The sequence below is a fragment of the Oryzomicrobium terrae genome (assembly GCF_008274805.1).
Classification (GTDB): domain Bacteria; phylum Pseudomonadota; class Gammaproteobacteria; order Burkholderiales; family Rhodocyclaceae; genus Oryzomicrobium; species Oryzomicrobium terrae.
Genome location: NZ_CP022579.1, coordinates 1,746,080 through 1,858,218 on the forward strand (window position 1 = coordinate 1,746,080; position 112,139 = coordinate 1,858,218).

103 protein-coding genes, 5 tRNA genes, 1 pseudogene and 2 riboswitches (2 of these 111 running past the window's edge) are annotated in these 112,139 nt (G+C 65.3%); of the genes and pseudogenes, 42 read left to right on the forward strand and 67 right to left on the reverse strand.

Features of this window, described 5'->3' with window-relative positions; translation table 11 throughout:
• Positions 1 to 377: the 5' portion of an IS1/IS1595 family N-terminal zinc-binding domain-containing protein gene (locus OTERR_RS16715; protein WP_425466028.1), read on the reverse strand. 238 nt of this gene lie to the left of the window's left edge; the window shows 377 of its 615 coding nt (coding positions 1-377); the start codon lies at positions 375 to 377; its stop codon lies off the left edge, out of view.
• A 366-nt stretch (positions 378 to 743) separates the two neighbouring features.
• On the opposite strand from OTERR_RS16715, the gene OTERR_RS08040 reads away from it, so the two are divergent.
• Positions 744 to 2,609, forward strand: coding sequence for an acyltransferase family protein (locus tag OTERR_RS08040; protein WP_149425401.1), 1,866 nt, complete (start codon positions 744 to 746; stop codon positions 2,607 to 2,609).
• Positions 2,610 to 2,941: 332 nt separating this feature from the next.
• Here the strand turns inward: OTERR_RS08040 and OTERR_RS08045 are convergent, their stop codons facing one another.
• The 3 genes from OTERR_RS08045 to OTERR_RS08055 form a co-directional block, all read right to left on the reverse strand.
• Positions 2,942 to 3,595, reverse strand: a complete 654-nt coding sequence (locus OTERR_RS08045; protein WP_149425402.1) for a Clp protease ClpP — start codon at positions 3,593 to 3,595, stop codon at positions 2,942 to 2,944.
• A 207-nt stretch (positions 3,596 to 3,802) separates the two neighbouring features.
• Positions 3,803 to 4,117, reverse strand: a complete 315-nt coding sequence (locus OTERR_RS08050; protein WP_149425403.1) for a hypothetical protein — start codon at positions 4,115 to 4,117, stop codon at positions 3,803 to 3,805.
• Between the two features lie 191 nt (positions 4,118 to 4,308).
• Positions 4,309 to 5,181 (reverse strand): HpcH/HpaI aldolase/citrate lyase family protein, encoded by an 873-nt coding sequence (locus OTERR_RS08055; protein WP_149425404.1) that lies wholly within the window; start codon positions 5,179 to 5,181, stop codon positions 4,309 to 4,311.
• A 485-nt stretch (positions 5,182 to 5,666) separates the two neighbouring features.
• Between OTERR_RS08055 and OTERR_RS08060 the strand changes: the two genes are divergently transcribed.
• The 4 genes from OTERR_RS08060 to OTERR_RS08075 are packed head-to-tail and all read left to right on the forward strand — an operon-like array spanning position 5,667 to position 9,957.
• Positions 5,667 to 6,179, forward strand: coding sequence for a rhodanese-like domain-containing protein (locus tag OTERR_RS08060; RefSeq protein WP_149425405.1), 513 nt, complete (start codon positions 5,667 to 5,669; stop codon positions 6,177 to 6,179).
• 3 nt (positions 6,180 to 6,182) lie between these two features.
• Positions 6,183 to 7,145, forward strand: a complete 963-nt coding sequence (epsC, locus tag OTERR_RS08065) for a serine O-acetyltransferase EpsC (RefSeq protein WP_149425406.1) — start codon at positions 6,183 to 6,185, stop codon at positions 7,143 to 7,145.
• A 57-nt stretch (positions 7,146 to 7,202) separates the two neighbouring features.
• Positions 7,203 to 8,135 carry a family 2A encapsulin nanocompartment shell protein gene (locus tag OTERR_RS08070; RefSeq protein ID WP_149425407.1) on the forward strand — a complete coding sequence of 311 codons (933 nt, stop codon included), beginning with the start codon at positions 7,203 to 7,205 and terminating at the stop codon, positions 8,133 to 8,135.
• Positions 8,110 to 9,957, forward strand: a complete 1,848-nt coding sequence (locus tag OTERR_RS08075) for a family 2A encapsulin nanocompartment cargo protein cysteine desulfurase (protein WP_149425408.1) — start codon at positions 8,110 to 8,112, stop codon at positions 9,955 to 9,957. Before OTERR_RS08070 ends, OTERR_RS08075 begins: the two co-directional genes overlap by 26 nt.
• Before the next feature lie 141 nt (positions 9,958 to 10,098).
• On the opposite strand, the gene OTERR_RS08080 is transcribed toward OTERR_RS08075, so the two are convergent.
• Positions 10,099 to 11,187, reverse strand: coding sequence for a sigma-54 interaction domain-containing protein (locus OTERR_RS08080; protein WP_149425409.1), 1,089 nt, complete (start codon positions 11,185 to 11,187; stop codon positions 10,099 to 10,101).
• A 328-nt stretch (positions 11,188 to 11,515) separates the two neighbouring features.
• Here OTERR_RS08080 and aptA point away from each other — a divergent pair, with 328 nt between their 5' ends.
• The 3 genes from aptA (at position 11,516) to OTERR_RS08095 (ending at position 15,704) form a co-directional block, all read left to right on the forward strand.
• Complete coding sequence (gene aptA / locus OTERR_RS08085) at positions 11,516 to 12,859, forward strand: omega-aminotransferase AptA (protein ID WP_149425410.1); 1,344 nt, start codon at positions 11,516 to 11,518, stop codon at positions 12,857 to 12,859.
• A 77-nt stretch (positions 12,860 to 12,936) separates the two neighbouring features.
• Positions 12,937 to 14,616, forward strand: a complete 1,680-nt coding sequence (locus OTERR_RS08090) for an amidohydrolase (protein ID WP_149425411.1) — start codon at positions 12,937 to 12,939, stop codon at positions 14,614 to 14,616.
• An 11-nt stretch (positions 14,617 to 14,627) separates the two neighbouring features.
• Positions 14,628 to 15,704, forward strand: a complete 1,077-nt coding sequence (locus OTERR_RS08095) for a CobW family GTP-binding protein (RefSeq protein ID WP_187775333.1) — start codon at positions 14,628 to 14,630, stop codon at positions 15,702 to 15,704.
• Positions 15,705 to 15,722: 18 nt separating this feature from the next.
• Here the strand turns inward: OTERR_RS08095 and OTERR_RS08100 are convergent, their stop codons facing one another.
• The 15 genes from OTERR_RS08100 to mltG all read right to left on the reverse strand — a co-directional run bounded on the left by OTERR_RS08100 (position 15,723) and on the right by mltG (position 32,758).
• Positions 15,723 to 16,595 carry an alpha/beta fold hydrolase gene (locus tag OTERR_RS08100; protein WP_149425413.1) on the reverse strand — a complete coding sequence of 291 codons (873 nt, stop codon included), beginning with the start codon at positions 16,593 to 16,595 and terminating at the stop codon, positions 15,723 to 15,725.
• 43 nt (positions 16,596 to 16,638) lie between these two features.
• Positions 16,639 to 18,276 (reverse strand): ABC transporter ATP-binding protein, encoded by a 1,638-nt coding sequence (locus tag OTERR_RS08105; RefSeq protein ID WP_149425414.1) that lies wholly within the window; start codon positions 18,274 to 18,276, stop codon positions 16,639 to 16,641.
• A complete protein-coding gene (locus OTERR_RS08110; protein ID WP_223115906.1) occupies positions 18,273 to 19,175 on the reverse strand; it encodes an ABC transporter permease in 903 nt (300 codons plus the stop codon). The genes OTERR_RS08105 and OTERR_RS08110 overlap by 4 nt, the downstream gene beginning before the upstream one ends.
• Positions 19,172 to 21,784, reverse strand: a complete 2,613-nt coding sequence (locus OTERR_RS08115) for an ABC transporter substrate-binding protein (RefSeq protein ID WP_223115907.1) — start codon at positions 21,782 to 21,784, stop codon at positions 19,172 to 19,174. The genes OTERR_RS08110 and OTERR_RS08115 overlap by 4 nt, the downstream gene beginning before the upstream one ends.
• Positions 21,781 to 23,196, reverse strand: coding sequence for a tetratricopeptide repeat protein (locus tag OTERR_RS08120; protein WP_149425415.1), 1,416 nt, complete (start codon positions 23,194 to 23,196; stop codon positions 21,781 to 21,783). The genes OTERR_RS08115 and OTERR_RS08120 overlap by 4 nt, the downstream gene beginning before the upstream one ends.
• Positions 23,197 to 23,385: 189 nt before the next feature.
• Positions 23,386 to 25,599 (reverse strand): TonB-dependent receptor, encoded by a 2,214-nt coding sequence (locus OTERR_RS08125; RefSeq protein ID WP_149425416.1) that lies wholly within the window; start codon positions 25,597 to 25,599, stop codon positions 23,386 to 23,388.
• A gap of 128 nt (positions 25,600 to 25,727) precedes the next feature.
• Positions 25,728 to 26,135 carry an ExbD/TolR family protein gene (locus tag OTERR_RS08130; RefSeq protein ID WP_149425417.1) on the reverse strand — a complete coding sequence of 136 codons (408 nt, stop codon included), beginning with the start codon at positions 26,133 to 26,135 and terminating at the stop codon, positions 25,728 to 25,730.
• Positions 26,135 to 26,854 carry a MotA/TolQ/ExbB proton channel family protein gene (locus tag OTERR_RS08135; RefSeq protein WP_149425418.1) on the reverse strand — a complete coding sequence of 240 codons (720 nt, stop codon included), beginning with the start codon at positions 26,852 to 26,854 and terminating at the stop codon, positions 26,135 to 26,137. The genes OTERR_RS08130 and OTERR_RS08135 overlap by 1 nt, the downstream gene beginning before the upstream one ends.
• A 12-nt stretch (positions 26,855 to 26,866) precedes the next feature.
• The gene (locus tag OTERR_RS08140) at positions 26,867 to 27,649 is read right to left on the reverse strand and encodes an energy transducer TonB (RefSeq protein WP_149425419.1); all 783 of its coding nucleotides are present in this window, start codon (positions 27,647 to 27,649) and stop codon (positions 26,867 to 26,869) included.
• Positions 27,650 to 28,023: 374 nt separating this feature from the next.
• On the reverse strand, positions 28,024 to 28,707 hold the full coding sequence (locus tag OTERR_RS08145) for an ankyrin repeat domain-containing protein (protein WP_149425420.1): 684 nt from the start codon (positions 28,705 to 28,707) through the stop codon (positions 28,024 to 28,026).
• Between the two features lie 16 nt (positions 28,708 to 28,723).
• Complete coding sequence (locus OTERR_RS08150; protein WP_246154073.1) at positions 28,724 to 29,542, reverse strand: TatD family hydrolase; 819 nt, start codon at positions 29,540 to 29,542, stop codon at positions 28,724 to 28,726.
• A 61-nt stretch (positions 29,543 to 29,603) separates the two neighbouring features.
• Positions 29,604 to 29,981, reverse strand: a complete 378-nt coding sequence (locus OTERR_RS08155) for a PilZ domain-containing protein (RefSeq protein ID WP_054620914.1) — start codon at positions 29,979 to 29,981, stop codon at positions 29,604 to 29,606.
• A gap of 25 nt (positions 29,982 to 30,006) precedes the next feature.
• Positions 30,007 to 31,128 carry a DNA polymerase III subunit delta' gene (gene holB / locus OTERR_RS08160; RefSeq protein WP_149425421.1) on the reverse strand — a complete coding sequence of 374 codons (1,122 nt, stop codon included), beginning with the start codon at positions 31,126 to 31,128 and terminating at the stop codon, positions 30,007 to 30,009.
• Entirely contained in the window at positions 31,125 to 31,769 is a 645-nt protein-coding gene (tmk, locus tag OTERR_RS08165) for a dTMP kinase (RefSeq protein WP_149425422.1), read from the reverse strand. Before tmk ends, holB begins: the two co-directional genes overlap by 4 nt.
• A complete protein-coding gene (gene mltG / locus OTERR_RS08170; protein ID WP_054621009.1) occupies positions 31,766 to 32,758 on the reverse strand; it encodes an endolytic transglycosylase MltG in 993 nt (330 codons plus the stop codon). Before mltG ends, tmk begins: the two co-directional genes overlap by 4 nt.
• 305 nt (positions 32,759 to 33,063) lie before the next feature.
• Between mltG and ygfZ the strand changes: the two genes are divergently transcribed.
• Genes ygfZ through OTERR_RS08185 form a run of 3 tightly spaced genes read left to right on the forward strand, consistent with a single transcriptional unit; the run spans position 33,064 to position 36,103 of the window.
• The gene (gene ygfZ / locus OTERR_RS08175; protein WP_082396807.1) at positions 33,064 to 34,122 is read left to right on the forward strand and encodes a CAF17-like 4Fe-4S cluster assembly/insertion protein YgfZ; all 1,059 of its coding nucleotides are present in this window, start codon (positions 33,064 to 33,066) and stop codon (positions 34,120 to 34,122) included.
• Between the two features lie 16 nt (positions 34,123 to 34,138).
• On the forward strand, positions 34,139 to 34,918 hold the full coding sequence (locus OTERR_RS08180; protein WP_149425424.1) for an NRDE family protein: 780 nt from the start codon (positions 34,139 to 34,141) through the stop codon (positions 34,916 to 34,918).
• 33 nt (positions 34,919 to 34,951) lie between these two features.
• A complete protein-coding gene (locus tag OTERR_RS08185) occupies positions 34,952 to 36,103 on the forward strand; it encodes a copper resistance protein NlpE N-terminal domain-containing protein (RefSeq protein ID WP_149425425.1) in 1,152 nt (383 codons plus the stop codon).
• 266 nt (positions 36,104 to 36,369) lie between these two features.
• On the opposite strand, the gene OTERR_RS08190 is transcribed toward OTERR_RS08185, so the two are convergent.
• From OTERR_RS08190 to OTERR_RS08200, 3 genes and pseudogenes are all read right to left on the reverse strand, one after another.
• Positions 36,370 to 36,894: a L,D-transpeptidase gene (locus OTERR_RS08190; RefSeq protein ID WP_149426481.1), complete on the reverse strand. Its 525-nt coding sequence runs from the start codon at positions 36,892 to 36,894 to the stop codon at positions 36,370 to 36,372.
• Between the two features lie 194 nt (positions 36,895 to 37,088).
• A pseudogene (tadA, locus tag OTERR_RS08195) lies at positions 37,089 to 37,514 on the reverse strand (tRNA adenosine(34) deaminase TadA); the annotation flags it as partial.
• Between the two features lie 209 nt (positions 37,515 to 37,723).
• Positions 37,724 to 38,167 (reverse strand): hypothetical protein, encoded by a 444-nt coding sequence (locus tag OTERR_RS08200; protein WP_149425426.1) that lies wholly within the window; start codon positions 38,165 to 38,167, stop codon positions 37,724 to 37,726.
• A 104-nt stretch (positions 38,168 to 38,271) separates the two neighbouring features.
• Here OTERR_RS08200 and OTERR_RS08205 point away from each other — a divergent pair, with 104 nt between their 5' ends.
• Positions 38,272 to 38,835 carry a GNAT family N-acetyltransferase gene (locus OTERR_RS08205; protein WP_149425427.1) on the forward strand — a complete coding sequence of 188 codons (564 nt, stop codon included), beginning with the start codon at positions 38,272 to 38,274 and terminating at the stop codon, positions 38,833 to 38,835.
• 280 nt (positions 38,836 to 39,115) lie between these two features.
• Positions 39,116 to 41,818 (forward strand): autotransporter family protein, encoded by a 2,703-nt coding sequence (locus OTERR_RS08210; RefSeq protein ID WP_187775198.1) that lies wholly within the window; start codon positions 39,116 to 39,118, stop codon positions 41,816 to 41,818.
• Positions 41,819 to 42,064: 246 nt separating this feature from the next.
• Here the strand turns inward: OTERR_RS08210 and OTERR_RS08215 are convergent, their stop codons facing one another.
• Positions 42,065 to 44,026 (reverse strand): PhoX family protein, encoded by a 1,962-nt coding sequence (locus OTERR_RS08215; RefSeq protein ID WP_149425429.1) that lies wholly within the window; start codon positions 44,024 to 44,026, stop codon positions 42,065 to 42,067.
• Positions 44,027 to 44,158: 132 nt separating this feature from the next.
• Positions 44,159 to 44,370, forward strand: a riboswitch (cobalamin riboswitch).
• A gap of 147 nt (positions 44,371 to 44,517) precedes the next feature.
• Between OTERR_RS08215 and OTERR_RS08220 the strand changes: the two genes are divergently transcribed.
• The 15 genes from OTERR_RS08220 to OTERR_RS08290 all read left to right on the forward strand — a co-directional run bounded on the left by OTERR_RS08220 (position 44,518) and on the right by OTERR_RS08290 (position 58,382).
• Positions 44,518 to 45,186, forward strand: a complete 669-nt coding sequence (locus OTERR_RS08220; protein ID WP_246154472.1) for an energy-coupling factor ABC transporter permease — start codon at positions 44,518 to 44,520, stop codon at positions 45,184 to 45,186.
• Positions 45,183 to 45,584 carry an energy-coupling factor ABC transporter substrate-binding protein gene (locus tag OTERR_RS08225; protein ID WP_149425431.1) on the forward strand — a complete coding sequence of 134 codons (402 nt, stop codon included), beginning with the start codon at positions 45,183 to 45,185 and terminating at the stop codon, positions 45,582 to 45,584. The genes OTERR_RS08220 and OTERR_RS08225 overlap by 4 nt, the downstream gene beginning before the upstream one ends.
• Positions 45,574 to 46,332, forward strand: a complete 759-nt coding sequence (gene cbiQ, locus OTERR_RS08230) for a cobalt ECF transporter T component CbiQ (protein WP_054620903.1) — start codon at positions 45,574 to 45,576, stop codon at positions 46,330 to 46,332. The genes OTERR_RS08225 and cbiQ overlap by 11 nt, the downstream gene beginning before the upstream one ends.
• A 5-nt stretch (positions 46,333 to 46,337) precedes the next feature.
• A complete protein-coding gene (locus OTERR_RS08235) occupies positions 46,338 to 47,177 on the forward strand; it encodes an energy-coupling factor ABC transporter ATP-binding protein (RefSeq protein WP_149425432.1) in 840 nt (279 codons plus the stop codon).
• 13 nt (positions 47,178 to 47,190) lie between these two features.
• Positions 47,191 to 47,994 (forward strand): precorrin-4 C(11)-methyltransferase, encoded by an 804-nt coding sequence (cobM, locus tag OTERR_RS08240; protein ID WP_149425433.1) that lies wholly within the window; start codon positions 47,191 to 47,193, stop codon positions 47,992 to 47,994.
• 9 nt (positions 47,995 to 48,003) lie between these two features.
• Complete coding sequence (locus tag OTERR_RS08245; RefSeq protein WP_149425434.1) at positions 48,004 to 48,969, forward strand: sirohydrochlorin chelatase; 966 nt, start codon at positions 48,004 to 48,006, stop codon at positions 48,967 to 48,969.
• 3 nt (positions 48,970 to 48,972) lie between these two features.
• A complete protein-coding gene (locus OTERR_RS08250) occupies positions 48,973 to 49,653 on the forward strand; it encodes a precorrin-8X methylmutase (protein WP_149425435.1) in 681 nt (226 codons plus the stop codon).
• Entirely contained in the window at positions 49,643 to 50,848 is a 1,206-nt protein-coding gene (locus tag OTERR_RS08255) for a cobalt-precorrin-5B (C(1))-methyltransferase (RefSeq protein WP_149425436.1), read from the forward strand. Before OTERR_RS08250 ends, OTERR_RS08255 begins: the two co-directional genes overlap by 11 nt.
• On the forward strand, positions 50,841 to 52,133 hold the full coding sequence (cbiE, locus tag OTERR_RS08260) for a precorrin-6y C5,15-methyltransferase (decarboxylating) subunit CbiE (protein WP_149425437.1): 1,293 nt from the start codon (positions 50,841 to 50,843) through the stop codon (positions 52,131 to 52,133). The genes OTERR_RS08255 and cbiE overlap by 8 nt, the downstream gene beginning before the upstream one ends.
• A 3-nt stretch (positions 52,134 to 52,136) precedes the next feature.
• Positions 52,137 to 52,922 carry a precorrin-2 C(20)-methyltransferase gene (cobI, locus tag OTERR_RS08265; protein ID WP_149425438.1) on the forward strand — a complete coding sequence of 262 codons (786 nt, stop codon included), beginning with the start codon at positions 52,137 to 52,139 and terminating at the stop codon, positions 52,920 to 52,922.
• Positions 52,923 to 53,231: 309 nt separating this feature from the next.
• Positions 53,232 to 54,008 (forward strand): cobalamin biosynthesis central domain-containing protein, encoded by a 777-nt coding sequence (locus tag OTERR_RS08270; RefSeq protein WP_149425439.1) that lies wholly within the window; start codon positions 53,232 to 53,234, stop codon positions 54,006 to 54,008.
• Entirely contained in the window at positions 54,005 to 54,412 is a 408-nt protein-coding gene (locus tag OTERR_RS08275; RefSeq protein WP_149425440.1) for a cobalamin biosynthesis protein, read from the forward strand. The genes OTERR_RS08270 and OTERR_RS08275 overlap by 4 nt, the downstream gene beginning before the upstream one ends.
• A gap of 31 nt (positions 54,413 to 54,443) precedes the next feature.
• The gene (gene cobJ / locus OTERR_RS08280; RefSeq protein WP_149425441.1) at positions 54,444 to 55,451 is read left to right on the forward strand and encodes a precorrin-3B C(17)-methyltransferase; all 1,008 of its coding nucleotides are present in this window, start codon (positions 54,444 to 54,446) and stop codon (positions 55,449 to 55,451) included.
• Positions 55,448 to 55,801 (forward strand): (2Fe-2S) ferredoxin domain-containing protein, encoded by a 354-nt coding sequence (locus tag OTERR_RS08285; RefSeq protein ID WP_149425442.1) that lies wholly within the window; start codon positions 55,448 to 55,450, stop codon positions 55,799 to 55,801. The genes cobJ and OTERR_RS08285 overlap by 4 nt, the downstream gene beginning before the upstream one ends.
• Before the next feature lie 79 nt (positions 55,802 to 55,880).
• A riboswitch (cobalamin riboswitch) is annotated at positions 55,881 to 56,141 on the forward strand.
• 129 nt (positions 56,142 to 56,270) lie between these two features.
• Complete coding sequence (locus OTERR_RS08290; protein WP_149425443.1) at positions 56,271 to 58,382, forward strand: TonB-dependent receptor; 2,112 nt, start codon at positions 56,271 to 56,273, stop codon at positions 58,380 to 58,382.
• A 91-nt stretch (positions 58,383 to 58,473) separates the two neighbouring features.
• Here OTERR_RS08290 and OTERR_RS08295 read toward each other — a convergent pair whose 3' ends face one another.
• The 4 genes from OTERR_RS08295 to OTERR_RS08310 form a co-directional block, all read right to left on the reverse strand.
• Positions 58,474 to 59,250 carry an enoyl-CoA hydratase gene (locus OTERR_RS08295; RefSeq protein WP_149425444.1) on the reverse strand — a complete coding sequence of 259 codons (777 nt, stop codon included), beginning with the start codon at positions 59,248 to 59,250 and terminating at the stop codon, positions 58,474 to 58,476.
• A 34-nt stretch (positions 59,251 to 59,284) separates the two neighbouring features.
• Positions 59,285 to 60,421 carry an acyl-CoA dehydrogenase gene (locus OTERR_RS08300; protein WP_054620892.1) on the reverse strand — a complete coding sequence of 379 codons (1,137 nt, stop codon included), beginning with the start codon at positions 60,419 to 60,421 and terminating at the stop codon, positions 59,285 to 59,287.
• 20 nt (positions 60,422 to 60,441) lie between these two features.
• A complete protein-coding gene (locus tag OTERR_RS08305) occupies positions 60,442 to 61,209 on the reverse strand; it encodes a 3-hydroxyacyl-CoA dehydrogenase (RefSeq protein ID WP_149425445.1) in 768 nt (255 codons plus the stop codon).
• 103 nt (positions 61,210 to 61,312) lie between these two features.
• Positions 61,313 to 62,980, reverse strand: a complete 1,668-nt coding sequence (locus OTERR_RS08310; RefSeq protein ID WP_149425446.1) for an acyl-CoA synthetase — start codon at positions 62,978 to 62,980, stop codon at positions 61,313 to 61,315.
• 164 nt (positions 62,981 to 63,144) lie between these two features.
• Between OTERR_RS08310 and OTERR_RS08315 the strand changes: the two genes are divergently transcribed.
• The gene (locus OTERR_RS08315; protein WP_149425447.1) at positions 63,145 to 64,176 is read left to right on the forward strand and encodes an AraC family transcriptional regulator; all 1,032 of its coding nucleotides are present in this window, start codon (positions 63,145 to 63,147) and stop codon (positions 64,174 to 64,176) included.
• Positions 64,177 to 64,241: 65 nt separating this feature from the next.
• Positions 64,242 to 65,945, forward strand: coding sequence for an ABC transporter ATP-binding protein/permease (locus OTERR_RS08320; RefSeq protein ID WP_149425448.1), 1,704 nt, complete (start codon positions 64,242 to 64,244; stop codon positions 65,943 to 65,945).
• Between the two features lie 98 nt (positions 65,946 to 66,043).
• On the opposite strand, the gene wrbA is transcribed toward OTERR_RS08320, so the two are convergent.
• Positions 66,044 to 66,664 carry an NAD(P)H:quinone oxidoreductase gene (gene wrbA / locus OTERR_RS08325; protein ID WP_149425449.1) on the reverse strand — a complete coding sequence of 207 codons (621 nt, stop codon included), beginning with the start codon at positions 66,662 to 66,664 and terminating at the stop codon, positions 66,044 to 66,046.
• A gap of 238 nt (positions 66,665 to 66,902) precedes the next feature.
• Between wrbA and OTERR_RS08330 the strand changes: the two genes are divergently transcribed.
• The 3 genes from OTERR_RS08330 (at position 66,903) to OTERR_RS08340 (ending at position 68,548) form a co-directional block, all read left to right on the forward strand.
• Positions 66,903 to 67,592 carry a helix-turn-helix transcriptional regulator gene (locus OTERR_RS08330; RefSeq protein ID WP_149425450.1) on the forward strand — a complete coding sequence of 230 codons (690 nt, stop codon included), beginning with the start codon at positions 66,903 to 66,905 and terminating at the stop codon, positions 67,590 to 67,592.
• 105 nt (positions 67,593 to 67,697) lie between these two features.
• Positions 67,698 to 68,072 (forward strand): VOC family protein, encoded by a 375-nt coding sequence (locus OTERR_RS08335; protein WP_149425451.1) that lies wholly within the window; start codon positions 67,698 to 67,700, stop codon positions 68,070 to 68,072.
• Positions 68,069 to 68,548: an EVE domain-containing protein gene (locus OTERR_RS08340; protein ID WP_149425452.1), complete on the forward strand. Its 480-nt coding sequence runs from the start codon at positions 68,069 to 68,071 to the stop codon at positions 68,546 to 68,548. Before OTERR_RS08335 ends, OTERR_RS08340 begins: the two co-directional genes overlap by 4 nt.
• A 91-nt stretch (positions 68,549 to 68,639) precedes the next feature.
• On the opposite strand, the gene OTERR_RS08345 is transcribed toward OTERR_RS08340, so the two are convergent.
• The 4 genes from OTERR_RS08345 to OTERR_RS08360 all read right to left on the reverse strand — a co-directional run bounded on the left by OTERR_RS08345 (position 68,640) and on the right by OTERR_RS08360 (position 71,053).
• Positions 68,640 to 69,515, reverse strand: coding sequence for a DUF1684 domain-containing protein (locus OTERR_RS08345; RefSeq protein WP_149425453.1), 876 nt, complete (start codon positions 69,513 to 69,515; stop codon positions 68,640 to 68,642).
• 138 nt (positions 69,516 to 69,653) lie between these two features.
• Positions 69,654 to 70,046, reverse strand: a complete 393-nt coding sequence (locus OTERR_RS08350; RefSeq protein WP_149425454.1) for a hypothetical protein — start codon at positions 70,044 to 70,046, stop codon at positions 69,654 to 69,656.
• 37 nt (positions 70,047 to 70,083) lie between these two features.
• Positions 70,084 to 70,653 carry a YMGG-like glycine zipper-containing protein gene (locus OTERR_RS08355; protein ID WP_149425455.1) on the reverse strand — a complete coding sequence of 190 codons (570 nt, stop codon included), beginning with the start codon at positions 70,651 to 70,653 and terminating at the stop codon, positions 70,084 to 70,086.
• A gap of 28 nt (positions 70,654 to 70,681) precedes the next feature.
• Positions 70,682 to 71,053: a hypothetical protein gene (locus OTERR_RS08360; protein WP_054620881.1), complete on the reverse strand. Its 372-nt coding sequence runs from the start codon at positions 71,051 to 71,053 to the stop codon at positions 70,682 to 70,684.
• A 309-nt stretch (positions 71,054 to 71,362) separates the two neighbouring features.
• Here OTERR_RS08360 and OTERR_RS08365 point away from each other — a divergent pair, with 309 nt between their 5' ends.
• Positions 71,363 to 71,944 (forward strand): NADPH-dependent FMN reductase, encoded by a 582-nt coding sequence (locus tag OTERR_RS08365; RefSeq protein WP_054620880.1) that lies wholly within the window; start codon positions 71,363 to 71,365, stop codon positions 71,942 to 71,944.
• A 175-nt stretch (positions 71,945 to 72,119) separates the two neighbouring features.
• Here the strand turns inward: OTERR_RS08365 and OTERR_RS08370 are convergent, their stop codons facing one another.
• Positions 72,120 to 73,376, reverse strand: coding sequence for an MFS transporter (locus OTERR_RS08370; protein WP_149425456.1), 1,257 nt, complete (start codon positions 73,374 to 73,376; stop codon positions 72,120 to 72,122).
• A gap of 133 nt (positions 73,377 to 73,509) precedes the next feature.
• On the opposite strand from OTERR_RS08370, the gene OTERR_RS08375 reads away from it, so the two are divergent.
• The 5 genes from OTERR_RS08375 (at position 73,510) to OTERR_RS08395 (ending at position 84,170) form a co-directional block, all read left to right on the forward strand.
• Complete coding sequence (locus tag OTERR_RS08375) at positions 73,510 to 74,433, forward strand: LysR family transcriptional regulator (protein ID WP_149425457.1); 924 nt, start codon at positions 73,510 to 73,512, stop codon at positions 74,431 to 74,433.
• Positions 74,434 to 74,909: 476 nt separating this feature from the next.
• Positions 74,910 to 76,226: an MdtA/MuxA family multidrug efflux RND transporter periplasmic adaptor subunit gene (locus OTERR_RS08380; RefSeq protein WP_149425458.1), complete on the forward strand. Its 1,317-nt coding sequence runs from the start codon at positions 74,910 to 74,912 to the stop codon at positions 76,224 to 76,226.
• Between the two features lie 15 nt (positions 76,227 to 76,241).
• Positions 76,242 to 79,364, forward strand: a complete 3,123-nt coding sequence (locus tag OTERR_RS08385; RefSeq protein WP_149425459.1) for an MdtB/MuxB family multidrug efflux RND transporter permease subunit — start codon at positions 76,242 to 76,244, stop codon at positions 79,362 to 79,364.
• Between the two features lie 10 nt (positions 79,365 to 79,374).
• Complete coding sequence (locus OTERR_RS08390; RefSeq protein ID WP_149425460.1) at positions 79,375 to 82,557, forward strand: multidrug efflux RND transporter permease subunit; 3,183 nt, start codon at positions 79,375 to 79,377, stop codon at positions 82,555 to 82,557.
• 41 nt (positions 82,558 to 82,598) lie between these two features.
• Positions 82,599 to 84,170, forward strand: a complete 1,572-nt coding sequence (locus OTERR_RS08395) for an efflux transporter outer membrane subunit (RefSeq protein WP_149425461.1) — start codon at positions 82,599 to 82,601, stop codon at positions 84,168 to 84,170.
• Here OTERR_RS08395 and OTERR_RS08400 read toward each other — a convergent pair.
• Positions 84,127 to 85,590 carry an MFS transporter gene (locus OTERR_RS08400; protein WP_149425462.1) on the reverse strand — a complete coding sequence of 488 codons (1,464 nt, stop codon included), beginning with the start codon at positions 85,588 to 85,590 and terminating at the stop codon, positions 84,127 to 84,129. The two genes, OTERR_RS08395 and OTERR_RS08400, sit on opposite strands and share 44 nt — an antisense overlap.
• Positions 85,591 to 85,676: 86 nt before the next feature.
• Between OTERR_RS08400 and OTERR_RS08405 the strand changes: the two genes are divergently transcribed.
• The gene (locus tag OTERR_RS08405; protein ID WP_149425463.1) at positions 85,677 to 86,615 is read left to right on the forward strand and encodes a LysR family transcriptional regulator; all 939 of its coding nucleotides are present in this window, start codon (positions 85,677 to 85,679) and stop codon (positions 86,613 to 86,615) included.
• 12 nt (positions 86,616 to 86,627) lie between these two features.
• Here OTERR_RS08405 and OTERR_RS08410 read toward each other — a convergent pair whose 3' ends face one another.
• The 23 genes from OTERR_RS08410 to rpoE all read right to left on the reverse strand — a co-directional run bounded on the left by OTERR_RS08410 (position 86,628) and on the right by rpoE (position 102,939).
• Complete coding sequence (locus OTERR_RS08410; protein ID WP_082396793.1) at positions 86,628 to 87,095, reverse strand: DUF1178 family protein; 468 nt, start codon at positions 87,093 to 87,095, stop codon at positions 86,628 to 86,630.
• A gap of 19 nt (positions 87,096 to 87,114) precedes the next feature.
• Positions 87,115 to 87,199, reverse strand: a tRNA-Leu gene (locus tag OTERR_RS08415).
• A 147-nt stretch (positions 87,200 to 87,346) separates the two neighbouring features.
• Positions 87,347 to 87,422 (reverse strand) — tRNA-Gly (locus OTERR_RS08420).
• A 70-nt stretch (positions 87,423 to 87,492) separates the two neighbouring features.
• A tRNA-Gly gene (locus tag OTERR_RS08425) sits at positions 87,493 to 87,568 on the reverse strand.
• A 22-nt stretch (positions 87,569 to 87,590) separates the two neighbouring features.
• Positions 87,591 to 87,664: transfer RNA gene (locus OTERR_RS08430), tRNA-Cys, on the reverse strand.
• Positions 87,665 to 87,728: 64 nt separating this feature from the next.
• A tRNA-Gly gene (locus OTERR_RS08435) sits at positions 87,729 to 87,804 on the reverse strand.
• Between the two features lie 116 nt (positions 87,805 to 87,920).
• Positions 87,921 to 88,508 (reverse strand): CDP-diacylglycerol--glycerol-3-phosphate 3-phosphatidyltransferase, encoded by a 588-nt coding sequence (gene pgsA, locus OTERR_RS08440; RefSeq protein WP_054621005.1) that lies wholly within the window; start codon positions 88,506 to 88,508, stop codon positions 87,921 to 87,923.
• Positions 88,509 to 88,523: 15 nt separating this feature from the next.
• Positions 88,524 to 90,641, reverse strand: a complete 2,118-nt coding sequence (gene uvrC / locus OTERR_RS08445) for an excinuclease ABC subunit UvrC (protein WP_281290320.1) — start codon at positions 90,639 to 90,641, stop codon at positions 88,524 to 88,526.
• A gap of 30 nt (positions 90,642 to 90,671) precedes the next feature.
• Positions 90,672 to 91,760 (reverse strand): beta-N-acetylhexosaminidase, encoded by a 1,089-nt coding sequence (gene nagZ / locus OTERR_RS08450; RefSeq protein WP_149425464.1) that lies wholly within the window; start codon positions 91,758 to 91,760, stop codon positions 90,672 to 90,674.
• Positions 91,761 to 91,794: 34 nt separating this feature from the next.
• On the reverse strand, positions 91,795 to 92,181 hold the full coding sequence (gene acpS, locus OTERR_RS08455) for a holo-ACP synthase (RefSeq protein ID WP_054620869.1): 387 nt from the start codon (positions 92,179 to 92,181) through the stop codon (positions 91,795 to 91,797).
• Between the two features lie 21 nt (positions 92,182 to 92,202).
• The gene (locus OTERR_RS08460; protein WP_054620868.1) at positions 92,203 to 92,961 is read right to left on the reverse strand and encodes a pyridoxine 5'-phosphate synthase; all 759 of its coding nucleotides are present in this window, start codon (positions 92,959 to 92,961) and stop codon (positions 92,203 to 92,205) included.
• Positions 92,962 to 92,983: 22 nt separating this feature from the next.
• Complete coding sequence (gene recO, locus OTERR_RS08465) at positions 92,984 to 93,697, reverse strand: DNA repair protein RecO (RefSeq protein WP_054620867.1); 714 nt, start codon at positions 93,695 to 93,697, stop codon at positions 92,984 to 92,986.
• A gap of 55 nt (positions 93,698 to 93,752) precedes the next feature.
• Positions 93,753 to 94,757 (reverse strand): GTPase Era, encoded by a 1,005-nt coding sequence (gene era / locus OTERR_RS08470; protein ID WP_149425465.1) that lies wholly within the window; start codon positions 94,755 to 94,757, stop codon positions 93,753 to 93,755.
• A gap of 5 nt (positions 94,758 to 94,762) precedes the next feature.
• On the reverse strand, positions 94,763 to 95,404 hold the full coding sequence (gene rnc / locus OTERR_RS08475; protein ID WP_246154074.1) for a ribonuclease III: 642 nt from the start codon (positions 95,402 to 95,404) through the stop codon (positions 94,763 to 94,765).
• 38 nt (positions 95,405 to 95,442) lie between these two features.
• The gene (locus tag OTERR_RS08480) at positions 95,443 to 95,811 is read right to left on the reverse strand and encodes a DUF4845 domain-containing protein (RefSeq protein ID WP_149425466.1); all 369 of its coding nucleotides are present in this window, start codon (positions 95,809 to 95,811) and stop codon (positions 95,443 to 95,445) included.
• Positions 95,812 to 95,837: 26 nt separating this feature from the next.
• Positions 95,838 to 96,626: a signal peptidase I gene (gene lepB / locus OTERR_RS08485; RefSeq protein ID WP_149425467.1), complete on the reverse strand. Its 789-nt coding sequence runs from the start codon at positions 96,624 to 96,626 to the stop codon at positions 95,838 to 95,840.
• A gap of 54 nt (positions 96,627 to 96,680) precedes the next feature.
• The gene (gene lepA / locus OTERR_RS08490; RefSeq protein ID WP_149425468.1) at positions 96,681 to 98,474 is read right to left on the reverse strand and encodes a translation elongation factor 4; all 1,794 of its coding nucleotides are present in this window, start codon (positions 98,472 to 98,474) and stop codon (positions 96,681 to 96,683) included.
• A gap of 77 nt (positions 98,475 to 98,551) precedes the next feature.
• Complete coding sequence (locus tag OTERR_RS08495; RefSeq protein WP_149425469.1) at positions 98,552 to 98,815, reverse strand: glutaredoxin family protein; 264 nt, start codon at positions 98,813 to 98,815, stop codon at positions 98,552 to 98,554.
• A complete protein-coding gene (locus OTERR_RS08500; RefSeq protein WP_054620862.1) occupies positions 98,812 to 100,251 on the reverse strand; it encodes a DegQ family serine endoprotease in 1,440 nt (479 codons plus the stop codon). Before OTERR_RS08500 ends, OTERR_RS08495 begins: the two co-directional genes overlap by 4 nt.
• 86 nt (positions 100,252 to 100,337) lie before the next feature.
• Complete coding sequence (locus OTERR_RS16720; RefSeq protein WP_187775199.1) at positions 100,338 to 100,790, reverse strand: SoxR reducing system RseC family protein; 453 nt, start codon at positions 100,788 to 100,790, stop codon at positions 100,338 to 100,340.
• Positions 100,791 to 100,807: 17 nt separating this feature from the next.
• Positions 100,808 to 101,773 (reverse strand): MucB/RseB C-terminal domain-containing protein, encoded by a 966-nt coding sequence (locus OTERR_RS08510; RefSeq protein WP_149425470.1) that lies wholly within the window; start codon positions 101,771 to 101,773, stop codon positions 100,808 to 100,810.
• Positions 101,770 to 102,333 (reverse strand): sigma-E factor negative regulatory protein, encoded by a 564-nt coding sequence (locus tag OTERR_RS08515; RefSeq protein ID WP_082396784.1) that lies wholly within the window; start codon positions 102,331 to 102,333, stop codon positions 101,770 to 101,772. Before OTERR_RS08515 ends, OTERR_RS08510 begins: the two co-directional genes overlap by 4 nt.
• A 6-nt stretch (positions 102,334 to 102,339) precedes the next feature.
• Positions 102,340 to 102,939 (reverse strand): RNA polymerase sigma factor RpoE, encoded by a 600-nt coding sequence (gene rpoE, locus OTERR_RS08520; RefSeq protein ID WP_054620860.1) that lies wholly within the window; start codon positions 102,937 to 102,939, stop codon positions 102,340 to 102,342.
• Between the two features lie 308 nt (positions 102,940 to 103,247).
• On the opposite strand from rpoE, the gene nadB reads away from it, so the two are divergent.
• Positions 103,248 to 104,843, forward strand: a complete 1,596-nt coding sequence (gene nadB, locus OTERR_RS08525; protein WP_054620859.1) for an L-aspartate oxidase — start codon at positions 103,248 to 103,250, stop codon at positions 104,841 to 104,843.
• Here the strand turns inward: nadB and OTERR_RS08530 are convergent.
• From OTERR_RS08530 to OTERR_RS08570, 9 genes are all read right to left on the reverse strand, one after another.
• Positions 104,827 to 105,273 carry a protein YgfX gene (locus OTERR_RS08530; protein ID WP_149425471.1) on the reverse strand — a complete coding sequence of 149 codons (447 nt, stop codon included), beginning with the start codon at positions 105,271 to 105,273 and terminating at the stop codon, positions 104,827 to 104,829. The two genes, nadB and OTERR_RS08530, sit on opposite strands and share 17 nt — an antisense overlap.
• A gap of 54 nt (positions 105,274 to 105,327) precedes the next feature.
• Positions 105,328 to 106,566, reverse strand: a complete 1,239-nt coding sequence (gene fabF / locus OTERR_RS08535) for a beta-ketoacyl-ACP synthase II (protein ID WP_149425472.1) — start codon at positions 106,564 to 106,566, stop codon at positions 105,328 to 105,330.
• Between the two features lie 204 nt (positions 106,567 to 106,770).
• Positions 106,771 to 107,007: an acyl carrier protein gene (gene acpP, locus OTERR_RS08540; RefSeq protein ID WP_054620856.1), complete on the reverse strand. Its 237-nt coding sequence runs from the start codon at positions 107,005 to 107,007 to the stop codon at positions 106,771 to 106,773.
• A gap of 111 nt (positions 107,008 to 107,118) precedes the next feature.
• Complete coding sequence (fabG, locus tag OTERR_RS08545; protein WP_054620855.1) at positions 107,119 to 107,859, reverse strand: 3-oxoacyl-ACP reductase FabG; 741 nt, start codon at positions 107,857 to 107,859, stop codon at positions 107,119 to 107,121.
• 5 nt (positions 107,860 to 107,864) lie between these two features.
• Positions 107,865 to 108,791, reverse strand: coding sequence for an ACP S-malonyltransferase (fabD, locus tag OTERR_RS08550; protein ID WP_149425474.1), 927 nt, complete (start codon positions 108,789 to 108,791; stop codon positions 107,865 to 107,867).
• Positions 108,792 to 108,826: 35 nt separating this feature from the next.
• Positions 108,827 to 109,786: a beta-ketoacyl-ACP synthase III gene (locus tag OTERR_RS08555; RefSeq protein ID WP_054621002.1), complete on the reverse strand. Its 960-nt coding sequence runs from the start codon at positions 109,784 to 109,786 to the stop codon at positions 108,827 to 108,829.
• Between the two features lie 2 nt (positions 109,787 to 109,788).
• Positions 109,789 to 110,847: a phosphate acyltransferase PlsX gene (plsX, locus tag OTERR_RS08560; protein WP_149425475.1), complete on the reverse strand. Its 1,059-nt coding sequence runs from the start codon at positions 110,845 to 110,847 to the stop codon at positions 109,789 to 109,791.
• 114 nt (positions 110,848 to 110,961) lie between these two features.
• Positions 110,962 to 111,141 (reverse strand): 50S ribosomal protein L32, encoded by a 180-nt coding sequence (rpmF, locus tag OTERR_RS08565; RefSeq protein ID WP_054620852.1) that lies wholly within the window; start codon positions 111,139 to 111,141, stop codon positions 110,962 to 110,964.
• 67 nt (positions 111,142 to 111,208) lie between these two features.
• Entirely contained in the window at positions 111,209 to 111,700 is a 492-nt protein-coding gene (locus tag OTERR_RS08570; protein ID WP_149425476.1) for a YceD family protein, read from the reverse strand.
• A 146-nt stretch (positions 111,701 to 111,846) separates the two neighbouring features.
• Between OTERR_RS08570 and OTERR_RS08575 the strand changes: the two genes are divergently transcribed.
• A protein-coding gene (locus OTERR_RS08575; RefSeq protein WP_246154079.1) for a Maf family nucleotide pyrophosphatase crosses the window boundary here: on the forward strand, positions 111,847 to 112,139 show its 5' end (the start). It continues 316 nt past the right edge of the window; the window shows 293 of its 609 coding nt (coding positions 1-293); the start codon lies at positions 111,847 to 111,849; its stop codon lies off the right edge, out of view.

The window sequence follows — 112,139 nt, forward strand, 5'->3', positions numbered from 1 at the left end:
GCAGTGATGCCACAGGAACGCCGTGTTCTTGTCGATTCGGCAACGACGGCGCTGACGCCTTCAATCAAGGCCTGCCCGTAGCGCTCCCATCGTTCCCGTTTGCGTAAATGCGCCAGGGGCGTGCCCGTGAGCGCATTAAAGGTTCGGCGACAGTCTTTGCACCGGTAACGCTTGAACCCATGGCTCTGGCCCCAGGAGAGAACGCTAGCCTTTGGCGCTGCGCAATGCGGGCAGCGTATCGGCTCCGGCAACGTGCCAGCAACGCGGATGTCCTCAGGGGCTCGCCTCATGTTCAGATGACGAATCACCACAGCCTTTTGCTGTGGGGTCAGGGGTCCCAGTCGGCCCAGTAGGTCCGCAAACTCCTGGCTACGCATGATTTGCCTCCTTCAGGACAACCATGCCTTCAATCTAGATCAGCTCAACAGTTAATTCAGACAGAGCCATATTTGACGAAGCTGTAATCTACAAGCGAGGCGAGTATTGGCAGATGCGTATGTGGCTTGCTAAGGAAGGCAAGTACGCTCGCTTCAATCTTAAAACGAGAAACAAAAGTGCGGCAATAGACAAAGCCAAGCTCCATTATCACGAGCTTAAGGCAAAGGAATTGGCTGGCAAAACTTATTTTTCAATTACAACAAAGATTGGCGTTGAGAGATATTTAGAGCAACGACAGCTAGAAGTAGGGCAAGCGGCTGGCATTGTTGCTGGACGATATAGGACGATTAAGACGCACTTAAAGTATGGACTACAGAAGAGAGATAGACGGACTTAGGGCGCTTGCTGTGCTGCCAGTGATACTTTTCCACGCTGGCTTTGAAGCGTTCGGCGGCGGCTTTGTAGGCGTAGATATATTTTTCGTAATCAGCGGTTACTTGATTACGACAATCATTCTTGCTGAGCTTGAGCAAGGAAAGTTCTCAATCGTCAATTTCTACGAGCGACGTGCTAGGCGAATTTTGCCAGCCTTGTTCTTAGTAATGCTTATTTGTATTCCGTTTGCTTGGTTCTGGCTGTTGCCAAGCGATATGAAGGACTTCTCGCAAAGCTTAGTTGCCGTCTCTGGCTTTGCTTCGAATATTTTGTTTTGGCGTGAGAGTGGCTATTTTGGTACGGCAGCAGAACTTAAGCCGCTGTTACATACGTGGAGCTTGGCAGTAGAAGAGCAGTACTATGTTATCTTCCCATTGTTTCTGATGCTGTTTTGGAAATTAGGTAAGCGTTGGATGCTTGTAACGCTTGGACTTGTATTCGTTGCTAGTCTTGTTCTAGCGCAGTGGGCTGCTTATGCTAAGCCAACCGCTGCCTTTTATCTATTGCCAACACGTGGCTGGGAATTGCTGATTGGTGCCTTTGCTGCCTTTTACTTGTCGCAAGCTAATCGTAAAGCCTTTGGAAAAGGCTTAAGTGAGTTTGGTGGTTGGTTAGGTGTTGCGCTGATTATTTACGCAATCTTCGCTTACAGTAATACTACGCCGTTCCCTGGCTTCTATACGCTTGTTCCTACACTAGGCACGGTGCTGATTATTTTGTTTGCTACACAGCAGACTACCGTTGGCAAGTTTGTAGGTAATAAGGCTTTTGTTGGTATTGGCTTGATAAGCTACAGCGCATATCTCTGGCATCAGCCTTTGTTCGCATTCGCAAAGCACAGCAGTTTGACTAAACCGAGTAGTTTGGTCTATGGTGTTCTTGCTGTACTAGCTATTGTTATTGCTTACTTTACGTGGAAGTATGTGGAAGCGCCTTTCCGAGATAAAAGTAAATTAACAAGAAAGCAAGTTTTTAGCTTGTCCTTAATTTTCAGTTTCACTTTTGTGTCTGTCGGATTGTTAGGTTATTTAAATTCTGGGAATTTATGGCGATTCGACGATGGTGTCGTGAAGTACTTTGAGTTGAAAAACGATTCCGACATTTATGTATGGGATCTAAAAAAAAGGCTCAGAAAGTCATCTTTTAATTCTGAAAAAATAAAAATTTTAGTTATTGGTGATAGTAACTCTGGTGACTTAATTAACGTTTTGAATTTTGTAAATCTTGATGAATACCTTTCCATTTCTTCGCTCACCATTTATGCTGGATGCGGAAATCTTTATCTAAATAGAAGTAAGTTCTCGCACTTCATTGCGGCGGATAGTTTAAAGGATTGCGCTGGTGTCGATGATTTGCTAGATGATGAAAATAAAGATTTAATTCGTCAGGCTGACAAAGTTATATTTGCCTCTAGTTGGAGTGATTGGGAGGTGGACTTGTTGGAAGAAAGCTATCAAAACTTAATTTCTGATTATGGCGATAAGTTTTGGTTTTTCGGAAACAAGCATTTAGATTTTTCGCCAATTGATTTTATACGACTTAATGGAGGCGCAAGTTTTCCAAGCTCGGTATTGTTGAGTACGGATAAAGCTAAAATTAATGCAAAATTAAGGGATTTATTAGGGGATCGATTTGTCGATCCGTACCTCTCATTTTGCGAGGATGAGGTTTGTAGGTTGTTGAGTGATAGCGGTGATTTGTTGCTCTATGATGGTTTTCACTTGTCTAGAGAAGGGACGATTTATTTTTCTAGTAAGCTGAATAATTTCATTAGGTTGCTGAAGAATGAGCGCTGACTTTATTATACAATGTGCGAGTTTTCACCTTACAACAGCCATAGTTATTCTATGGTGTGTATCGGTGTGGCTTTTTCTAAGTCACACAGAACTTGCTCACTCACTTTGTGAGGCGTAAGTGATTGAAAAAAATAAAAATTACAATGCGTGACTATTGAGTTGGAGTGGGCGCAGGAACGCTCAAACTTAATCGGTGTTTTCAAAAAACCCCTTGATTGTTCAAGGGCTTTTTTATTGGGGTTTATTGGGAATAGGTAGGCCCATCTCTGTCAAAAGTGGAAGAGGAGGGGGCTTTCGAAAACGGCCGTCTGGAGATGGGTTTGGGGGCGAATTTAACCTTTCCTATCCTCCTGGGCAGGAAGTCCCTTTCTCTGCCGCGAGACGGTTTTCCCCTGGCTGCGCTTGATACGGGCCAACCGGCGGCGGATTTCATCCGAATCCATCCAGACGTCGCTGCCGTGCTGGATACGGTCGATCTCCCCTTTGGTGAGGAATGGTGTGCAGATTCTGGTCATCACCTTTTGGAACCAACTGGCGATGGCCACTACTTGAGCCTGTTGCTCGTTGCCTTTGCCGGCAAAATTGCCGGAATAGGTGTGGAACATGAGTTGGCAGTTGTCATGGACGATCAGATCGTTCCCAGCGAGGAAGATCATCGCGGCCATCGAATAAGCGCGGGCTTCAAGCACCGTGATGATCTGGGCTTCGGAGGCTTGCATGTTATTAATGATCTGCAACCCGGTATCGAAATCCCCACCAGGGGAGTTGAGATGAAGGTAGATCAGGTCCGTGGGGCCGGCGCTACGCAAGGTGTAGAACAGCTCGGTGTAGTACTGGGGCTCCTGAATCTCGCCACAGACGTAGTATGAGATCTGTCGAACCGGAGCCTGCCGCTCATAACGCAGCAAGTTGGTGAAGGCCGTATTGTTGCTTCCGCCATTGTTAGGATCGTCGTCCAGCCCGCAAAGCAATTCTTGTGGTTTCATGGTGCCTCCTGAGCGTGATCGCCTGTTTGTTCTGTTTAGTGTATCGACTATATGCGCCTTCGACGGTGAAGGAGACCATGGTCCGTTTTCTACACTGCAGGCGTAGTTTATTTTACATAATACAAATTATCGGAAGTTACGGCGGCGAAGAAAAAGGCCCCCCAGGGCCTGTCAGCCTAGTTCACGGCTGAAGCTTTCTTCCTGGTGCTACTTGTTCTTTCCTTCAGTGTTGGGATCGTCGCTTTTGTTGTTGGACGACGCTGGGGAGGATGAGCTTCCGCTGATTGCCTCACGGGTGGCTCGATAGCCTTTGCGTGCGCCATTGGCTACTGCATGCCCCACTGACTTAGCTGTTTCGACGGTGGCGTGGCCGATTTCTTTCCCGACTTCTACAGTCTTATCCGCAGCCTCTACTGCCGACTCCTTGATTTCGTGACACGCCTTGCCCAAATCGGCCATGGCCAAGGGGCTGGCCACCATCAAGGCTAGGCTCGTGCAAAGTACGATGCGGTTCTTGGTCATAGCGCGCTCCTTGCGTTCTCCTCTGTCGGGGGAAAATTGAATTGGACGTCAATGTTTACAGCCTAGTACGGCCGGAACGGAAGAATGTGCCGATTTGTAGCCTTGGCTACCAGGAAAGAAACAAAGTCAAAGGGACAAGCGTATGAAGCACCTTGTCCCTTGAGTCCTTTGCAGATGGTGTATCGGAGAATTTAGCCCATGGTGGCGATGGCGTCGGCAAGGGCGAGGATGCGCAGGGCCTCCTCGACATGGAGGTTCTCCACCAGTTTGCCATTCACCACCACCACCCCTTGTCCGGCGTCGCGGGCATCCTGCCAGGCGGCGATCAGTTGCCGCGCATCGGCTACTTCCTGCATATCGGGAGCGAACATGGCATTCGCGGCATCGATCTGCTTGGGATGGATCAGCGTCTTGCCGTCGAACCCCATGTCACGCCCTTGCCGGCAGGCCTGCTGTAACCCGGCCTCATCGTTCAAGTCCAGGTAAACGCCGTCAAGGATGGTCAAGCCATAAGCCCGAGCGGCGAGAACGCCGAGCGACAGGGCGCCGATCATGCCGATACGGTCCGGTGTATGGCGTGCGCGTAACTCCTTGGCCAGGTCGGAGGTGCCGATCACGATGGCTTTGAGGCGCGGATGGGCGGCGGCGATGGCGTTGATCTCAAGAAAGGCCCGGGGGGTCTCGGCCATGATCCATACCGCCAGGTCCGCTGGTGCTCCGGCGGCATCCAGCGCGGCTACTGCGTCACGGACCTGATCCGGCCGTTCCACCTTGGGAAAAAGAACGGCATCCGCGCCGCAGTTCGCCACTGCGGTTACGTCGTCGCGCCCCCAGACGGTATCCAGCCCATTGACCCGCACGATCACCTCGCGAGGCCCGTAACCGCCTGCGCGAACGGCTGCTGCGACCTGCTCCCGGGCCAGTGCCTTGGCATCAGGGGCGACGGCATCCTCCAGGTCGAGAATCAGGCCGTCCGCCGCTAGGCTGCGCGCCTTCTCCAGGGCGCGGGCGTTGGCCCCCGGCATGTAAAGCACCGAACGGCGTGGACGAGGCTTACTGCTCATGTATGGCTCCTTGAGTGTTCTCGGTACGGCCGATCAGTTCGGCCTAGTCTATTAATTTTCTGCCAGCTTGATGCTGACGATGTCGATTAGGCATCTATCCCAGGTGACGGCTCCCCTGCCCTCGTGCGGGCCTGCTTCATGCAGAACCCCGTAATCCGCGCGGCCGCCGCAGATGATAGTCGAACCCATCCAGGTTGAGGCGGCATCGTCGGCTGTACGGGAGCTGGCGCATGCCGGTCATTCGGGTCTGGTTGCTCCGCAGCGCAAGGCTGGTGTCTTGCGCCGGCTACGAGCGGGCGCACGGCGCCTCCCCCTCCCCTGCTCCCAGATCGATTCCTATCGGCCGCGGATGCATCTGGATATCCCGATATAAGCAACAAAGATTTCCTTCGTTCGTGGCGAAAAACCCCGGCCGTAGATTGTCATTCGCCCGGTGCATGACGGATCACGCACCGGGCAGCCAGCCCCGTCCCAAGGAAATCGCCATGACCGCTCCGACCCTCGCCGAAACTTCGCTCCCCAACACCGAGCTGCCCCCCCTTACTACCGAAGTCGCCCCGGCGCGTCTGCTCGACGAGGCCCGCGCCCGAGCCCGGACTAGCGGCCTGAATTACGCCGGCGGCCTTTATCCCCCCGAGGCCTGGCAACTGGTTGCCAGTGGAAAGGCGGTGCTGGTGGACGTGCGCACCGCGGAAGAACTGAAGTTTGTCGGCCGGGTGCCCGGCGCCTTGCATGTGGCCTGGCAGACCGGTCCGGCCATGATCAAGAACCCGCGCTTCCTGCGTGAGCTGGAAAACAAGGTCGGCAAGGACGACGTGGTGCTGTTTCTCTGCCGCAGCGGCAAGCGTTCCGCTGCGGCTGCCGAGGCCGCTACCGCCAAGGGGTTCAGCCAGGTTTTCAACATCCTCGAAGGCTTCGAGGGCGATCTGGACAACCAGCAGCAGCGCGGCGATTCCGGTGGATGGCGGCGCTGGGGCCTGCCCTGGGTGCAGGACTGAGCCATGGGCGACCTGAATCCGAATGGCCTGGGTACGGTCTCTCCCGAGCAGCACTGGAACCTGGACCACGTTGTTGCTGAACTGCGCCAGGCCCGCCTGCGCTGGCGCGGCGCCCACGGCCGGCTGCGCGAGTTACGCGCCCGGGAACTGCCTTCCCGGGAAGCCCTGGGTGAGATCGTCCAGGCCTTGTGCGGCGCCCTCTTCCCGATGCGCCTCGGTCCTCCGGACCTGCGCGACGAGAGCGAGGACTACTACGTTGGCCACACCCTGGACATCGCCCTCAACGCCCTGCTCGCCCAGGTGCGTCTGGAGCTGGCCTACCAGGCCCGCCAGCATGGCCGCGACAGCAGCCAGGCCGAGCACGACGCGGTGGATATCGTGCGCCGCTTCGCCGCAGCCCTGCCCGGTATTCGTGGCTTGCTCGACAGCGATGTGGTGGCTGCCTTCCAGGGCGACCCGGCGGCCCGCAGCGTTGACGAGGTGCTCCTCTGCTATCCGGGGGTGGTGGCGGTGACCCACTACCGCCTCGCCCACAGCCTCTACAACCTGGGTGTGCCGCTGCTGGCGCGCATGGTGGCGGAAATCGCCCACGGCGAAACCGGTATCGACATTCACCCCGGCGCCCGGATTGGCTCCGGCTTCTTCATCGACCACGGCACAGGCGTGGTGATCGGCGAAACCGCCGTCATCGGTGCCCGGGTGCGCCTCTACCAGGCCGTCACCCTGGGGGCCAAGCGCTTCGAGGTGGACGAGAACAGCGACTGCGGCGCCCTGGCCAAGGGCCAGCCCCGCCACCCGATCGTCGAGGACGAGGTGGTGATCTACGCCGGCGCCACCATCCTCGGGCGCATCACCATCGGCCGCGGCTCGGTGATCGGTGGCAACGTCTGGCTGACCCGCAGCGTTCCCCCGGGCAGCAACATCACCCAAGCCAACCTGCTTCAGGAGAGTGCTCCCCAGCCATGAACCTTCCACTTCTGCTGTACCGCTGTAGTCCCTTTCAAACCTGCTCAGGAGTAATCAATGGCTGAACACCAGGATGTGCGCCAGGCCCTCGGCGACAACGCCGCGCGCCAGCTCGCCAACGCCACCAAGACAGTTCCCCAGTACTCGATCATCACCCCCCGCTGGCTGGTGCACCTGCTGCAATGGCAGCCCGTGGAAGCTGGCATTTTCCGCCTCAACAAGGTCAAGAACGCTGCCCTGATCCGGGTAGCGTGCTCCAAGCGCGACGAGGCCGAATTGCCCCAGACCTTCGTCGACTACGAGGATCAGCCCCGGGAATATTTCCTCAACGCCGTCACCACCATCCTCGATGTGCACACCCGGGTCTCGGACCTCTACAGCAGCCCCCACGACCAGATCAAGGAGCAACTGCGCCTCACCATCGAGACCATCAAGGAGCGCCAGGAAAGCGAGCTGATCAACAACCCGGAGTACGGCCTGCTCGCCAATGTGGACCCGACCCAACGCATTTCCACCCTGACTGGCGCTCCGACCCCCGATGACCTGGACGAGCTGATCAGCAAGGTGTGGAAAGAGCCGGGCTTCTTCCTCGCCCACCCCTTGGCGATCGCCGCCTTCGGTCGGGAATGCACCCGTCGCGGTGTGCCCCCGCCCACGGTCAGCCTGTTCGGCTCCCAGTTCCTCACCTGGCGCGGCCTGCCCCTGATCCCCTCCGACAAGCTGCCCATCGACGAAGACGGCAAGACCCAGATCCTGCTGCTGCGCGTCGGCGACAAGCGCCAGGGCGTGGTCGGCCTGTACCAACCCGGCCTGGCCGGCGAACAGAGCCCAGGGCTGTCGGTGCGCTTCATGGGCATCAACCGTAACGCCATCGCCTCCTACCTGATTTCGCTGTATTGCTCGCTGGCGGTACTCACCGAAGACGCCCTGGCGGTTCTCGAAGACGTGGAGATCGGCAAGTACCATGACTACCCCGACACCTACAAGTAATGGCGTGACCGGGCTGGCGTCGTCGCCGCCGGGCCTGCCCGACGTGGATACCCTGGCCCGGCTGGCCGGCGAGTTCTTTGCCACCCTGCCTGGCGGGGGCGCCTCGCCGGCTTTTGCGCCGGCGCCAGCACGGGGCGTGGCCGAAGGGGGGGCACCGTCGCCAGCGTCTCCTGCCTTGGCCAACGATCCGGTCGAGGCCGCGCCGTCGGCCGGTCGTGGCGCTGCCGGGCCGGCAGTACCGGAGGCCTATGCGGCAGCCTTGCCCACGGTGCCCCTGGCCGGAACACCAGGGCCGGGCAGTCCCTACTACTTCCTCGGGGAATCGAGCGCCTACCGGGCCGAGTCACCGGTTCTACCCGACAGCGCCCTGCTGCCGGGCGGTTCGGTGTCGCCCCAGTCCTTCGGCTTACCTGGCCAGGACGAGCTGCGGGCCCTGCTCGCCGAGATCGGCGGCTCCTCCCGGGGTGAGGTCGCGCGTCAGGAGGCGTCGGCCCCTGGCTTCTACTTCCTCGACCAGAGCGGTGGTCCGCGCGGGCAACGCTATGCCGAGCCGCCGGAAGCGCCGTCCCAGCTACAGGTAGCCACGCCGCCCTTCGACATCAACGCCGTGCGCCGGGATTTCCCGATTCTCGCCGAGCGAGTCAATGGCCGCCCCCTGATCTGGCTCGACAATGCCGCCACGACGCAGAAGCCCCAGGCGGTGATCGACCGGCTGGCCTACTTCTACGCCCACGAAAACTCCAACATCCACCGGGCCGCCCACGAACTGGCCGCACGGGCCACCGACGCCTACGAGGCGGCGCGGCACAAGGTGGCGCGCTTTCTCGGCGCCGGTTCGCCGGAGGAGATCGTGTTCGTGCGCGGCGCCACCGAGGCCATCAACCTGGTGGCCAAGACCTGGGGGGCGCAGAACATCGGGCCCGGCGACGAGATCGTCGTCTCCCTGCTCGAACACCACGCCAACATCGTGCCCTGGCAGCAGCTCGCTGCCGCCAGCGGGGCGAAGATCCGCGTGATTCCGGTAGACGACGACGGCCAGATCCTGCTCGACGAGTACCAGAAGCTGCTCAACAGCCGCACCAGGCTGGTGGCCATCACCCAGGTTTCCAACGCCCTGGGTACGGTGACGCCGGTCAAGCAGATCATCGACCTGGCTCACCGGGCCGGCGCCCGGGTGCTGGTGGACGGGGCCCAGTCGGTGTCGCACCTGCGGGTCAACGTCCAGGCCCTGGATGCGGACTTCTTCGTCTTTTCCGGGCACAAGGTATTCGCCCCCACCGGCATCGGTGTGGTCTATGCCAAGAAAGAGTTGCTGGAGGCCATGCCCCCTTGGCAGGGGGGCGGCAACATGATCGCCGACGTCACTTTCGAGCGCACCCAGTACCAGCCGCCGCCCAACAAGTTCGAGGCCGGCACCGGCAACATCGCCGACGCGGTGGGGCTGGGCGCCGCCCTGGACTACGTGGAGCGGATCGGCCTGGAGAACATCGCCCACTACGAGCACCTGCTGCTCGACTACGCCACCCAGGGGCTGAAGACCGTCCCCGGGCTGCGCCTGGTGGGCACCGCCCGGGACAAGACCAGCGTGCTGTCCTTCGTTCTGGAGGGCTACCGTACCGAGGAAGTGGGCGCGGCCCTCAACCGGGATGGTATCGCCGTGCGCTCCGGCCACCACTGCGCCCAGCCGATCCTGCGCCGCTTCGGCCTGGAAGCAACGGTGCGCCCGTCCCTGGCCTTTTACAACACCTGCGAGGAGGTCGATACCCTGGTGGCCGTGCTGCACCGCTTGGCCCGGGGCAAGGGGAACACGGCGCTGCGCTAGCCGCGCTGTGTCTGCCCGATGGAAAAAGCCTCCGCCTGCAAAGGTGGAGGCTTTTTCCATGGTGGGAAATTGGGGGGGATGCCGCAACGCCGAACTGCAGCGCCGGCCATGCTGGGCACAACCGGCCGGGCCTGCTGTCGGTTACGGCTGTTCGGCAGTTTCCCGGTGCGGCTCGATCAGGCCCAGGCGTTTCAGGTCGGCGCGCAGAGTGTAGCGCGAAATTCCCAGGCGTTTGGCGGTACGCACCTGGTTACCCTGGCAGTGGGAAAAAGCCTGGGTGATGAGCAGGCGGTTCACCGTGTCGTGGAGGTTTTCCCGGTCGCTGCCGATCAGGCAGGCCAGGGCGTTTTCCAATCCGGCCAACGGGTCTTCGTCGCCGGTGGGGCGAATGCCGCCGCCGCTGCCCGGTAGCGGCGGCCGGCCGCTCAAGCGCAAGTCGGCCACGTCGATGGTCTGGCGGCGGCACATGATCAGGGCGTAATGGACGACGTTCTCCAGTTCCCGGATGTTGCCCGGCCAGTCGTGGCCGAGCAGGGCCTGCTCGGCCTGGGGGGAAACGTCCACCGTTCCCAGCCCGAGGCGGCGGCGATAGACGTCGATGAAATAATCCACCAGGGGCAGGATGTCGCCGCGCCGCTCGCGCAGCGGCGCTAGGGCGACCGGCGCTACTGCCAGTCGGTAATACAGGTCGTGGCGGAAGTTGCCGGCATCTACCGCCCGCTCCAGATCCACGTTGGTGGCGGCCACCAGCCGCACGTCCACGGGGATCGGCTTGCGCGAGCCGAGGCGCACCACCTGCCGCTCTTGCAGCACCCGCAGCAGCTTGACCTGCAGGGCCAGGGGCATGTCCCCCACCTCGTCGAGGAACAGGGTGCCGCCGTCGGCGGCTTCGAACCAGCCGGCCCGGGCCTGCTGAGCACCGGTGAAGGCACCGCTTTCATGGCCGAATAGCTCCGACTCCACCAGGTTTTCGCTAAAGGCGCCGCAGTTGACGGCGATGAATGGGCCGTGCCGGCTGCTCTGTTCGTGGATGTGCCGGGCCAACAGTTCCTTGCCGGTACCGGTTTCGCCGGTGATCAGCACGGTGGCCTCGCTTGGCGCCAGGCGCTCGATCTGGCGCAGCAGCGCTTGGGACAGCGGATCGCTGAAGACCAGGGCCTTGGCCCGGATGGACAAGGTCAGCTCGCCGGCATTGGGAAAGGCCAGCAGCTTGACGGATGGAGCAGTCATTGTTGTGTGTCGTTGGGGAGCGCCTTGGCGCTGAAGGACGTCAATCTAGGCCGCATTGCAGCAGTCAGAAACGAACGATTTGTTATTTGCTTCTTTCCTTTCGGCAGGATCGAGGTCTGCATGGATAAAGGCTCTTCGGGCAGTTGGAAGATTTTCGGCGCAACCCCATGAATTCACGTTTTATTCCCGATGCAAATGAATAAATAGGAAATCCATCGTAGGGGGCGCCGTCCCGGCTGGCTAGCATCGGATGCTTTCGCTGGCTGCCCTGTGGGGCCCGCCGGCGCCGTTTACCCGGTCTGCCGACCATCCGCCGAGGACTATCGCCATGGGTCGTTCCGAATCCCTGCCTTCCGCCGTTGCCGAGGCGGTGCATCCCGATGCTCCGTTCTGGCTGCCGTTCACCCCCAATCGGGAATTCAAGACTGGCGGCGCCCGCCTCGCTGCCCGGGCCGAGGGGATCTATTACTGGGACGACCAGGGGCGCCGCATCATTGACGCCTCCTCCGGCCTGTTCTGTGTTGCCGCCGGCCACGGCCGCCGCGAGATTGCCGAGGCGGTGGGCCGCCAGGTCGCCGAGTTGGATTACCTCCCGCCCTTCCTGCGCGCCCATGGCAAGGCATTCGAATTGGCGCGGCGCATCGCCGAACTGACGCCCGGTGATCTGAATCGCATCTTCTTCACGAACTCTGGATCCGAAGCTGTTGATTCAGCTATGAAAATAGCCTTGGCGTATCACCGCGCCCGAGGCCAGGGGCAACGCCAGATCTTCATCTCCCGGGAACGGGCCTACCACGGCGTCAATTTCGGCGGCATCGCCCTTTCGGGCATGGCCAACAACCGCCGCCATTTCGGCATCGGCCTGGCCCCGGTGGCCCACCTGCGCCACCACCATCTTCAGGAAAACGCCTTCACCCGGGGTCAGGGCGCCCAGGGTGCCGAGCTGGCCGATGACCTGCTGCGCCTGATCAACCTGCACGGGGCGGAGAACATCGCCGCCGTGTTCGTCGAGCCGGTGGCCGGCTCCACCGGGGTGCTGGTGCCGCCGCGGGGCTACCTGCAACGCCTCCGGGAAATTTGCGACCAGCACCAGCTGTTGCTGGTGTTCGACGAGGTGATCAGTGGTTTCGGCCGCCTGGGCGACAACTTCGGCGCCCAGACCTTCGGCGTTACCCCGGACATCATGACCCTGGCCAAGGCGCTCACCAACGGCACCGTGCCGATGGGGGCGGTGGCCGCCTCCCAGCGCATCTACGACGGCATCGTCGCCGCTGCAGGAGAGCAGTCCATCGAGTTCTTCCACGGCTATACCTACTCGGCCCACCCCCTGGCCTGCGCCGCCGGCCTGGCAGTCCTGGACATCTATCGGGACGAAGGCCTGTTCGAACGGGCCCAGAAGCTGTCGCCCTACTTCCTCGACATGGTGTTTTCCCTGCGCGACCTGCCTATCGTCACCGACATTCGCGGCATCGGCTTCCTGGCCGGCTTCGACGTGGCCGCGGACGGGGCCCCCGGGGTGCGGGGCCACGAGCTGCAAAAACGCCTGTGGGATGCCGGCTTGCACCTCAAGACCACTGGCGACGCGGCCATCCTGGCGCCGGCTTACATTGCTGAAAAAGCCCACATCGACGAGATCGGCGACACCCTGCGCCGGGTGCTGAAGAGCTTCTGATCCCGCCCTCCCGTTTGTTTCATCCATGGGGCTGCGCCGCCGCGGGCCAGCCCTTTTTCTGCTTGCAGCTTTCTGTCATGACCTCCCCTCTCCTTTTCGCCAGCCCCGGGCGCCCGCCCGGCGAGATCGTGGTCTTTCGCGCCCGCCGCATCCTCACCATGAACCCCGCCCAGCCCGAGGCCACCCACGTGGCGGTGCAAGACGGCCGCATCCTGGCTGTGGGCGATGGGGAGACTGCCGCTGCCTGGGGACCGGCGCGGCTGGACGAACGCTTTGCCGATCAGGTGCTGCTGCCCGGTTTCGTCGAGGGGCACAGCCACCTGATGGAGGGGGGCGTGTGGGACTTCGTCTATTGCGGCTACCATGACCGGCGCGACCCCGGCGGCCGGCTGTGGCCGGGGCTGAAGAGCTTTGCCGCGGTGGTGGAGCGGTTGCGCCAGGCCCAGGCCGACCAGGCCGATCCCCAGGCGCCTCTGCTCGGCTGGGGGTTCGACCCGATCCATTTCGGCACGGCACGGATGACCGTGGCCGAACTCGACCAGGTGTCCCGGGAACGGCCGGTGGCGGTGATGCACGCCAACTTCCACCTGCTCAACGCCAACCGCGCCATGCTGGCGCGGGCCGGTATCGACCGGCACTGCGAAGCCGAGGGCGTCGCCCGGGACGCAACCGGCGAGCCCACCGGCGAGCTGCAGGAAACGGCCATGTTTCCGGTCTTTCGTGCCATCGACAACGCTTTCTACGAAGCCGGCCAGACCGTGCGCGGCGCCTGGAATTTCGCCCGGGCGGCACTTCAGGGCGGAGTCACCACCGCCACGGACCTGGTCAGCGACCTGGCGCCGGAGACCCTCGACCGCCTCCACGCCATTACCGCCGACCCGGCCTATCCGGTGCGCCTGGTGCCGGCCTTTTTGCCCCTGCGCGCCCCGGGCGTGGACGGGGTGGCCCGGGTGCTCGACGCCCGGCGACGCAATACCGCCAAGTTTCTCGCCGGCCCGGTCAAGGTCGTGGTGGATGGCTCGATCCAGGGCTTCACCGGCCGCCTCAAGTGGCCGGGCTACTACAACGGCCGGGAAAACGGCCTGTGGCTGGTGCCGCCGTCCCAGTTGCGCGAGCAGCTGGAGCCCTACCACCGGGCCGGCCTAACCCTGCACCTGCACGTGAACGGCGACGAGGCTTCGGAACTGGCCATCGAGGCCCTGGAGGAACTGCTGGCCGCCCATCCGCGCCCGGACCATCGCCATACCCTGCAGCACTGCCAGATGGCCGACGCCGCCCAGTTCCGCCGCATGAAGGCCCTGGGCCTGTGCGCCAACCTGTTCGCCAACCACCTCTACTACTGGGGTGATGCCCATTTCGAGCAGACCCTGGGCCCGGACCGGACCCGCCGTCTCGACGCCTGCGGCACCGCCCTGCGCGAAGGTGTGCCCTTCTCGATCCACTCCGATGCGCCGATTACACCCCTGGCTCCCCTCTTTTCCGCCTGGTGCGCGGTGAACCGCATCAGCCACGGCGGCCGGCTGCTCGGCCCGGATGAGCGCATTCCGGTGACCGCGGCCCTGCGTGCCATCACCCTGGGGGCCGCCTACACCCTCAAGCTCGACCACCTGGTGGGTAGCATCGAGGTGGGCAAATGGGCCGATTTCGCCGTGCTCGACGACGACCCCCTGACGGTGGCCCCGCACCGCCTGAAGGATGTGCCGGTGTGGGGCACGGTGCTGGCCGGCCAGCCCTTCCCCGCCCCCCGGCCGGCGTGAGGCGCGGCGCCGTGCTCTTCACGGCAGCGCCCCTTGGCGCTCCGCCCGCCCTTCCGCCCGGCGTATCGGGCCAGGCGCCGATCCCCCTTACCGTCATCGGCGGTTTTCTCGGCGCCGGCAAGACCTCCCTGATCAACCACCTGCTGGCGGCGCCCGGCGGCGAACCCCTGACCGTGCTGGTCAACGATTTCGGCGCCCTGGAAATCGATGCCGCCCTGATCCGCGCCCGCAGCGGCGACACCCTCAGCCTGGCCAACGGCTGCATCTGCTGCTCCATGGGCGGCGACCTGGTCCAGGCCCTGCTCGCCCTGGAACGGCGCCCCGAGGCCCCACGCCGTTTGGTGGTCGAAACCAGCGGCGTGGCCGATCCGGGCAAGGTGGCCCAGATCGGCCTGCTGGCGGCCGGCTACCGGCTCGATGCGGTGGTGGTGGTGGTGGATGCCGGGGCCTTTCCCGCCCTGCTGGCGGATCCGCGGCTGGGTGACACGGTGGCCCGCCAGGTGAAGCGAGCCGATCTGCTGGTGGTGAACAAGGCCGACACCATCGGCCTGACCGAACAGCGGGCCCTGGAGAAAATCCTGGAGAGCCTGGCGCCGACCGCCCCCCGGCTGCTGACCCGGGAAGGGCGGGTTCCCGCCCAGGTCCTGCTGGGCGAGGCGACGCCCCCGGTGGGGGCTGACGATGCCAACGCGCCAACTGCGCCGCCCAGGCCCCGCTCCGGCCCGCCAGGGGGAGCGGGTAACCCTGGAAGGCAGCGAGTGTTGGCGCAGCCCCCCTCCCCCCGTCCTGAGCCAGCCTACTTCACCCTGTCCTGGACGTATCTCCAGCCCCTGCGCCCCGACCGGGCGCGGGAACTGCTCGACCGGGCCCTGCCTGCCCGCCTGCTGCGCGGTAAGGCGCTACTGAACCTGTACGGCGATGACCGGCCCTGGCTGTGGCAGCGCGCCGGGGGACGCAGCCGCTGGGAGCGCCTGGAAGCTTCCCCTCCCGGGTTGGCCCCCGGCGAGTCCCGGGTGGTGCTGATCAGCCTGGCGTCCGCTGCGGACGAGGCGGAGGCTAAGTCCCTGCTCAGGCGCCTAGGCACCTGAGCGATCCGCCATCCCGGCTCAAGCCGCGGCGAGGAAGGCGTGCAGCCGGGCGTTGGTTTCCTCCGGCTGCTCCAGCATGATCTGGTGGCCGCAGCGGGGCACGACGTGCAGTTCGGCCCGGGGCAGCCGGGTGGCCAGGTCGGCGGCGATGGCGGCCGGGGTCAGGCCGTCGCTGTCCCCGGCCAGCAACAGTACCGGCAGATCCAGTTGCGGTAGGACCTGGGGAGCGATCGGCGCGGCACCGGCGAGCAGGGACTTGAATACGTGCAGCGAATTGCGCCGGGCCACCGCCTCCTCGTGGGCGACCAGGGCCCGGTCCGCGTCCGGATGCCAGGCCCGGCGGCGAAAGCCCCGGGCCAGCAGGGGGCGCAGCAGCTCCAGCAGACCCGTCGGCAGCCAGGCCAGCGGACCCCGGGCCAGTTTTTCCGAGGCCGGCGGCGTTCCCAGCAGCGCCACCCGGTCGATGTCACCCAGGCGCCCGTCCCGATGCAGCGCCAGCAGCACCGCCAGGGTCAGCCGGGCGCCATAGGAGTGGGCCACCAGGACGTTGCGGGCGCTGCCGAAGGTGCTCACCAGCTGCCGGTAATCCTCGGCCAGCGCGTCGCTGGCATAGGCTTCCCGTTGCCGGGGCTGGGGGCTCTGGCCGTGGCCGAGGAAGTCCCAGGCCACCACCCGGTAGCCCGCCGCCACCAGGGCCTGCCACTGGTGGCGCCACTGGTGCTTGTTGCCGCCGGCGCCATGGCAGAGGAACACCGTGGTGTCGGCCCGGGCGCCTCCTTCGTGGCGGCGCAGGTGAACGAAGCGGCCGGGACGGATCTCTTCCAGTTCGCCGGGGCCGATGCCCCATGCGTCGACGGAAAGATGGGAAGTGCGTTGCGGGTCATGGCTCATGACGTAACTCCGAAAACATGGAGATCAAGGCTGGGCGCGCCTTTCAGGCCACCTGCCGGTCGGATGCCGGCGCTAGGCTTGCCAGGGCGCGGGTCAGGTCCGGGGTGGCGGCGAGCAGGGCCTGGGTGTAGGGGTGACGGGGGGTGGCGAAGACCTGGGCGGTGGCGCCGCTTTCGACGATGCGCCCTTGCTGCATCACGTACACCCGGTCCGTGCTGGCCCGGATCACCCCCAAGTCGTGGGAGACGAACAGGATGGCGACCCGCAGCCGCCGGCCGATGTCGGCCAGCAGGTCGAGGATCTGGGCGCGCACCGTCACGTCCAGGGCCGAAACCGCTTCGTCGAGGACGATCACGTCCGGTTCCACTGCCAGGGCCCGTGCGATGGCGATGCGTTGGCGCTGGCCGCCGGAAAACTGGTGCGGCAGCCGGTCGGCATCGGCCGGCTGCAGGCCCACCTGAGCCAGGGCGGCTTCCACCCGGCGGCGGCGCTCATCCGCAGGCAGGGGGGCGTCGAGCAGATGCAAGGGTTCGGCCACCAGCCGCTCCACGGTCCAGCCCGGGTTGAAGCTGCCGTAGGGGTCCTGGAACACCACCTGGATGCGCCGCCGCAGCGCCCGCAGGGCAGCGCCCCGAGCGGTGGAAAAGGTTTCGCCGTGCAGCCGCACCTCGCCGCCCTGGGGGGCTTCCAGGGCGAGGACGGTGCGCAGCAGGGTGGATTTGCCGCAGCCGGACTCCCCCACCAGGCCGACGCTCTCGCCTCGACGCACTTCCAGGGACACACGGTCCACCGCGCGGAAAGCGTCGGGGCGGCGCCAGAAGCGCAGGCTGCGCCGGGGGCGGGCATAGTCGCGCACCACCTGGCGCACCTCCAGTACTGGGACGCTGCCCTCCTCCACCGCCGGCGCCCGGGTCGGGGCGTAGGCGGCATTGGCCAGCAGGGCCTGGGTGTAGGGATGGCGGGGTTGGCCCAGCACCTGGCCGGTCGGCCCGGATTCGACGATTCGCCCGGCCTGCATCACCGCCACCCGGTCGGTGGTTTCGCCCACCACGGCCAGATCGTGGCTGACCAGGATCAGGCCGCAGCCGTCTTCCCGCACCAGCCGGCGCAGCAGATCAAGGATCTGGGCCTGGGTGGTGACATCCAGGGCGGTGGTTGGCTCGTCGGCGATGATCAGCCGGGGGGCCAGGGCCACGGCGATGGCGATCGCCACCCGCTGGCGCTGCCCACCCGAGAGCGCATGGGGGTAGCGCGCCAAGGAAGCCCGGTCGCCGGGCAGGCCGACCCGCTCCAGGGTGTCCCGGGCCACCCGCCAGGCTTCGGCGGCGCTGACGCGGCGGTGCAGGCGCACCGTTTCCGCCACCTGCTCGCCAATGCTCATCAGCGGGTTGAGGGCGGTCATCGGTTCCTGAAAGACGATGCCGACGTCCCGGCCGCGGATGCGGTTGAGTTCTACCTCGCGCCGGGCGGTCAGATCGTCGCCACCGAGCAGGATGCGTCCCTGCCGCGTCGCGCCTGCCGGCAGCAGGCCGAGCACGGCCAGGGCGGTGAGGGACTTGCCCGAGCCGGATTCTCCCACCAGGCCGAGGATTTCCCCGGCAGCCAGGGTCAGGTTCACGTCGTGGAGCAGCGGGCAGCCGTCCACCGCGATGTCGAGGTGTTCGATGGCGAGCAGGCTCATGGCTGGATCTCCGGGGCGTGCGCCGGGGCCAGGCGGCGGCGCGGATCGAGGCGCTGGTGCAAACCATCGCCGAGCAGGTTGAGGCCGAGTACCGTGGTGGCGATGGCCAGCCCGGGGAACAGGGCCAGGGTGGGCGCCAGGGCGGTCAGGGTCTGGGCCTCGGCTAGCAGGCGGCCCCAGCTGGCGGTGGGGGGCTGGCTGCCCAGGCCCACATAGGAAAGCCCGGCTTCGGCGATGATGCCCAGGGAGAACTGGATGGTGGCCTGCACCACCAGCACCCCACGCAGGTTGGGCAGCAGGTGTTCCAGGGAAATGCGCAGCCGGCCCTTGCCCGCAGTGCGTGCCGCCAGCACGTATTCCCGGTGCCACAGGGACAGGGCCGCGCCCCGGGTGATGCGGGCGAACACGGGTACGTTGAAGAGGCCGATGGCGATCACCGCGTTGACCGCTCCGGGGCCGAACACGGCGGTCATCAGAATCGCCAGGAGCAGCACCGGGAAGGCAAAGAGCAGGTCGTTGGCGCGCATCAGCAGCTCATCCACCCCGCCCCCCCGGGCCGCGGCCCACAGCCCCAGGGGCGTGCCCAGGCTGAGGCCGATGGCCACCGCCAGCAGGGCCACTCCCAGGGAGGTGCGGGCACCGGCCATGAGCAGGGAGAGCACGTCCCGGCCCAGGGCGTCGGTACCCAGCCAGTGCCGGGCCGAGGGGGGCTGGAGGCGCTCGGGAATGGCCATGGCGGCCGGATCGAAGGGCGTCCACAACAGCGACAGGAGCGCCGTGGCGAGAAAGGCCAGGGTCAGGGCCGCGCCGACGGCCAGGGTCGGCGGCCAGGGGGGGCAATGCCTCCGATGGCGGCCCGGGCGCGGCACGGCCCGGGAAAGAATGGCGGTGAGGCTCACGACGGGCGCCTTTCCTTGAGACGGGGATCGACGGCCACGTAGGCCAGGTCGACGACGAAGGTGACCAGGGCCACGGCGAACACCAGCAGGATCACCACGTTCTGCACCACGATCAGGTCGCGCTGGGCGATGGCCTGGAAGACCAGGCGGCCAAGGCCGGGGAGGAAGAAGACGTTCTCGATGATGACCCCGCCGGCGAGCAGGAAGGCGAACTGCATGCCGAGGATGGTCAGTACCGGGATCAGGGCGTTGGGCAGGGCGTGCCGCCACAGGGCGCGGAAGGCGCTCAGGCCCTTGGCCCGGGCGGTGCGCAGGTAATCCTCATGGAGGGTTTCCACCAGGGCGGCGCGTAGTACCCGGGCCAGGATCGCCGCCTGGGGCACGGCCAGGGCCACCGCCGGCAGGGTCAGGGATTTGAGCCCGGGCCAGAGCCCCGCGTCCCAGCCGGCAAAGCCCCCGGCAGACACCCAGCGCAGGTCGATGGCAAACACCAGCACCAGCAGGATGCCCAGCCAAAAGTTGGGCACCGCCACCCCCAGCTGGGCCAGGCCGGACAGCCAGGCGTCCCCTGCCCTGCCCCGCCAAGTGGCGGCCCCCAGCCCGAGCGGCAGGGCCGCCAGGGTGGCCAGGATCAGGGCGTAGGCGGCGAGCGGCAGCGAGACCTGAAGACGCTCGGCAATCAGCTCGCTCACCGGTACCCGGTAGGTGTAGCTCTGGCCGAAGTCGCCCCGGGCCAAGGCCGCCAGCCAGTCCAGATAGCGCTGCCAGGGGGCGGCATCGAGGCCGAGTTGATGGCGCAGGGCCGCCACCGCCTCGGGGGGCGCGTCCAGGCCGAGCATGTAGCGGGCCGGGTCGCCGGGGACGATCTGCAGCACGGCGAACACCACCAGGGTCGCCGCCAGCAGGGTGCCGGCCAGGGACGCCAGGCGTCCCGCCAGGTAGGCCGGACCGAAGCGGTGCAGTATGAAACCGAGCAAGGTCGCCAGGGCCAATCCGCCGACGGCGGCCGTCCAGGGCCAGGGAATGGCCGGACCGTGGCCCGCCGCGGCGCTGACGCCTCCGGGTTCGTCGAAATAGGCGTCGGCGACGATGGTGCCGTCCACCAGCCCGCCCACGTGCAGCCCTTTGAAGCGCCCGTCCCATACCCCCAGCTTGGGGTACTGGAAGAGGAAGCCGTTGACCGCGTCGTCGCTCAGGCGGCGCTGGATGTCGTGCAGCAGCGCGGTGCGCCGAGCCGGTTCGGTGGTGTCGTCCAGGGCGGCGAGCAGAGCCTTGTAGCCGGGTTGGGCGTAGCCGAAGTAGTAATCGTCCCGGCCGTAGATGTCGTAATCCACCGGCTCGGCGTGGACGACCAGGGTCAGGTCGAACTCGCGCCGGGTGAATACCTGGTCCAGCCACTGGGCCCATTCCAGGTTGCGGATGGCTACCCGGATGCCGGCCTGGGCCAGCTGGGCGGCGAGGATTTCCCCGCCGCGCCGGGCATAGGGCGGTGGCGGCAGGGCCAGGGTGACGTCGATCCCTTGTGGGTAGCCGGCTTCAGCCAGCAGCGCTTTGGCTCGGGCCGGGTCGTGGGGATAGCGCCCGGTCAGGTCGAGGGCTGCCGGATGGCGCGGTGGGAAATGGCTCCCGATGGGCAAGCCGTAGCCGAACATGGCGCCGTCGATCAGCGCCTGGCGGTCGATGGCATGGGCGATGGCGCGGCGCACCCGCAGGTCGTCGAAGGGGGCCTTGCGGTTGTTGATGGCAAGCAGGGTCTCACCCTCGGTGGAGCCGACGAAGACGGCAAAGCGCTTGTCGGCCTGGAATTGGGGGATGTTCTCCGGCGATGGGTAGTTGGGAAAGGCATCCACGTCGCCGGCCATCAGGGCGGCAAAGGCGGCACTGGGCTCGGCGATGAACTTGAAAGTGGCCCGGGCCAGCCGGGGGGCGCTGCCCCAGTAGACCGGGTTGCGTTCCAGGACGATGGCGTCGCCGCGCCGCCAGGCGGCGAAGCGGAACGGACCGGTGCCCACCGGCACCGCTGCGTTGCCCTTGGCCGAGGCCGGCGCCACCATCACCAGGGCGGCCCAGCCCAGGGTCTGCAGCAGGCTGCCGCTGCGCCGGGACAGGTCGATGCGCAGGGTCTGGGCATCCTCCGCCACCACCGCCTGGATTGCCGCCAGCTTGGCTTTCTGCGGATTGCCCGAATCCGGTGCCCGGGCCCGCTCCAGGGCGAAGCGGGCCACGCTGGCGTCGAAGGCCGTGCCGTCGTGGAAGCGCACGCCGGGACGCAGGTGGAAGCGGTAGGTCCGCCCGTCCGGCGAAATCTCCCAGGAGGTGGCCAGCTGGGGTTGGGGATCGCCGTTGGCGTCGAGGCGCACCAGGCCTTCGAAAACGTTGCCATACACCACTTCGCTGATCGGCGCCGCCGCCAGGGCGGTGGGGTCGAGAATCGGCGGTTCGAGTTGGATGGCGATGGTGGCCTGGTCCCGGGCCTGGGCCGGTGTTGCCAAGCTCAGGCCGAGGCAGGCCGCCAGGAGCAGGCCCAGGGCAAGGGATATGCTGACGCCGGCGCTGGCCAGGCGGCCGGTCAGCCCGACCCCCAGCCGTTGAAAGAGCTGGTTAATCACGCCGACACGGCCCCTGCGCGGTGGGCGCTCCCGGGGGCGGCGCCAACCCGGGCCAGGATCTGCTGCAGCCGTTCGGCGGCCCCGGCCGCCTCGGCAGGCAGACCCAGCTGGGTGTAGATCCGGGCCAGGGCGCGGTTCACCGGCACGCTGGCCGGGTCGCCGTTGCGTCGCACTTCGAGCCACTGCTGGGCGAGCACCCAGCGGCCGGCCCGGTGGGCGGCGTCGAGCAGCACCTGCTCGAACAGGTCGCGCTGGGCATGGCTGCCGCCGATCACCACCAGGCGCGGTACGGCCAGGGCGAGGTGGCGCACTGCCTCCTCGTGGTCGCCCCGGGCGTAGGCCAGCAACCCACGGCCGGCCGGCAGGGCCACGTCGCGCCAGGTTTCTCGGCTGTGCTCGGGGGCTTCCTCGGCCTGACGGGCGAAAGCGACCAGCAGGGTGTCGGCTTCCGGCCGGCCGGCCCGGGCCAGGCCGTAGAGGTAGAGCAGGCTGAGGAACGGCTGCACCGTATCGTTCTGGCGGACCGCCAGGTGGTCCGCCAGGTCGCCCCAGCGTTCGCCCACGTCCACGCCGGCCAGTTCCAGCCGGGTGAGCAGCTGTACGGCGCCGATCTGATCCTGGGAATAGGCCTTGGCAATGCCCCAGACGTGGCGGTCGTAGATGTCCAGCACCTGCTGGTTGCGCCCCCGGCTCAGGTAGAACACGGCCAGGTGCCACCAGTTGTGGGTGTACATGAAGGAATTGAGCCCCTGCCAGGTGTCGCTGACGCTTTCCAGGAAGACGGCGCCCTCCTCTACCTGGCCCCGGGTCAGCAGCACGTGGGCCAGGGCGTGCTGGGCCCAGGGTTCCTTGCGTTGCAGCCCAATGGCGCGGCGGGCGGCCCCTTCGGCCTGGTCGAGCAGGTGGCACTGCTCGTAGGCGAAGGCAGCCAAGCCGTGGGCGTGGGGCACGTCGGCGTTGTGTGGCAGGACCTTGGCGGCGACCCGCAGCATCTCGGGTGAATTGCCCCGGTTGAATTCCAGGTACTGATGCAGCTTGGCGATGGCCAGGTCCCGCGGGTATTCGTCGCTCAGCTGGTCGCTCAGGCGCAGGGTCTTGGGCAGGTCGTCCTCTACCCAGGCACGCAGCACGGCGATGTTGAGCTGTTCTCGGCGGGTCGCCCGGCCGGCCTGACGCTCGGCCCGATCCAGGTAGGCGGCAGCCCGGGCCGGGGCCTCGGGGGCTTCGAGGAACATCCAGAGAAAGCCGGCGTAGGCATTGGCCAGGGGGTTGTCCGGATCGGCATCGGCCGCGGCGGCGATGTTTTCCGCCCGGGTTTCGTAGCCGAGAAAGCCGCCGACGAAGTCGTCGATGGCCGCCCGGGTGGCCTCGTTGTCACTGGTGACCGTGTTGCCCAAGTAGTCCTGTGCCATGCCTGTTCTCCCTGAAAATCGTTAGCCGGCACGGTTTGATGGTTGCGGCGCCGGATCGGTGTGGTGTTTTTCCTGGCCGTTCGCCTGGGGAGCGGCCAGGAAAAACGACCCGGCCGGGCCGGAAGCGCGTTCCCCACCCCGGCAGGGGCAAGGCGCCGCGCTTCCGATCCGCCGGATCGGGGGGCGATGTTAGTAGGCGAAGCTCAGCTGGACGCCGTAGGTGGCGGGCTGGCCAGCCTGGGCGACGTTATTGCCGGGCAGGAAGAAGTTGCGGGTCTGGTCGTACTTCTCGTTGAGGATGTTCCGGCCGTAGAGGGCCACGGACCAGTTTTCCTTCTTCGAGTTGGGCGACAGCACCACCCGGGCGTTGACCAGCCAGTAGCTCTTGATGTCGTAGGTCTTGCCCAGCCAGGAGTTGTACTTGTCCCGGAAGCTATAGTCGGTTTCGGCACGGACCTTGTAAGTGCCGGCGTTCCAGGCGTAGGAGAGCAGGCCGCCGTAGCTCAGCTTGGGAAAGTTCAGGTCCTTGCCGGCGTAATCGACATAGACCGGGGCGCCGGCAGAGGTAGAGGCCGCCACGTCGAGGCCGCGGAAGTCCTTGAACTTGCCTTCCTTGTAGCCCAGGTACTGGCTCACCTTCAGGCCGGACAGGGGCTCCCAGAGCAGCTCCAGTTCCCCACCCCAGATTTCCGACTTGGGCGCGTTGACGATGCGGCCGATGGGGCCGTAGGTCGGGTCCCACACCGCCGACAACACCTGCTGCTTGCGGTAGTCGTAGTAGAAGGCGGCACCGTTCAGGCGCAGAGTGCGGGTCAGGTCGCTCTTGAAGCCGCCCTCATAGGCCCACAGCCCCTCGGGCTTGAACGGCTCCAGCTGCAGCACGTTGGTGGTGTTGTAGGCGGTGAAGCCGCCGGACTTCACGCCCCGGCTGACACTGGTGTACAGCAAGGTACTGGGCTGCAGCTGGTACTCCAGCCCCAGCTTGCCGGTCACTTCGCTGAGCGAGGTGGACTTGCTGGTGGTGGGAATGAAGCTGATGCCGGTGGTGGTGCCGGTGGAGTAGTTGCGCAGCTGCCGGTCTTCACTCTCGTGGCGCAGACCGCCCACGACCTTCAGGCGGTCGGTGAGCTTGTAATCCGTCTGGCCGAACAGGGCTATGGTTTCCGCCTTTTGCGAGTAGCTGGTCTTGACGATGGGCAGGCCCAGGGAGTTGGAGAAATCGGAAAGGAAGTTCTCCTTCAGGTTCTCCTTGGCGTAATAGACCCCGGTCACCCAGTTCCACGGGCCGCTGCCGGTAGAGGCCAGGCGCACTTCCTGGGAGAAAACGTCGGCGTTGCTGCCGAAGAATTCATCCGAATCACGAGCGGCGGTGCCGTCCCAGTCGTTCAGTTCGCGGCGGCGGAACTTCTCGTAGGCGCTGATACTGGTCAGCTGGGCACCGCCCAGGTCCAGGTTGGCCACCAGGGAATAGCCCTCGCTCTTGTTGTCCCGGGACGGCTTGGCATTGGTACCAAAGCCGGTGGCCTGGGTGAAGGCCGGGCTGAAGCCCCAGCCGGTGCTGGAACGGTTGGTGTCGCGGGCCGTCGCGGTGCCTGGGCCGGTCTTCGGCGTGAACAGGTAGAGCCCCTGGTTTTCCGACTTGTCCTGACCGGTATGAGCGGAAAAGCGCAGGTTGAAGCGGTCGGTGACATCCCATTCGAGCTGACCACGCAGGGCGTACTGGTCCTTGTCGCCCAGGCTTTCACCGGTCACCCGGTTGTGCTGCCAGCCGCCACCCTGGGCCAAGGCACCGGACAGCCGGCCGCGCACGTTGTCGGCCAGGGAGCCCGAGACGTAGCCCTGGGCATTGAGGGCGTTGTAGGCACCGTAATCGATGGTGGCGCCGGTGGAAAACTCCCGGGTCGGCCGGTTGGTGACGAAGTTCACCGCCCCGCCGGTGGTGTTGCGCCCGTACAGGGTACCCTGGGGGCCGCGCAGCACCTCGACCCGGCTCAGGTCGAAGAGCAGGCCCTGGGTCATGATCGGTAGCGAATAGGCCACCTCGTCCACATAGACGCCGACGGTGGGCGAGTTGTTGGCCGCGTAGTCCTGGAAGCCGACGCCGCGGATGCGGTACTGGGGCTGGCCGCTGCCGAAGGCGGGCTCGATTTCCAGGCTGGGCACTTCGCTTTGCAGTTGATTGACCGTGGTGATGCCCCGTTCGCTGACCTCCTTGCCGGTCAGTACGGTGAGGGCGGTGCCCACGTCCTGGGCCGCCTCCGAGCGTTTTTGGGCGGTGACCACCACCTTTTCCAGTTGGGCCGGTTCGCTGGCGTTGGCCGCGCCCGCGGTCTGGGCCTGGACGCCGGGGACGGCGACCACACCGACGACGCCGAGAGAGGCACCGAGCAGGATTCGCTTCATTCTTGGTTTTCCTAGTGATTGGCGAAAAAAGACAACAGGGAACCCGCCGCCGGTGCTCCCCCTGGAGACGCCGGCGGTGGTAAGAGAAATCGGGAAAAGGCCGAGGGCGGGCATGCGCCGCCCCGGCTTCAATGCGGCGCCGTCAGTACCGACAACCGGCTGATTCCGGCTCGTTCGATGGCTGCCATGACCTTGGCCACCATCCCGTAGGGCACGGCTTCGTCGGCCTGGAGGTTGAGGGTCAGGTCGGCATCGTTGGCCTTGTGGGCCTTGAGCTCGGCTTCCACCGTCTCCAGGGGCAGGCGCTGCTTGTCGACGAAGACGCTGCCGCCCTCGTCGATGCTCACGGTGAGCGCCTTCTTCTGGGCCGGCGGGGCCGTGGCGGCGGTCTTGGGCAGATTCACCTTGACCGCGTTGGTGAGCAGGGGCGCGGTAACGATGAAGGCCACCAGGAGCACCAGCATCACGTCCACCAGGGGGGTGATGTTGATTTCGCTAAGGACGTCGTCGTCCTCGCCATGGGTTGCGAAGGCCATTACGCAAACCTTTCCTGGGCGGCGAATGGAGCCGAACCGGCCGTGGTGCGGGCCACCGCGGCGGGTACGCCGATGCGGAAGTCGTTCTTCTGCGCCAGGTTGATGAAGTCGTGGGCGAAGTCGTCCAGGTCCGCCGCCACCAGCTTCAGCCGGCGCAGGAAAAAGTTGTATCCGAGCACCGCCGGCACGGCCACGGCGATACCGATGCCGGTGGCGATGAGGGCCTCGCCGATCGGGCCGGCCACCACGTCAAGGCTGGCGGAACCGGCCTTACTGATGTCGGTGAGGGCGTGCATGATTCCCCATACGGTGCCGAACAGACCGACGAAGGGCGAGGTGCTGCCGATGCTGGCGAGTACCGCCAGGCCGCTTTCCAGGCCGCGCCGCTCGCGCTGGATCTGCTTGCGCAGGTAGCGTTCGAGCAGTTCGCGGCGGTCGCCGCTGTGGCTCAGGTCGTGGGCGCCGCTATCGGCCTCGTGCAGGGCGGTGAAGGCAGTCTCGGCCAGGCGGGCGGTGGGGCCGGCCTGATCTTCGAGGGCTGCGGCGGATTGCAGGTTCGGCGCTTGCCAGAAAGCCCGGCCGTAGCGCCGGTTCTGCCCGGCGACGCGCCAGTGCTGCAGGCCCTTGATCAGGATCAGGGTCCAGGTGGCGACGGAAAACCCCACCAGGGTCCACAGGGTGCCATCGACGATGGCGGTGGAGGAAACGGCATCAAGCATGTCGGAACAACCTCATTGGGAAAGGGAGAATTCGATGGGCACGTTGGCCCAGCCTTCGATGGCGGTCTTGCCCCGCTTGGCAGGGGCGAAGGTCCAGCCTTTCACCGCCACCAGGGCGGCCTCGTCGAGCAGGCGGCGGCCGCTCGACTTCTGTATTTCGACGCTGTCGGGGCGGCCGCTGGCCAAGACGTGGACGCGCAGCAGCACCTTGCCTTCCCAACCCTGGCGCTGAGCGAAGGCCGGGTATTCGGGAGCTGGATTGCGCAGGTAGGCGGCGCTGGCCGAGGGTTCGGTCACCACCTCCTCCACTGGGCCGGGAGTCGGCGCGGCGGCCACCGGAGGCGATGGGTTGGCGGCCGACAGGGCAGGCGCTGCCGGCGACGGGGTGGGTGACGCGCTTTCTGCAATCTGACGGAGGGGCGGGTTCGGCACCGGCGTCTTGGTTGGAGCCGGCGAGGTCGGTACCACGGTCTTGCGCACCGGCTCGGGGGGCGCCATGGTTTCCACAACGGGACGGGACAACTCCACCACCATGGGTGGGGTCTGGGGCGGAACTACGATTGGGGCGTCGTCGGGCGCCTGGCCGTGCAGGTAGAAAAACAGGCTGCCGTGCAGGGCCAGGGAGAGGCCGCCGAGGAGCAGGTGATCCCGGAGACGCAGGCCGCCGTGCGGCGTATTGGCCAGGGAACCTGGACTTGGTCCGGCAGACGGCGGCTTTGCTGCTGAAGCGGACCGCGCCAGGTCGAGGGTTGGCAGGCTGGCCCAGGGAGCGGTTAAAACGGTTGAAACACTCACGGAATTCCCCACGAAGGACTTGTGATCGTTGTCCGCCGCCGTGTTCCCCGGGGGATGGGTTAATCCCGCGGAGCCAGGGGCGAACGATCCTTCTTGAGCAGGGGCCGTGCCAGGTTTTTAACGTCTTTTAAAACAATGGGTTGGCTTTTTGGCTGGGGCTTTTTTTCAGCCTGACTGGGCGAAACGACACAGTTGCTTGTGCGCGGCCGAGCTGGGGTGTGTGCTGTGCAACAACGCGGGCGGTCGCGACCGCCCTGTTGTCTCGTATGGAGGGAATGCTTCGTAAGACATCAGGGCGTTCGTGCCCTGCTCGGAGCCCAAAGACCCTGGTCCCAGGGAGTGGACTTTTACGATGCAGGAGCCTGGGGCGCGCTTTAGTGTTTGTGTTGGCGCCCGGCCTGGTCGATCAGGTCGGCGATATCGGTGTTCTTGGCGCGCAAGGCCCAGTCCTTGGCGCTCAGGCCGGCGTCGTTGCGCAAGGTGGTGTCGGCCTTGTATTCGAGCAGGAGCTTGACCAGACCCAGGTGGCCGTTGCGGGCCGCCAGCATCAGCGGAGTGGTGCCGTTGTCCAGGGCCACGTTGACGTCGGCGCCCTGGTCGAGCAGGTAGTCGGCCACTTCTTCCCTGCCCTGGAAAGCGGCATAGCCGAGGGGGGTCCAGCCCTTGGCCCGATTGATGTCCACGCCGGCCAGCACCAGTTGCTTCACCACGGCGAGATGGCCGTGGTAGGCCGCCAGCAGTAGGGCATCTTCGCCGTAACGATTGGCAATGGCCGGGTTGGCGCGGGCCTTGAGCAACAGGGCGACGAGTTCGCTATTGCCCTGGCGGGCAGCCAGGGCCAGCAGGGTGTTGCCATTGGCGTCGCTGCTGTCGACCTCGACACCGCGGCGCAGCAGATCGATCAGATCGCTCTTGTCCCCCAGGGTCGCCGCCTTGATGGCATCGTCCAAGGCCTCGGCCATGGCCGGGAGAGGAAGCGCCGCACTGGCGGCGAGGCACAGGGCCAGGAAGGGCGCCCATAAGGTGCGGCGGGTGCGGAGAAGCGAGGATGGGGCCATGGTTGTCTCGGTACGCTCAGGCCGCCAAGGCGGCCCGGGTCTGGGGGAACAGGTTGAGGAAGTTCGCGGTGGTGGCCTGGGCCACCTCTTCCACTGTCAGGCCGCGCAGGGTGGCAATTTCGTTGGCCACGTAGCGTACGTAGGCGGGTTGGTTGAGCTTGCCACGGTAGGGTACCGGCGCCAGGTAGGGAGAATCGGTTTCCACCAGGATGCGATCGAGGGGCGCCCGGGTGGCGACCTCCTTGACCGTCTGGGCGTTCTTGAAGGTGACGATGCCCGAGAACGACAGGTGGAAGCCCAGTTCCAGCGCTTGGTCGGCCACCGCCCAGGTCTCGGTGAAGCAATGCATGATCCCGCCAACCCGGTCGGCCCCCTCTTCCTTCAGCACCCGCAGGGTGTCCTCGGCCGAATCCCGGGTGTGGATCACCAGGGGCTTGCCCACGGCCAGGGCGGCGCGGATATGACGGCGGAAGCGCTCCCGCTGCCATTCCGGCTTTTCCTTCTGCCAGTAGTAGTCCAGACCGGTTTCGCCAATGGCGATCACCTTGGGATGGTCGGCGAGACGGATCAGGGTCGCTTCGTCCGGGTCGCTGCACTCGCTGTATTCGGGGTGCACGCCGACGCTGGCAAAGATGTGCGGGTGGGCTTCGGCAATGGCCAGCACCCGGGGGAAGTCTTCCATGTTGACGCCGATGGCCATGGCGCCGACCACGCCGTTGGCCGCCATGGCTTCCAGAACCTGGGGCATCTGGACCGCCAGATCGTCAAAATCCAGGTGGCAATGGGAATCGATGAGGCGCAGGGCAGACATGGACGCAGGGGTTTCGACAGGCATGAAAAACAACCGCAGGCGCCGCCTGAGGCCGCGACAGCAATAGAGGGTCAGTGCAGAGGGATTAAAGCGTGTGGGTGGGCCGGCTGGATTGCAGCACGCCGCCGAGCAGGGCTTCGATCTTGCGGCGGGCTTCCTTGCCGCTTTCGTCGTCGTTGAAATGCACGCCAATGCCCTGGGCCTTGCCGTTCTGGGCGCCGGCAGGTGTCATCCACACTACGCTGCCGGCAATCGGCAGCTTGGTCGGGTCTTCCATCAGCGACAGCAGCATGAAGACCTCGTCGCCCAAGTGGTAGCTCCGGTTGGTGGGGATGAAGATCCCGCCGTTCTTGAGGTGGGGCATGTAGGCGGCATAAAGGGCCGACTTGGAGTTGATATTCAGGGACAGCACGCTCGGCCGGGGGGCGAAGCCGCCGGAAGCGGTGAGTTTGCTATCGGACATTCCACATCCTTATGACAGGGCCGGATCAGGACAGACGGCGGGGCCGCCCCTGGAAGATGGCAGCATAGCCGGAAAACAGCTCTTCAAGAAACAGCCGGGTGTTCAATGGGTGCTCTGAAAGTGCTTTATATTTTGCCAACAATCTATTGAATTTAAATAACTCTTCTGTGTCTGCCTGCTCGCTCAACTGGCGCAAGGCGGTGGTTTCGCCAAGAAAGTAGCGCACCGGCGTTCCAGCGCTACACAGGGTCAGGTCCACCAGCCACTTCTGCCACCAGATGACCAGCAGCTTGAGTCCCCCGGGACCGCCTCGCCCCCCCTCTTCCTTATCGGCCTTGAGGGTCTTGTCGAGGGCGGCGGCCGCGCTGAGAGGGTTCATTTTGCTGCCCTGGATCAGTTGCGCGTTCAGGTCGGCGAGCAGGGTCAGGCTGCGGCTCTTGGTGACTTTACCACCGCGGCCTTCTTCGCCGGGGGCCGCCAGGTCGGCGGCCAGCAGAGGCGCTCCGCCTGCCAGGGCCAGCCAGCGGGCGGCATCCTCGTCGCTCAGGCCCGGGACTGCCCCTTCGAGCCAGCGCACTCCAGTCTGCCGCTCGGGGGTGGCCACCGCCACCGCCTGGCAGCGACTGCGGATGGTGGGCAGGAGCCGGTCCGGCTCATGGCTGACGAGCAGGAAATGGGTCGCCGCCAGGGGCTCTTCCAGGGTTTTCAGCAGAGCGTTGGCGGTGTTGCGGTTCATCGCCTCGGCCGGGCAGACGATTACCACGCGCAACCCCTGGCGGTGGGTGCCGACGTGGAGAAAATCGTCCAGGCCTCGCACTTGGTCGATGGTGATCTGTTGGCTCGGCTTCTTGCTACCGCTGGCGGCAGCAGAACCCTCCCCTTCCCCGTCGTCCTCGGCCAGGGCGGCGGGCTGGAGCAGGCGGAAATCCGGGTGGTTGCCCTGAGCCAGCCAGTGGCAGGCCGGGCAATCGCCGCAGGCCTGGCCGTCAGGCTGGGGCCGATCGCACAGCAGCGAAGCGGCAAAGGCCCGAGCCAGTTCCAGCTTGCCCAGGCCCTGCTGGCCGTGCAACAACAGGGCGTGGGGCAGCTGGCTGCGCCGTGCCTGGAGTTTCTCCCAGAGGGGCTGATGAAGTGAAAGTACGCTCATTTACAGAACGTTACGATAATTTCTTCAAGCGATTGGCGAATTTCTTCCGGCGTCCGATCCGATTGCAGGGTGCGAATGCGGCCATGGGATTTGGCGGCCCGGTCCAGGTAGGCGAAGCGCACCCGCTCGTGGAATTCGGCCTGCTCACGCTCGAAACGGTCCAGGTTGCGCTCGGCGATGATGCGCTGGCGCGCCACTTCCAGGGGCAGGTCGAAGAGCAGGGTCAGATCGGGCTGCAGGTGGCCGTGGGTCCAGGTTTCCAGGATCTGCAGCTTTTCCCGGGAAATTCCCCGGCCGCCGCCCTGGTAGGCGAAGGTGGCGTCGGTGAAACGGTCCGAGACCACCCAGGCGCCCCGGGCCAGGGCCGGCTCGATCACCTCGGCCAGATGCTCGCGACGGGCGGCAAACACCAGCAGGGCCTCGGTTTCCAGGTGCATCGGCTCGTTGAGGATCAGGGTGCGCAGTTTTTCGCCCAGCGGGGTGCCACCGGGCTCCCGGGTGGACACCACCTCCTTGCCCTGGCTGCGCAGCCAGTGGCACAGCCAGTCGATATGGGTGCTCTTGCCGGCGCCGTCGATGCCTTCGAAGGTGATGAACTTGCCGTGGCTGGCGGAGCCTTGGGATGAGGACTGGAAGGTCATTGCGGGGCCCGTTTGAGGATGTAGCGGTTCACGGCCTGGTTGTGTTCGTCCAGGGTGGCGGAAAACTGGCTGGAGCCGTCGCCTCGAGCGACGAAGTACAGCGCCTCGCTGGCGGCCGGATGCAGGGCGGCGCGCAGGGCGGCCGTGCCAGGCAAGGCGATCGGCGTCGGGGTCAGGCCGGGGCGAGTGTACGTGTTGTAGGGGGTGTCGGTCAGCAGGTCGCGGCGGCGGATGTTGCCTTCGAAGGCACTGCCCATGCCGTAGATCACGCTGGGATCGGTCTGCAGCAGCATGCCGCGGCGTAGGCGGTTGACGAATACCGCCGCCACCATGGGCCGGTCCTCGGCCCGGCCGGTTTCCTTCTCGACAATCGAGGCCATGATCAGGGCCTCGTAGGGGCTGCGGTAAGGCAATCCGGCATCGCGCAGCGGCCACTCCTGGGCCAGGCGGGTCTGCATCGCCTTGTAGGCGCGGCGCAGCAGCTCGATGTCACTGGAGCGCTTGTCGAACAGATAGGTGTCGGGCAGGAACAGCCCTTCCGGGTGGGATTCGGGGATTTCCAGGCGGCGCAGCAGGTCAGCATCGCTCAAGCCGGCGGTGTCGTGGCGCAGGTCCGGGTGGGCGTCGAGCTTGTCGCGCAGCTGGCGGAAGGTCCAGCCCTCGATCACCGCCAACTCGCCCTGGCTGGTGTCGCCCCGGGTCAGCTTGGCGAGAAGCGCCCACAGGGTCACCCCCTCGTGCACCTCGTAGCTGCCGGCCTTGATCATGGACGCCGAGCGGGTCACCCGGCCGAGCATTTCCAGGGCCAGTGGCGGCACCTTGACCCCGGCCTCGTTGACCTGTCGGGCCACGCTCTTCAGGCTGCTGCCCCGCTCGATGTGGAAATCCAGGGGCGAGCTGGCCAGGGGAATAGGCATCCACGCCACGGCCGCGGCGGCCAGGCCGGCCACGGCCGCGACCAGGACAATCAGCTTGAACAGCAGGCGCAGGGGCGAAAAGGCAGCACTGCGCCCGGAAGTGCGCGAGGGGCGCCGCCGCGGAGAGCGGGGCGCACGGGGAGCGGGCGTCTTGCGCGAGGGCGCGGTGGAGGCAGGCGTTCGGGGAGGCATAGAAAATCGGGAACCCGCACCAATAAAGGGAGTCGGCTCAACGGCGCGGGATGGGGTGCCTATAATACCGCGTCTTGCGGGCTATCCTGAGCCGCCTTGGTTGCCTTGGCCTCTTCCCGCGACCCTGTTGTACCCGACCGATTCCAATACGATCCCGATTCACCTCCTCCCCCGGAGAACCTTCGATGAGTGCAGAGACCCCCGCCGCCAGTCCCGTCCAGCAATTTCTGACCCGCCTCGATGGCGCCCAGGCCCAGCGCGACGGCCGGTTGGTCCTCGATTTCGGCGATGCGCGCGGTGAAGCCGAGGCGGTGGCCGATGCGGGCGCTACCGTTGTCGCTCCCCTCACCCACCTGGCCGTGCTCGATGCCGCCGGCGACGATGCCGCCGCCTTCCTGCACAACCAGATGACCAACGACATCAACCACCTGGCGCCCGACCAATGGCTGCGCGCCGCCTGGTGCTCGGCCAAGGGGCGCATGTACACCAGCTTCGTGATCTGGCGCGGCGCCGATGCCGGCACCTACCGGCTGCGTTTTGCTGCAGACCAGATGGCCTTCATCAAGAAACGCCTGGCCATGTTCGTGCTGCGTTCCAAGGTCACCCTGGCCGACCGCAGCGACGACGTCGTGCTGTTCGGTCTGGCTGGCGCCCGTGCCGCCGACCTGGTGGGCGGCCTGGGGCTGGCCGTGCCGGACGTGGGCAAAACCGCCAGCGGCCCCCGCGGCGAGGTGCTGCGCCTGGACGAGCAACGCTTCGAACTGGCCGTGCCGGCGGACCAGGCCGAGGCCCTGTGGGCCCAGGTGGCCGCCACCGCCCGCCCGGTAGGGGCCCAGGCCTGGCACCTGCTCGACGTGCGCGCCGGCCTGCTCCACCTGTCCGCCGCCACCCAGGAAGCCTTCGTGCCGCAAATGGCCAATTTCGACCGCGTCGGCGGCGTTTCCTTCCACAAGGGCTGCTACCCGGGCCAGGAGATCGTCGCTCGTACCCAGTACCTGGGCAAGGTCAAGCGCCACATGTACCAGGGCGAACTGGCCGCCTTCGCGGCGCCGGGCACCGAGCTGTTCTCCAGCGCCACGCCGGACCTGGCCTGCGGCCAGATCGTCCTGGCGGCGCCTTCGCCCCGGGGCGGTTTCGAAGTGCTGGCGGTGATCCAGGAAAACGCTCTGGCCGCCCCGGTGACCACCGCCGGCGAAGCGCCCCAGACTCTGGAAAATCTCCGTCTGCCGGCCTACATGGCCTGACCCGGGGCGGCTCGCCATGTGCCTGATCGTCGTCGCTTGGAAGGTCCATCCCGACTACCCCCTGGCGGTCGCCGCCAACCGGGACGAGTGGTATGCCCGGCCCACGGCGGCGGCGGCGCCCTGGGCCGAGCGGCCGGATATCCTCGGCGGCCGTGACCTGGAGGCCGGTGGCACTTGGCTGGGGATCACCCGCGGCGGCCGTTTCGCCGCGGTGACCAATGTGCGCGAAGGGCGCAACGCGGCCTCGGGCGTCCATTCCCGGGGACAGTTGACCGCCGCCTTTCTCGCCGGCACGGCTTCCCCCTGCGCCTACCTGGCCGGGGTGGCTGCCGCGCCGGCGGAGGATTACGCCGGCTTCAACCTGCTGGTGGGCGACGGCGACACCCTGGCCTATTACTCCAACCGGGGCGATGGGGCCCCCCGGGAGTTGCCACCGGGCATCTACGGCGTATCCAACCACCTGCTCGACACGCCCTGGCCCAAGCTCACCAGCGCCAAGGCCGCATTCACCCGGGCGCTGGAACACCTGCCCGATCCTTCGCCCTGTTTCGCCCTGCTCGGCGACGACGAGATCGTCGCCGATGCCCACCTGCCCGATACCGGGGTGGGCCTGGAATGGGAGCGGCGGCTGTCGGCCATTTTTGTCCGGGGCAACGGGGTCGCCTACGGCACCCGGGCCTCCACCGTGGTGCTGCATCGCCACGACGGAGCCATCGCCCTGCACGAGCAGGGCTACGGCCCGGCCGGGCCCGAGGGGGCGCCGGTCAGCCTGGCGGTGGCCGCTCCGTCCGCCTGATCGGCCCTGCCCTTTCACTTTCGACGCGCGTTCATGATCCTTCGCCCCAACGCTGTTCCGGCCTGCTCCCTGGCGGGTTTCGCCCTGGCCCTGGGCATGGTCGCCCTGGTTCCGGCGGCCCAGGCGGTTGCGCCGGTGGATAGCATCGCCACGTTGCGCACCCGCTATGCGGGCACCCTGCCCTGCGCCGATTGCGCCGGCATCCGCATGGACCTGACCCTGATCGACGAGGCCGAAACCGGCAAGCCCCGGGAATTCCGCCTCAAGGAAACCTACCTGGGCGCCCGGGACGGCGAGCGGAGCTTCACCTCCCACGGCAGCTACAGCATCGTCCGGGAGGCTCAGCGGACCACGCTGTGGCTTACCCCACAGGTACGGGATCTGTCCCAGGCCCGGGAGAGCCGGCGCGGCTTCGTTTTCGATGGCATCGGCGGCAATGGTGGCAATGGTGGCAAGGCCAGCCTGACCCTGCTCGACCGTGCCGGAAAGCGCATCGTCTCATCCCTCAACTACCGGCTGGACCGTCTTCCGCCGCGCAGCGTGGTCCTCCCCCGGCACGGTGAAATCCCCCTGCCGGTACGTTTCGACGGCGACGATGCGGACGGCACCGGCGGCAACGACCTGGCCCTGGATCTGCGCGAAGACGGCACTTTCGTCTTTCGCGTCGCCACCGGGGGCGGGACGCCGGCCTATACCGATTTCGGCACGTTCCGCTTCAATGCCGCCGGCACCCGCCTGGTGCTGACCGGCGGCGCCGAGGCCCCCCACCGCTTCGGCGTGGTCGACAGCCGCACCCTGCTGCGCCTCGACAACCGGGGCCGGGTGGAGCGTCCGACCCGGGATCTGCGTACGGTGGACTACGCCGAGGTGGAAGATGCGCTGCACCTGGTTGGCCAGTTCACCTCTCTGGCCGATGCGCCCCGCTTCAGCGAATGTGCCAGCGGCCGCAGCTGGCCGGTGGCCATGAGCGGGGATTATCCGGCCTTGGAAAAGGCCTACACGGCCCGCCGCGCCCAGCTCAAGCTCAAGCCTGGCACGGCCCTGCAAGCGACGGTACTGGCGCGCCTGGTGTCCCGGCCGGGAATGGAAGACGGTCAGCCGGACCAGGCGACCCTGGTGGTGGAAAAGTTCGAGCGCCTCGACGGCCTCCACCCCTGCCCGGTCAAGGGGCGCCATAGGCATTGAGTAGCCATTGGCCGCTGGCCGGGCATTCGTTGATTCATCCCTCGGAAAGGCGCGCCAATGCTTGCTCTCAGCGCAGCATGGCTGGAGCGCAAGGTAGGACGCGGGGTTTCGGCATGACCCCGTGGAGAACCAATAGGGGCGCGGGGTTCCACGGGGTGGGTGTCATCCGTCCGTATTTTCAGCCCGGTGGTTCGTCGCGTGGTCAGCCGTACTGATGAGCCGAACAAGAACGGCGCAGGCGGCGTCAGGCGCCGCATCGGTGCGTGTCAGGCGACGTTGCCGTCCGGCATGGCGGGCGCATCGTCCGCCAGGTCATCGACGATCTCCACCGGCGTATACGCGGGAACCCGCTCGAACAGGTCGATCACGTCGGCATTGGCCATGCGGATGCAGCCGTGGGAGGCGGGCTGGCCGAGCAGGTGCTCGTCGGCGGTGCCGTGGATGTAAATGTAGCGGCGCATGGAATCGCAGCCGCCGAGCCGGTTGCGTCCCGGTTCGCAGCCGGACAGCCAGAGGATGCGGCTGAGAATCCAGTCCCGTTCCGGCTGCTGCGCGCCCAGCTCGGGGGTCCAAATCTCACCGGTGGGACGCCGCCCGACGAACACAGTGTTCGCCGGCAGCCCGGCACCGATCTTGGCCCGGATCAGATGGCGCCCGCGCGGGGTCTGGTAGCTGCCGCGCTGCTCCCCGGCGCCCCGGGCGGCGGTGGAGACGGCGTAGGCCGCCAGCGGCCGGCCGGTGTCATCGAGCAGTTCCAGCATCTGGCGGGCCAGGGAGATGCGGATGCGCAGCGCTGGTGTGTTCATTCCGGGTCGCTCCCGGTGCACGGCAGCGGTGTCAGCTCAATCGTTTCGATGATTTCGACAGTCTGGCTGCGCTCACACAGGACCAGCCCGGGGGCTGGCGCCTCGTCCGCCAGCGGCAGCCCTGCCGCAGCGGCCGCATAGCGGGCCTTGTTGGCCTTGCGCGCCGCCCGCCCCGCCTTGCGCCGCTCGGCGAAGAAGGCCGATACCGCACCGCCGCACTCCTCGGCCAGTACCCCGCCGACGATTTCCGCGTGGTGGTTGAGCTTTTCCTCGGCGTACAGGTCGGTAACGCTGCCCGCCACGCCGGTCTTGGCGTCCCGGGCACCATAGACCACCCGGCGGATGCGGGCGTGGAAGATGGCGCCGGTGCACATCAGGCAGGGTTCGATGGTGACGTACAGATCGCAGCCGGTGAGCCGGTAGTTGCCCAGGTTGCGTGCCGCGTCGCGCAGCGCCACCACCTCGGCGTGGGCCGTCGGGTCATGCTCGCCGATGGGGGCGTTGAAGCCCCGGCCGACGATCACCCCGTCCTTGACCACCACCGCCCCCACCGGTACCTCCCCCAGGCAGCCGGCGGCCTGCGCGAGAGACAGGGCTTCGCGCATGAAAAATTCGTCGCTGAGGGAAGTGGGAGACACGGAACGGCTCGAGGGGAGAGAAGGTCGGGGGTGGAAGTGTACTGTATGGCCGGGCAAAGGGAACGGGCCGTGGCGACGTGTCGTAAGCGGCGCCTGGCCGGTTGGCGGCCCGAAGTGGGCGGCTGTGGCCTGGGCCGCCGTCGGGCAGGCGCTCCTGGCCTGGCCATGGAATCGATTTAGCGGGAGTCCGGCGGGGCTGGAGGTGCGTCCATCGCGGCCGGGTTGGCTGCGGCTCCAGATTTTCCTTTGTTTTTGATAACGTTATCTTTAAGGATGCTATTGCTCCACACCCCGACTACGGCTGCCGCCGCCGCGTAGGTCTGACGCGGGTCGCCGCTGGCCACGGCGTGGCTGAGTACCTCCAGTTCCCGGCCCAGGGCGGCCAGTTCGGCAGCACGGCGGGCCCGGTAGAGGCGCATGTTCTGGCGTACTTGTTCGGATCGGTCAGACGCCCGGGTGCGGGGACGCCCGCGAGGCTTGGTGGGGCTGTGTTCAGTTTCTTCGCTGTTTCCTTCCGCCGGGCTGGTGGCTGGCGCTTCCGAATCCCCAATTTCACTCAAAGTGGCCGCCTGGGAGGCATCGGCAACGGCGGTGTCCGGGGGCATGTCGGTGGGGGGCATGGCGGCACATGGTAGAATAGCGATAACGTTATCTTAAATCGTGCCCACAGGGAGCGCCAGGGAGGGCATCGAGTCCGCGCCTTGCCCTGCTCCCGGACGTTCCCATGACTTCTCCCCTGCCCCATTCCAGCCACGAGGTCGTCATTCGCCTGATGACGGCCGACGACCTGCCGGCGGTGCTGGCCATCCAGGCCCGTTGTTACCACGCCGACCTGCATGAATCCGCCGCCACCTTCGCGGCCAAGTTGCGCCACAGCGGCGACACCTGCTGGGTGGCCTGTGATGGCACCAACCGCCAGCTCGCCTACCTGTTCGCCCAGCCAGCGGCCTACCTGCACCCGCCGCGCCTGGACAGCGCTCTCGACGGCGACCCTACTGCTGCCCGGAAAGCCAATACTGGCGCGGACCTTGTCCTGCACTTGCACGACCTGGCAGTGGATCGCGCCGCCCGGGGTATGGCCCTGGGCGACCGGCTAGTGACCCGCGCCTTCGCCGCCGCGCGGGAGGCCGGCTTGACACGGCTTTCCCTGGTGGCGGTGCAACAGTCCGGGGCGTTCTGGGGGCGCTTTGGTTTTGCGGCGCCGGATCATCCCCTGCCTCAAGGTTTTACCGAGGAATTGGCAAGTTATGGCGGCGATGCCTGCTATCTGGTGGCGCCGGCTATCTGATCTTTAATCTTGGGCGAAGGTCCATTCATCCCTGGATGACCTCTTACCCGCGATAGCGCCTGCTTCATGCAACGCATCATGGCTGCTATGAAGGATCAATATTTAATGCCCTTGTATTGGATACAATGTCATGAATATTCTTTGATCCTAAAAATCTACACTTCAAGCTAAATCAGCCATGATAGGTTCTCCCCGCCGTAGCTTTCCTCTGTCCCGCTTCACTCACCGTGCCGCAGCTACTTCGCTCATGTGCGGGGCCTCTATTGCTGCAGCCACACCTGTGCCGCTGATCGGTTGCAGCACCTCCGGCAACGTGGCTGCGTTGCAATGCGGGCCGACCGACATCCAGATGCAGGGCAACGCCGGCAACTCCTCGCTGACAGTGACCGACGTGACGGCCCGCTCGGTTGCGGTACTGAGCAATCCTTCTGCATCGGGTCCCTTTACCCAGACCCTGACCATCACCGGCACCACGGTGCTGAACCGTAGCGACTACCCCGCGGTGTACATGTACTCCAGCCAGTCTGGATGGAACGCCAACCTGCTGATCGGCTCCGGTGTGACGATCACCTCGGCGGGCCCCTTCGGTGCCGTCTGGCTGCGCTCGGAAAGCACCGACACGAGCACCCGCAACGACATCCACGTGGACAGCGCTGCCACCGTCACCAGCTTTGGTGCCAATTCCGATGGCATTACCGCAACGTCCAATAATGGCGCCGTATCGGTGATCAACCGCGGCACCGTATCTTCGGCCGGCGGTCGTGGTCTCTATGCCGATGGCGGTTCGGCCAGCCTCACGCCGGTCGAGGTGAGCATCACTAACCTGGGTGCCGTCAACGCCTATCAGGCTGGTGCTCGGGCCATTGACTATCGGGGAACTGCGCGTATCGACAACCAAGGTACCGTGCGATCCACCACCCGTCAGGGCTTGATCGCCTGGTCTGCCAGCGGGGGCGCGGAAATTACCAACAGTGGCACCGTGGTCGCCGACCACTATGACGCGGTGGTGGCGGCGGGCACGGGAGGGGACGTGGCAGTGATGAACAGCGGCAGCATCACGGCCAACCGCAACATGAACTTGGCCCAGGTCAGCCCGGACTTCCACGGTATTAGTGCCTACTCCGACGGCACTGGCACGGTCAGCGTGACCAACACGGCCAGCGGAACTATCAGTGCACGTTACGACGCGGGTATGGCCGCTGCCAGTGCCCAAGGCGCGATCAGCATGGTCAATGCCGGTCGCATCACCGCCCTCACCGGCCTGCTCGCCGAATCGAACAGTGGGCGGGTGGACATCACCAACAGCGGTTCCATCACCACCAGCGGTATCGGTATTCAGGTGAGCAGCGCCAGCGCTGGCAGCGTGGTAAACACCGGCACCGTGGCCAGCGCTAACACCGCAGTACTGGTTGCCTATGGCGTGGCGCTGGATGTAAGCAACCGTGCGGGAGGGACGATGCTGGGCAACCTGGCCTTGGGCAACCTGGCCAACCTGAACAACGCAGGCATGCTGTACCTGAAGCAGAACGTAGATGCAGCCAATCCCGTTGCAACCGGCTCGGCAGTGGCGAGCAGCGTGGGGGGGACTTTTACTCAGGCCTCGACCGGCCTGCTCGGGATAGCCGTCTCCAGCAACAACAGTTACAGCACCCTGGCCGTCGGCGGTGCCGCCAACCTGGGGGGTACCATCGCTGTCGACGTCAAGCCTGCCTACAGCGGCGCCCAAGTGAGCAACGTAATCACCGCCAACGGGGGGGTGACCGACAACGGTCTGCGCGTAACCGACAACTCCCTACGCTATGCCTTTTCCGCGTTGTTCCGTAGCAATGGGGTGGACCTGGTGGCAAGCGACACGGGGATGACTTCGATCAGTAGCGCCGTCTCTGCGCAGTCACCCGGTGCGCAGGGTGCCGCTCAGGTCTGGGACCGATTGTTGGTCAATGGCACAAGTTCGCCCGAACTGTCCCGGGTGTTGAATAACATCCTCAGCAGCACCAGCGCGGGGGAAGTGACGGCCAAAGTCCAGCAAACTCTTCCCCTCCTGACAGGTAATACATTGAATTTGGCCAACAATACCCTCGGCAGCGTCAACGCAGCGGTTCAGTCACGGGTGGATGCGGTGCGGGGTATCGCCTCGGGAGACGCCCCGGGCGCTGACCGTCATTTCTGGCTTACCCCCTTCGCCACCCATTCACGTCAAGACAACGATGGCGGTGTGGCGGGTTACAGCAGCAACACGAGCGGGTTCGCCCTGGGTGCCGACAGCGCCATCGGTGCAAACACCGACCTGGGATTGGGCTTCGCCTATGCCAAGACGGATGTTTCCAGCAATGCTTCCAGCGTAAGCCAAAGTGCCAACATCGATCTCTTTCAGCTCATGCTTTATGGGCGCCACAATCTGGGCGCCGATACCGACCTCCTGTTCCAGGTTGATGCGGGTCGGCTGCGCAATGAAGGGATTCGAAAGATCGATCTCGCTGGCTTGAAGGCAACGTCGCGCTACGACAGCAATACGGCACACGCGGGTATCGGGCTGGACCGACGTGTCCTCCTTGGCGCAAACACCACATTCACGCCCTCGATCCGGCTCGATTACACGTGGGTGGAAGATCCGTCGTACCGCGAAAAAGGGGCCGGTGGCCTCAATCTGCAAGTGCGGGGGCGAAGCACCGATGCCTTCGTGCTCGGCATCGATGGCAAGGTCGCTCACAAGATCAGCGATCGATTCACGGCGACTGCGAACTTGGGCGTGGGATACGATTTCTTCAATCGTGATGCCTCAATCACCGCCGCCTATGCCGGCGCTCCGGATGCTGCCTTCGTAACCCACGGAATACGCCCATCGGCATGGTTGCAACGGGGGGGGGCCGGGCTGCGCTACACCACGGGGAATGGTTCGGAAATTGTTGCCCGCTATGATGTCTCGCACCGCCAAAACTTTCTCAGCCAGACGGCTTCCGTGCGGCTGCATTGGTGGTTCTAAGGGGCTTTAAACAGTAGGCCTCTCTCCTCCGGGGAAATTAGGCCACGCATCGTGGCCGCCGTAACACTACGTTGTCTCGTGAACGGCACATTGCAACCCAATCAGCTGTGATGTGACAACGACTGTTCTGGCCAATAGACTGTTTTCATCACCAAACCAAAGACGAAAAGGCTCCCTCAGGAGCCTTTTCGTCTTTTGATGCAGAAAATTCTGCGACGCTATTTTTCAAGCCACAGGAAAACTGCCTTACACCCCCACCACCTTCCCATCCTTGCGCGAGATGGCGATGGTGGCCGAGCGAGGCCGGCCGCCGGTGACGTCGCCGAACTGGTTGGCCGGCCAGGCGGAGATGGCCGTGGGGTTGGCCGGGTCGCTGCGCTCCAGGGGGTTTTCGCCCGGGTGCTGGATGTTGATGAACAGAGTGCTGCCGTCCGGGGTGCGGGTGATGCCGGTGATCTCACAACCCTTGGGGCCGGTGAGGAAGCGTTTGATCTGGCCGGTTTCCACGTCGGCGCAGAGCATCTGGTTGTTGCCCAGGTTGGCGTAATCGCCCTGGTTGAGCACCGAGGTGGATACGTCGGTCTGGATCCACAGCCGGCCTTCCGGGTCGAACCACAGGCCGTCCGGGCTACCAAAGGCGTCGCCCTTGATGTTGCCGCGCTTGGCCGGGTCCGGGTTGGCCGGATCGCCGGCCAGGGCGAAGATGTCCCAGCCAAAGCTCTCCCCTGCCGCACCGCCTTCGTCGCGCCAGCGGATGATGTGGCCGTAGACGTTGTCCGTCCGGGGATTGGCCTTGTCCGTGGCCGCTGCGTCGGCCGCGCCGCGCTTGGTGTTGTTGGTCAGGGAGCAATACACCTCGCCGGTGACCGGATGGACGGCGATCCACTCGGGCCGGTCCATCTTGGTGGCGCCCACCGCATCGGCGGCGAGGCGGGTCTTGACCAGGACCTCGGCCTGGTCGGCGAAGCCGTTGTCGCTGGTCAGACCCGGGCGGCCGTGCACCAGTGGCAGCCAGCGGCCCTTGCCGTCCTCGCCGAAGCGGGCCACGTAGAGAGTACCCCGGTCGAGCAGGTCCGCGTTGGCGCCGGGGCGGGCCGGATCGTAGCGGTCCTTGGAGACGTACTTGTAGAGGTACTCGAAGCGCTCGTCGTCGCCCATGTAGACCACCACTCGGCCGTCCTTGGCCAGGGTCACGGTGGCGCCCTCGTGCTTGATGCGCCCCAGAGCGGTGCGTTTGACCGGGGGCTTCATCGGGTTCCACGGGTCGATCTCCACCACCCAGCCGAAGCGGTTGGCTTCGTTGGGGTGCTGGTTCAGGTCGAAGCGGGCATCGAACTCGTTCCAGCGGTAGATGCTGCCGCCCTTCTTGATGCCGTAGCGCTTTTCCAGGGCACCGGCGCCGTTGGTCGGCTTGGCCGAGCCTTCGAAGTAGTTGTTGAAGTTCTCTTCACAGGTCAGGTAGGTGCCCCAGGGGGTGACGCCCATAGCGCAGTTGTTGAAGGTGCCGAAGGCCAGGTGCCCCTTGGGGTCGGCGGCGGTCTTGACCCAGTCGGAGCCGGCCACCGGGCCGGACAGCCAGATCGGCGTCGCGGCGGTGACGCGACGGGCGTATTTGGAGGGGCGCACCACCTCCCAACGGTTGCCCTGCTTGCGCACTTCCACCACCGAAACGCCGTGAGCAGCCTGGGATTTGGCTACCTTGGCGGCACTCCAGCCGCTCATGCCGCCCGGATGGAGCAGGCCGTCATCCACGTATTCGTGGTTCAGCACCAGCAGGCCCCGGTCGGAGACGGGCTTGCCGTCCTTGACGAAGGGAAAGAAGTGCATGCCGTCGTGGTGCATGCCGGCCTGGAGGGCCTGGTCTTCGGCGCTGTTGGAAGCGTCAGGCTTGAAGGCCGGGCCATCGGAAATCGGATCGCCCCAGGCATACAGCACCTGCACCTGGTAGTCATTGGGTACCTGTACCAAGTCCTTTTGGGAGACGCCGACGGGGAGGAAGCCAATGGTCGGGCCGGCCTTGCCGCGCATCACCCGCCCGGCGCTGGCCGCCGCCTGGGCCGCCAGGGTAGGCAGGGAAACGCCCATGCCGGCCAGGGCGGTGGCGGAAATGCCACCGAGCAGGAAGTGGCGGCGCGAGGCCTGGACGAACTTGCTGAGGATGGGGTTGGGGCTGTCGTTGCTGATGCAATCGTTATCGAAGAATTTCATGGTGCGGAATGTTTTCGGCTGGGGACGCGGCATTCTCGCAGCGGGCTATGACTGATTCATGACAGCGGCGAAACTGCGCGCCGATGCCGCATTCGGTCGCCTGTGCGGTTGTTCCCGGGGCGCATCTCGGTTAGCATAAAAAAGGATTTAGGTGCTTGCCATGCCTCCTGCATGGCGAGTGAAACGGGAAGTCCGGTGACGTCGATACCCTCGACCATTCCGGCGCAGCCCCCGCTGCTGTAAGCCTGACGACTCCGCTCTACGCCACTGTGCCCTGCGCATGGGAAGGCCGACGGACGAGGATGAAGGTGAGCCAGAAGACCGGCCTGAATCGCATACGAGTAGCACCATTCCCCGGGGTGATGGGAAGGGTTCTGGTGATTCGCCGCGCGCAACTTCCCTCCTCTGCGGCCGTCTTCCGATCCTGATTCACATTCCCTGGCGGTGCCCCCTATTTACCCTTGTTGCCTGGGGAAATATCCGTGCACATCATGGAAGGCTTTCTGCCCATCGAACATGCCGTGGGCTGGAGCATTGCGTCCGCCCCCTTCGTGGCTTGGGGTATCCGCTCCGTCAACCGCCGCATCCGCGAAAATCCCGAACAGCGCATGCTGCTGGGGGTGGCCGCCGCCTTCACCTTCGTGCTCTCGGCCCTCAAGCTGCCTTCCGTCACCGGCAGCTGTTCCCACCCCACCGGCACGGGCCTGGGCGCCGTGCTCTTCGGCCCCGCTGCCATGGCCCCCATCGGCGCCGTGGTGCTGCTCTTCCAGGCCCTGTTGCTGGCCCACGGCGGTCTAACCACCCTGGGCGCCAATCTCTTTTCCATGGCCATCGTCGGCCCCTTCGCCGCCTACGGTATCTTCCAGCTGGCGCGGCGCCTCAAGGCCTCCTTTGCTGTCAGCATCTTCCTCGCCGCCAGCCTGGCCGACCTGCTCACCTATGTGACCACCTCGGTACAGCTGGCCTGGGCCTTCCCCGACCCCGTGGGCGGTTTCACCGTTTCCTTCCTCAAGTTCGCCGGCATCTTCGCCATCACCCAGATTCCCCTGGCCATCAGCGAAGGCCTGCTCACCGTGGTGATTTTCAACGCCCTGGCCCGCTTCAACCCTCAGGAACTGCGCGACATGCAGGTTCTGGGCAAGCCGGAGGCCCAGGCATGAAGGGGCGCCAGAACCTCCTGCTGCTGCTCGCCGTAGTGCTGCTGGCTGCTTTACCCCTGTGGCTGGTGGAAAAGCCGGCGCCGGATGCGCTGGATGCGGAGGGCAAGCCGGTGGAGATCTTCGGCGGTGCCGACGGCAAGGCCCAGGAGCTCATCGGCAAAATCAACCCGGACTACCAGCCCTGGTTCCAGCCCCTGCTGGAACCGGCCAGCAACGAAATCGCCTCCCTGCTCTTCGCCCTCCAGGCGGCCCTGGGCGCCGGCTTCATCGGCTACTACCTGGGCAGCGCCGTGACCCGGGAAAAGCTGAAGCGGGAGCAGGAGAAGCAAGTGGACAAGGCTCGCCAAGCCTCCGCCAGCGAAGACAACAATCGCGGCAAGGACGCCCATGCTGGTTGAGCAGTCGGCCTACGCCAACCGCTGGCGCGGGGTCTGCCCCGGCGCCAAGGGCCTCTTCGCCCTGGGCGGGCTCACGGCTGCCTTCATCGCTGCGACTCGGCTGGAAGCAGGCTTGCTGATTACCACCCTGCTGGTGGGCGTCACCCTCATTGGCGCCCGGGTGCCGGCGGGCCTCTATCTGCGGGTGGCCGCCCCCGCCCTTTTCTTCCTCGCCATCAGCGCCTTCTCCCTGGCCCTTTCGGTGGATCGGGGCGCGGTGGATGGCCTCGGCGTGCACACCACCAGCATCGGCCTGCAACAGGTGAGTCAGGTGCTCAGCCGCTCCCTCGGCGGCCTCGCCGCCCTGCTCTTCCTGGTGCTCACCACCCCCCTCACCGACCTCATTGCCCTGCTGCGCCGCCTGCGCACCCCCGAGGTGCTGCTGGACATCATGGTGCTGTGCTACCGCAGCCTCTTCGTCTTCTCCGGTGCCGTGCAGGACATGCGCACGGCCCAGGCTGCCCGTCTTGGCTACGCCAACTCCCGTCTGACCCTGCGCTCCCTGGGGGAGCTCATCGCCAATCTCACCCTGCAGATCTGGGAACGCTCCCAGGCCCTGCACCAGGCCGCCCTGGCCCGCAACAACGACGGGCCGCTGCGCTTCCTCGCCACGCCCCACGCCCATGGCCGCCGCGACAGTCTGGTGGCCGCCCTGGCCGCCGCCGGCCTCATCGCCCTGGCCTGGGCCGGCCGCGGGGTGACGCCATGAGTCCCATGAACCCTCTGCTGCTGGAACTGGACCAGGTGGCCTTCCGCTACCCGGACGGCAGCGTGGGCCTGGACGGCTGTTCCCTGGCCATCGCCCGGGGCAGCCGCAACGCCCTCATCGGCGCCAACGGCTCGGGCAAGACCACCCTCTTTCAGCACTGCAACGCCCTGCTGCGGCCCGCCGCCGGCCAGTTGCGCTATGGCGGCACGTCCCTCGATTACAGCCGGACCGGCCTGCGTAGCCTGCGCAGCAAGGTGGGCATGGTCTTCCAGAACCCGGACCGGCAGCTCTTCTCCGCCAGCGTGCGGGAGGACGTCTCCTTCGGTCCCCTCAACCTGGGTCTGGATGACGCCACCGTGGCCGCCCGGGTGGAAGCCGCCCTGCAGGCCGTGGGCATGGAGGACCTGGCCCACAAGCCGGTGCAGAACCTGAGTTTCGGCCAGAAGAAGCGGGTCTGCATCGCCGGCGTGCTGGCCATGGAGCCAGAACTTCTGGTGCTGGACGAACCCATGGCCGGCCTGGACCCCTTCATGCAGGAAGAGCTGCTGACCGTGCTGGAAAAGCTGCACGGCCGGGGCATGACCATCCTGCTGGCCACCCACGACATCCACTTCGCCTACCGCTGGGCCGACCGCATCCACCTCATGGCCGCCGGCCGCTGCACTGCCAGTTTCGACGCCCCGGCCCTGGCCACCCACGAAGCCGAACTGGCGGCGGTGGGCCTGCGCCTGCCTTCGGTGATCGGCCTGGAAAAGCTGCTGCGGCAGCGCGGCCTGCTCGACGGCGACACCCCCATCCACAGCTGCAGCGCCCTGCTGGCCCAGCTGCAACAGCACGATTGCTGAGAAGGAAAATTCCATGACCCCAGCCACCCTCGGCAAGATCTGGTTCGTCGGCGCCGGCCCCGGCGATCCCGACCTCATCACCGTCAAGGGCCGCCGCCTGCTGGAACAGGCCGGCGCCATTCTCTTCGCCGGTTCCCTGGTGGACCAGGCCGCCACCCTCTACGCCCCGGAAGGCTGCGACATCCGCGACTCCAAGGACATGACCCTGGAGGAAATGACCGCCTGGCTGCTCGACGCCGCCCGCCGCCATGAAACCGTGATCCGCCTGCAGACCGGCGACCCGGGCCTCTACGGCGCCCTGGTGGAAATGACCCGGCCCCTGGATGCGGCCGGCGTGAGCTGGGCCGTGGTCCCCGGCGTCTCCTCCGCTCTGGCCTCCGCCGCCGCCGCGGGCGAGACCCTGACCCTGCCGGAAGTGACACAAACGGTGATCCTCACCCGGGTGGCCGGCCGCACCCCCATGCCCCCGGGCGAGGAGCTGGAGGCCCTGGCGGCCCACCGCTCGACCCTGTGCATCTTCCTTTCCATCACCCTGCTGCACGAGGTGCAGCGCGCCCTGCTGGCCGCCGGCTGGCCCGAGGATGCGCCCATCCTGGTGGTGCAGAAGGCCTCCTGGCCCGGCCAGGAAAAGATCGTGCGCGGCACCATCGCCGACATCAAGAAGAAGTGCCAGGCGGAGAAGATCGCCGCCCAGACCATGATCATCGCCAGCCCGGCCCTCGGTGCCCGGGACTGGGAAGACATCGCCCGCTCCAAGCTCTACGACCCCAGCTTCACCCACCGCTTCCGCAAGGCCAGCGTGGGCGAGGCCTCCTGAGGAAGCACCATGATCAGTGCCAACGACACCACCCTGCTCCTGGTCGGCCACGGTTCCCGCAACCGGGACGGCAACAAGGAAATCCTCCATTTCGCCGCCCAGTGGCGGGAGCGCCACCCCGGCTGGCGCATCGAGGTGTGCTTCATCGAGCACGCCGAGGTGCTGCTGGACGAGGGCCTTGATCGCGCGGCCCGTAGCGGATCGAAGCGCGTGGTGGTCATTCCCTTCATTCTCAACGCCGCCGGCCACGTCAAGATGGAGCTGCCCCACGCCGTGGAGGAAGCCAGGGAACGTCACCCCGGTGTGGAATTCCAGGTGGTGCGCCACCTGGGCATGGGCCGGGAGATTTTCGCGGTGCTGCAGGGCCAGCTGGACACGCTGATGAAACAGCTGGACATGCCCGACCCCAGCACCACCGGCGTCATCCTGCTGGGTCGCGGCTCCTCCGACGCCGGCGCCAACGGCGAGCTGGCCAAGATGGCCCGCTGGATCTTCGAGGACAACGACCACGAGCTGGTGGACATCGCCTTCACCGGCGTCACCTGGCCCCGCCTGGAAACGGCGGTGCAGCGCCAGGTCAAGCTGGGCATGACCCAGGTGGCCATCGTTCCGGTCTATCTCTTCACCGGTGTGCTCATGGAGCGCATCAAGGCCCAGGCCGAGCGCCTGCAGCGCCAGTATCCACAGGTGGCTTTCGCCCTGGGCACCCACTTCGGTTTCGACAAGGGCATCTTCGACCTGCTCGACGCCAAGGTGGGCGGCGATGAACTGCCCGAAGGCAGCCTGCTCGAATGCGACGGCTGCAAATACCGCCTGGCCGCCGAGGACGAGCACCTGCACGACCACAGCCACACCGCCATTCATCACGATCATGCCCATGAACACGTCCATGGAGGTTGCGGCCACAGCCATGCTGGCTCCCATGGTCATTGCCACGGACACGCTCACCGCCACGACCATCACGCCCACGCCTAAGCCATGAACCAGAACACCAACGTCGTCACCGAACAGCTCACCGCCGCCGGCCGTGCCATCGAGCACGATTCCTTCGCCATCATCGACGCCGAAGCCGGCCCCCATCGCTACGCCGAGGACCAGTGGCCGGTAGTGCGGCGCATGATCCACGCCAACGCCGACTTCGAATTCAACGGCCTCACCGACTTCCACCCGGCAGCGGTGGAGGCGGGTCTGGCCGCCATCCTCAAGGGCGGTACGCCAATCGTGGCGGACGTGGAAATGATCTGCGTCGGCCTCTCGGCGACTCGCCTCAAGCACTTCGGCATTACCACCCACCAGTTCATCTCCGACGCCGACGTCATCGCCCAGGCCCAGGCCGAGGACACCACCCGGGCCGTGCAGGCCATGCGCAAGGCCCACCGCCAGGGCCTGCTCGACGGCGCCATCGTCGGCATCGGCAACGCCCCCACGGCCCTCATCGAAGTGGTGCGCCTGATCAAGGAAGAAGGCGCCCGTCCCGCCCTGGTCATCGGCATGCCCGTGGGTTTCGTCTCGGCCGCCGAATCCAAGGACCTGATGGCCGAGGTTGCGGACGTGCCCTGGATCGTCATCCGTGGCCGCAAGGGCGGCTCCACCCTGGTGGTTGCGGCCATCCACGCCCTCCTCGGCATCGCCGAAGCCCGTCAGCGCAATGCCGCCTGAAGCCAGCAACAGCGCCTCGGTAGAAGCGGTGGAAAACGTAACGGCAACGCCGGCTGAAAAGGTCCGCAAGGGTACGGCCAGGCGGGACCGGGGCAACCGCAGCGGCTTCACCACCGGCGCCAATTCGGCGGCGGCGGCGGTGGCTGCCACCCTGGGCCTTGTCCAGGGCCAGGTCCCGGCCCGTATCTTCTGTCGCCTGCCCCACGGCCAGGAAACTCCCTTCGACATCAACGACGGCCGCGTCGAGGGTGACGGCGTGCCGCTACGCGCCCACGCCGTGAGCATCAAGGATGCGGGCGACGATCCGGACGCCACCCACGGCGCCCACATGACCGCCGACGTGGTGCGCATTCCCGGTGGCGGCGGCCAGGTCATCCTCAAGGGCGGCGCCGGCGTCGGCATCGTCACCAAGGAAGGCCTGGGCCTGGAAGTGGGCGGCCCGGCCATCAACCCGGTGCCCCGGCGCAACATCAGCGACAACGTGGCCCGGGCCGGCGCACCGATCCTGGAAGTGGGCGACAGCCTGGAAGTGACCATCTCCGTGCCCGGCGGCGAGGAGATGGCGAAGAAGACGCTGAACGCCCGCCTCGGCATCCTGGGCGGCATCTCCATCCTCGGCACTACCGGCATCGTTCGGCCCTATTCCACCGCTGCCTTCCGCGCCAGCGTGGTCCAGGCCATCGACGTGGCGGCGCGCCAGGGCCAGACCAGCGTGGTGTTCACCACCGGCGGGCGCACCGAGAAGTTCGCCATGCGCCAGCTGCCTCAGCTGGAGGAATCCTGCTTCGTGCAGATGGGGGATTTCGTCAAGGCCGCCTTCCAGACCGCCATCAAGCGCCAGATGCAGCACGTCTATATCGGCGCCATGGTGGGCAAGCTGACCAAGATGGGCCAGGGCCTGGCCGTGACCCACGCCTGGAAGGAAGCGGTGGACCGGGACCTGCTGGCCGATTGCGCCACCGAGGTGGGAGCGCCCCCCGACCTGGTGGAGGAAATCCGCAATGCCGAAACCGCCCGCTTCGCCGCCGAGCGCCTGGCCCTGCTGGGTCTCACCGTGCCCTTCCACCGCGCCCTGGCCATCCGCGCCATGAAGAGCCTGCGGGCCTGCCACCCCGGCCCCTACCAACTCACCGTGCTGGTCTGCGATTTCGACGGCCAGCTGATCGTCCGCGTCGAAGAGAGCGAAATTGTCTGAGGAATCTGCCATCACTCCACACTGCACCGTTCTCGGCATCCTGGACGACGGCTGGGCCGGCCTGAACGACGCCGCCCGCCACTGCCTGCAGTCCGCCGGCCTCATCGTCGGCGCCGGCCGCACCCTGGCACTGGTGCAGCCCCATCTGACCGCCGGCGTGAGCCTGAAAGACATGGACGGCAAGCTGGGCCAGGTGCCCGGCTGGATTAAGGCCGCCGCAGCCGACGGCCTGCACACCGTCGTGCTGGCCACCGGCGATCCCCTCTGCCACGGCATGGCCAGCTATCTGGTGGGCAAGCTGGGAGCCGACGCGGTCACCGTGCTGCCCGCCCCCTCCACCCTGCAACTGGCCTTCGCCCGCTTCCAGCGGCCCTGGCAGGACTACCGCATCTCCACCTGCCACACCGCCGACGCCGGCGAATGGCAGTTCGGCACCACCCCGGACAACGGCCTCTACAAGCTGATCCGGGCCATCGCCGAATACCCCAAGGTGGCCGCCTTCACCGGCCCGGACAACAACCCGGCCCGCCTGGCCCGGGCGCTGCTGGCCGCGGGCTATGGCGATGAAGTGTGCCTCTCGGTGGCCGCCAAGCTGGCCCTGCCGGACGAGCAGCTGTTCCCTGACCTTCCCCTGGCACAGGCTGCGGCCATGAGCTTCCCCGATCCCAATGTGGTCCTGGTGGAGCGCAGCGTGGCCGACCCACGCGCCATCTTCGGCTTCGACGACCTGGACTTCGTGCAGCGCCAGCCGGAGAAAGGCCTCATCACCAAGCTGGAAGCCCGGGCTTTATCCCTGGCCAAGCTGGGCCTCAAGCCCGACAGCGTGCTGTGGGACATCGGCGCCGGTTCCGGCTCCGTGGGCCTGGAAGCCAGCCGCCTGTGCCGTCACGGCCACGTCTATGCCATCGAAAAGAACGAGGGCGACGCGGCCAACGCCCGGGAAAACGCTCTGCGTTTCCAGGCCACCAACTACACCCTGCGCCACGGCAAGGCCCCGGAAGGGCTGGAGACCTGGCCCGACCCGGATGCGGTATTCGTTGGCGGCTCCGGCGGCGAACTGGCGGCCTTGATCGAGCTGATCCTTACCCGCTTGAAGCCCAATGGCCGCCTGGTGATGAACTTCGTCACCCTGGAAAACCTGGCCACGGCCACCACCGCCCTTGCTGCTTCCGGTGCCAATTGGGACGTTACCCAGCTCCAGGCCAGCCGCAGCCAGCCCATCCTCAACATGCACCGCATGGCGGCGCAAAACCCGATCTGGATTGTTTCCGCAAAGAAGAACTAAGCGATGACTGAGAAAAAATACGGCCGCCTCATCGGCGCCTCCCTGGGTCCCGGCGACCCCGAACTGATCACCCGCCGCGCCTGGGCCGTGCTCAACGGCGACGCCCGCTGGCTCTATCCGGTGAAGAAGGCCGAAGAAAGCTCCTACGCCCTCTCCATCGTCACCCGGGGTGGCCTCAACGTGCCCGCTGACGCGGTGGAGCTGGTGTTCCCCATGACCCGGGACGCGGAAATTCTGGCCAAGGCCTGGGCCCGGGCTGCCGCCCGCACCGTGGAACTGCTGGCCGAAGGCCGGGACCTGGTGTTCCTGGTGGAAGGCGACGCCTCCACCTTCGCCACCTTCGGCCACCTGGCCCGGGTGGTACGGGAGCTGGTGCCTGAAGTGGAAGTGGAAACCATCCCCGGCGTCTCTTCCTTTGCTGCCGCAGCCGCCACCACCGGCACCACCCTGGCCGAGGAAGACGAAACCCTGGCGGTGATCCCCGCCGCCTACGGCGTGGATGTCATCGACCACCTGCTGGACGAATTCGACACCCTGGTGCTGCTCAAGGTGAAGCCCCTGGTGGATGAGGTGCTGGAACTGCTGGAACGGCGCGAGCTGCTCACCACCAGCTGCTTCATCGAGAAGGTCGGCTCCCCCGACGAGCGCATCGTGCGCGACGTGGCCTCCCTCAAGGGCGAGAAGGTGAACTACCTCTCCCTGATGCTGGTGCAGAACCCCAAGCGCCAGCGCGGCGAACTGCGCCGGGGCTGCCGCAAGCGCAAGGCCGAGGCCGCCGTAACGGCCTGACCCCTTATTCGACGCCCGGTGAATCCCCGCCGCCGCAACGCAGAGAACCAGGAGGGCGGCCCCCGCGAAACGCTTCTGGCAGCGACATCAGCACCGAGTCCACGTTGAAAGTAGTCAGCCCATCCCGTGAAAGTCCGCGACTGGCGCGGGATTCCAGAGTGATGCTCTGAAGATCAGCGCCAGTTGTGGCTTTCCGAGGCATACCTATGGAGATCGAGGATTGGCGCGGAGTTTCGCGTGGTACCCCCAAAAAAGCCTTATTCCCATTGCCGGCGTCGTACGTGTGTTGCCCTCATAACTAACTTAAAAATGACTATTGCCCTCCCCTTCCCCAACGAGAGAATCGCCGTCGTCTCCATCACCCGCCACGGCATTGCCCTGGCGGGCAAGGTGGTGGCGGCCCTGCCTGGCGCCCGCCTGTTCGCCCCGGAGAAATTCCGGGCCGAGGCGGAAGCTGCCGCTCCTGGCGCAGCAGCCACCTACACCGGCAAGACCGGCGACCAGATTCCTGCCCTCTTCGCCAACTTCGACGGCATCGTCGCCATCGTCTCCCTGGGCGCCCTGGTGCGCCTCATCGCCCCCCACCTCAAGGACAAGGAACAGGACCCGGGGGTAGTGGTGATCGACGAGGCCGGACGCTTCGCCATCCCCATGCTCTCCGGCCACCTGGGCGGCGCCAACGCCCTGGCCGGTAGCTTGGCCCAAGCCCTGGGCGCCACCCCGGTGCTCACCACCGCCTCCGATTCCCGCCAGACCCTGGGCGTGGACCTCTTGGGCCGGGAACTGGGCTGGATCTTCGAGGCCACCCACGACGAGGTGGTGAAAGCCAGCGCCGCCGTGGTGAACGACGAGCCGGTGGCCCTGGTGCAGGAAGCCGGCAGCCCGGACTGGTGGCCGCGCCACGCCAACGGCCGCAGCGGCCCGGTGCCCGCCAACATCAAGCAGTTCAGCCGCCTGGAAGAGGTGGACCTGGACAGCGTCGCCGCCGTGCTGTGGATCAGCCACCGCCCCCTGCCGCCAGAACTGGCGCCCCGCCTGGCAGGCCGACTGGTCACCTACCGGCCGCCCGTGGAGCAAGGTGCTTGAGCCTGGGCAGCCGCAGAGTGGCGCTGGGCCTGGGCTGCGACCGGGGCACGCCGGAGGCGACCATTGCACAAGCCGTGCAGGAAGCCCTGGCCGCCGCCGGCCTCGCCCCGGAACAGGTGGCGGCCGGTGCCAGCATCACCCTGAAGGCGGACGAGGTGGGCCTGCTGGGTTTTGCCGAGCATTTCGGCCTGGCCCTCACCTTCTACCCGCCGGAAGTGCTGGCCACCGTGCCCGTGCCCAATCCGTCGGAAACGGTACGCAAGTACACCGGGACACCCTCCGTCTCGGAGGCTGCCGCCCTGCTGGCCGCCGGCACCGACATGCGCCAGCTGCTGATTGAAAAACACAAACTGCGGGGGCCGGACGGGCGCAACGCCACCGTCTCCATCGCCCTGCTGCCCTGATCTGTTACTGAATTTTTTGAGGAACGACTTCATGAGCGACATTCAAACCTACGCCCAAACCAACGCCCCGGCCAAGACCGGCAAGATCATGCTGGTGGGCCTGGGCCCCGGCGCCGTGGAACACATGACCGGCCGCGCCCGGGCCGCCATCGCCGAAGCCGACACCATCATCGGCTACGTCACCTACGTGCGCCTGGTGGCCGACCTGATCGACGGCAAGGAAGTCATCAAGAAGTCCATGACCGAGGAACTGGACCGGGCCATCGAAGCCCTGGACCGGGCCAAGCAGGGCAAGAAGGTGGCGCTGATCTCCTCCGGCGACGCCGGCGTGTACGGCATGGCCGGCCCCACTTTCGAGGTGCTGTTCCAGGCCGGCTGGACCCCCGATTCCGACATCGAGGTGGAAATCGTGCCGGGTGCTTCGGCCCTCAACACCTGCGCCGCTCTGGTGGGCGCGCCCCTGACCCACGACTTCTGCGCCATCTCCCTCTCCGACCTGCTCACCCCCTGGCCCACCATCGCCCGCCGCCTGGACGCGGTGGCCTACTCGGACTTCGTGGTGGCCCTGTACAACCCCAAGAGTGGCCGCCGCACCCGGCAGATCCAGGAAGCCCAGCGCATTTTCCTGCGCCACCGCGATCCCAACACCCCGGTGGCCATCGTCAAGAGCGCCTTCCGCCCCAAGCAGCGCCTGGAATTCACGACCCTGGAGAAGATGGCCGAGGCCGACATCGGCATGCTGTCCACCGTGCTCATCGGCAACTCCAACACCTTCATCCAGGGTGGCCTGATGGTCACCCCCCGGGGTTATGCCAACAAGTACGACGTGGCCGAGGGTGAACGTTCCACCAAGGGCGGCGAACAGGCCGGCCGCTCCCTGTCCACCGGCCTCAACGGCTGGCTGGAAGCCATCCGCGAGAGCGGCAAGAGCGCCGCCGAACTGGCCGTGGAATACCGCCTGCCGGAGGACTACATTGCCGCCGCCCTGGCCGCCGGCCCGGAAGAGGACATCGCCGAAAGCGCCGAGGCCGAGGCATGAGTGAGGTGGTCAAACCCAAGATCGGGGCCTACCGCCGCCACCTGCTGGTGTGCACCGGCCCCCGCTGCACCGCGAACGGCGAGGGCCAGGCCCTCTTCGATTCCCTGGGCGACAAGCTCAAGGCGGCTGGCCTCACCGAGGGCGAGTTGCGGGTCAAGCGCAGCCGGGCCAGTTGTTTCGCCGCCTGCAAGGGCGGCCCGGTGCTGTGCGTGCAGCCCGACGGCACCTGGTACTACAACGTCACCCCGGAAAACATGGACCGCATCGTCGCCGAGCACTTGTGCGGTGGTAAGCCGGTGGCCGATCTGGTGTTCCACCAGGGGCCGGGGGACTGCGCCGAACCGATCTAGGTGGGATAAAGCGAAAAACGAAGAAAAGGGAACGGCGGCCCCGCCCGAAGGCCGCCACTTCTTTGCAGTAGCGATTCGGGCACCACACGAACCAGCAGGTGCCCGCGGCAACGTGGGTGAAACGGGAACAGGGTGCGCGGCGGCCTCCACCGCCGCAATGCCTTGGCTGCCCCCGCAACGGTAAGCGAGTGTGGAGCTGTCGTGCGTCCTCCTCCCCGGAGGTTGCAGCCACTGTGGTCTGCAGGTCAGACGGTGTTTCATGCCGGCCAGACCCGCGCCATGGGAAGGCGACCGCTCAAGACTCGCAAGCCCGGAGACCGGCCTGCTGACAGTCTGAGCGCCCAGGGATGGGCGTCTCATCATGCGACCGGCTGCGGGGATGCTGACGGAGCGCGATAGTCAGGGGACCGGCCTGCCGGCCTACTGCTGCGCTCCCGAAATCGGCCGGATCGCCAAACGGGAGTATTTCATGAAACCGCATCACACCGCCGGCGGCGCTCGCCTCCGGATCACCCGATGGTCATGGCTGTTGGCCGCCCTGCCCTTACCGGCTCTGGCCGTCGAAACCCTGGGCGAAGTCACCGTCCAGGCCAGCAAGCAGGCCCAGATCGGTATCGCCGACAGTGCCAGCGAAGGCACCGTCACTACCACCCAACTGGCCAACCGGCCCCTGTTGCGCCCCGCCGAGGTGCTGGAAACCGTGCCCGGGCTGATCGTCACCCAGCACTCGGGGGACGGCAAGGCCAACCAGTATTTCCTGCGCGGCTTCAACCTGGACCACGGCAGCGACTTCACCACCACGGTGCTGGGCATGCCAGTGAACATGGTCAGCCACGCCCATGGCCAGGGCTACATGGACCTGAATTTCCTGATTCCCGAACTGGTCAGCGGCATCCAGTACCGTAAGGGCGTTTATGCGGTGGAGGACGGCGATTTTTCCGCCACCGGCTCGGCGCGGATCGACTACCAGCGTGCCCTGCCCGTCTCCTTCGTCGACCTGGGCGCCGGTCAGAACGGCTACCGGCGCGCCCTGGGCGCCGCCAGTACCCCCCTGGGCGGCCTGACCTTCCTCGGTGCCGTGGAGGCGTCGAGCAACAACGGCCCCTGGGAGCAGCCGGAACACCTGGGCCGCACCAACGCCGTGCTGCGCCTGTCGTCCGGCACCGCCAACAACGGATTCTCACTGTCCGCCCTGGCCTACGAGGCGCGCTGGACCGCCACCGAGCACGTGCCGGAACGGGCCATCGCCAGCGGCGAGATCGGCCGCTACGGCGCCCTGTCGCCACGGGACGGCGGGCGTACCCATCGCTACAGCCTGTCCGGCGACTGGGCCACTACCGGTAGCCAGTTCGGCGCCGAGACGGCCACCAAGGCCAGCGTCTATGTCATCGATTACGGCCTCAACCTGTTCAGCAGCCCCTCCGGCTTCATCAACGGCCCCCAGGGCGACCAGCACGAGCAGGCTGACCGGCGCACCGTGTGGGGCGGCCAGGCCAGCCGCAGCTGGTTTCTCGGCCCCCGGCTGTTCGATTCCGAACTGATCCTGGGGGGCCAGCTGCGCCGCGACGACATCGGCAGCGTCGGCCTCTACGACACAGTGCTGCGCCAGCGCACTAATACAGTTCGGGAAGATCGCATCCGCCAGACTGCCACGGCGCTCTACAGTGCGCTGAAAACCCCCTGGCTGCCCTGGCTGCGCACCTCCCTGGGGATACGCTACGACCGGATCCAGGCCGAGGTGACGCCCCTGGGTGGAGCCTTCAACATGGACAATGGTGGCACCGCCAGCGGCAGCCAGACCAGCCCCAAGCTAGGTCTGGTGCTGGGGCCCTTTGGCAACACCGAGTTCTACGCCAACTGGGGGCGGGGTTTCCACAGCAACGACGCCCGGGGGGCCACGGCTCGCACTAACCCCAAGGACGGCATGCCGGTGGAAGCGGTGCCCCTGATGGTGCGCACCCGGGGTAGTGAGGCCGGGGTGCGCACCAGCCTCCTCCCCGGCTGGCAATCGAGCCTGACCCTGTGGCAGATGGAATTGGATTCGGAACTGGTCTTCATCGGCGACGAAGGTGTCACCGAGCCCAAGGGGGCCTCGCGCCGCCACGGTCTGGAATGGTCCAACGACGTGGCCCTGGGCAAGGGCTTCCATCTCGACGCCGACCTGGCCCTGTCCCGGGCCCGCTTCAAAACGCCGGTGAACGGCGGCGACCGGGTGCCCAACGCCATTCCCCGCACCGCGTCCCTGGCCGTGAGCTACGACGAAGGCGGACGCTGGTTCGGCGGTTTGCGCCTGCGCTACCTGGGGGCCTATGCCCTAGAGGAAACGGGCCAGGAGAAATCCACCCCGTTCTGGATGGCCAACCTGAAACTGGGTTACCGCCTGGACCGCCAACTCCAGTTCTCCCTGGACGTGCTCAACCTGTTCGGTCGTAAGGCCAACGACATCGAGTACTGGGGCGGGGCCTGCACGCGCAACGAACTGAACGCCGGGGCCTGCGGCGGGGGCAACGGTATCGACGGCCGTCTGCTTCACCCCCTGGAGCCGCGCACGGTACGGTTGGGGATGCGCATCAGCTTCTGAGCCCTGCAACCTAGCGGTGGCGCGTACGCGCCACCAAACGAAAACCCCCGGTCTGGACCGGGGGTTTTCGTTGCCTGAAGCAAGAACGTGCTCAGCGGTTCTTGAAGCTGGCCGGACGCTTTTCGACGAAGGCGGCCATGCCTTCCTTCTGGTCGTCCAGGGCGAAGCAGCTGTGGAAGGCGCGGCGCTCGAACAGCAGGCCTTCGGCCAGGCCGGATTCGAAGGCGCGGTTGACGCTTTCCTTGATCATCATCACCACCGGCAGGGAGTACTCGGCGATCTGGGCGGCCGCGGTCAGGGCCTCGTCGAGCAGCTTGTCGGCGGGCACCACGCGGGACACCAGGCCGGCGCGCTCGGCTTCCTCGGCACCCATCATGCGGGCGGTCAGGCACAGGTCCATGGCCTTGGCCTTGGACACGGCGCGGGGCAGGCGCTGGGTGCCGCCGGCGCCGGGCAGGATGCCCAGCTTGACTTCGGGCTGGCCGAACTTGGCGGTTTCGGCGGCGATGATGATGTCGCAAGTCATCGCCAGTTCGCAGCCGCCGCCCAGGGCGAAGCCGGCCACCGCGGCGATGATCGGCTTGCGGCAGGTCTTCACCTTTTCCCAGTTTCGGGTGATGTAGTCGCCCTTGTAGGCGTCCATGTAGCTGAACTTGGCCATCATGCCGATATCGGCACCGGCGGCGAAGGCCTTCTCGGAGCCGGTGATGACCACGGCACCGATGCCTTCGTCGGCTTCGAACACGGCCAGGGCCGCACCCACTTCGTCCATCAGGGCGTCGTTGAGGGCGTTCAGCTGCTTCGGCCGGTTCAGGGTGATGAGGCCCACCTTGCCGCGGGTCTCGACCAGAATGTTTTCGTAGCTCATGTCTCGTTGATCCTGTTGTGGTTGCCGGTCGGCGTTATTCGCTCGCGATGGAACGGCCGATGACCAGGCGCTGGATGTCGTTGGCACCCTCGTATATCTGGCAGATGCGCACGTCCCGGTAGATGCGTTCCACCGGGAAGTCGGCAGTATAGCCAACCCCGCCGTGGATCTGGATGGCATCGGAGGCGATCTTCTCGGCTGCCTCCGAAGCGAACATCTTGGCCATGGAGGCTTCTTTCAGGCACGGCTGGCCGGCGTCCTTGAGTTGGGCGGCGCGCCACACCATCAGGCGGGCGGCATCGAGCAGGGTGGCCATGTCGGCCAGGCGGAAGTTCACCGCCTGGTGCTCGATGATGGGAACGCCAAAGGTGACCCGCTCCTTGGCGTAGCGCACGGCGGCTTCAAAGGCGGCCCGGGCCATGCCGATGGACTGGGCGGCGATGCCGATGCGGCCGGCTTCCAGGTTGGACAGGGCGATCTTGTAGCCCTCCCCTTCCTTGCCCAGCAGCGCGGAGGCGGGAATGCGGCAGTTCTCGAAGATGATCTGCACGGTGTCGGAGGCGTGCTGGCCCATCTTTTCTTCAGTGCGGCCGACGATGAAGCCCGGGGTGTTGGTGGGCACCAGGAAGCAGGAGATGCCCTTCTTGCCCGCAGCCTTATCGGTGACGGCGAAGACGATGGCCATGTGGGCGTGCTTGCCGGTGGTGATGAACTGCTTCACGCCGTTGAGCACGAAGTGGTCGCCGTCCCGGTCGGCCCGGGTGGTGATGGCGGCCGCGTCGGAACCGGTATGGGGCTCGGTCAGGCAGAAACAGCCGAGCTTTTCGCCCCGGGCCAGGGGCTTGAGCCATTCTTCCTTCTGGGCATCGGTACCGTACTTCTGGGTGATGCCGCAGGCCAGGGAGTTCTGCACCGAGACGATGGTGGAGGTGGCACCGTCGCCAGCGGCGATCTCTTCCAGGGTCAGCACCAGGCTCATGTAGTCCATCCCGGCGCCGTCCCATTCCTCGGGCACCACCATGCCCATGGCCCCCAGTTCGCCCAGTTCCTTGAGGGCCTGGGCGGGGAAGGTGTGGTTCTTGTCCCACTCGGCGGCAAAGGGGGCCAGGCGCTCCTGGGCGAAGGCGCGCATGGTGTCCCGGATCATCTGATGTTCTTGATTAAGAATCATGTCTAAATCCTTGTTATAAATTACTTTGCTGCCATGCGGATGGAGCCGTCGAGACGGATCACTTCGCCGTTCAGGTAGCTGTTTTCGGCGATGTGCTTGACCAGGGCGGCGTACTCCGCCGGCTTGCCCAGGCGCGAGGGGAAGGGAACCATCTTGCCCAGGGCGTCCTGCACTTCGGCAGGCATGCCGAGCAGCATCGGGGTTTCCATGATGCCCGGGGCGATGGTCATGACGCGGATGCCGGAACGGGCCAGTTCCCGGGCGATCGGCAGGGTCAGGGCGACGATGCCGCCCTTGGAGGCAGCGTAGGCAGCCTGGCCGATCTGACCGTCGAACGCGGCTACCGAGGCGGTGCTGACGATGACGCCGCGCTCGCCCTGGGCGTTGGGCTCGTTCTTGGCCATGGCTTCGGCGGCCAGGCGGATCATGTTGAAGCTACCCACCAGGTTGATGTTGATGACCTTGGCGAAGCTGGCCAGGCGGTGGGGGCCTTCCTTGCCCAGCACTTTTTCGGCGGGCGCGACGCCGGCACAGTTGACCAGGCCGTCGACCTTGCCGAAGGCGGCCACGGCGGCATCCACGGCGCCCTTGGCGCTGGCCTCGTCGGCCACGTCGGTCTGCACGAAGCGGACGTTGACGCCCAGCTCGGCGGCGAGAGCCTGGCCGGCCTCGGCGTTCATGTCGGCGAGCACGGCGCGGCCGCCGGCTTGCACCACCATGCGGGCGGTGGCGGCACCCAGGCCGGAAGCACCGCCGGTAACGATGAAGACGCTGTTTTCGAGTTGCATGGAGTTGTCCTTTTCTGCTGGGGATTCAAGAATTCAAACTACTTCAAGGCGACGGCGCCCGGATAGAACCGGGCGCCATGATATGACGAAACCTTAAACAGGATCAGCCGTGCTGGGCCGGGGGATTGACCTTTTCGGCCTCCTGCTTGCGCAGCAGGAAGCGCTGGATCTTGCCGCTGGGGGTCTTGGGCAGCTCGGCGACAAACTCGATCTCCCGCGGGTAGGCGTGAGCGGCCAGGCGGTGCTTGACGTACATCTGCAGCTCCTCGGCCAGTTCCGGGCTGGCCTTGTAGCCGTCGCGCAGGATGACGAAGGCCTTGACCAGCTCGGTACGCTCCGGGTCGGGCTTGCCCACCACGGCGGTTTCCATCACCGCCTCATGCTCGATCAGGCAGCTTTCCACATCGAAGGGCCCGATGCGGTAGCCCGACGAGGTGATGATGTCGTCGCTGCGGCCGACGAAGCTGATGCTGCCGTCGTCGTTCAGTTCCACGGTGTCGCCGGTCAGGTAGTAGGGACCGACGAACGCCTTGGTGTCCTGCTGCCAGTAGCCCGGGAACCAGAACAGGGGCGACTGGGAGCGGTCGATGGCCAGGATGCCCGGCTTGCCCGGGGGGAGCTCGACCGCCTCACCGCCCTCCTCAGCCACCACCGCCACCCGGTAGCCGGGCAGGGCGAAGCCGGCGGAACCGGGCTGGACGTGGTGCTTCAGGGCATGGTGGTTGCACACCACCATGGCGATCTCGGTCTGGCCGTAGTGGTCATAGATCGGGCAGGCCAGGTGTTCCTCGAACCAGCGGATCACTTCCGGGTTGAGGGGTTCACCGGCGCTGCTCACCACCCGCAGCTTGCCCTTCACCGGCAGGGCCGCCTGTTCGCCGGCGGCGATCAGCAGGCGGTAGGCGGTGGGGGCACCGGCCAGGTTGGTGATCTTGTACTTCTCGATCATCCGGTAGGTGGATTCCACCGTGAACGGACCGTCGTAGAAGGTGGTGGCGTGGCCTTGCAGGAGCGGGCCGGTGACCCCGAAGTACAGACCGTAGGCCCAGCCCGGATCGGCGATGTTCCAGTAGATGTCGTCGTCGCGCAGGTCCACCGCCTGACGCATGTACTGGCCCAGGCCCATCAGGGCCTTGATCGGCACGGGTACGCCCTTGGCGAGGCCGGTGGTGCCGGAGGTGAACAGCATCATGCACAGGTCGTCGCCGCGCAGCATGACGGGATCGAACTCGGTGGACTGCTTGTCCACCTCGGCCCAGAAGTCGGCATCGCCGGCCGTCAGGGTGGCGTTGCTGCGCACCACGGTGAGCACCGGGGGGCAGTCGTTCACGTCGTCGAGCTTGCTGCGGTTGACGCTGTCGGTCACCACCAGCTTGGCCTCGCTACGGTCGAGGCGGTATTCGATGGCCTTGGGGCCGAAGGCGGTGAACAGGGGTTGATAGACCGCCCCGGCACGCCAGGTGCCGAGGATGACCACCAGCAGCTCCGGCACCCGGGGCATCAGCCCGGCCACCCGGTCGCCCGGCTTCACGCCCCGGCTCACCAGATAGTTGGCGAACTTGGCGGACAGCTCCTTGAGCTGGGCGAACGTGTAGGTGGCCGAATCACCGTCCTTGCCTTCCCATTGCAGGGCGACCTTGCCCGGCGCGACGTGGCGGTCGCAGCATTCATAACAGGCGTTGATCCCCTTCTCCAGGTCGCCGTCGAACAGGGCGGCCACGTCTTCGAGGCGGAAATTGGCGACGGCGTCGCTGTAGTTCTGGATGGTCATGGTGTCTCTCTCCCTCCTTCGGACAAAACGGCCGGGCGTCGTGAACGCTCGGGAAGAGCGCAGTCTAGAAAGGGCGCCGGCCCTCCTCCATGCCAAAATCGGTCAAAATAGATGAGCGTTTTTGCCATACCGTCTCGTCTTATTCCACTGTCACGCCAACCTCCATGTCTTCAGAAAAAGGAACCATCGCCGTCAGCTTCGTCGCCGAAGCCCTGCACGTCGCCAGGCAACGGGGCGTGGATGTGGAAAGACTGCTTGCCGAGGCGGAAATTCCCCCGCGTCTGCTCGACGTCCCCCAGGCCCGGGTTTCCGCCGTCCAGTACGCCACCCTGTGGCATGCCCTGACCCGGGAGCTCAACGACGAATTCTTCGCCATGGACTCCCACGGCATGAAGCCCGGCTGCTTCACCCTGCTCAGCCATGCCACCCTGGATGCCCCCAACCTGGGCCGTGCCCTGACCCGGGCCCTGCGTTTCTTCAGCCTGGTGCTGGACGATCTGGGGGGAACCCTGGCGGTCAGCGATGGCCAGGCCATATTGACCTTGCACCAGGTGCGCGGCCCGCAGCGCTTCTTCGCCCATGCCACCTTCCTGCTGCTCCTCTTCGGCCTGGCCTGCTGGCTGGTGGGCCGGCGCATCCCCTACCAGTCGGTGGTCTTTCGTGATGCCCTCCCTCCCGGCACCGAGGACGAATATCGGGTGTTCTTCGGCCCCAACCTGAGCACTGGCGCACCGGCCACGGTGATTGCCTTCGATGCCCGCTACCTGACCCTGCCGGTGGTGCAGAACGAGCGGACTCTCAAGGAATTCCTGCGCGAGGCCCCGGCCAACGTCCTGGTCAAGTACCGCAATCCGCGCAGCCTTACGGTCCGGCTGCGCGCCCGGCTGCGCCAGAGCGCCCCCGCCGAGTGGCCAGACCTGGAGCGCATGGCGCGCCACCTCAACATGGCCCCCTCGACCCTGCGCCGCCACCTGGAGGACGAAGGCCAGTCCTATCAGTCAATCAAGGACGAACTGCGCCGCGATCTGGCGCTGGAACTGCTCGGCGGCTCCTCACGCAGCGTGCTCGATGTGGCCATGGAGTTGGGGTTTGCCGAAGCCAGCGCCTTCCACCGCGCGTTCAAGAAGTGGACCGGCATCCCTCCTGGCGAATATCGCAGGAAACTGCTCAGCAACGATGCCTTGGTGAAGTATTGAGGCCCAATGCTTCCCGGCGGCTTGCCGGCTGTGCCAGCGCGGCAATTGACGCACAATAGACCCTCATGAAGACCATGGATCGTCACCTGTTGCGTCGTTTCTGGAACCTGGCGACTCCGTACTGGCGTGAGGACGAGAAATGGACAGCCTGGGGGTTGCTTGCCCTGCTGGTGCTCCTGCTGCTCGGGCAGACGCGCTTCGCTGTGCTGCTGAACGAACAGACCGGAGAATTCACCTCGGCCCTGGCGGCCCACGATGCTGACCGTTTCTGGGGTTCGATCAAGATCTGCCTGGGGTTGCTGGTCGTCGCCGTACCGATCTATGCCTGCTACTACTTCGTACGGGACAAACTGGGCATCTACTGGCGGCGCTGGCTAACCAACCGCTTTCTGGGGACCTACTTCAGCCAGCGGCATTTCTACGAGCTCAACGCCAGCACCGAAGTCGACAACCCGGACCAGCGCATCGCCGAGGACATCAACACCTTTACCCAACGTTCCCTCTATTTCTTGCTCGTTCTGATCGGCGCGTTGCTGCAGCTGGTCGCTTTCAGCAACGTGCTGTGGTCGATCTCCCGGGAGCTCGTCTATTTCCTGGTGTGCTACGCCGTTGCCGGCACCCTGATCACGCTGCTCCTGTTCGGCAAGGTGCTGATCGGCCTGAACTTCCACCAGCTCCGGCGCGAGGCGGACTTCCGTTTTAGCCTGGTGCGCATTCGCGAGAATGCCGAGTCGATCGCCTTCTACCGCGGCGAAACCCAGGAACTGCTGCAGGTGAAGCGGCGCTTCAGCGCTGCGTTCAAGAACTTCAACGCCCTGATCCAGAGCCAGTTCTTCCTCAACCTGTTTCAGTACGCCTATGCCCTGATGACCATCGTCCTGCCGAGCGTCATCATTTCCGCCCGGGTGTTGTCGGGAGAACTGGAGGTGGGCAGCGTGATTCAGGCTGGCGGCGCCTTTGCCGCAGTGCTCGGCGCCATCTCGGTGATCGTGGACAACTTCGAGAGCTTGAGCCGCTTCGCTGCCGGGGTCGATCGCCTCAACACCTTTGCCACGGTGATGGCCGGCAAGCCCGGCGGCAGCGCCCACCCTGCCGGGGTCATCGAGTCGGTGGAAGATACCAATCTGGCCCTGGAAAGCGTCACCCTGAAGACGCCCAATGGCGAGCGCACCCTGATCGAGAATCTCACCCTCACCATTCCTCCCGGCGAAGGGCTGATGATCGTCGGTGAGAGCGGCAGTGGCAAAAGCTCCCTGCTGCGCGCCATCGCCGGGCTGTGGTACGCGGGCAGCGGCCGGATCGTCCGTCCTCCACCCGAGGAAATCCTGTTCCTGCCACAACAGCCCTACATGCTGCTCGGCACCCTGCGCAGCCAGTTGCTCTATCCCAACCGGGACCGGCCGATTCCCGATGAACAGCTGCTGGCCGTGCTGGAGCAGGTCAGATTGCCCAACCTGGCGGCCCGTTTCGGCGGCCTGGAGGCGGAGCGGGATTGGGAAAAGGTTCTCTCCGTCGGCGAACAGCAGCGCCTCGCCTTTGCCCGGGTCCTGCTCACCCGCCCCCGCTACGTCATGCTCGACGAAGCCACCAGCGCCCTGGACCCGGCCAATGAGGAAAGCCTGTACCGGCTACTGGCCAGCACCGACACGACGCTGGTTAGCGTCGGCCATCGCCCTACCCTGCTCAAGTACCACAAGCGGGTGCTGGAATTGGACGATGGCAGCACCTGGCGCACCATCCCCGCTGACCGCTATCGCTTTAAACTCTGACCGGCTGCCGTACGCCTCACGGCCGTCAGGGTTACGGCGACTGACCTGGCCGGGAGGGCTCCCGCTAGCACCGCGGAAGCCGGGGTTTCCGGTGGAGCTTAGCCGTGGGCGAGCTTGGCGGCGATCTGGGCCACGTGGCGCCCCTGGAAGCGGGCGATGGCCAGTTCGTTTCCGCTCGGCTGACGGGAACCGTCGCCGGCAGCGATAGTGGAGCTGCCGTAAGGGCTGCCGCCGGTGATTTCGGCCATGCTCATCTGCCGTGCTTCCGAATAAGGAACGCCGACGATGACCATGCCGTGGTGCAGCAAGGTGGTGTGGAAGCTGAGGATGGTGGATTCCTGACCACCATGCTGAGTGGCGGTGCTGGTGAACACGCTGCCCACCTTGCCGATCAGCTCGCCCTTCATCCACAGGCCGCCCGTCTGGTCGAGGAAGTTGCGCATCTGGGCGCACATGTTGCCGAAGCGGGTCGGGGTGCCGAAGATGATGGCGTCGGCTTCCGCCAGCTTGTCCGGGGTGATTACCGGAATGTTGGCAAAGCCTGCCTGGGCAGCCTTGGCGCCGCTCTTTTCCAGGGCCGCTTCCGGCACCAGTTCGGGCACCCGCCACAGGCTCACCTCGGCCCCCGCCACCTCACGGGCACCGGCCGCCACGGCCTCGGCCATCTGGTGGATATGGCCGTACATGCTGTAGAACACCACTTGGATTTTCGTTGCCATCACATTGCCCCTGTCTGGTTGAACACGTCGATCAGATGCTGCGGATACTGCGAAAACGCCCGGTGAGTGCCCTTTCGACGCCCCGGGCGGTGGAGCGCAACAAGCGGTTGACCCGCTTACCTGCCCGTCGTTCCGCGTTCGGGCCGGGCCCGCGGACTTTCCCTAGGCTACTGTCAAAATATGTCAGGAATGGGTCGGGGTATGGTGCAATGCGCGTTTTCCAGCAAACCTGCCCGCCATGTCTCGCGCCCAACGCCTGCTGGACTTGATCCAGACCCTGCGCCGCCACCGTTTTCCCGTCACCGGGGCGGTCTTGGCCGGCGAGCTCGGCATCAGTCTGCGTACCCTCTACCGGGACATTGCCACCTTGCAGGCCCAGGGAGCGAGCATCGAGGGCGAACCCGGCCTGGGCTACGTCCTGCGCCCGGGATTCATGTTGCCGCCCCTGATGTTCTCGGAGGAGGAGATCGAGGCCCTGGTGCTGGGGAGCCGCTGGGTGGCCGATCGTGGCGACGACCGGCTCGGGGCCGCCGCAGGCAACGCCATTGCCAAAATCGCCGCGGTGCTGCCCGCCGATTTGCGCGCATCCCTCGAAGCCTCCGCCCTGCTGGTCGGTCCCGGCACACCAGGCCCGGAAGAAAAAATCGATTTGGCCACCATCCGCCAGTCGATCCGTACCGAACGCAAGGTCGAGATTGCCTACCGGGACCTCCGTGACGCCCCTTCGTCGCGCACGATCTGGCCCTTCGCCCTGGCCTTTTTCGACCGGGTCCGGGTCGTTGTGGCCTGGTGCGAACTGCGCCAGGGCTTCCGGCATTTCCGTGTCGATCGGATCGTTTCCCTGCACGTCACCGAGCAGCGCTACCCGCAGCGGCGCCAAGCACTGCTCAAGACGTGGCGCAGCGAACAGGGCATCGCGGCCGCATAGCAAAGCGCTGCTGACAAAATCTGGCAGGAGGCCTGGCTAGGATGCTGTTCAGCCCCGGGACTCCTGCGCCTGGCGGCCCGTCATCAATCCTCCAGGAACCTTGCCATGCCCGATTCCAACTTTGTCCTGCTGTACGTGGACAGCCCGGCGGCCAGTGCCGCCTTCTATGCCGAGTTGCTCGGCAAGCCCCCCGTCGAAAACTCCCCCACCTTCGCCCTGTTCGTTCTGGATTCGGGCCTCAAGCTGGGCCTCTGGGCACGCCATGCCGTGGTTCCTGCCGCCCGCTGGTACACCGGCGGCGGCGGGGAGCTGGCCTTCGCCGTCGCCGACCCGCACGCCGTTGCAGCGATGCACGGAGATTGGTCCCGGCGCGGGCTGACCATCGCCCAGGCCCCGGTCGAGATGGACTTCGGCCACACCTTCGTCGCCCTCGATCCGGATGGCCATCGCCTGCGGGTGTACGCCCCGGCCGCCGCATGAAGCGCAGCTGGATTGCCGTGGCCTCGGCCGAGCATGTACAGCGCGGCCGCCGTGAGGGATTCATGCAGGTCTGCCACGGCAAGGCCGCTCCCCTGCGACGCCTCCACCCGGGGGATCGGGTCGCCTACTACTCGCCGACCCTCGTCTTTGGCGACAAGGCGCCGTGTCAGGCGTTTACCGCCATCGGCACCGTGCAATGCGGCCTTCCCTACCAGGTGGACATGGGCGACGGGTTTCACCCCTTTCGCCGCGACGTGTCCTGGCTGGAGGCCCGGGAGGCGTCCATCCACCCCCTGCTCGGCAGGCTGGAGTTCACCGCGGGGGTGCGGAACTGGGGCTATCCCTTCCGTTTCGGGCTGTTCCCGGTCAGCGAGCACGACATGGACATCATTGCCGCAGCGATGGCCGTAGCGTGCGCCTCTGAGGGCATCGCGACGTCCCCGCCTCCGCAGGGACGCTTGTGGGAAGAAGGTTAGGTGGCGAACCGGCGGCTATGTCACCGCTACTACCCTGGTGGTTGGCGCCCCTGGTCGGGGAGCGGTGGCCAGCCCTCCCCTCCCGCCATGCTCAGTAGTGACCGGCGTATTTCTTTTCCCCGGCGGGAATGGCGATCTTCAGCCAGTTTTCCGGCGGCGGCAGGGGACAGGTGGCAAAGGGCGTGAAGGCGCAGGGGGGGTTGTAGGCCCGGTTGAAATCGAGCACCAGGCGGCCTTCCCGCGGCGGTGCGGCGTGCAGAAAGCGGCCGGCTCCGTAGGTGTCGCGCCCGGCGCCCAGGTCGCGAAAAACGAAGAAATAACCGTCCTCCCCCTCTTCCATGGGCAGCAGCGCATTGCGCTGGCCGTCCCGCTCGAACACGGCCTGGCCGCTCACCTGGACGGCCTTCAGTTCGCCGGTGACGGTGGGCACCTCCAGGATCTGAGGCGGATCGAGCCGTTCCCAGGCCGCGTCCACCTGCCAGGCCGGATCGAAGGCAAAGTAGTCGAGCCCGGCAAAGGGATGGTGCCGTTGCCACGCCCGATCACGCAGGCGCACCGCCAGACGGCCGTCTCGGGCGATGACGAAGAAGTGCAAATCCCCCGCGGTCACGGTGGAGGGTGTGCCCCGCGCATCGGTCGCCAAGGTGATCCCGGCCCCCTCGATCGCTGGCCCTTCTCCTCCCTCCACCACCGCCGGGCTACCCGGGGCCGCTTGCCAGACCAGATGCTCGCCGTCGCTGCCGTCCCACAGCAGATCCCCCAGGTGGGCGGGGCCGTCAGGCAGCACTACGGTGCCGTCGGCGGCGCTGCCGACCCGGTTACGGCCGGGTTCGAGCCAGGTCAGACCGATCAAGCCCAGCCAGCTGTCGGGGCTGGCCAGTTCGGCGTGGCGCCGGGCACACCAGTGCTGCCAGCGGGCTAGCGGTGTGGCGGGGGATGCGCTGGCGGCGGGGGGAGTGGCGGACATGGGGATTGGCGCTCCAGACAGTCGAGGAATGCCGCACAGTCTATTTTCTTGCGCCGGGTTGGCAACCCCCGGCTGCTCCCGTGGCTGCCAGACTGGCTTTGTCCTGGCATGGAGCGGGCCGTTGCAGCGTGGGCGGTTCTATCTGGGCGGTGCCGGGAGAACCTGCCAGTCATCCCAGCATTCGCTGACGTAGGGGTAGTAGCCGGGGGGATCCGAACAGTAGTACCAGTAGGCCGCGCCGGGGAGTGGCGGGTAGTAGCCCGGGGAATAGGCAGGCAGACCCGGGTAGAAGTACCACAGGCCGTTGATCGTCCACCACCAGCCGAGGCGCCCGTTACGGTGTCCGTAGCGCCAGACGCCGCCTGGGCCGCCAGGCGGGCCGCCGTGCTGGTGGATCAGGGGAGCGCCGCCGTGCCATTGGGTTGGTGGCGGACCGCCCCCGGGGTGGCGGCCCCGGCCGTCGGCCAGGGTCGAAAGCGGGATCAGGGTGACGGCGAGCAGCAGGGCTGTGCGCCATGCCAGGGATTTCATGACCGTTCTCCCTCATGCGAGACGCGATCCCCTACCCCTACCGTGGCGCTCCGGCCGGCGGTGGCGGCGGATAGGCGCCCGCAGGTGGTGGGGTATTGGGCGGGGGAACCGATGGCGGCGGCGGGGTATTCTGGATGTACCCCCGGCTCGGCGAGTAATAGGGGCTGAAGCCGGCCGAGACGGGAACCCGCTCGCCCTTGGCGTACATGCACTGGATGTAGGCGTAGTCGTACTGCCGCTGGGTGCCCCGGGCCGACCCTTCGGCCGCGTCCAGCCCCACCATGCTGCCGAGCAACAACCCGGCACCGGCGCCCACGCCGGCACCGCTATGTCCGCCGAAAGCCGCCCCGGCGGCCGCGCCTACCGCCGTGCCTACGGCGGCGCTCTTCACCCCGCTGTCCGTGGCGGCCCGATTGGCGCTCACGCCGCCGGTCTGGACCAGGGCGTAGTTGCGGCAGTCCTGATCGTCGAGGCGAAACTGGTCGAAGCTCTTGCCCGTGCCCGGCAGGGCCATCACGCTCGGCCCGGTGGGCACCGAGGCGCATCCCGCCAGGGCTATCGCGGCGAAGGCACCGGCAAGGGTGCCCCGTTTGTTGGTGAAGCCCATGGTCGCGCTCCTTCCGTATTTCGACCGCTTACTGCCCTGCGGGCGGCTGCGGTGCCACCTGCTGCCAGCCCGAGGCGCATTCCTTGACGTAGGGGTAGTAGGCCTTCGCCTCCGGGCAGAAGTACCAGACGTTGCTTTGTGGCACGGCAGCGGTGGGCGCCTGTTCGACATAGACGGGCGGCGACGGAGGCGTCACCACCACCGGGGGGTAATAAGGATAAGGATAGACGGGCGGATAGTAGGCCGGCGGGTAATACACCCGGGGAGGGCCATACCAGGGGCCGGGCGCCCAGGCGCCGATCGACACCCCGAAGTGGACGTGGCCCCGGTCTGCCCAGGCGCTGCCGGTGGCCGCCAGGCCGAGCACGGCAAGGGCGAGCAGGAGTTTTGGCGATTTCATGGGACGGCTCCAAGGTGGGGCGGATACGAAAACCTCCGCCACTGCTTTCATTTAAGCACCTGGAACGGCCAGAAGTGTGTCCGGCGTGGATGGGGTTGTAACAATTCGTTGGCCGGGCTGAAGGCCAGGCACTGCGGGGATTTCCCCCCGCCCTCTTCTGTGCTTGGCGCTGGATTTTTACCGCGGACGTGAGTTTTCCTGCGGGGCAGCGCGGGAGGGGGCGATGGGCCGTTCCTGAACTTCCCGCCATCGGCGGGTCTCTGACGAAAGTAATAGTTCCACCAGGCAGCCCCACCCGAGGAGAACGCCATGAGTGCCATTCCCATGAAGCTGGTCGTACTGGTGGGTAGCGTCCGCCAGGGCTCCTACAACGCCGCCATCGCCCGGGCCCTGCACCAACTGGTGCCGGCCGGGGTCACGGTGGAGATCCTGCCATCGGTGGCGGGGCTGCCGATCTACGACGCCGATCTCCAGGCCGCGGGCTTTCCCGAGGCGGTGACGCGCATGGCGGACGCCATCCGGGCTGCCGACGGGCTGGTGATCGTCACTCCGGAATACAACTATTCGGTGCCCGGCGGCCTCAAGAACGCCATCGACTGGCTATCGCGCCTCTCCCCGCAACCTCTGGCGGGCAAGCCGATCCTCATCCAGAGCGCCTCCATGGGCGTCTTTGGCGGCGCCCGGGCCCAGTATCACCTGCGCCAGATTCTGGTCTTCCTCAACGGCATGGTGATGAATACCCCGGAAGCCATGGTGGGCGCGGCCCACACCAAGGTGGACGCCAACGGCCAGCTAAGCGATCCGCTCACCCGGGATTTTCTCGCCAAGCAGCTCCAGCACTTCCATACCTACGTACGGCGCATCTCCGCCGGGGCGCGCATCGACGGCTAGGACGCGCAACGGGCGTATTGAACAGGTGCTACCCGGAAACCAAGGCGGGGCGCGGTGTTTCAGGGACCCATCGCCGAACACCGCGCCGTTATTGGCTTTCCAGAGGGGCATCGCCAAAACCCGCGCCAGTGCTAGGGTTTAGAGCGATCCCTTGCGCGCTTTGCGCCGGCCCGCCTTATGCCGCAACCGGCGGCGGGATGCGGCGCAGGTGCAGGGCGATGCCCACTCCGGCGAGCAAGCACAGGGCCAGCACGCCGGCCACGCCGCTCCAGCCGTCCAGCCCCCAGGCCAGGCCCGAGGCCCAGCCGAGGACGCCGGCACCCAGGTAATAGAAGGTCAGGTACAGGGCCGAGGCCAGGCCCCGGGCGTGGCTGGCGCGGCGCCCCACCCAGCTGCTCACCACGGAGTGGCTGGCGAAAAAGCCGAAGGTGAGCAATACCACCCCGACGACGATGGCCGCCAGGTGGGAAATCAGCGTGACCAGCACCCCCACGAGCATCAGCAGCATGGTGATCCACATCACCTGACGGCGCCCCAGCTTGTCGGCCAGGCGGCCGGTCCAGGTGGCGGCCACCGGCCCCACCAGATAGACCATGAACACCGCCCCGGCCAGGGCCGGACGCAGGTGGAACGGGGCCTCGGCCAGGTGGTAGGCCAGGTAGTTGTAGGTGCTGGTGAAGCAGCCCATGATCAAAAAGCCCAGGGCGAACAGCCAGCGCAGGCCGGGATCGCTCAGGTGCGCCGCCGCGTCGCGGCGCAAGGTGCCAAGCAGGTCGCGCCAGGGGCCCGGCGTCGGGGCGAAATTGCGCGAACGGGGCACGCTCTTGAGGAACATCACCGAGGCGCACATGCCAAACACCCCCAGGGTGACCATCACCGTGCGCCACGACGCCATGTCGCCCAGGGCCGAGGCCACCAGCCGGCCGCTCATGCCCCCCATGGAGTTGCCGGCGATGTAGAGGCCCATGGCGTAGCCCAGGGAGCTGGGCTCCACCTCCTCGCTCAGGTAGGCCATGGCCACCGCCGGCACCCCGGCCAGGACCATCCCCTGCAGGGCGCGCCAGAAGAGCAGCTGGGAAAAGCCCTCGGAGGCGGCAGAGATCAAGGTGAACAGGGCCACCAGGGCCAGGCCGCCGACCATGATCGGCTTGCGTCCCAGGCGGTCGGCCAGGATGCTGGCCGGGATCAGGGCAAAGGCCAGGGCCGCGGTGGCCACCGACACCACGCCGCTGGCGGAAGCCGGCGACAGGCCGAATTCCTGGGAGAACATGGGCATCAGCGGCTGGGCACCGTGGAGCATGGCGAACACCGAGAAGCCGCCGACGAACATGGCCCGGGTGACCTTGCGGAATTCCGGGGTGCCGCTTTTCAACCGGGCGTGGTCGGCGGCAGGTGCGGCGGCGCTGGAAACGGCGGAAGCGTCAGAAGGCATGGAGGCGGCGGGGAGGACGGTTGCGGCAGGCACGGCGGGCGGTGATGGGACGAAGTGGGAAGGCCATCCTAGGCCCGGCCTTACACCCAGTCCAATATATAATTAAGTCACTTTTAATACGTAAAATATATCAATGGAACTGCGCCACCTGCGCTACTTCGTCGCCGTCGCCGAAGAGCTCCATTTCACCCGGGCCGCCGAGCGGCTACACATCGGCCAGCCGCCGCTATCGCAGCAGATCCAGGCGCTGGAGGCCGAACTGGGGGTCACCCTGTTCGAGCGCAACCGCCGCCACGTAGCCCTGACCGAAGCCGGCAAGCGTTTTCTCGGCCACGCCCGGCAGATCCTTGCCGATACCCGCCATGCCGCCGACGAGGCCCGCCGTGCCGCCCGGGGCGAGGTGGGCGAGCTGCGCATCGGTTTCACCTACTCGGTCCCGTTCACCAGCATCCTGCCCGGCCTGCTGCGCGACTACCGGCAGCGCGCCCCCGGGGTCACCCTGACCCTGCACGAGATGTTCACCATCGACCAGATCAGCGCCGTGGCCGAGGACCGGCTCGACGTGGGCTTTGTGCGCAACCTGGCGCGGGATGAGACCCCGGGCGTGACCCTGCGCGAGATCCACCGGGACCCGCTGCGCCTGGTCATCAACGCCCACCACCCCCTGGCCGATGCCCCCCAGGTGAGCCTGGCCGACCTGCGCCAGGAAGGCTTCATCTTCTATCCCCGGGACGCCGGCACCGGCATCCACCGCGCCGTGGCCCAGATGTGCCGGGCCGCGGGCTTTGCCCCCAAAGTTGTGCAGGAAGCCCGGGAGGCCACCACCCTGATCGGCCTGGTGGCCGCCGGCCTCGGGGTGACGGTGCTGCCCTCCCCCCTCGAATGCGTACGCATGCCGGATGTGCGCTACGTTCCCCTGTCCGACCCCGGTGCCCACATCTCCCTGGCGGTGGCCCTGCGTGACCGGCCGCCGACGCCGTTGCTGGCGGGTTTTCTCGCTTGCCTGGAAGAGCGCAGCGCGACCGTAGTGGAGCACCCAGCGGCAGAACCGCGCTAAACGACAACACCCATAAACCCGGCTCGGAAGGAAATTCCTGACGGCGGGCCCGGTTTCCACTCCGTATCAACCCGGATACCAAGGCCGTAGCGTGTGTAATGGTGTGTAAATGGAATTCTTTAATGCTTTGGCCCAGGGCGCTTTTGCGGTACTTTCTTGCCTGCAGCATGGCGGCCGTCGTTTTTCGCTGTTTCCCGCCGGTGCCTTCGCATCCCTCCCAGCCAGCCGCTCCATCGCCAGCCATTCCATGGGGTTCTCCGAACCCCCGCCCCGCCCAGCCGATACTGTCGTGCTCGCCCGGGGCGCCGTTTCTGGCTCCGCTCCGCTCCCGGCCCCCGCCCAGGGATGCCCACGCGTCGACCGTCATAGCCTGCTGCGTATGCCGTTACTTGCGCCAGTTGAGTCGCATTTGTTGATTTGCCGCGTGTTGTGCGTCTTGTGTTTGCCCCGTCCATCTACCCATCATTGAGGTTTTCATGACGACCCGCCTCGACGATCGTCGTGCTGCTGTTCGCACTTTCTTCACTCAAGGCCGCCGGCGCTGGATGCTGGCCGGTGCGCTGGTGGCCGCGGCCGCCGGCGTGGCCTACTGGCAATATGGCCCCAGCGGCCCTGGCCTGCCCGGCAGCGGTAGTGGCGCTCCTGGCGGGATGCGCGCGCCGGGCGGTCCCGGCATGAACGGTCGCCCTACCCCGGTCCAGGCCAAGGCGGTGCGCAGCGGCGAACTGCGGGTGTTTCTCACCGCCCTGGGCACCGTTACGCCGGTCAATAGCGTCACCGTGCGCAGCCGGGTGGATGGCGAACTGCTCAAGTTCCACTTTCAGGAAGGCCAGATGGTCAAGGCCGGCGCTCTGCTGGCCGAGATCGACCCCCGCGCCTACCAGGTCCAGCTGACCCAGGCCGAGGGCCAACTGGCCAAGGACCAGGCGCTGCTGGCCAACGCCCGCATCGACCTGGCCCGCTACCAGACCCTGCTCGAACAGGATTCGATCGCCAAACAACAGGTCGATACCCAGGCCGCCCTGGTGCGCCAGTACGCCGGCACGGTGAAGAGCGACGAGGGCCAGGTGGCCAACGCCCGTCTGCAACTTTCCTACACCCGTATCACCGCGCCGGTAAGCGGTCGGGTCGGCCTGCGCCAGGTGACGCCGGGCAACATCGTGCACGCCTCGGACGCCACCGGCCTGGTCATCATCAACCAGATCCAGCCGATCCAGGCCCTGTTTGCCCTGCCCGAGGACAATCTGCCGGCGGTGCAAAAAGCCCTGCGCAGCGGTTCCACCGTGCTGGTGGAAGCCTGGGACCGGGCGCAGAAGAACAAGCTGGCGACGGGCCGCCTGCTCACCCTGGACAACCAGATCGACACCACGACCGGCACCGTCAAGCTCAAGGCCGAGTTCGCCAACGACGGCAAGGACGGCACCGAGGAGCTGTTTCCCAATCAGTTCGTAAACATCCGGCTGCTGGCGGAAACCCGCCCCGATGCGCTGCTGCTGCCGACTGCCGCGGTACTGCGCGGCAGCCAGGGCACCTTTGTCTTCATCGTGCGCGACGACGGTACGGTGACCCCGCGCCCGGTCAAGCTCGGTCCGGTGGATGGCGAGGTGGTGGCAGTGGAAAGCGGCCTGACGGCCGGTGACAAGGTGGTGGTGGACGGCACTGACCGGCTGCGCGACGGCGCCAAGGTGGAGGTCGTCGAGCCCACCATCCCCGCTGCCAAGAAATCTGGCGGTCCGCGCAAAGGCGAGCAACGCCGGGGTGGCCCGGGCGGCGGCCGTCCGCCGGCACCGTAAGGGCCTGCCCGCACCATGAACCCGTCGCGCCTCTTCATCCTCCGGCCGGTGGCCACCACCTTGCTGATGGTGGCCATCCTCCTCTCCGGGCTGGTGGCCTTCCGCTTCCTGCCCGTATCGGCCCTGCCCGAGGTGGATTACCCGACCATCCAGGTGGTGACCCTCTACCCCGGTGCTAGCCCGGACGTGACCACTTCGGCGATCACCGCGCCCCTGGAGCGCCAGTTCGGCCAGATGCCGGGCCTGGCCCAGATGACCTCGATCAACTCCGGCGGCGCCTCGGTGATCACCCTGCGCTTTTCCCTGGAGTTGCCGCTGGACGTGGCCGAGCAGGAGGTTCAGGCGGCCATCAACGCCGCCAACAGCCTGCTGCCCAACGACCTGCCGATGCCGCCGATCTACAGCAAGGTCAATCCGGCCGACGCGCCGATCCTGACCCTGGCGGTGACCTCGGACACCCTGCCTCTCAACCGGGTGCAGGATCTGGTCGATACCCGGGTGGCGCAGAAGATCTCCCAGTTGCCCGGGGTCGGCCTGGTGGCCCTCTCCGGCGGACAGCGGCCGGCGGTGCGGGTGCAGACCAACCCGGCGGCCCTGGCGGCCTACGGGCTGTCCCTCGACGACGTGCGCACCGCCATTGGCGCGGCCAACGTGAACCAGGCCAAGGGCAACTTCGACGGGCCGAGCCGGGCCTCGACGGTGGATGCCAACGACCAGCTGAAATCCCCCGAGGACTACCGGCGCCTGGTGATCGCCTACAAGAACGGTGCACCGGTGCGCATCATGGACGTGGCCGAGGTGGTGGACGGGGTTGAGAACTCCCGCCTGGCCGCCTGGGCCGACCGCAAGCCGGCCCTGATCATCAACATCCAGCGCCAGCCCGGCGCCAACGTGATCGAGGTGGTGGACGGCATCAAGGCGCTGCTGCCCCAGCTCGAAGAGAACCTGCCCGGCGCCCTGGACCTGCGCATCCTGACCGACCGCACCACCACCATCCGCGCCTCGGTGCACGACGTACAGCTCGAATTGCTGTTCTCCATCGCCCTGGTGGTGATGGTGATCTTCATGTTCCTGCGCAACCTGCCGGCCACAGTCATCCCCAGCGTGGCGGTGCCCCTCTCCCTGGTGGGCACCTTCGGCGTGATGTACCTGGCCGGTTTCTCGATCAACAACCTGACCCTGATGGCCCTGACCATCGCCACCGGCTTCGTCGTGGACGACGCCATCGTCATGATCGAGAACATCGCCCGCTACATCGAGGAAGGTGAAACGCCCCTGTCGGCGGCCCTCAAGGGCTCGCGCCAGATCGGCTTCACCATTATCTCCCTGACCTTTTCCCTGATCGCCGTGCTGATCCCCCTGCTTTTCATGGGCGATGTGATCGGCCGCCTGTTCCGCGAATTCGCCGTGACCCTGGCGGTGGCCATCCTGATTTCCGCGGCGGTATCCCTGACCCTGACGCCGATGATGTGCGCCCGGCTGCTGCGCCATGTGCCCGAAGAAAAGCAGGGGCGCTTCTACCGGGTGATGGGCGACTTTTTCGATAACGTTATCGCCCGCTACGGCCGCATGCTGAGCTGGGTGCTCGACCGCCAGGCCGCCACCCTGTGGGTCGCGGTCGGCACCGTGGCCCTCACCGTAGCCCTCTACCTGGTGGTGCCCAAGGGCTTCTTCCCGGTCCAGGACACCGGGGTCATCCAGGGCATCACCGAGGCCACCCAGGCCATTTCCTTCCCGGCCATGGCCGAGCGCCAGCGCGCCGTGGCCGAGGCGCTGCTCGAAGACCCGGCGGTGGACAGCCTGTCGTCGTTCATCGGCGTGGACGGCACCAACGCCACCCTGAACAGCGGCCGCCTGTTGATCAACCTGAAGCCCCACGACCAGCGCAGCGAGTCGGCCAGCGAGATCATCCGCCGTCTGCAGCAGCGCCTGGCCAAGGTGACGGGCATCACCCTGTACATGCAGCCGGTGCAGGATCTGACCATCGAAGACCGGGTCAGCCGCACCCAGTATCAGTTCACCCTGCAGGCCTTCAGCACCGAGCAGTTGTCGGAATGGGTGCCCAAGGTGGTCGAGCGCCTCGCCGCCATCCCGCAACTGGCCGACGTGACCAGCGACCTGCAGGACAAGGGCCGACAGGTGTACGTGAACATCGACCGGGATACGGCCGGACGCCTCGGCGTGACGCCGGCGGGCATCGACAACGCCCTGTACAACGCTTACGGCCAGCGCCTGGTGTCCACCGTGTTCACCCAGTCAAACCAGTACCGGGTGGTGCTTGAAGTGAAGCCGGAATTCCGCACCGGGCCGGCCTCGGTGGCTGAGCTGCGGGTGCCGACCAGCGCCGGCGGCCTGGTGCCCCTGGCCGCCGTGGCGCGCATCGAGGAGCGGCCGGCCTCTTTGGTGCTCAACCGCCAGGGCCAGTTCCCCGCCGCCACCATCTCGTTCAACCTCGGCAAGGGCGCGTCCCTGGGCGAGGCGGTGGAGCTGATCCGCCAGGCGGAACGCGAGATCGGCCTGCCGGCCACGGTGCAAACCAGCTTCCAGGGCGCGACCCTGGCCTTCCAGGCGGCTCTGACCAACCAGTTATGGCTGATCCTGGCGGCCATCGTCACCATGTACATCGTCCTGGGCGTGCTCTACGAGAGCTACATCCACCCGGTGACGATCCTCTCCACCCTGCCCTCGGCGGGCATCGGCGCCCTGCTCGGCTTGCTGGTGTCGGGCACCGAGCTGTCGGTGATCGCGCTCATCGGCATCATCCTGCTGATCGGCATCGTCAAGAAAAACGCCATCATGATGATCGACTTCGCCCTGGAGGCGGAGCGGGTCGAGGGCAAGTCGCCCCGGGAAGCCATCTACCAGGCCTGTCTGCTGCGTTTCCGGCCGATCCTGATGACCACCCTGGCCGCCCTGCTCGGCGCCCTGCCGCTAATGCTGGGCTCGGGCGTCGGCTCCGAGCTGCGCCACCCCCTGGGCATCACCATGGTCGGCGGCCTGCTGGTCAGCCAGGTGCTCACCCTGTTCACCACGCCGGTGATCTACCTGGCCTTCGACCGTCTGGCGGCGCGGCTGGCTGCGGCCCGTGCCGCCAAGGCCCGCGCCAGTATTGGCTCTCCGGGCAACGCGGAGCGCTGAGGCAGGTTCCATGCGCATCTCCGCCCTGTTCATCCACCGGCCGGTGGCCACCACCCTGCTCACCCTGGGCATCGCCCTGGCGGGCCTGGTCGCCTTCCGCCTGCTGCCGGTGTCGCCCCTACCTCAGGTGGATTACCCGACCATCTCGGTGTCCGCCTCCCTGCCCGGGGCCTCGCCGGAAACTATGGCGGCCACCGTGGCCACGCCCCTGGAGCGGGCCCTGGGGCGGATCGCCGGGGTGAGCGAGATGACCTCGACCAGCTCCCTGGGCTCGACCCGCGTCACCTTGCAGTTCGACCTGGACCGGGACATCAACGGCGCCGCCCGGGATGTGCAGGCCGCCATCAATGCCGCCCGCACCCTGCTGCCCACCGGACTGCCGTCGAATCCCACTTACCGCAAGGTGAACCCAGCCGATGCGCCGATCATGATCCTGGCGCTGACCTCGGACACCCTGTCCCAGGGCCAGGTGTACGACGTGGCCTCGACCATCATCGCCCAGAAGCTCTCCCAGATCGGCGGGGTCGGCCAGGTCAGCGTCGGCGGCAGTTCCCTGCCGGCGGTGCGGGTCGAGCTCAACCCCCGGGCGGTGAACCAGTACGGCCTCAACCTGGATACGGTGCGCACCGCCCTGGCCAGCGCCAACGTCAACCGGCCCAAGGGCATGGTCGATGACGGCGAGCGGCAGTGGCTGATCGGCGCCAATGACCAGGCCAAGACCGCCAAGGATTACTTGCCCCTGATCGTCAGCTACAAGAACGGCAATCCGGTGCGGCTGACCGACGTGGCCGAGGTGGTGGACGGGGTGCAGGATCTGCGCAACGCCGGTTCGGCCAACGGTAAGCCCTCGGTGCTGTTGATCATCAACCGCCAGCCCGGCGCCAACATCATCGAGACCATCGACCGCATCCACGACGAACTGCCCCGGCTGCAGGCGGCCATTCCCCCGGCCATCGACCTCACGCCGAGCATGGACCGCTCCCTGACCATCCGCGCGTCGCTGCGCGAGGTGGAAACCACCTTGGCGATCGCCGTCTCCCTGGTGATCCTGGTGGTCTTCCTCTTCCTGCGCAACGGCCGGGCGGCCCTGATCCCCACAGTGGCGGTACCGGTGTCCCTGATCGGTACCTTCGCCGCCATGTACCTGGCCGGTTTCTCGCTGAACAACCTGTCGTTGATGGCGCTGACCATCGCCACCGGCTTCGTGGTGGACGACGCCATCGTCGTGCTGGAGAACATCGCCCGCCACGTCGAGGACGGCATGACGCCGATGCGTGCTGCCCTGCGCGGGGCGCGGGAGGTGGGTTTCACCGTGCTCTCCATGAGCCTCTCGCTAATCGCCGTGTTCATTCCCATCCTGCTCATGGGCGACATCGTCGGCCGGCTGTTCCGCGAGTTCGCCGTGACCTTGTCGGTGGCGATCCTGATCTCCCTGCTGGTGTCCCTGACCACCACGCCGATGATGTGCGCCCGGCTGCTCAAGCGCCGCGAGGCAGCTGTTGCCACCGACGCGGAAGCTCCCGCGGCCCTGCCCTCCCCTGCGCTAATGCAGTCGCGCTGGCGCACTTGGCTGGCACGCCTCAATCCCCTGGCCTGGCAGCCCTTCGTCGCCCTCCAGGCCGGCTACCGGCGCACCCTGGGCTGGGCCCTGGACCACAGCCTGGTGACGATCCTGCTGCTGGCCGCCACGGTGGCCCTCAACGTTCATCTCTACATCATCGTGCCCAAGGGCTTGTTCCCCCAGCAGGACACGGGACGGATCATGGGCTTCATCCGCGCCGACCAGAGCATTTCCTTCCAGGCCATGCGCCAGAAGCTGGCGGACTTCATCGAGATCGTCCGGGCCGATCCGGCGGTGGACACGGTGGTGGGCTTCACCGGCGGCAGCCGGGTCAATTCCGGCTCCATGTTCCTCAGCCTCAAACCGCTGCGCGAGCGCGGCGTTTCCGCCGACCAGGTGATCAACCGCTTGCGCGGCAAACTGGCCAAGGAGCCGGGCGCCAATCTGGTGCTCTTCCCGGCCCAGGACATCCGTATCGGCGGGCGGCAGAGCAGCGGCTCCTACGACTTCACCATCAAGGCCGACGAACTGGGCGAACTGCGCACCTGGGAGCCGCGCATCCGCGCCGTGCTGTCCAACCTGAAGGAATTGGAGGACGTAAACACCGACCTCCAGGACAAGGGCCTGCAGACCACCCTGAGCGTGGACCGGGACGCCCTGGCCCGTACCGGCATCACCATGAGCCAGCTGGTGGGCGCCCTGGGCAATGCCTACAGCCAGCGCCAGGTATCGACCATCTACAGCTCGCTCAACCAGTACAAGGTGGTGATGGAGGTGGCACCGCCCTTCTGGCAAAGCCCGGAAGCCCTGCGCGACGTGGTGCTGATCGGCCCCAGCGGCACCCAGGTGCCTCTCTCCACCCTGGCCCGCTGGGAACCCACCTTCACCCCCCTGGGGGTGGAGCACGACGGCCAGTTCGTCTCGTCCACCGTATCGTTCAACCTGGCCGAAGGCGTCTCTTTGTCCCAGGCCTCCGCCGCGGTCAAGACGGCCCTGGCCCAGGTGGGGGTGCCGACCTCGATCCAGGCCGGCTTCGAAGGCAGCGCCAAGCAGTTCCAGTCCTCCCAGGCGAGCCAGTTGCTGCTCATCCTGGCCGCCCTGATCACCATGTACATTGTCCTGGGGATGCTCTATGAGAGCTTCATCCACCCTCTGACCATCCTGTCCACTCTACCCTCGGCCGGGGTTGGCGCGTTGCTGGCGCTGATGGCCTTCAAGACCGAGTTCGGCGTGATCGCCCTGATCGGGGTGCTGCTGCTGATCGGCATCGTCAAGAAGAACGCGATCATGATGATCGACGTGGCCCTGGCAACCCAGCGCCGCGACAACCTTTCCCCCCGGGAAGCGATCTTTCGCGCCTGCCTGCTGCGCTTCCGCCCAATCATGATGACCACCCTGGCCGCCATCCTCGGCGCCGTGCCCCTGGCCCTGGGCCACGGCGACGGGGCCGAGCTGCGCCAGCCCCTGGGGATCGCCATCGTCGGCGGCCTGATCGTCAGCCAGTTGCTCACCCTGTACACCACTCCGGTGGTCTATGTTTACCTCGACCGTTTCGGCCAGTGGGGCCGGCAGCGGCTGCGCCGCCTGTGGCGCCGCAGCGCACCCGACGCCGCCCTGGCGAGCGGCTCGTGATCCCCGTTTCACACCGTCACTCCCCCTTGCCCCGAGACGCCATGCCTGTCCGCCCCTCCCCTGCCCCGTTCCGGCCGACGCGGGCCATCCTGCCGACGCTGTTGGCGTTACTGCTCGCCGGTTGTGCCGTCGGTCCGGACTTCGCCCGCCCGGAGAGCCCGGCCAGTGCCGCCGGTGCCCAGTTCCGGGAGCGCCCGGACACAGCCAGTGCCGACAGCGGCTGGAAACCGGCCAGTCCTGCCAGTCCGGCGATTTCGGACCGCTGGTGGGAAATTTATGGGGACGCCACCTTGAACGGGCTGATGGACCAGATCGAGGTTAACAACCAGACCCTGCGCCAGTACGAGGCCCAGTACCGCCAGGCCCAGGCCACGGCAGCCGCGGCCCGGGCAGCCTTTTTTCCCACCCTGACCGGTAACGCCAGCTACAGCCGTAGCCGCAGCGCCACCACCTCGTCCACCACCTCGTCCAGCACCGGGACCACGACGGGCCCCAGCCGTATTTCCACCAGCCGCGCCCTGTCCCTCGATGCCAGTTGGGAAGCGGATCTGTGGGGCCAGGTGCGGCGCAGCGTCGAAGCGGGCGATGCCGGTACCCTGGCCGGCGCCGCCCAGTTGGCCTCGGCCCGCCTCTCGGCCCAGGCCACCCTGGCACAGAATTACTTCCAGCTACGCGTGATCGATGCCGAGCAGGCCCTCTATGCCCAGACCCTGGCGGCCTATGAGCGCTCCCTGGCCATCACCCGCAACCAGTTCGCGGTCGGCATCAATACCCGGGCGGATGTGGCCCAGGCTGAGTCCCAATACCAGTCGGCCCTGGCGCAAAACCTCGACCTGAGCCTGCAGCGCCGCCAACTGGAACATGCCATCGCCCAGTTGCTCGGCAAGGCCCCCGCCGACTTCGCCTTGCCCGCGGCCACCACCGCCTCCGCCAGCAACGACTGGCGCCCCGAGGTGCCGGTGGTGCCCGTAGGTGTCCCCTCGACCCTGCTCGAACGGCGCCCCGATGTGGCCGCCGCCGAGTACCAGGCGGCGGCCGCCAACGCCCGCATCGGCGTGGCCAAGGCCGCATTCTTCCCGGCCCTGACCCTGACCGGTAGCACCGGCTACCGGGGCCAGTCCCTGGCCCAGTGGTTCGATGCTCCCAGCCGGGCCTGGTCTCTCGGCGCCAGCCTGGCCCAGTCGATCTTCGACGGTGGCCTGCGCCGCGCCCAGACCGACCAGGCCATCGCCGCCTACGACGTCACCGTGGCCCAGTACCGCCAGACAGTGCTCGGCGCCCTGGTGGAGGTGGAGGACAACCTGGCGGCGCTGCGCATCCTCGATGAGGAAGGACAGATCCAGGACAAGGCGCTGGCGGCCGCCCGGGAAGCCGAGCGGCTGGCCCTCAACCAGTACAAGGCGGGCACTGCCAACTATCTGAGCGTGGTGGTGGCCCAGGCCAATTCGCTCAACGCGGCGCGTAGCGCTTACCAGATCCTGGGCCGGCGTCTGTCGGCCAGCGTGCTGCTGGTCAAGGCCTTGGGCGGCCACTGGGAAGGCAATGGGGGCAGCGCGGCTGCGCCAGCCCCTAGCGGAACACCCGTTGCCCAAGCACCAGCAGCGCCGCAATGAGGGCTATGCCGGCGAGCAGGTGGAAATAATCCTGGCCGGCCAGCAGTAGCACATGCCGCGCTGCATCCGAGAGGACGTGGCTCTGGGCGGTCAGCACCTCGGCACTGCCGCCGTGATGCCACTGGCCGGCCTGGAGCGCCAACACGCTCCAGGCGATCCCCGACGACGAGGCCAGCTCGCGGATGATGTTCTTGGTCTGGTAGGCGTGGGAAAACGCCCGGGCATCCTCATCCGGATTGATCTGGGCAAAGGTGCCCTGGGCCACCGGGCCGAGAAAGAACGAAGCGAACAGCCCATTCAATACTAATAGGGCCGCCACCGTCCCCCGGGAGGTGGCTGGCCCGACACCTCCCATCAAGATGCCAAAGGCCAGCAACAGCGCCAGGGCGACCAGCATGTAGACCTTGAATCCAGGGCGTACCAGGGCCAGCTTGAAGTGGACCAGGGCCCCCACCAGGCTGCTTACGGCGGCTACGGTCATCAAAGCGCCGGTTTGCAGCAGGTCCATGCCCAGTGCCTGACGCAGGAACAGGGGAATGAAGTAGCCGTTGGCGTTGGCGACGAAGTAGCAGAAGAAGTAGAAGGCCGTGCCGATCAGGTAGCGCAGGTGGAACAGGGCCCGGTAGTCGATCAAGGGTGCAGCGTGGCGCCACTGGCGATGCACGAACCAGCCCACCAGAGCGGCACCGCCGCAAATGGCCAGGATCAGGGCAACAGGGTGGCTGAACAACGCGTAGGGCAGGCGTTGACCGGTGTACTGGAGGCCGATCACTCCCAGGGCAAGCCAGGTCAGTCCGTGCCAGTGGGCCGGGCTGCGTTGTTCCGCAGCGACCGTCTCCCGGGGCAGAAAGCGGGGTGACAGCAGCGCCACCGCGCCCAGCAAGGGCAGCATCGACCAGAACAGCATGGTCCAACTACTGACGTGCAGCAGCCAGGCGGCCAACCCCGGGGCAATGCTGGAGGCGGTCAATAGGCCGATCACGAAGGCCACCATGGCGTGCAGCCGCTGCGGTCCGGCGACCTGGTTGGACAGAATCCGCCCGGCGCAGAAGAAAGTGGCTCCCGCGGCTCCCTGAATCGCCCGTCCGGTGATGAAAACGGGTACATCGCCGGCGCTGGCGCACAGTACCGTTCCCAGGGTGTACGCTGCCAACGAGGCCAGGATGAAGCGTAGGTAGCCCCAGCGCTCGACGATCCAACGGTGCTTGAACAGGGCCACGATAGCCGCCGCCGAATAAGCGGTGGCGCTCAGGCTGTAGTGCTCCGGCGCAGCGCCAATAGCCTGGCCAAGGTAGGGAGCAGCGAAATTCACCATGCCGTTCTGGAGGAACTCGACACTGGTGAGCAAGCCGAGGAACAGCAGATACAGGGGCGTGGCGCGCTGGGCCGGCGCGGCCAGGGTGAGGGAGGCGACCGCCATGGGAATCCGTCATGAAATACAGGCGGGCAAGTCTACGCAGGGCCTTTGAATCAACCGAATCGATTGTTTAAATTTAAACTATCGATATGGATGATATTTATCATGGCGATTTCCGCCGCCTCGACTTGAATCTGCTGGTGGCTTTCGACGCCCTGATCCAGGAGCGTAGCGTCAGCCGTGCCGCCGCGCGGCTGTACGTCGGCCAGCCGGCCATGAGCCATGCCTTGGGGCGACTGCGCGAACTCTTCGGCGACGAGTTGCTGTTTCGCAGCGGCACGGCCATGGAACCTACCCGGCGCGCCCTGGAAATCGCCGCCAGGGTCCGTCCCCTGCTGCAGGAAGCCCTGGCCGTAACCGCCCCGGGGCAGGGGTTTTCGCCAGCCAAGGCGCGGGCCCACGTCAAGCTGGCCATGTCCGATCCCCTGGAGGCGATCCTGCTCCCTGGCCTGATCGGCCGCCTGCGCGAGCGGGCGCCGGGCATCACCCTGGCGGTCCAGCCCCTGGCCGGGCCTGCCCTGCTCGATGCCCTGGATGTGGGCCAGGTGGCGCTGGCTGTCGGCTTCTTTCCCCAGGTGCGCGATACCCATTTGGTGACACCGCTTCACGACGTCACCCTGGAGTGCCTGCATGCGCCACAGCAGATCGCCTTGCCGGCCAATCCCAGCCTGGACGAGATCCTGGCCTGCCCGCACTTGCACACGACCTACATCGGCGAATTCGCCGGTCTGTTCGACAACACCCTAAAGCAACTGGGCAAGAGCCGCAGTATCGTTGCCCGTACGGCCAGCCCCCTGGCCATTCCCTTCGTCCTTGCCCAGACGCCCCTGGTGGCGGTCCTGCCGGGCATTGTCACCCGCCTGTTCCGCGACCATAGCCGCTTGCGCATTGACCCGGTGCCGATCGATGGGCTGATGTTCTCGATTTCCCTGGTACGCCATCGCCGCGATCGGCACAGCCCCCTGCTCGACTTCATCGAACAGCAGTTGCACGAGGTGGTGGAAGAAACCCTGAAGTCGGCCTTTTAAGGCCGGTACGGGTCAATGGGTCACGTCGTCGCCGATGACCGGCAGGCGCAGCACGTCGATGCCTTCGTCCTGGAGCGCTTCGTACTCGTCGGCGGTGGCCTGGCCGCGGATAGCCCGAGCCGGGGCTTCGTCGTTATGGATCTTGCGCGCTTCGTCGGCAAAATTCTTGCCGACATCCTCCGTGTGCTGGATCACCGCGCTCACCAACTGCCGGAGCAGTTGTTCCGGCGTCGGTTGAGGGGCTGCGGGCGTGGGCGCCAAAGGCGCGCTGGCCGCGGAGGTTGTCGCCGTTTCGGCAGCAGTTGCGCAGCGACCGCTGCGGACGATATGACCGCCGGAGGGGATTTTCTCAATGCGCGGCGAGGCACAGACCGGACAGGAGAGCAGACGGGCCTCCTGCTGCCGGGAAAAATCGTCGGAAGAGCGGAACCACCCCTCGAAACGGTGCTCCTGCTCGCAGCAAAGGTCGTAGATGATCACGGCAGGCCGCGTGCGCGAATGGTGCCCGGAACGGGACTTGAACCCGTAAGCCTTGCGGCGGCGGATTTTAAGTCCGCTGTGTATACCAATTTCACCACCCGGGCAGGATGAGAAAAGCGAAAGGTAGCATTATAGCCGCTGCAAGGGTTGCAACGGGATTCGGCCGGACAAATCGGCCGATAATCGGCGCAATCGACAGTAAGGCGGTCTAAAAGCAAAAAAGGGACGCCTTTTGGCGTCCCTTTTCAACTTGGAGCGGGAGAAGAGTCTCGAACTCTCGACCTATACCTTGGCAAGGTATCGCTCTACCAACTGAGCTACTCCCGCAAAACTTTTTACTGATCACCTCTGACAACTAACCGAAAAAGTCGAGGCGATCTCAATCTTTTTCTTTATTTGGAGCGGGAGAAGAGTCTCGAACTCTCGACCTATACCTTGGCAAGGTATCGCTCTACCAACTGAGCTACTCCCGCAAAACCTTTTACTTCAAGCTACTGGAGGCGCGAGCCGGAGTCGAACCGACCTACACGGATTTGCAATCCGGTGCATAACCGCTTTGCTATCGCGCCAAAACCAAATGTTCTACGTGGCCTTGACCACACGGGCAAAGATGCCAATCTTTACCCAAGAATTTGGAGCGGGAGAAGAGTCTCGAACTCTCGACCTATACCTTGGCAAGGTATCGCTCTACCAACTGAGCTACTCCCGCGTTCAACGTGGAGCGCATTATAAGGACTGGCGCGACGATGTCAACATCCGGCCCTGTTTGCGCCAAAAATACCCTTTTGACATAAAAGCCGAAGCAAAGGGCCGCTTCGGGGCAACTCAGCGTCCGTGCTGGCGCGCCTCCTGGCGGAGGATCTCCGGCCAGGCCATGCGCATGTAGTAGCCCATGGACCACAGGGTCAGCACTGCGGCCACCCACAGTAGCCAGGTGCCCCACTCGCGCACGTTGATGCCGTGGTAGGGGGCGTGGAACAGCAGCAGCGGGATGGCAGTCATCTGGGCGGCGGTCTTGACCTTACCGATCATCGATACCGCCACGCTCTTGGCGGCGCCGATCTTGGCCATCCACTCGCGCAGGGCGGAGATGGTGATCTCCCGACCGATGATGATGGCGGCGATCACCGCGTTGGTTCGGTCGAGCTGGACCAGCACGATCAGGGCGGCGGCCACCATCAGCTTATCGGCCACCGGGTCGAGGAAGGCGCCGAAGGCCGAGGTCTGGTTGAGCGCCCGGGCCAGGTAGCCGTCGAGCCAGTCGGTGAGCGCGGCGACGACGAAAATCAGGGTGGCGGCGAGGTTGCGCTCCTGCCCACTCAGCCAACTGTCCGGCACATAGTAGGCGGCGATCAGCAGCGGAATGGCGAGGATGCGCAGCCAGGTGAGGAAGATGGGCAGGTTGAACGGCATGAGGGAGTGCAACTATCAGTGAAAGACCGCGTGAATCTTTTCCGCCAGTTCCGGACCGATGCCCGGAACGGCGGCCAGCTGGTCGACCCCCGCCTCGGCAATGCCTTGCAGGCCACCGAAGCGGGTGATGAGCGCCTTGCGCTTTTTCGGCCCGATACCCGGCACGTCTTCGAGTCGGGAGGTGATACGGGTCTTGGCGCGCTTGGCCCGATGCCCGGAAATGGCGAAGCGGTGCGCTTCGTCGCGGATTTCCTGGATCAGGTGCAAGGCCGGGTGTTCCGGGGGCAATTGTAGCGGCTCGCGTCCATCGGGGAAAACGAGGGACTCCAGCCCAGGCTTGCGCCCTTCGCCCTTGGCCACCCCCAGGTGCGGCACCTCGGTCAGGCCCAGCTCCACCAGGGCGTCGTGGGCCATGGCCAACTGGCCCTTGCCGCCATCGATCAGGATCAGGTCGGGGCAAACGCCCTCCCCCGTGGCTACGGCGTCGTAGCGACGCGACACAGCCTGGCGGATCGCCGCGTAATCATCCCCCGGCGTGATGTCGGTGATGTTAAAGCGGCGGTATTCGCTACGGCGCATGCCCCCCTTGCCCTCCTCCGACATCCACACCACGCAGGAAGCTACGGTGGCCTCGCCCTGGGTATGGCTGATGTCGAAGCACTCGATGCGCTGGATCGCCTCCACCCCCAGTACCTCGGCCAGGGCCTCGACCCGCTTGCCTTGCAGCGAGATGGTGTTGCGTCGCGCCGCCAGGGCCAGGCGGGCGTTTTGCTCGGCCAGTTCGACCCACACCTTGTGGGTCTCGTAGCGGGCCAGGCCCACGGGCACTGGCCGGCCGGCGATGGCCGCAATTTCGGCGAGTAGGGCTTCCCCCTCCTCCCCTTCCGCCGGGGCCACATTCACCAGGATGCGGCCGGGGATCGGGTGCAGCGCATAGTGCTGGGTGAGAAAGGCGGCCAGGGCCTCGGCCGGGGTGAAGTCGGCGGCGTTGCTCGGGAACAGGGGCTTGTCCCCCAGGTGGCGGCCGCCGCGCACCATGGCCAGGTTGACGCAGAGCATGCCGCCCTCGTCGGCCACGACGGCGACCACGTCCAGGTCCTCTTCCCGCTGGCTTTCCATGAACTGCTTGTCCTGGACCTTGTGCAGGCTCTGGATCTGATCCCGGTAGGCGGCAGCCTGCTCGAAGGCCAGATTCTCGGCGGCCTGCTCCATGGCCCGGGTCAGGCGCGCGATCACCTCCTGCTGACGGCCCTGGAGGAACAGCGCCGCCAGACGCACGTCCTCCCGGTAGTCGTCCGCATCGATCAGGCCGACGCAGGGGCCGCTGCAGCGCTTGATCTGGTAGAGCAGGCAGGGCCGGGAGCGGTTGGAAAATACCGAGTTCTCGCAGGTGCGCAGGCGGAACATCTTCTGCAACAGGTGCAGGCTGTCGCGCACCGCCCCGGCGGAAGGGAAGGGGCCGAAGTAGTCGGCCTTGCGGTCCAGGCTGCCGCGGTGGAAGCCCAGGCGCGGCGCCTCGTCCCGGGTGAGGACGATGTAGGGGTACGACTTGTCGTCGCGAAAGAGGATGTTGTAGCGCGGGCTGAGGCGCTTGATCAGGTTGTTTTCGAGCAGCAGCGCCTCGGCCTCGGTGCGCGTCACCGTGGTGTCCACCCGGGCGATCTTGGTCACCATCAGGGCGATGCGCGGGCTCGGGTGGTTCTTCTGGAAGTAGGACGAGACGCGCTTGCGCAGGTTCTTGGCCTTGCCGACGTAGAGCACCGTGTCGGCGGCGTCGATCATGCGGTACACCCCGGGCAGCTCGGGCACCGTGGCCAGGAAGGTCTTGGCGTCGAAGGGAACGGCGGGTTCCGCTGGCACCGCCGCTTCCGTGGATTGGGCGGATTCGGTCGATCCTCCCGGCACATCCAAGGCCTCCGACGCACCCGGTTGCCCCATCTCGGCCAGCGGGAGCGATGCCGGCGGGGCGCCGGCGTTGTCACGGGAAGCGCCCCCCTCCCCTTTACCCCCCTCTGGATCGCCGCGCTGGGCGCGGACCTTCGAGGTGCCTGCCTGGAGATCGTTATCCGGCGCAGCGTTCGACGACACCTCTTCGGAGATCAAGGACTGGCGCGGCGTTTCAGGGGATGGCATGGATCGATCCCGGCATGAGGGCGAGCAGGTTCAGGCCCGGACGGCTGCCGGCTGGGGGGCGTGGACCGCCAGGGCGTCGATGCGGACTCGGGCGGCCTGGTAGACCGGATCGTCCACTAGCCCGGCCCAGGTAGGCGCGGCGCAATGGGGCCAGAGGATGGACAGCCGGGCGGTGCTTTCCGGGCGCAGCGCCGGGTGCCAACGGGCGAGCAGGTCGTCCACCGTCTCGGGCTTGTTACATACCAAAAGCATGTCGCAGCCGGCGCCGTAGGCCGCCTCGGCCCGGGCCACCACGTCGCCGGCGACGCTGGCCCCTTCCATGGACAGGTCGTCGCTGAAGACGATGCCGTTAAAGCCTCGGCCACCTTGGCCGAACTCGCGGCGCAGCAGGCCGTGCCAGACCGGCGAGAAGCCCGCCGGGCGGTCGTCCACCTGGGGGTAGACCACGTGGGCGGGCATCACCGCGGCCAGGTCCAGGGTCCGGTAGGGCGCCAGGTCGGCGGCCATGATTTCGACGAGGCTGCGCTCGTCCCGGGGCATGGCCACGTGGGAATCGGCCTCGGCCCAACCGTGGCCGGGGAAGTGCTTGCCGCAGCCGCCGGCCATGCCCGCCGCCTTGAGGCCGGCGATCAGGGCGCCAGCCAGTTCGGCCACCACCGCCGGATCCCGGTGGAAGGCGCGCTCGCCGACCACGCCGCTGCGGCCCCAATCGAGGTCGAGCACCGGGGCGAAGGAGAAATCGACGCCGCAAGCCCGCAGTTCGCTGGCCAGCACGTAACCCACGGCCTCGGCGTCGAGCCGGGCCTGGTGTGGATCGCGGCCCCAGGCTTCGCCCAGGCGGGCCATGGCCGGCAGCCGGGTGAAGCCGTCGCGGAAGCGCTGTACCCGGCCGCCCTCGTGGTCCACGGCGATGGGCAGGGGGCGCACGGCGCGGATGGCGGCGGTGAGTTCGCACAACTGTTCGACGTCGCGGAAGTTGCGGGTGAACAGGATCACCCCGCCCACCAGGGGATGGGCCAGGCGGCGGCGATCGTCGTCGCTGAGGCGGGTGCCCACCACGTCGATCATCACGGGGCCGAGGGGGGCGGAGGTCGGGATGCTGGGCTGGAACGTGGACATGGAGCAGTCGAAAAAGAGTGGCAGGGACGCGCTGTCAGCGCGAGGCAATGCATTCGATGACGACGAAGGCCACGGCGTACTCCTTCTCGTCGGACAGGGTCAGGTGGGCGGCCAGGCGGCTGGCGGCCATGTGCTCGCCCAAGGCCCGGGAATAAACCAGGATGGGCTTGCCCAGGGCGTCGTGGCCCACAGCGATGTCGTTGAGACCGGCGGGATGGCGCACCCCGGTGCCGAGGGCCTTGGCGAAGGCTTCCTTGGCGGCGAAGCGCTTGGCGAGAAAGCGCCCTGCGTCGCCAGCCTTGTGGAACTCGGCGATCTCGCTCGGGGCCAGCAGGCGCTCCAGGGCCTTTTCGCCGTGGCGCGCATACATGCGCTCCAGCCGGGCGATGGCGACGATGTCAGTACCGATGCCGTAGATCATGGCGCCCTCCTTTGAGATCCGTTAGACGCTGCCGACGGCGGCGCCCTCGCGGATCAGGGTCTTCATTTCACGCACCGCCTCGCGCAGGCCGACGAACACGGCGCGGCTGACGATGGCGTGGCCGATGTGCAGCTCGCGCACGCCGGGCAGGCGGGCGATGGGCTGGACGTTGTAGTAGTTGAGGGCGTGGCCGGCGTTGAAACGCATGCCGAAGGCGCGGATGGCCTCGCCGGCCAGGGCGATCTTGTCGATCTCGGCCAGCACCGCCGGGGCTTCCGCATCGCGGCCGGCGTTGTGGAAGGCGTGGGCATAGGGGCCGGTATGCAGTTCGCAGACTCGGGCACCGATGCGCTCGGCGGCTTCCACCTGGCGCAGTTCGGCGTCGATGAAGACGCTGGTGACGATGCCGGCGTCGGCCAGGCGGGCCACCACGTCCTTCAGCCGGGCTTCCTGGGCGGCCACGTCCAGGCCGCCTTCGGTAGTCACCTCGTGGCGGCCTTCGGGCACCAGCATCGCCATTTCGGGCTTGATGCGCCGGGCGATCTCGACCATCTCGTCGGTGGCCGCCATCTCGAGGTTGAGCTTGATCTGGGTGCTTTCCTTGAGGCGGCGCACGTCATCGTCGTTGATGTGGCGGCGGTCTTCGCGCAGGTGCACGGTGATGCCGTCGGCGCCGCCCAGGTGGGCTTCCACGGCGGCCCACAGCGGGTCCGGCTCGTAAGTGCGCCGGGCCTGGCGCAGGGTGGCCACGTGGTCGATGTTGACCCCCAGTTCGATCATGCCGCTAACCTCTCTGCCCATCTCAAAGCTCCTGCAGTTCCTTGAAAATACGGCGGGTTTCCAGAGTTTCCCCGCCCAGGTAGTGGGCCATCAGGGCCCGCATCAATTGTTTGGCCTCGGCCAGCAGCCGGGGTTCGGCAAAATCGTCCCGGGCCAGGGCCAGCAAGGCGCGGCCGCTGATGCACAGGGGCGATTGCCCTTGCCGCGCCAGCCGCACCGGGCCGCGCTCGATCTCGTAGGCGTACCAGCCCTCTTCCATCACCGGCTGGCCGTCGGCGTCCTCGGTGAGCCACAGGCCGTAGCCAAGCTCCTGCAGCAGAGCCTTCTCGAAGCGGCGCAGGTCGGCCTCCAGCACCCCATCGGCAAAGCGGCGCAGGGTCTGGGCGTAGACCATGAACAGCCCCTCGTGGGGATCTTCCCGGGGCAGCAGGTTGAGCAGCAGTTCGTTGAGATAGTAGCCGCAGAAGAGTGCGTGGCCGCCGAGCAGGGGCTGCCCGCCGACCCATTCGGCCTTCATCAGGGTGAGTACCTCGCCCTTGCCCGACCAGGCCAACTCCACCGGCTGGAAGGCCATCAGCAGGCCGCGGATCGGCGAGCGGGGCCGCCGCGCCCCCCGGGCCACCAGGGCGACCCGGCCGTAATCCCGGGAAAACGCCTCGACGATCAGGCTGGTTTCCCGAAACGGATAGGTATGCAGGATGAAGGCGGGCTGGCCGTCGACTTTGCCGCGGTGCACGGTGCTGAGCAGGAAGCGGTGAAGGTGTCAGTGCGGGGATGCGGGCCGCCGGGGATTATTCGTAGCCCAGGCTGCGCAGCAGGCGGTCGTCATCGGTCCAGCCGGACTTCACCTTGACCCACACTTCCAGGTACACCTTGCCGTCGAACAGGCGCTCCATATCCTGGCGGGCCTCGGTGGCGATGCGTTTGAGGGTCTCGCCGCCTTTGCCGATGACCATCGGCTTATGGCTATCCCGATCCACTACGATGGCCGCGTGGATGCGGCGCAGCGGCCCTTGGTGTCCCTTGCCCGGCTCCACCTCGAATTTCTCGATCTCCACCGTGGCGCCGTAGGGCAGCTCGTCGCCGAGCAGGCGGAACAGCTTTTCGCGGATGTATTCGGCGGCCAGGAAGCGTTCGCTCTTGTCGGTCAGTTCGTCCTCGGGGAAGAGCAGACCCTCGTTGGGTAGATGCTTGCGGATCTCGCCGAGCAATTCCTGAGTCTGCTTGCCCTTGGCGGCCGATACCGGCACCACGGCGGCCCAGGAGCGGGCCTGGCCGAGTTCGGCAAGGAACGGCAGTAGCGTCGTCTTGTCGGCGATGCGGTCGATCTTGTTGACCACCAGCACCACGGGCTTGCCTTCGGGCAACAGGCGCACCACCTGCTGGTCGGCGGCGCCGTAGCGACCGGCCTCGACCACCATCACCACCACGTCCACGTCGTTGAGGGCTTGAGTCACCCCCCGGTTCATGGCCCGGTTGAGGGCGTTGGAGTACTTGGTCTGAAAGCCCGGGGTGTCGACGAAGACGAATTGGGCTTGGCGGCCCTTCGCCTCGTCGGTGAGGATGCCGGTGATGCGGTGCCGCGTGGTCTGGGCCTTGCGCGAGACGATGCTGATTTTTTCGCCCACTAGGCGGTTCAGCAGGGTCGACTTGCCCACGTTGGGGCGGCCAACGATGGCCACGTAGCCGGAGCGGTAGTCGGCGGCGTTGGCCGGGCCAGTGGCGTCGGCGCCAGCGTCGAAGTCGAAGTCGGGGAGGTCGTGGCCATCATCGTGGCCGGTGGTGTCGTTGGTCATCTCGTTCACTTTTCAAGGGCGCGCAGTGCCGCTTCGGCGGCCTGTTGCTCGGCAGCCCGACGGCTGGTGCCACGGCCCTGAGTTGTTAGGTTACAGGCTTGGATTTCGCAAGCCACGATGAATTCCTGAACATGGGCGTCCCCTTCGGTGCCGCTCATGACATAGGTCGGCAGCGGTTTGCGCCGCGCCTGAAGCCATTCCTGCAGGCGGGTCTTGGGGTCCTTCATCGGCTTGGCCGGATCGATGGCGGCGATCAGCGGTGCGAACAGGGTAGTCACAACGCCGACCACTGCCTCGAATCCAGCATCCAGGTAGGTGGCACCGAACAAGGCCTCCAAGGCATCGGCCAGGATGGAGGGCCGCTGGTGACCGCCACTTTTGAGCTCCCCTTCGCCAAGCAGCAGGTATCGCCCCAAGTCGAGCTTCAGGGCCAGTTGGTGCAAGGTGTCCTGGCGGACCAGATTGGCCCGCAGACGGGAAAGGTCACCTTCCGGGAGGTGCGGAAAACGCTGGTAGAGCTGCAAAGCGACGATGCTGTTGAGCAGACCGTCGCCGATGAATTCGAGGCGTTCGTTATGGGGTGTCCCGTAGCTGCGGTGAGTCAGCGCCGCCTGCAACAGGCCCTGATCGGTAAACGTATGGCCCAAACTCCGCTGCAAAGGCGCCAGGCCGAGAGAGCCAGCCACTATTCGCCTTTCTCCTTGGCCGCGGAGGAGCCCTGGAAGTCGATCAGCAGGCTGACCGGCCCTCCGAGGCGGATGCGCTTTTCGTACTCGAAGGAGATCACGATCCGGTTGCGATCTTTGCTGACGTCCAGATCGGCGCTGGAGATCGACTTGATGTCGTCAACCTCGGCGCGGCGATCAAAGGATTTGCGGACGTCAGCCACCGTAGTGGCGCTATCAGAACTATTGGCCACGGCCTTGATGTTCTTGACGATGGTGTAGTACTCAATCACCGCCGGCACCACTTTCATGCCGAACACGAATACCACCACAATGATGAAGCTGACGATCAACAAGCCGCTGAGGCTGACGCCACGCTGGTATTTCATCGCGCTCTCCCGAAGGTTTTTCCTGATCATTTGAAGCTGCCGATCCGGCTGAACTCGCCGAAATTCCACCAGATGAAGAAGGCTTTGCCGACGATGTTCTTGTCCGGGACGAAGCCCCAGATGCGACTGTCACGGCTGTTGTCCCGGTTGTCGCCCATGACGAAATAATGGCCCGGCGGCACCGTGCAGATCACACCGGAATTATTGTAGAGACAATCATCGCGACCGGCGAACTGGATGGGATCGGGGATGAAAACCGGGGCATCGGCATCGTTGAGGATCTGGTGGGTCACGCCTCCCAGGGTCTCTTCGAAGTGCTGGGAATAGTACAGTCGGTCGCTGTGCAGGTAGTCGGGCAAGGGCTTGACCTCTACCGGCTTGCCGTTGATGGTCAGGCGCTTGTCCTGATAGGCCACCTTGTCACCGGGGACACCGACCACTCGCTTGATGTAGTCGAGGCTGGGATCTTCCGGGTAGCGAAAAACGATTACATCCCCCGTCTTGGGGTCGTTGATTGGGATGATTTTTTCGTTGATGACCGGGAGGCGAATTCCGTAGGTGAATTTGTTCACCAGGATGAAATCACCGATTTGCAGGGTCGGGATCATCGACCCGGAAGGGATCTTGAAGGGTTCGGCAACAAAGGAGCGCAGCACGAACACCACCAGGATGACCGGAAAGAAGCCGGCGCCGTACTCGACCCACAACGGTTCCGGCGCGCCTGGCTGGCGACGTTTGCGAAACACCAGGACATCGGTCAGCCAGATCAGGCCGGTTGCCACGACTAGAACAAAGAGGATGAGTGCGAAATTCACGCAACCGGCTCCAAAACACGAATAAACAACGAAATCGGGAGGAACAAAAGGCGCTTACTTGCCATCGACACGCAGCACTGCCAGGAAGGCTTCCTGGGGCACTTCCACGGTACCGATCTGCTTCATGCGGCGCTTACCGGCCTTCTGCTTTTCCAGCAGCTTCTTCTTCCGGCTGATGTCGCCGCCGTAGCACTTGGCCAGCACGTCCTTGCGCATGGCCTTGACCGTTTCCCGGGCGATGATGTTCGAGCCGATGGCGGCCTGGATGGCCACATCGAACATCTGGCGCGGGATCAGTTCGCGCATCTTGGCGGCCAGTTCGCGGCCCCGGTACTGGGCGTTGTCCCGATGGACGATCAGGGACAGGGCATCCACCTTGTCGCCGTTGATGAGGATATCCATCTTCACTAGGTTTGCGGCCCGGTATTCCTTGAAGTCGTAGTCCAGGGAGGCGTAGCCCCGGGAGACGGACTTGAGCTTGTCGAAGAAGTCCATCACCACTTCGTTCATGGGCATGTCGTAGATCAGCTGCACCTGGCGGCCGTGGTAGCGCATGTCCACCTGGGAGCCACGCTTGGCGTTGCACAGGGTCATCACCGCGCCCAGGTAATCCTCGGGGACGAAGATGGTGGTGGTGATGATCGGCTCACGGATCTCTTCGAACTTGCCCACGTCGGGCAGCTTGGACGGGTTCTCGACGAAGATCTCGCTGCCATCCTTGAGCACCACTTGGTACACCACCGTCGGCGCGGTGGTGATTAGGTCCATGTCGAATTCCCGCTCCAGGCGCTCCTGGACGATCTCCATGTGCAGCAGACCAAGGAAGCCGCAGCGGAAGCCGAAGCCCAGGGCCTGGGAGACTTCCGGCTCGAATTGCAGGGAGGCGTCGTTCAGGCGCAGCTTTTCCAGGGAGTCGCGCAGGGCGTCGTACTGGTTGGCTTCCACCGGATACAGGCCAGCGAACACCTGGGGCTTGATTTCCTTGAAGCCGGGCAGCGGTTCGGTAGCAGGCCGTGCGGCCACGGTGACGGTGTCGCCGACCTTGGCGGACTTCAGTTCCTTGATGCCGGAGATGATGAACCCCACCTCCCCCGCCTTGAGACTATCCCGGACCTGAGACTTGGGCGTGAATACACCGACCTGCTCGCACAGGTGCTTGGCGCCGTTGGACATGAGCAGGAGGGTGTCCTTGGGCTTGAGCACCCCGTCCACCACCCGCACCAGCATCACCACGCCAACGTAGTTGTCGAACCAAGAGTCGACGATCAGCGCCTTGAACGGCGCGTCGATGTCGCCCTTGGGCGGGGGAATGCGCTCGATCACCCGTTCCAGAATGTCCTCGACGCCCAGGCCGGTCTTGGCCGAGGCCAGTACCGCGTCGGTGGCGTCGATGCCGATCACGTCCTCGATCTCCTGCTTGGCGTTGTCCGGTTCGGCGGACGGCAGGTCGATCTTGTTCAGCACCGGCACCACTTCTACCCCCTGCTCGATGGCGGTGTAGCAGTTGGCCACGGTCTGGGCTTCCACGCCCTGGGAGGCATCCACCACCAGCAGAGCGCCTTCGCAGGCGGCCAGGGAGCGAGACACTTCGTAGGAGAAGTCCACGTGCCCCGGGGTATCGATCAGGTTGAGGTTGTACACCTGGCCGTCCCGGGCCTTGTAGTGCAGCGCCGCGGTCTGGGCCTTGATGGTGATGCCCCGCTCCCGCTCCAGGTCCATGGAATCGAGCACCTGGGCCTCCATTTCCCGGTCGGACAGGCCGCCGCAGAGGTGGATGATGCGGTCCGCCAGGGTGGATTTACCGTGGTCGATGTGGGCGATGATGGAAAAGTTGCGGATATGCTTCATGCAGGGCGCTTAACAAGTAAAAAAGGGTGCCAGTGATACCGCTGAGCACCCTTGGTAAATCCCGGAAAGCCAGGATTTTAGCCGATCCGGCCTAAATAATCACGGACACGGGGCTCATCGAGAAAGTAGTGGCACAACTCGGTGTCGCCGTGCAGCAGCACTGGCACCAGTTCCCCCCAACTTTCCTCTAAATCCAGGTCCTGATCCACGTCGATCACCTCCATCTCGATGCCGAACTCGTCGAGGATGGGCGCCAAGGCCTCCTCCATGTCGTGGCACAGGTGGCAATAGGTACGCCCGAGCAGGCGCAAGCGCACCTTTCCTTGCTGCGAGTGGGTCATTCCTTGGCTGCTCCATTGGCCTTCAGGGTAACGAAGGTCTGAATGTCACCACGACGCACCAGCAGGGTTACATTGGCGTTCTTTTCCACTTGCGCCAGGATGCGGTTGAACTGCTCTACCGAACGCAATTCCGTGGTAACGCCGCGCTCGATTACCGCTAGCACTACGTCACCCTGGCGAAGATCGGAGCGACTGGCCGAACCCCGCAGTTCGTCGATGACCAGCCCCCCCGTAACCTTCAGCTCACGCTTCTGCTCGGCCGTAAGCTCGGATAGAACCAAGCCGAGGCGATTCACAGCAGGTTCGGGCTTGCTGCCGCGGCGGCTGTCCTTGCGCGCCCCCTTGGTTTCTTCCTGCATCTCGGCCACGGTAATCACAAGATCCCGGGAGGAGCCTTTGCGCCACACCTGCAAGGGAATGCGGCTACCAGGCTTGGCATTGCCGACGATGCGCGGCAGGTCGGCAGAATTGAGCACCTGCTTGCCATCAAAGCGCAAGATCACGTCACCCGCCTGAAGCCCCGCCTTGTCAGCAGGGCCGCCCGGCTCGACCGCATTGACCAGGGCGCCACCGGCCCGGGCGAGGCCGAACGAGTCTGCCAGTTCCTTGGTGACCTCCTGGATCACCACGCCAATGCGTCCACGGCTGACCTTGCCGTATTGGCGCAGTTGGTTCTGGACGTCCATGGCGACATCGATGGGGATAGCAAACGAAATCCCCATGAACCCCCCTGAACGGCTGTAAATCTGGGAATTGATCCCAACCACTTCACCTTTCATGTTGAACAAGGGGCCGCCGGAATTCCCCGGATTGATCGCGACATCGGTCTGGATGAAGGGGACGAAATTCTCCTGCGGCAGGGAGCGCCCCTTGGCGGACACGATTCCGGCAGTCACCGTGCTGTCGAAGCCAAAGGGGGAGCCGATCGCCACCACCCACTCGCCGACCTTCATCTGGTTGGGATCGCCAAGCTTCACAGCTGGCAAGCCGCTGGCCTCAATCTTGAGCAGGGCGACATCGGTGCGTTTGTCAGCACCGATTACCTTGGCCTTGAATTCGCGCTTGTCGCTGAGCTTGATGGAAATCTCATCCGCGGCATCGACGACGTGGGCGTTGGTCAGGATGTAGCCATCGGAACTGATGAGAAACCCCGAGCCGAGGGAGCGGCTTTCGAATTCGCGCGGCGTTCCGGGGCGCGCCCCCGGCGGCATGAAGCGCCGGAAGAAGTCGAACATCGGATCGTCTTCATCGAAGGGCAACTGTGGTGTCGCTCGATTGGTCCGCACGACCTGGGTGGTGCTGACGTTCACCACCGCCGGCCCCTGGCGCTCGACCAGTTCAGTGAAGTCGGGGAGCCCCTTTACCCCCTGGGCGGCAACCAAGGGAGAAACACATGAAAAAAGTGCAATAGCGAAAAAGCGCATAAGCGAACGCATGTAGACCTCTCGTTGCAATGCCTGAAAAAAATGCCATAAATGCCGGCAAGCGGGACGTGATCCCGCTCTGGACATACCGAGCAGACTCAGCCTAAGCCTTCCCTTGGAATACGAGACGGATGGTGGCGCACGATAACCAATTCACCGGCCCCATCTTCAGCTTTTTTGCGGAATTGCTTCGTTGCCCACCAGGCCACACCCAGGCCCGCCAGACTCCCCGCAACCGCCCACGTCTCTCCGATCATTCCGCCCAACAAGGCCCCTGCGAGCAAGCCGGCCAACGGTGCTACATAGGCAGCCAGGGCGCCGCGGCGGAGGACGCCATCGGCCACTCCAATATCGATGGAGTCCCCGACATGCACCGGCAGCGTTAAACCATTTCGGACCCGAAGCTGGCGGGGTGAGGAACATAACATGGCCCCCAACGAGACTCCACCGCATCCTCCAGGTTCGTGGCAGCGGCCACATCCCTGAGAAGCCGCTTCAACAACGACATAGCCATTCTCGACAGCAGTCACAACCGCATTAAGCTCAATCACAGACGACAGGCTCCAACTTATCTCTTCAATTCCAGGCTATCCGCAATTTTCCGTACGGTCGCCGGAGGCGCCTCACCCACGGCAGTAATCACGTGATCAGACATTTGGCGTACATGCATCGAAACTCCGCCTTGGCTGGAGGTTACGGAACGGATCGGACGCGTCTTAGCGACTGGCGCAATGAATACCGAGATGGCGGCGACACCGTCGGAAAACAATAGGTGCAGGACACTTCCTTCCGTATCCCCCAAGCGGCGGCGCCATTCGGATATTTTGTGGAATCCAGCAACCTGGCGGCGCAACCCCCATCCAGTTGTACTGGTTAGAACCTCCCCGGGAAGCAGGTTATCCACTTGCCACCCCGCTAAAGGTTGCTGCCAGCGCCCTTTGATTGCCTCGAAATCGATGGGGCTACCGATGGACAACTGGGTGAACGAGAATTGCTCGATAATCTGCCCCCTCCCATCGACCACTTGGGCCTTGAGCAGCAGGGCGTTATTTGCCTCGATCCAGAAGCGATGGCCGAAGCGCAAGGTATCCCTGGGCTCAAGAACCAGCAACCGTGCCTCGTGTCCCGCAATGCGCTCTCCCGCACCGACCTTGAGGGTGTAGTAATCGAGCAGCAGCTCCGGAGCCACTGTGACTTTGCCAGGAAAACCTCGTCCGCCTGAGCGGTTTTCGACAACAACCCTTTTCTCACCCGGAAGAAACGCACGCACTTCATCGTTTTTGCGCAAGACTTCCCTGGGGGGGCCGTCAAGCACTTCGATCCATTCCATTTCGCGTCCGTTGTCCACGCCGTGAACAATGCGCGAAGATTCAGAAGTGTTGCCACTCTGATAGATGAAAGTGCCACTGTAGTCCAGGCTTGCATTGGCCTGGACCATGCGCTTCAGCCAGTCAACGGGCGCCGTGTCGGCACTGGCCACATTCTGGAGCGAGCAGACCAGCAGCACTAGAAGCAGCCGGACTGCTCGCTTCATTTCAGGATTTCCCCACGGAACGAAGTGCCCACGACCAAGCCCCGGGTTGAAGGGGTCAAGCCCTGCAATGATATGGTGCGGGCGGCGCCCTCGTGGACCAGCAAGTACTCTTGCGCCACCGTTGATGGCAGCGGAGAAACGTCTCGCGCCGGCGCAGACAGGGCAGAAAAATCCTGTCGGCTATTGGGACTCAACGATAGTGTTGCCAAGCCTACCGCGACGATGCCAGCAACCGCTGCTACCAGGAGCAGAGGCGAATTCTGCAAGGATTCAGCAGGGGCTTCAAACGGGACATGCCGACCTGCTTGCAGTGAGTCTTTGCTGCCAACAAGAACGACAGGTTCGTTTTTTAGTCGTTGGGAAAAGCGTGCCATGAAGGCATCACAACGACCTGAGTTAGCACACTCCCCCCGCAGGTAATCACCGATCAGGTGATAGAGCATCCAGCGCATCCGCTCTTCGGAAGGATTGCCCAAGCGTCCCATCAATACCCGGGCTGCGTCCCCTTCATACTCGGAATCGATCAGGAGGGAAACTTCGAGAAGGGATTGTTGTTGCATGGCGAACTACCATCTTCTATCCGGTGCTGTATCGAGCAACGGCCGCAGCTTGGCGGCTACCGCCTCCCGGGCTCTGAAAATGCGGGAGCGAACCGTGCCGATCGGGCAATCCATGATTTTGGCGATGTCCTCGTAGGACAGCCCTTCGATCTCACGCAGCACTATTGCTGTACGGAGCTCTTCAGGCAGCGCCTCCATTGCGGAGTTGACGGTCTCGCCGATTTGCTTGGATAGAAGCAGGGCGTCGGGCGTATTGATGTCCCGAAGCTGGTCGCCATCCTCGAAGGTTTCGGCTTCTTCCGAATCGAATTCCGTCGAAGTAGGCGCACGTCGCCCTTGGGCCACTAGGTAATTTTTAGCCGTATTTATGCCAATGCGATAAAGCCACGTATAAAACGCGCTATCCCCCCGAAACGCCGGCAAAGCCCTGTAGGCCTTAATAAAAGCCTCTTGCGTCACGTCTTCCACCTCGGCAGGGTCGCGGATGAAGCGAGACAACAATCGCGCCAATTTGCGCTGGTATTTGGCTACCAGCAACTCAAAAGCGTGTTTGTCGCCGGCTTGAGCCCGCTCAACCAACACTTGGTCAACTTCGCGATTGCTCATGCTTTTCGATTGGGAGGTGAGGGGTCGGTCTTATAGGGTTTTGGCGCAGTATATATCATCACTGCACCCCACAAGCACCTACTGCCGCACCAAGGAAACGTCGTTCCGCCAAGCGATTTGCAGGAGTCGCAAATGTGACAGCCTATTTTGGCAAATAGTTCAGCCTTTTCAGGGGTCAGCAACCCGATGCCGCACCAGCTCCAAGGCTGATCTGGCACTCCGATTCATTGCACCCCGCTCCCCCCGGCGCTATAGTGCGCGGACTCTCGTTCAGGACTGCCGTCTGGGCAGTTTCGGGGAAACACACAGTGACCTTGAATTTCGACGTACTCATCATCGGCAGCGGTCTGGCCGGTCAATCTGCCGCTTTGCGGCTCGCCAAACACAAAAAAGTCGGCCTAATCAGCAAAAGGGGACTGGAAGATAGCGCCTCAGGTTGGGCTCAAGGTGGCATCGCTGCTGTCCTGGACAATCAGGACTCGATCGAAGCGCACATCCACGACACTTTCGATGCCGGCGCCCATCTCAATGACCCGGCCGCTACCCGATTCGTCGTCGAGAATGGACGGCGCGCCATCGAATGGCTGATCGAACAAGGCGTACCTTTCACCAAGGGCGACAAGGGCTACCACTTGACCCGGGAAGGCGGCCACAGCCACCGCCGTGTCATTCACGTCAACGACGCTACGGGTGCCGCGGTCCAGGACACCTTGACCCACAAAGTACGGCAGCACCCGAACATCACGGTTCTTGAGCATCACATCGCCATCGATGTGATCACTGGTGCCAAGCTGGGCTTTGGCGATAACCGCTGTTACGGCGCCTACGTGCTGGATTCACGCTCGGGGCATGTCGTCACTGTTGCGGCCCCCTTCACACTCATCGCTGCAGGTGGTGCGGGCAAGGTATATCTCTACACCACCAACCCTGATACTTCTACCGGCGATGGCATTGCCATGGCTCACCGGGCTGGCTGCCGGATAGGAAACATGGAATTCATCCAATTCCATCCGACCTGCCTGTACCACCCCCAAGCCAAATCCTTCCTCATTTCCGAGGCGGTCCGGGGTGAAGGCGGCCTGCTGCGCCTGCCTGACGGCACCCGTTTCATGCTTGCCCACGACCCACGGGCCGAGTTGGCCCCGCGGGACATCGTGGCCCGCGCCATCGACTTCGAGATGAAGAAGCGGGGCCTGGATTGCGTTTATCTGGACATTTCCCACAAACCGGTGGAATTTCTCCAGACCCACTTCCCCAACATCTACGCGCGCTGTCTGGAACTGGGCATCGACATTTCTAGGGAACCGATCCCGGTCGTTCCGGCTGCCCACTATACCTGCGGCGGCATCATGACTGACCTCAAGGCGCGCACGGACGTCCCAGGACTCTATGCGGCAGGGGAGTCAGCCTGCACTGGGCTGCACGGGGCCAACCGACTTGCTTCCAACTCGCTGCTCGAATGCATCGTCTTTTCGGAAGCCGCCTGTGACGACATTCTCGGCCAGGAAGCTCCGCCCATTCCGCCCCTTCCCGCCTGGGACGAAAGCGCGGTCACCGATGCTGACGAAGAAATCGTCATCTCGCACAACTGGGACGAGTTGCGTCGCTTCATGTGGGATTACGTGGGCATCGTTCGTACCACCAAGCGACTGAAGCGCGCCCAGCACCGCATACGGCTGCTGGCCCGGGAAATTAACGAGTTCTATTCGAATTTCCGGGTGAGTCATGATCTGTTGGAGTTGCGCAATCTGGTGGTCACCGCCGATCTGATTGTGCGCTGCGCGCTGAAGCGTAAGGAGAGCCGTGGACTGCACTTCAGCCGGGACTACCCCAATACCCTCCCCCGCCCCCGCAACACCGTTCTGCCCGGTGCCCGGCCGCGAGCATTCAGGGCGAGTCGCTGACGTCAGCGGCGGGATGGGAATGGCGCTTAGCCCCCTCCCGCCAGCGCAGCCATACACATAGGGCACGCCAATCGTCGGTGGGGAGACTATCCTTGGCAACGAGCAGGGTGCGCGCCCAGCGCTCCGGAAGCCCCTCCTCCCCTCCTCCGTCCAGCCGAAAGCGCAGCACCACTGCAAACTCCCATACCGTCGTATCGGCCAGCAATTGTGCGTGGCGCCATGCTGTCTCATTTTTCAGGATCACCTGCAGTCCGCCGCCGCGCCCAAGGCGAATACCTTGTGGGGCACGCTTTAACGCCCAGATGCTCCAGGCAAACGAAATCACCAGTAGTGTTACGCCGAGCAGACAAATGAAAATCGCCGTACCGGCAAATGCAGATACGGCGATGGCAAACAGCGCAAGCAGATGAAGCCCGACAAGTAACCCCATCCCGATTCGGGAAGGGCGTGGGTGCAGTTGCCGCGGCAGCCGCACCCACCAACCTCAGATACGCTTGAACGCCAGGGTACCGTTGGTCCCGCCAAACCCGAAGGAGTTGGAGAGGGCCACATCGATACGCATGGAACGGGCTTCGTTGGCGCAGTAGTCGAGATCGCAGCCCTCGCTTGCGGAAGCAAGGTTGATGGTGGGAGGAGCGATCTGCTGGTGTACCGCCAGCGTGGAGAACACCGCCTCAATCCCCCCCGCGGCACCCAACAGGTGACCGGTCATGGACTTCGTCGAACTAACCACCAGGGATTTCGCCGCCTCACCGAAGCAGCGCTTGACCGCCTGAGTTTCCGCCAGGTCGCCCAAGGGCGTGGATGTGCCGTGGGCATTGACGTACTGGACATCCGAGGGGTTCAGTCCGGCATTCTTGAGGGCATTCACCATACAACGGGCAGCGCCTTCACCGCTCTCGACTGGCTGGGTCATGTGGTAAGCATCGGCACTGCGGCCGTAGCCGACCAGCTCAGCGTAGATCTTGGCGCCACGAGCCTTTGCGTGCTCGTACTCTTCCAGCACCAAAACCCCAGCCCCCTCGCCGAGCACGAAGCCATCGCGATCCTTGTCCCAGGGGCGGCTGGCCGTCGCGGGATCGTCGTTGCGGGTCGACAGGGCACGAGCAGCACAGAAGCCACCGACCCCCAAGGGAGAAACCGTGGACTCCGCCCCGCCGGCAATCATTACATCGGCATCGCCATATTCGATGATGCGCGCCGCTTCACCGATGGAGTGGGTGCCGGTGGTACAAGCCGTTACCAGGGCAATATTCGGCCCCTTGTAGCCATACATGATCGACAGGTTGCCGGAGATCATGTTGATGATCGAACCGGGAACGAAGAAGGGGGTGACCTTGCGGACACCACCAGCTAGGTATTCGTCGTGGGTCTGCTCGATCAGGGGCAGGCCACCGATACCAGAGCCAATGGATACGCCAATGCGCTCCATATCGAGCGGGCTGTCTTCAAGGCCGGCATCGCGAATCGCCTGGATGCCAGCAGCCATGCCGAAATGGATGAAGGTATCCATGCGGCGTGCTTCTTTCGGCGACAGGTAGGCGCCGATATCGAAATTCTTGACTTCGCCAGCAATGCGGGAAGGGAAGGAGGAGGCATCGAACTTGGTGATGGCACCAATGCCCGTGCGGCCGGCGGTGATGTTCTGCCAGGCTTCCTCGACGGTGTTGCCAACCGGGGAAACGATCCCCAGGCCGGTAATGACGATTCTACGGCGTGCCAACGTGCGCTCCGGATATGTCTGGAAAAGGGGAAAAACCGCAGGGGCGAGACGATGTGGTTTGCAGCCACTTTCCGGTCGATGCTGACCGGCATGCCCGAGCGATCCGAGATGCCTCAAGCTAAAGCTTTAGGGAATTCACTAGGCCCATACAGCCGGGCCGGCGATTCCGAAGAAAAAGCCGGCCCGATGGAATTCCGCGGGGAATTACTTCTTGTTGGCGAGGATGTAATCGATCGCCTGCTGGACGTTGGTGATCTTTTCAGCTTCTTCGTCGGGGATTTCGCACTCGAACTCTTCTTCGAGGGCCATCACGAGCTCGACGGTATCCAGCGAATCGGCGCCCAGATCATCAACGAAGGAGGACTCGGTCTTGATATCGGCTTCATTCACACCGAGTTGTTCGGCAACAATCTTCTTAACGCGCTGTTCGAGGTTTTCCATTAAGGGGCTCCTTATCCCTGATACGGGTAAAAACAAAACTCTTCTATTCTACCAAAAGCGGCAGCCGCCACAAATCCCAGACGTATCGCCTGTGTGACAGCCGCCCCGATGTCATTCCATGTGCATTCCACCGTTGACGTGGATGGTCGTTCCGGTGACATAAGCTGCACTGGGTGAAGCCAGGAACAGGACAGCCGCCGCGATATCCTCCGGCGCACCGAGGCGCCCCAAGGGGATGCTCGCAACCAAGGCTTCTTTCTGCTTCTCTTCCAACACTTTGGTCATGTCGGTATCGATAAAGCCTGGAGCCACGCAGTTCACCGTGATATTGCGGCTCCCCAGTTCGCGAGCCAGAGAGCGGGTCATGCCCGACACCCCGGCCTTAGCGGCACAGTAGTTGGCTTGGCCTGGATTTCCTGCGTGCCCGACTACCGAGGTAACGTTCACGATCCGCCCTGCACGGGCCTTCATCATGCCACGCATCACCGCTTTGGAGAGGCGGAAGACCGCTTTCAGGTTGGTATCGATCACGGCATCCCACTCCTCGTCCTTCATGCGCATGGCGAGGTTGTCGCGGGTGATACCGGCGTTATTCACAAGAATGCTGATCGGTGCGAATTCCTTCTCGATTTCGCCGATCAGGACATCCACTTGCGCCTGATCGCGCACTTCCAGAGGCGCGCCACGGCCAGCGATACCGGCTTCCTTGAGATAGTCACCAATCTTGGCGGCACCGTCGGCGGTAGTCGCCGTACCGATCACGGTGGCTCCGGCGCGGCCCAGGGCCAGGGCAATGGCTTTGCCAATCCCGCGGGAAGCGCCGGTGACCAGGGCAATCTGTCCTTGCAGCATCTGTCTCACTCCAGGTTGAGGTTGGCATCAATGCCGGCCGCATCGGCCAGCGCTACGCCATTCACGCCATCGGCGCAACGTTTGGTCAGGCCTGCCAGTACTTTACCGGGGCCGCACTCAGCCACTACCGTGACCCCCATGGCCGCCATTTTCTGAATGGTCTCCACCCAGCGTACCGGGTTGTAGGCCTGGCGAATCAAGGCGTCGCGGATCTTGGCCGGATCAGTCTCGACGGCCACATCCACGTTATTGATAACCGGGATCTGCGGGGCCTGCAGCTCAAGCTCGGCCAGGCGAGCCGCGAGCTTGTCGGCGGCGGGACGGATCAAGGAGGAGTGAAACGGGGCCGAGACAGGCAGCGCTACGGCCCGTTTAGCTCCTTTTGCCTTGCATACCTCCATAGCACGCTCGACAGCTGCTTTGTGGCCGGCAATCACGGTCTGGCCGGCAGCATTGAAGTTCACCGGTTCAACCACCTCACCCTGGGCCGCTTCGGCGCAGGCGGCGCGAATACCGTCATCGTCGAGGCCGAGAATTGCCGCCATGGCACCGGTGCCCAACGGAACCGCATCCTGCATGGCCGCGGCGCGCAAGCGCACCAGGGGCACGGCATCCTTGAACTGCAGCACGCCAGCGGCGACCAGGGCGGAATATTCACCCAGGCTGTGCCCAGCAACGACCGCGGGAGTCTTGCCGCCTCTTTCCTGCCACAAGCGCCATGCGGCGATACCGGCCGTCAGCATCAGGGGCTGGGTGTTGACCGTCTGGGCCAATAATTCGGCAGGCCCCTCCGCCACCATCTGCCACAAATCCTGACCAAGGGCGGCGGACGCCTCGTCAAACGTCGCCCGGATGACCGGGGCCTCGCCGTAGGCCGCCATCATCCCGACCGACTGGGAGCCCTGACCGGGGAAGACAAATGCAAAAGCCATGGTTATCTCTCTGTTTTTATGGAATCAGGAGGGGATCAATAGCGCAGCAGTACCGCACCCCAGGTGAAGCCGCCGCCAACCCCTTCGAGCATGACGGTCTGCCCGCGCTGGATACGGCCGTCCTTGACTGCGGCATCCAACGCAAGGGGGACAGAGGCGGCAGAAGTATTGCCATGCTGGGCCACCGTAGTCACCACCCGCTCCATGGACAATCCCATTTTCTTGGCCGTCGCTTCAATGATGCGGATATTGGCCTGATGCGGCACCAGCCAGTCCACCTGATCCGGCGGCAACTGGGCCGCCTCGCAGCACTCGCGGGCCACTTCGGCCAGCACGCGCACAGCGAACTTGAATACGGCCTGACCATCCATACGCAGGAATGGATCACCGGTTACCTGGCCACCGACCACCTGGCCGGGGACATTGAGGATATCGCTGTGACTGCCGTCGGCATGGAGCGCCGTCGCCAGGATTCCCGGCTGTGCCGAAGCTTCCATCACCACCGCGCCGGCGCCATCGCCAAAAAGCACGCAGGTGCCGCGGTCTTTCCAGTCGAGGATACGTGAAAACGTTTCGGCACCGATTACCAGCGCCTTTTTATGACTGCCGGAGCGAATGAATTTTTCCGCGATCGTCATGGCATAGACGAAACCACTGCACACAGCCTGGACGTCGAACGCAGTAGCGCCCTTATTACCCAGGGCCGACTGAATCAGGCAGGCAGTACTGGGGAATATGAAGTCTGGCGTAGATGTGGCGACGATCAGCAGGTCGATCTCGTCGGCGCCGATACCGGCGTGCTCCAGGGCCCGGCGGGCGGCTTCCAGGCCGAGTTGGCTGGAGGTGACATCTGGAGCGGCCAAGTGCCGGGCACGAATGCCGGTCCGGGTGGCGATCCATTCATCGTTGGTATCGATGCCCCGGGCAACCAGGTCATCATTGGTGACGCGATCCGGGGGCAGATAGCTGCCCACGCCGGCAAGGCGGGCGTAAATGGTCACGCTGTCTCCTGTGCTGGAGAGTTATTCGAATCGTTCAAGGAAGGAGCGCGCTGCGCCTGATAGGCAGCCACCTGGCTGGCGATGCGCTCCAGAACCCCTTCGCGGGCAGCCTCGAAAGCGCGCTCAATGGCGCACCCGAAAGCAAAAGCATCGGCCGAGCCGTGGCTCTTCACCACCACCCCCCGCAGCCCGAGCAAGCTGGCCCCGTTGTAGCGGCGGTGATCCACCCGGTTCTTGAAGCGCTTTAGTACCGGCAAGGCCACCAAGGCGGCCAGCTTGGTCAAGGGTGAGCGGCTGAACTCCTGCTTAAGGAAGGAGGCCAGCATTTGGGCCAGGCCCTCGGAAATCTTCAGGGCTACGTTGCCAACGAAACCGTCGCAGACGACCACTTCGGCCTCGCCCTGGTAGACCCCGTCCCCTTCTACGTTACCGATGAAGTTGAGCCCGGAATCTCGCAGCAATTCGGCAGCCTGCTTCACTACCTCGTTGCCCTTGATTTCCTCTTCACCGATATTAAGCAGACCGATAGAGGGGCGCTCCTTGTGCTCCACTGCCGCCACCAGCATGGCCCCCATGATGCCGAACTGGAGAAGGTGCTCCGCCTCGCAATCAACGTTGGCCCCGAGATCGAGAACGTGGACGTGGCCCTTGGTGGTTGGCAGCACCGTGCAGATGGCGGGACGATCAATGCCGGGCAGCATCTTCAGCACGAAGCGGGAGATCGCCATCAGGGCACCGGTATTGCCAGCGGAGATACAGGCATCGGCCTCCCCGGACTTGACCAGGTTGGCGGCGACCCGCATGGATGAGTCTTTCTTGTTCTTCAGCGCCAGGGCCGGAGACTCGTCCATGGCCACCACCTGGGTGGCGTGGTGCACGGCAATCCGTCCGGAGTCGATATCAACGCCCGACAATAGGGGGCGGATACGATCTTCCAGACCGACGAGGATGATGCGGGATTCGGGGAAACGACGGGCGAAGGCCAGGGCAGCCGGCACGGTAACGCCGGGGCCATGGTCACCACCCATGCAATCGATGGCGAGGGTGACAGCCATTAGGGACGGTAGCGCGGAATAAGGGAGGTCGCGTCGCAAGCGGCGTTGCAACGCCAAAAGAAAAGGCAGGCGCCCTCTAGCAAAGAGGGATCCGCCTGCCTCTTCCGGCAGATATTACTCGCCCTTGCCCTTGACGACCTTCTTGCCGCGGTAGAAACCGGACGGAGAAATGTGGTGGCGCAGGTGGGTTTCACCAGTGGTGGGCTCCACGGCCAGGGCAGGGGCGGTGAGGAAATCGTGGGCGCGGACCATGCCACGCTTGGAGGGGGACTTCTTGTTCTGCTGAACGGCCATTTCAAACTCCTAAAATAAATCGGGCTTCGCTTTCAACCCTAACCGCACCTTGCGTTACCGCAATGGTTTACGGCGTTTTCTTCAGGGCAGCGAGCACGCTGAAGGGCGAAACCTTTGCTTTCCCCTGCCCGCCTTCCGGCAAGGAGCAATCCTCATGCTGCGGCACTGCCGGCAGGGCGAGAATTACCTCGTCCTCGATCAGTGCCACAACGTCTAACGACTTGTCGGCAACGATGAAATCCCGGGAGTCATCCTCCAGGTCATCCTCGGCCAGATCGGCTTCGTCGTTGATGAGCTCAAGCAAACTATCTACTTCGAGCTCATGATCAACCCGCTCCAGGCACCGCTGACACTCCAGAGGCAGAACCCCCGAAACCAGGAGCCGTAGCAACGGCTTTCGCTGTGCATCAACGCTGCCTTCGAGCCGATAGACGAGCTGACCTTCACGGGCGAGCAACTGGTCCGCCACACGAGGGAAGTCGGTTAGGTCCAGAGACCCCTCCAAAACTCGCCCCTCACGGGCAAAATCCTTGCTGTCGATCACGATCTGTTGCGACATAAGGCGCGGATGATATGATTTTCGGCTTCGCATGTCAAAAAAGACGGCAGCCCAAGACTCCGTCCGGCCTTGACCCTGCCCGTATTGCCGAGCTTGGTCATTACCCTGCCCTTTCCCACCTTCCGCTTCGTTCCCTGCGTTTCACCGTGCCTACACCTCCTACTCCTGCGCATCCTGCGCGCCTGATTCTTGCTTCCACGTCCCCCTATCGCCGCGAATTGCTGAGCCGTCTGCAGCTCCCTTTCGAAACGGTTTCTCCCAATGTCGATGAAACGCCACTGCCCGGCGAAGCCCCGGAGGCCTTGGCGCTTCGCCTGGCCGAAGCCAAGGCCCGGGCCGTAGCTGCCCTGCACCCGGATGCGCTGGTGATCGGCAGCGATCAAGTGGCCGTCCTCGATGGTGCGATCTATGGCAAGCCCGGCACCCATGAGCGTGCCGT

Excerpts from the sequence above, each read along its gene's own strand:
- OTERR_RS08320 (WP_149425448.1), top strand. The coding sequence starts at position 64,242 with ATGAAGACCATGGATCGTCACCTGTTGCGTCGTTTCTGGAACCTGGCG.
- OTERR_RS08310 (WP_149425446.1), bottom strand. The coding sequence starts at position 62,980 with ATGACCATCCAGAACTACAGCGACGCCGTCGCCAATTTCCGCCTCGAA.
- OTERR_RS08225 (WP_149425431.1), top strand. The coding sequence starts at position 45,183 with ATGAAGGGGCGCCAGAACCTCCTGCTGCTGCTCGCCGTAGTGCTGCTG.
- OTERR_RS08385 (WP_149425459.1), top strand. The coding sequence starts at position 76,242 with ATGAACCCGTCGCGCCTCTTCATCCTCCGGCCGGTGGCCACCACCTTG.
- OTERR_RS08125 (WP_149425416.1), bottom strand. The coding sequence starts at position 25,599 with ATGAAGCGAATCCTGCTCGGTGCCTCTCTCGGCGTCGTCGGTGTGGTC.
- tmk (WP_149425422.1), bottom strand. The coding sequence starts at position 31,769 with ATGACCTTCCAGTCCTCATCCCAAGGCTCCGCCAGCCACGGCAAGTTC.
- OTERR_RS08075 (WP_149425408.1), top strand. The coding sequence starts at position 8,110 with ATGACTACCCCGACACCTACAAGTAATGGCGTGACCGGGCTGGCGTCG.
- acpS (WP_054620869.1), bottom strand. The coding sequence starts at position 92,181 with ATGATCTACGGCATCGGTACTGACATCGTCGCCATCGCCCGGCTGGAG.
- OTERR_RS08155 (WP_054620914.1), bottom strand. The coding sequence starts at position 29,981 with ATGTCCGATAGCAAACTCACCGCTTCCGGCGGCTTCGCCCCCCGGCCG.
- fabG (WP_054620855.1), bottom strand. The coding sequence starts at position 107,859 with ATGCTGCAAGGACAGATTGCCCTGGTCACCGGCGCTTCCCGCGGGATT.
- fabD (WP_149425474.1), bottom strand. The coding sequence starts at position 108,791 with ATGGCTTTTGCATTTGTCTTCCCCGGTCAGGGCTCCCAGTCGGTCGGG.
- pgsA (WP_054621005.1), bottom strand. The coding sequence starts at position 88,508 with ATGCCGTTCAACCTGCCCATCTTCCTCACCTGGCTGCGCATCCTCGCC.
- OTERR_RS08380 (WP_149425458.1), top strand. The coding sequence starts at position 74,910 with ATGACGACCCGCCTCGACGATCGTCGTGCTGCTGTTCGCACTTTCTTC.
- OTERR_RS08105 (WP_149425414.1), bottom strand. The coding sequence starts at position 18,276 with ATGAGCCTGCTCGCCATCGAACACCTCGACATCGCGGTGGACGGCTGC.
- OTERR_RS08080 (WP_149425409.1), bottom strand. The coding sequence starts at position 11,187 with ATGACTGCTCCATCCGTCAAGCTGCTGGCCTTTCCCAATGCCGGCGAG.
- OTERR_RS08235 (WP_149425432.1), top strand. The coding sequence starts at position 46,338 with ATGAACCCTCTGCTGCTGGAACTGGACCAGGTGGCCTTCCGCTACCCG.
- rpoE (WP_054620860.1), bottom strand. The coding sequence starts at position 102,939 with ATGAGCAATCGCGAAGTTGACCAAGTGTTGGTTGAGCGGGCTCAAGCC.
- OTERR_RS08305 (WP_149425445.1), bottom strand. The coding sequence starts at position 61,209 with ATGCAACTCGAAAACAGCGTCTTCATCGTTACCGGCGGTGCTTCCGGC.
- OTERR_RS08055 (WP_149425404.1), bottom strand. The coding sequence starts at position 5,181 with ATGAGCAGTAAGCCTCGTCCACGCCGTTCGGTGCTTTACATGCCGGGG.
- ygfZ (WP_082396807.1), top strand. The coding sequence starts at position 33,064 with ATGAGTGCAGAGACCCCCGCCGCCAGTCCCGTCCAGCAATTTCTGACC.
- OTERR_RS08345 (WP_149425453.1), bottom strand. The coding sequence starts at position 69,515 with ATGTCCGCCACTCCCCCCGCCGCCAGCGCATCCCCCGCCACACCGCTA.
- holB (WP_149425421.1), bottom strand. The coding sequence starts at position 31,128 with ATGAGCGTACTTTCACTTCATCAGCCCCTCTGGGAGAAACTCCAGGCA.
- OTERR_RS08180 (WP_149425424.1), top strand. The coding sequence starts at position 34,139 with ATGTGCCTGATCGTCGTCGCTTGGAAGGTCCATCCCGACTACCCCCTG.
- OTERR_RS08245 (WP_149425434.1), top strand. The coding sequence starts at position 48,004 with ATGATCAGTGCCAACGACACCACCCTGCTCCTGGTCGGCCACGGTTCC.
- cobI (WP_149425438.1), top strand. The coding sequence starts at position 52,137 with ATGACTGAGAAAAAATACGGCCGCCTCATCGGCGCCTCCCTGGGTCCC.
- OTERR_RS08135 (WP_149425418.1), bottom strand. The coding sequence starts at position 26,854 with ATGCTTGATGCCGTTTCCTCCACCGCCATCGTCGATGGCACCCTGTGG.
- OTERR_RS08500 (WP_054620862.1), bottom strand. The coding sequence starts at position 100,251 with ATGCGTTCGCTTATGCGCTTTTTCGCTATTGCACTTTTTTCATGTGTT.
- era (WP_149425465.1), bottom strand. The coding sequence starts at position 94,757 with ATGACCAACGACACCACCGGCCACGATGATGGCCACGACCTCCCCGAC.
- OTERR_RS08390 (WP_149425460.1), top strand. The coding sequence starts at position 79,375 with ATGCGCATCTCCGCCCTGTTCATCCACCGGCCGGTGGCCACCACCCTG.
- acpP (WP_054620856.1), bottom strand. The coding sequence starts at position 107,007 with ATGGAAAACCTCGAACAGCGCGTTAAGAAGATTGTTGCCGAACAACTC.
- OTERR_RS08300 (WP_054620892.1), bottom strand. The coding sequence starts at position 60,421 with ATGATTCTTAATCAAGAACATCAGATGATCCGGGACACCATGCGCGCC.
- OTERR_RS08120 (WP_149425415.1), bottom strand. The coding sequence starts at position 23,196 with ATGGCACAGGACTACTTGGGCAACACGGTCACCAGTGACAACGAGGCC.
- OTERR_RS08255 (WP_149425436.1), top strand. The coding sequence starts at position 49,643 with ATGCCGCCTGAAGCCAGCAACAGCGCCTCGGTAGAAGCGGTGGAAAAC.
- OTERR_RS08100 (WP_149425413.1), bottom strand. The coding sequence starts at position 16,595 with ATGAGCCATGACCCGCAACGCACTTCCCATCTTTCCGTCGACGCATGG.
- OTERR_RS08070 (WP_149425407.1), top strand. The coding sequence starts at position 7,203 with ATGGCTGAACACCAGGATGTGCGCCAGGCCCTCGGCGACAACGCCGCG.
- OTERR_RS08570 (WP_149425476.1), bottom strand. The coding sequence starts at position 111,700 with ATGTCGCAACAGATCGTGATCGACAGCAAGGATTTTGCCCGTGAGGGG.
- OTERR_RS08200 (WP_149425426.1), bottom strand. The coding sequence starts at position 38,167 with ATGCCCCCCACCGACATGCCCCCGGACACCGCCGTTGCCGATGCCTCC.
- OTERR_RS08330 (WP_149425450.1), top strand. The coding sequence starts at position 66,903 with ATGTCTCGCGCCCAACGCCTGCTGGACTTGATCCAGACCCTGCGCCGC.
- OTERR_RS08515 (WP_082396784.1), bottom strand. The coding sequence starts at position 102,333 with ATGCAACAACAATCCCTTCTCGAAGTTTCCCTCCTGATCGATTCCGAG.
- OTERR_RS08295 (WP_149425444.1), bottom strand. The coding sequence starts at position 59,250 with ATGAGCTACGAAAACATTCTGGTCGAGACCCGCGGCAAGGTGGGCCTC.
- OTERR_RS08360 (WP_054620881.1), bottom strand. The coding sequence starts at position 71,053 with ATGAAATCGCCAAAACTCCTGCTCGCCCTTGCCGTGCTCGGCCTGGCG.
- OTERR_RS08340 (WP_149425452.1), top strand. The coding sequence starts at position 68,069 with ATGAAGCGCAGCTGGATTGCCGTGGCCTCGGCCGAGCATGTACAGCGC.
- OTERR_RS08405 (WP_149425463.1), top strand. The coding sequence starts at position 85,677 with ATGGATGATATTTATCATGGCGATTTCCGCCGCCTCGACTTGAATCTG.
- plsX (WP_149425475.1), bottom strand. The coding sequence starts at position 110,847 with ATGGCTGTCACCCTCGCCATCGATTGCATGGGTGGTGACCATGGCCCC.
- OTERR_RS08335 (WP_149425451.1), top strand. The coding sequence starts at position 67,698 with ATGCCCGATTCCAACTTTGTCCTGCTGTACGTGGACAGCCCGGCGGCC.
- OTERR_RS08365 (WP_054620880.1), top strand. The coding sequence starts at position 71,363 with ATGAGTGCCATTCCCATGAAGCTGGTCGTACTGGTGGGTAGCGTCCGC.
- OTERR_RS08205 (WP_149425427.1), top strand. The coding sequence starts at position 38,272 with ATGACTTCTCCCCTGCCCCATTCCAGCCACGAGGTCGTCATTCGCCTG.
- epsC (WP_149425406.1), top strand. The coding sequence starts at position 6,183 with ATGGGCGACCTGAATCCGAATGGCCTGGGTACGGTCTCTCCCGAGCAG.
- OTERR_RS08185 (WP_149425425.1), top strand. The coding sequence starts at position 34,952 with ATGATCCTTCGCCCCAACGCTGTTCCGGCCTGCTCCCTGGCGGGTTTC.
- OTERR_RS08090 (WP_149425411.1), top strand. The coding sequence starts at position 12,937 with ATGACCTCCCCTCTCCTTTTCGCCAGCCCCGGGCGCCCGCCCGGCGAG.
- OTERR_RS08060 (WP_149425405.1), top strand. The coding sequence starts at position 5,667 with ATGACCGCTCCGACCCTCGCCGAAACTTCGCTCCCCAACACCGAGCTG.
- OTERR_RS08290 (WP_149425443.1), top strand. The coding sequence starts at position 56,271 with ATGAAACCGCATCACACCGCCGGCGGCGCTCGCCTCCGGATCACCCGA.
- lepA (WP_149425468.1), bottom strand. The coding sequence starts at position 98,474 with ATGAAGCATATCCGCAACTTTTCCATCATCGCCCACATCGACCACGGT.
- OTERR_RS08460 (WP_054620868.1), bottom strand. The coding sequence starts at position 92,961 with ATGATCGAACTGGGGGTCAACATCGACCACGTGGCCACCCTGCGCCAG.
- OTERR_RS08220 (WP_246154472.1), top strand. The coding sequence starts at position 44,518 with ATGGAAGGCTTTCTGCCCATCGAACATGCCGTGGGCTGGAGCATTGCG.
- OTERR_RS08480 (WP_149425466.1), bottom strand. The coding sequence starts at position 95,811 with ATGAAATACCAGCGTGGCGTCAGCCTCAGCGGCTTGTTGATCGTCAGC.
- OTERR_RS08050 (WP_149425403.1), bottom strand. The coding sequence starts at position 4,117 with ATGACCAAGAACCGCATCGTACTTTGCACGAGCCTAGCCTTGATGGTG.
- OTERR_RS08040 (WP_149425401.1), top strand. The coding sequence starts at position 744 with ATGGACTACAGAAGAGAGATAGACGGACTTAGGGCGCTTGCTGTGCTG.
- cbiQ (WP_054620903.1), top strand. The coding sequence starts at position 45,574 with ATGCTGGTTGAGCAGTCGGCCTACGCCAACCGCTGGCGCGGGGTCTGC.
- OTERR_RS08130 (WP_149425417.1), bottom strand. The coding sequence starts at position 26,135 with ATGGCCTTCGCAACCCATGGCGAGGACGACGACGTCCTTAGCGAAATC.
- rpmF (WP_054620852.1), bottom strand. The coding sequence starts at position 111,141 with ATGGCCGTTCAGCAGAACAAGAAGTCCCCCTCCAAGCGTGGCATGGTC.
- OTERR_RS08145 (WP_149425420.1), bottom strand. The coding sequence starts at position 28,707 with ATGGCCCCATCCTCGCTTCTCCGCACCCGCCGCACCTTATGGGCGCCC.
- OTERR_RS08375 (WP_149425457.1), top strand. The coding sequence starts at position 73,510 with ATGGAACTGCGCCACCTGCGCTACTTCGTCGCCGTCGCCGAAGAGCTC.
- OTERR_RS08045 (WP_149425402.1), bottom strand. The coding sequence starts at position 3,595 with ATGAAACCACAAGAATTGCTTTGCGGGCTGGACGACGATCCTAACAAT.
- OTERR_RS08395 (WP_149425461.1), top strand. The coding sequence starts at position 82,599 with ATGCCTGTCCGCCCCTCCCCTGCCCCGTTCCGGCCGACGCGGGCCATC.
- wrbA (WP_149425449.1), bottom strand. The coding sequence starts at position 66,664 with ATGGCAACGAAAATCCAAGTGGTGTTCTACAGCATGTACGGCCATATC.
- OTERR_RS08350 (WP_149425454.1), bottom strand. The coding sequence starts at position 70,046 with ATGAAATCCCTGGCATGGCGCACAGCCCTGCTGCTCGCCGTCACCCTG.
- OTERR_RS08250 (WP_149425435.1), top strand. The coding sequence starts at position 48,973 with ATGAACCAGAACACCAACGTCGTCACCGAACAGCTCACCGCCGCCGGC.
- OTERR_RS08495 (WP_149425469.1), bottom strand. The coding sequence starts at position 98,815 with ATGACCCACTCGCAGCAAGGAAAGGTGCGCTTGCGCCTGCTCGGGCGT.
- OTERR_RS08315 (WP_149425447.1), top strand. The coding sequence starts at position 63,145 with ATGTCTTCAGAAAAAGGAACCATCGCCGTCAGCTTCGTCGCCGAAGCC.
- OTERR_RS08530 (WP_149425471.1), bottom strand. The coding sequence starts at position 105,273 with ATGGGGTTACTTGTCGGGCTTCATCTGCTTGCGCTGTTTGCCATCGCC.
- OTERR_RS08370 (WP_149425456.1), bottom strand. The coding sequence starts at position 73,376 with ATGCCTTCTGACGCTTCCGCCGTTTCCAGCGCCGCCGCACCTGCCGCC.
- cobM (WP_149425433.1), top strand. The coding sequence starts at position 47,191 with ATGACCCCAGCCACCCTCGGCAAGATCTGGTTCGTCGGCGCCGGCCCC.
- OTERR_RS08285 (WP_149425442.1), top strand. The coding sequence starts at position 55,448 with ATGAGTGAGGTGGTCAAACCCAAGATCGGGGCCTACCGCCGCCACCTG.
- OTERR_RS08400 (WP_149425462.1), bottom strand. The coding sequence starts at position 85,590 with ATGGCGGTCGCCTCCCTCACCCTGGCCGCGCCGGCCCAGCGCGCCACG.
- OTERR_RS08355 (WP_149425455.1), bottom strand. The coding sequence starts at position 70,653 with ATGGGCTTCACCAACAAACGGGGCACCCTTGCCGGTGCCTTCGCCGCG.
- OTERR_RS08270 (WP_149425439.1), top strand. The coding sequence starts at position 53,232 with ATGACTATTGCCCTCCCCTTCCCCAACGAGAGAATCGCCGTCGTCTCC.
- cobJ (WP_149425441.1), top strand. The coding sequence starts at position 54,444 with ATGAGCGACATTCAAACCTACGCCCAAACCAACGCCCCGGCCAAGACC.
- nagZ (WP_149425464.1), bottom strand. The coding sequence starts at position 91,760 with ATGTCCACGTTCCAGCCCAGCATCCCGACCTCCGCCCCCCTCGGCCCC.
- aptA (WP_149425410.1), top strand. The coding sequence starts at position 11,516 with ATGGGTCGTTCCGAATCCCTGCCTTCCGCCGTTGCCGAGGCGGTGCAT.
- OTERR_RS08510 (WP_149425470.1), bottom strand. The coding sequence starts at position 101,773 with ATGAAGCGAGCAGTCCGGCTGCTTCTAGTGCTGCTGGTCTGCTCGCTC.
- uvrC (WP_281290320.1), bottom strand. The coding sequence starts at position 90,641 with ATGCCATCCCCTGAAACGCCGCGCCAGTCCTTGATCTCCGAAGAGGTG.
- OTERR_RS08215 (WP_149425429.1), bottom strand. The coding sequence starts at position 44,026 with ATGAAATTCTTCGATAACGATTGCATCAGCAACGACAGCCCCAACCCC.
- OTERR_RS08150 (WP_246154073.1), bottom strand. The coding sequence starts at position 29,542 with ATGCCTGTCGAAACCCCTGCGTCCATGTCTGCCCTGCGCCTCATCGAT.